Source organism: Marinobacter nauticus, from assembly GCF_003634635.1.
In the GTDB taxonomy this organism is placed as follows: domain Bacteria; phylum Pseudomonadota; class Gammaproteobacteria; order Pseudomonadales; family Oleiphilaceae; genus Marinobacter; species Marinobacter nauticus.
Window position 1 is genome coordinate 685,706 of record NZ_RBJB01000003.1, and the last position, 112,920, is coordinate 798,625.

Annotated in this window: 112 protein-coding genes, 1 tRNA gene and 1 other RNA gene (2 of these 114 only partly in view); 34 read left to right on the forward strand and 80 right to left on the reverse strand. The window is 57.4% G+C overall.

What is annotated here, in order from left to right; all coding sequences use genetic code 11:
• Positions 1–1,219, forward strand: the 3' portion of a protein-coding gene (locus C7436_RS09140; protein WP_011786741.1) for a KamA family radical SAM protein. 146 nt of this gene lie to the left of the window's left edge; 1,219 of the gene's 1,365 nt are visible here — the last part of the coding sequence; its start codon lies off the left edge, out of view; the stop codon is at positions 1,217–1,219.
• Positions 1,220–1,261: 42 nt separating this feature from the next.
• Here the strand turns inward: C7436_RS09140 and C7436_RS09145 are convergent, their stop codons facing one another.
• The gene (locus C7436_RS09145) at positions 1,262–1,582 is read right to left on the reverse strand and encodes a hypothetical protein (RefSeq protein WP_041657046.1); all 321 of its coding nucleotides are present in this window, start codon (positions 1,580–1,582) and stop codon (positions 1,262–1,264) included.
• Between the two features lie 59 nt (positions 1,583–1,641).
• Positions 1,642–2,505: a thioredoxin gene (gene trxA / locus C7436_RS09150; protein ID WP_023009687.1), complete on the reverse strand. Its 864-nt coding sequence runs from the start codon at positions 2,503–2,505 to the stop codon at positions 1,642–1,644.
• A gap of 138 nt (positions 2,506–2,643) precedes the next feature.
• Here trxA and lon point away from each other — a divergent pair, with 138 nt between their 5' ends.
• Positions 2,644–5,094 (forward strand): endopeptidase La, encoded by a 2,451-nt coding sequence (gene lon, locus C7436_RS09155; protein WP_121207592.1) that lies wholly within the window; start codon positions 2,644–2,646, stop codon positions 5,092–5,094.
• Between the two features lie 47 nt (positions 5,095–5,141).
• Here lon and C7436_RS09160 read toward each other — a convergent pair whose 3' ends face one another.
• Positions 5,142–5,666, reverse strand: coding sequence for a MarR family winged helix-turn-helix transcriptional regulator (locus C7436_RS09160; protein ID WP_221277504.1), 525 nt, complete (start codon positions 5,664–5,666; stop codon positions 5,142–5,144).
• A 175-nt stretch (positions 5,667–5,841) separates the two neighbouring features.
• Here C7436_RS09160 and C7436_RS09165 point away from each other — a divergent pair, with 175 nt between their 5' ends.
• The 6 genes from C7436_RS09165 to C7436_RS09190 all read left to right on the forward strand — a co-directional run bounded on the left by C7436_RS09165 (position 5,842) and on the right by C7436_RS09190 (position 11,858).
• Entirely contained in the window at positions 5,842–6,753 is a 912-nt protein-coding gene (locus C7436_RS09165) for a TPR end-of-group domain-containing protein (protein ID WP_014422581.1), read from the forward strand.
• A gap of 163 nt (positions 6,754–6,916) precedes the next feature.
• Positions 6,917–8,029, forward strand: coding sequence for a branched-chain amino acid ABC transporter substrate-binding protein (locus C7436_RS09170; RefSeq protein ID WP_014422582.1), 1,113 nt, complete (start codon positions 6,917–6,919; stop codon positions 8,027–8,029).
• 162 nt (positions 8,030–8,191) lie between these two features.
• The gene (gene livH, locus C7436_RS09175) at positions 8,192–9,115 is read left to right on the forward strand and encodes a high-affinity branched-chain amino acid ABC transporter permease LivH (RefSeq protein ID WP_014422583.1); all 924 of its coding nucleotides are present in this window, start codon (positions 8,192–8,194) and stop codon (positions 9,113–9,115) included.
• On the forward strand, positions 9,115–10,386 hold the full coding sequence (locus C7436_RS09180) for a high-affinity branched-chain amino acid ABC transporter permease LivM (RefSeq protein ID WP_011786749.1): 1,272 nt from the start codon (positions 9,115–9,117) through the stop codon (positions 10,384–10,386). The genes livH and C7436_RS09180 overlap by 1 nt, the downstream gene beginning before the upstream one ends.
• Positions 10,387–10,391: 5 nt before the next feature.
• Positions 10,392–11,147 carry a high-affinity branched-chain amino acid ABC transporter ATP-binding protein LivG gene (livG, locus tag C7436_RS09185; RefSeq protein WP_011786750.1) on the forward strand — a complete coding sequence of 252 codons (756 nt, stop codon included), beginning with the start codon at positions 10,392–10,394 and terminating at the stop codon, positions 11,145–11,147.
• Between the two features lie 9 nt (positions 11,148–11,156).
• Positions 11,157–11,858 (forward strand): ABC transporter ATP-binding protein, encoded by a 702-nt coding sequence (locus C7436_RS09190; protein ID WP_011786751.1) that lies wholly within the window; start codon positions 11,157–11,159, stop codon positions 11,856–11,858.
• Between the two features lie 70 nt (positions 11,859–11,928).
• Here the strand turns inward: C7436_RS09190 and C7436_RS09195 are convergent, their stop codons facing one another.
• Positions 11,929–12,357 (reverse strand): hypothetical protein, encoded by a 429-nt coding sequence (locus tag C7436_RS09195; RefSeq protein WP_041655081.1) that lies wholly within the window; start codon positions 12,355–12,357, stop codon positions 11,929–11,931.
• 308 nt (positions 12,358–12,665) lie between these two features.
• On the opposite strand from C7436_RS09195, the gene C7436_RS09200 reads away from it, so the two are divergent.
• The 3 genes from C7436_RS09200 (at position 12,666) to C7436_RS09210 (ending at position 15,923) form a co-directional block, all read left to right on the forward strand.
• A complete protein-coding gene (locus C7436_RS09200) occupies positions 12,666–13,130 on the forward strand; it encodes a DUF3015 domain-containing protein (RefSeq protein ID WP_011786753.1) in 465 nt (154 codons plus the stop codon).
• 79 nt (positions 13,131–13,209) lie between these two features.
• Positions 13,210–15,078: an Lnb N-terminal periplasmic domain-containing protein gene (locus C7436_RS09205; RefSeq protein WP_121207594.1), complete on the forward strand. Its 1,869-nt coding sequence runs from the start codon at positions 13,210–13,212 to the stop codon at positions 15,076–15,078.
• A complete protein-coding gene (locus tag C7436_RS09210; protein WP_121207596.1) occupies positions 15,048–15,923 on the forward strand; it encodes an alpha/beta hydrolase in 876 nt (291 codons plus the stop codon). Before C7436_RS09205 ends, C7436_RS09210 begins: the two co-directional genes overlap by 31 nt.
• 73 nt (positions 15,924–15,996) lie before the next feature.
• On the opposite strand, the gene pnp is transcribed toward C7436_RS09210, so the two are convergent.
• The 13 genes from pnp to ftsH all read right to left on the reverse strand — a co-directional run bounded on the left by pnp (position 15,997) and on the right by ftsH (position 30,601).
• Positions 15,997–18,111 (reverse strand): polyribonucleotide nucleotidyltransferase, encoded by a 2,115-nt coding sequence (pnp, locus tag C7436_RS09215; protein ID WP_227501251.1) that lies wholly within the window; start codon positions 18,109–18,111, stop codon positions 15,997–15,999.
• Positions 18,112–18,456: 345 nt separating this feature from the next.
• Positions 18,457–18,726: a 30S ribosomal protein S15 gene (rpsO, locus tag C7436_RS09220; protein WP_011786757.1), complete on the reverse strand. Its 270-nt coding sequence runs from the start codon at positions 18,724–18,726 to the stop codon at positions 18,457–18,459.
• An 80-nt stretch (positions 18,727–18,806) separates the two neighbouring features.
• Positions 18,807–19,730, reverse strand: a complete 924-nt coding sequence (truB, locus tag C7436_RS09225; RefSeq protein WP_014422592.1) for a tRNA pseudouridine(55) synthase TruB — start codon at positions 19,728–19,730, stop codon at positions 18,807–18,809.
• Positions 19,727–20,158 carry a 30S ribosome-binding factor RbfA gene (gene rbfA / locus C7436_RS09230; protein ID WP_011786759.1) on the reverse strand — a complete coding sequence of 144 codons (432 nt, stop codon included), beginning with the start codon at positions 20,156–20,158 and terminating at the stop codon, positions 19,727–19,729. Before rbfA ends, truB begins: the two co-directional genes overlap by 4 nt.
• The gene (infB, locus tag C7436_RS09235; RefSeq protein WP_014422593.1) at positions 20,158–22,704 is read right to left on the reverse strand and encodes a translation initiation factor IF-2; all 2,547 of its coding nucleotides are present in this window, start codon (positions 22,702–22,704) and stop codon (positions 20,158–20,160) included. Before infB ends, rbfA begins: the two co-directional genes overlap by 1 nt.
• Positions 22,705–22,724: 20 nt before the next feature.
• Positions 22,725–24,218, reverse strand: coding sequence for a transcription termination factor NusA (nusA, locus tag C7436_RS09240; RefSeq protein ID WP_011786761.1), 1,494 nt, complete (start codon positions 24,216–24,218; stop codon positions 22,725–22,727).
• A gap of 54 nt (positions 24,219–24,272) precedes the next feature.
• Positions 24,273–24,734, reverse strand: coding sequence for a ribosome maturation factor RimP (gene rimP, locus C7436_RS09245; RefSeq protein ID WP_011786762.1), 462 nt, complete (start codon positions 24,732–24,734; stop codon positions 24,273–24,275).
• A 313-nt stretch (positions 24,735–25,047) separates the two neighbouring features.
• Positions 25,048–25,132, reverse strand: a tRNA-Leu gene (locus C7436_RS09250).
• Positions 25,133–25,140: 8 nt separating this feature from the next.
• Positions 25,141–25,524, reverse strand: a complete 384-nt coding sequence (secG, locus tag C7436_RS09255) for a preprotein translocase subunit SecG (protein ID WP_014422594.1) — start codon at positions 25,522–25,524, stop codon at positions 25,141–25,143.
• A gap of 24 nt (positions 25,525–25,548) precedes the next feature.
• A complete protein-coding gene (gene tpiA, locus C7436_RS09260) occupies positions 25,549–26,307 on the reverse strand; it encodes a triose-phosphate isomerase (RefSeq protein ID WP_081496575.1) in 759 nt (252 codons plus the stop codon).
• Between the two features lie 79 nt (positions 26,308–26,386).
• The gene (glmM, locus tag C7436_RS09265; RefSeq protein WP_014422596.1) at positions 26,387–27,730 is read right to left on the reverse strand and encodes a phosphoglucosamine mutase; all 1,344 of its coding nucleotides are present in this window, start codon (positions 27,728–27,730) and stop codon (positions 26,387–26,389) included.
• Positions 27,730–28,560: a dihydropteroate synthase gene (folP, locus tag C7436_RS09270; RefSeq protein ID WP_121207597.1), complete on the reverse strand. Its 831-nt coding sequence runs from the start codon at positions 28,558–28,560 to the stop codon at positions 27,730–27,732. The genes glmM and folP overlap by 1 nt, the downstream gene beginning before the upstream one ends.
• 97 nt (positions 28,561–28,657) lie before the next feature.
• The gene (ftsH, locus tag C7436_RS09275; protein ID WP_022991281.1) at positions 28,658–30,601 is read right to left on the reverse strand and encodes an ATP-dependent zinc metalloprotease FtsH; all 1,944 of its coding nucleotides are present in this window, start codon (positions 30,599–30,601) and stop codon (positions 28,658–28,660) included.
• A gap of 279 nt (positions 30,602–30,880) precedes the next feature.
• Here ftsH and yhbY point away from each other — a divergent pair, with 279 nt between their 5' ends.
• Positions 30,881–31,189 (forward strand): ribosome assembly RNA-binding protein YhbY, encoded by a 309-nt coding sequence (yhbY, locus tag C7436_RS09280; RefSeq protein WP_121207599.1) that lies wholly within the window; start codon positions 30,881–30,883, stop codon positions 31,187–31,189.
• Positions 31,190–31,267: 78 nt separating this feature from the next.
• Here the strand turns inward: yhbY and greA are convergent, their stop codons facing one another.
• The 7 genes from greA to grpE all read right to left on the reverse strand — a co-directional run bounded on the left by greA (position 31,268) and on the right by grpE (position 41,168).
• On the reverse strand, positions 31,268–31,747 hold the full coding sequence (greA, locus tag C7436_RS09285; RefSeq protein WP_022991279.1) for a transcription elongation factor GreA: 480 nt from the start codon (positions 31,745–31,747) through the stop codon (positions 31,268–31,270).
• Positions 31,748–31,751: 4 nt separating this feature from the next.
• Positions 31,752–34,970: a carbamoyl-phosphate synthase large subunit gene (gene carB, locus C7436_RS09290; RefSeq protein ID WP_121207600.1), complete on the reverse strand. Its 3,219-nt coding sequence runs from the start codon at positions 34,968–34,970 to the stop codon at positions 31,752–31,754.
• Between the two features lie 82 nt (positions 34,971–35,052).
• Positions 35,053–36,183, reverse strand: coding sequence for a glutamine-hydrolyzing carbamoyl-phosphate synthase small subunit (carA, locus tag C7436_RS09295; RefSeq protein ID WP_189383384.1), 1,131 nt, complete (start codon positions 36,181–36,183; stop codon positions 35,053–35,055).
• A gap of 339 nt (positions 36,184–36,522) precedes the next feature.
• Complete coding sequence (gene dapB, locus C7436_RS09300) at positions 36,523–37,326, reverse strand: 4-hydroxy-tetrahydrodipicolinate reductase (RefSeq protein ID WP_014422602.1); 804 nt, start codon at positions 37,324–37,326, stop codon at positions 36,523–36,525.
• Positions 37,327–37,337: 11 nt separating this feature from the next.
• Positions 37,338–38,462, reverse strand: coding sequence for a molecular chaperone DnaJ (gene dnaJ, locus C7436_RS09305; RefSeq protein WP_014422603.1), 1,125 nt, complete (start codon positions 38,460–38,462; stop codon positions 37,338–37,340).
• Between the two features lie 78 nt (positions 38,463–38,540).
• Positions 38,541–40,466 carry a molecular chaperone DnaK gene (gene dnaK, locus C7436_RS09310; protein WP_023011656.1) on the reverse strand — a complete coding sequence of 642 codons (1,926 nt, stop codon included), beginning with the start codon at positions 40,464–40,466 and terminating at the stop codon, positions 38,541–38,543.
• A 93-nt stretch (positions 40,467–40,559) separates the two neighbouring features.
• A complete protein-coding gene (grpE, locus tag C7436_RS09315; RefSeq protein WP_121207911.1) occupies positions 40,560–41,168 on the reverse strand; it encodes a nucleotide exchange factor GrpE in 609 nt (202 codons plus the stop codon).
• A gap of 260 nt (positions 41,169–41,428) precedes the next feature.
• Between grpE and recN the strand changes: the two genes are divergently transcribed.
• Complete coding sequence (recN, locus tag C7436_RS09320; protein WP_121207603.1) at positions 41,429–43,108, forward strand: DNA repair protein RecN; 1,680 nt, start codon at positions 41,429–41,431, stop codon at positions 43,106–43,108.
• A 53-nt stretch (positions 43,109–43,161) separates the two neighbouring features.
• Here the strand turns inward: recN and fur are convergent, their stop codons facing one another.
• Positions 43,162–43,581, reverse strand: coding sequence for a ferric iron uptake transcriptional regulator (fur, locus tag C7436_RS09325; protein ID WP_014422607.1), 420 nt, complete (start codon positions 43,579–43,581; stop codon positions 43,162–43,164).
• 122 nt (positions 43,582–43,703) lie between these two features.
• Between fur and C7436_RS09330 the strand changes: the two genes are divergently transcribed.
• Positions 43,704–44,036 carry an outer membrane protein assembly factor BamE gene (locus C7436_RS09330; protein ID WP_022991272.1) on the forward strand — a complete coding sequence of 111 codons (333 nt, stop codon included), beginning with the start codon at positions 43,704–43,706 and terminating at the stop codon, positions 44,034–44,036.
• 3 nt (positions 44,037–44,039) lie between these two features.
• Here C7436_RS09330 and C7436_RS09335 read toward each other — a convergent pair whose 3' ends face one another.
• The 3 genes from C7436_RS09335 to C7436_RS09345 are packed head-to-tail and all read right to left on the reverse strand — an operon-like array spanning position 44,040 to position 46,404.
• On the reverse strand, positions 44,040–44,318 hold the full coding sequence (locus C7436_RS09335; protein ID WP_014422609.1) for an RnfH family protein: 279 nt from the start codon (positions 44,316–44,318) through the stop codon (positions 44,040–44,042).
• Positions 44,318–44,764, reverse strand: coding sequence for a type II toxin-antitoxin system RatA family toxin (locus tag C7436_RS09340; RefSeq protein ID WP_014422610.1), 447 nt, complete (start codon positions 44,762–44,764; stop codon positions 44,318–44,320). The genes C7436_RS09335 and C7436_RS09340 overlap by 1 nt, the downstream gene beginning before the upstream one ends.
• A 53-nt stretch (positions 44,765–44,817) precedes the next feature.
• Positions 44,818–46,404, reverse strand: a complete 1,587-nt coding sequence (locus C7436_RS09345) for a sodium-dependent transporter (RefSeq protein ID WP_121207604.1) — start codon at positions 46,402–46,404, stop codon at positions 44,818–44,820.
• 179 nt (positions 46,405–46,583) lie between these two features.
• On the opposite strand from C7436_RS09345, the gene smpB reads away from it, so the two are divergent.
• The 3 genes from smpB (at position 46,584) to ssrA (ending at position 49,079) form a co-directional block, all read left to right on the forward strand.
• A complete protein-coding gene (smpB, locus tag C7436_RS09350; protein ID WP_011786782.1) occupies positions 46,584–47,066 on the forward strand; it encodes an SsrA-binding protein SmpB in 483 nt (160 codons plus the stop codon).
• Between the two features lie 134 nt (positions 47,067–47,200).
• Positions 47,201–48,619 (forward strand): WS/DGAT/MGAT family O-acyltransferase, encoded by a 1,419-nt coding sequence (locus C7436_RS09355; protein WP_121207606.1) that lies wholly within the window; start codon positions 47,201–47,203, stop codon positions 48,617–48,619.
• 94 nt (positions 48,620–48,713) lie between these two features.
• Positions 48,714–49,079: a transfer-messenger RNA gene (gene ssrA / locus C7436_RS09360) on the forward strand.
• An 88-nt stretch (positions 49,080–49,167) separates the two neighbouring features.
• On the opposite strand, the gene C7436_RS09365 is transcribed toward ssrA, so the two are convergent.
• From C7436_RS09365 to C7436_RS09435, 16 genes are all read right to left on the reverse strand, one after another.
• The gene (locus C7436_RS09365; RefSeq protein WP_121207608.1) at positions 49,168–49,545 is read right to left on the reverse strand and encodes a hypothetical protein; all 378 of its coding nucleotides are present in this window, start codon (positions 49,543–49,545) and stop codon (positions 49,168–49,170) included.
• A gap of 117 nt (positions 49,546–49,662) precedes the next feature.
• Positions 49,663–50,658: a phage integrase gene (locus tag C7436_RS09370; protein ID WP_121207610.1), complete on the reverse strand. Its 996-nt coding sequence runs from the start codon at positions 50,656–50,658 to the stop codon at positions 49,663–49,665.
• Entirely contained in the window at positions 50,655–51,920 is a 1,266-nt protein-coding gene (locus C7436_RS09375; protein ID WP_121207612.1) for a hypothetical protein, read from the reverse strand. The genes C7436_RS09370 and C7436_RS09375 overlap by 4 nt, the downstream gene beginning before the upstream one ends.
• 118 nt (positions 51,921–52,038) lie before the next feature.
• Positions 52,039–53,289 (reverse strand): zonular occludens toxin family protein, encoded by a 1,251-nt coding sequence (locus tag C7436_RS09380; protein ID WP_121207614.1) that lies wholly within the window; start codon positions 53,287–53,289, stop codon positions 52,039–52,041.
• Positions 53,286–53,606, reverse strand: coding sequence for a DUF2523 family protein (locus tag C7436_RS09385; RefSeq protein ID WP_158595263.1), 321 nt, complete (start codon positions 53,604–53,606; stop codon positions 53,286–53,288). Before C7436_RS09385 ends, C7436_RS09380 begins: the two co-directional genes overlap by 4 nt.
• Positions 53,606–55,075, reverse strand: a complete 1,470-nt coding sequence (locus tag C7436_RS09390; protein WP_121207616.1) for a hypothetical protein — start codon at positions 55,073–55,075, stop codon at positions 53,606–53,608. Before C7436_RS09390 ends, C7436_RS09385 begins: the two co-directional genes overlap by 1 nt.
• A 102-nt stretch (positions 55,076–55,177) precedes the next feature.
• Positions 55,178–55,447, reverse strand: a complete 270-nt coding sequence (locus tag C7436_RS09395; protein WP_121207618.1) for a hypothetical protein — start codon at positions 55,445–55,447, stop codon at positions 55,178–55,180.
• A gap of 10 nt (positions 55,448–55,457) precedes the next feature.
• Positions 55,458–55,679, reverse strand: coding sequence for a hypothetical protein (locus tag C7436_RS09400; RefSeq protein WP_121207620.1), 222 nt, complete (start codon positions 55,677–55,679; stop codon positions 55,458–55,460).
• On the reverse strand, positions 55,676–55,822 hold the full coding sequence (locus tag C7436_RS18750) for a hypothetical protein (RefSeq protein WP_158595264.1): 147 nt from the start codon (positions 55,820–55,822) through the stop codon (positions 55,676–55,678). Before C7436_RS18750 ends, C7436_RS09400 begins: the two co-directional genes overlap by 4 nt.
• Before the next feature lie 10 nt (positions 55,823–55,832).
• Entirely contained in the window at positions 55,833–56,132 is a 300-nt protein-coding gene (locus C7436_RS09405; protein WP_014420433.1) for a hypothetical protein, read from the reverse strand.
• 346 nt (positions 56,133–56,478) lie between these two features.
• Complete coding sequence (locus C7436_RS09410) at positions 56,479–56,745, reverse strand: hypothetical protein (RefSeq protein ID WP_121207621.1); 267 nt, start codon at positions 56,743–56,745, stop codon at positions 56,479–56,481.
• Positions 56,742–57,092: a hypothetical protein gene (locus C7436_RS09415; RefSeq protein WP_121207623.1), complete on the reverse strand. Its 351-nt coding sequence runs from the start codon at positions 57,090–57,092 to the stop codon at positions 56,742–56,744. Before C7436_RS09415 ends, C7436_RS09410 begins: the two co-directional genes overlap by 4 nt.
• Positions 57,089–57,352: a hypothetical protein gene (locus C7436_RS09420; RefSeq protein ID WP_014420429.1), complete on the reverse strand. Its 264-nt coding sequence runs from the start codon at positions 57,350–57,352 to the stop codon at positions 57,089–57,091. The genes C7436_RS09415 and C7436_RS09420 overlap by 4 nt, the downstream gene beginning before the upstream one ends.
• A complete protein-coding gene (locus C7436_RS09425) occupies positions 57,349–57,627 on the reverse strand; it encodes a hypothetical protein (protein ID WP_121207624.1) in 279 nt (92 codons plus the stop codon). Before C7436_RS09425 ends, C7436_RS09420 begins: the two co-directional genes overlap by 4 nt.
• Positions 57,624–58,088, reverse strand: coding sequence for a hypothetical protein (locus tag C7436_RS09430; RefSeq protein ID WP_121207626.1), 465 nt, complete (start codon positions 58,086–58,088; stop codon positions 57,624–57,626). The genes C7436_RS09425 and C7436_RS09430 overlap by 4 nt, the downstream gene beginning before the upstream one ends.
• Positions 58,085–58,288, reverse strand: coding sequence for a hypothetical protein (locus tag C7436_RS09435; protein ID WP_014420425.1), 204 nt, complete (start codon positions 58,286–58,288; stop codon positions 58,085–58,087). The genes C7436_RS09430 and C7436_RS09435 overlap by 4 nt, the downstream gene beginning before the upstream one ends.
• Positions 58,289–58,382: 94 nt before the next feature.
• Between C7436_RS09435 and C7436_RS09440 the strand changes: the two genes are divergently transcribed.
• Positions 58,383–58,658, forward strand: a complete 276-nt coding sequence (locus C7436_RS09440; protein WP_141068107.1) for a helix-turn-helix domain-containing protein — start codon at positions 58,383–58,385, stop codon at positions 58,656–58,658.
• A 228-nt stretch (positions 58,659–58,886) separates the two neighbouring features.
• Here the strand turns inward: C7436_RS09440 and C7436_RS09445 are convergent, their stop codons facing one another.
• The 4 genes from C7436_RS09445 to C7436_RS09470 all read right to left on the reverse strand — a co-directional run bounded on the left by C7436_RS09445 (position 58,887) and on the right by C7436_RS09470 (position 62,487).
• A complete protein-coding gene (locus tag C7436_RS09445) occupies positions 58,887–59,072 on the reverse strand; it encodes a retron Se72 family effector protein (protein WP_322934342.1) in 186 nt (61 codons plus the stop codon).
• Positions 59,073–59,098: 26 nt separating this feature from the next.
• The gene (locus C7436_RS09450; RefSeq protein ID WP_121207630.1) at positions 59,099–60,274 is read right to left on the reverse strand and encodes a reverse transcriptase family protein; all 1,176 of its coding nucleotides are present in this window, start codon (positions 60,272–60,274) and stop codon (positions 59,099–59,101) included.
• Positions 60,275–61,395: 1,121 nt separating this feature from the next.
• Positions 61,396–62,070, reverse strand: a complete 675-nt coding sequence (locus tag C7436_RS09465; protein ID WP_121207634.1) for an SOS response-associated peptidase — start codon at positions 62,068–62,070, stop codon at positions 61,396–61,398.
• Positions 62,071–62,085: 15 nt separating this feature from the next.
• Positions 62,086–62,487 carry a hypothetical protein gene (locus C7436_RS09470; protein ID WP_228198087.1) on the reverse strand — a complete coding sequence of 134 codons (402 nt, stop codon included), beginning with the start codon at positions 62,485–62,487 and terminating at the stop codon, positions 62,086–62,088.
• A gap of 164 nt (positions 62,488–62,651) precedes the next feature.
• Between C7436_RS09470 and C7436_RS09475 the strand changes: the two genes are divergently transcribed.
• Positions 62,652–63,026, forward strand: coding sequence for a type II toxin-antitoxin system Phd/YefM family antitoxin (locus C7436_RS09475; protein ID WP_228198088.1), 375 nt, complete (start codon positions 62,652–62,654; stop codon positions 63,024–63,026).
• Complete coding sequence (locus C7436_RS09480) at positions 62,971–63,237, forward strand: type II toxin-antitoxin system RelE family toxin (RefSeq protein WP_121207638.1); 267 nt, start codon at positions 62,971–62,973, stop codon at positions 63,235–63,237. Before C7436_RS09475 ends, C7436_RS09480 begins: the two co-directional genes overlap by 56 nt.
• A 322-nt stretch (positions 63,238–63,559) precedes the next feature.
• Here the strand turns inward: C7436_RS09480 and C7436_RS09485 are convergent, their stop codons facing one another.
• Both C7436_RS09485 and C7436_RS09490 read right to left on the reverse strand, forming a co-directional pair.
• Complete coding sequence (locus C7436_RS09485; RefSeq protein ID WP_121207640.1) at positions 63,560–64,234, reverse strand: SOS response-associated peptidase; 675 nt, start codon at positions 64,232–64,234, stop codon at positions 63,560–63,562.
• Positions 64,235–64,301: 67 nt separating this feature from the next.
• Positions 64,302–64,973 carry a hypothetical protein gene (locus C7436_RS09490; protein ID WP_121207641.1) on the reverse strand — a complete coding sequence of 224 codons (672 nt, stop codon included), beginning with the start codon at positions 64,971–64,973 and terminating at the stop codon, positions 64,302–64,304.
• Positions 64,974–65,217: 244 nt separating this feature from the next.
• On the opposite strand from C7436_RS09490, the gene C7436_RS09495 reads away from it, so the two are divergent.
• The gene (locus tag C7436_RS09495; protein ID WP_121207643.1) at positions 65,218–65,814 is read left to right on the forward strand and encodes an exopolysaccharide biosynthesis protein; all 597 of its coding nucleotides are present in this window, start codon (positions 65,218–65,220) and stop codon (positions 65,812–65,814) included.
• Positions 65,815–65,994: 180 nt separating this feature from the next.
• Complete coding sequence (locus tag C7436_RS09500; protein ID WP_014422626.1) at positions 65,995–66,882, forward strand: chemotaxis protein; 888 nt, start codon at positions 65,995–65,997, stop codon at positions 66,880–66,882.
• On the opposite strand, the gene C7436_RS09505 is transcribed toward C7436_RS09500, so the two are convergent.
• On the reverse strand, positions 66,879–68,549 hold the full coding sequence (locus tag C7436_RS09505; RefSeq protein WP_121207644.1) for an acetolactate synthase large subunit: 1,671 nt from the start codon (positions 68,547–68,549) through the stop codon (positions 66,879–66,881). The two genes, C7436_RS09500 and C7436_RS09505, sit on opposite strands and share 4 nt — an antisense overlap.
• Before the next feature lie 44 nt (positions 68,550–68,593).
• A complete protein-coding gene (gene mqo, locus C7436_RS09510) occupies positions 68,594–70,075 on the reverse strand; it encodes a malate dehydrogenase (quinone) (RefSeq protein ID WP_121207646.1) in 1,482 nt (493 codons plus the stop codon).
• A 463-nt stretch (positions 70,076–70,538) separates the two neighbouring features.
• Between mqo and C7436_RS09515 the strand changes: the two genes are divergently transcribed.
• The gene (locus C7436_RS09515; RefSeq protein ID WP_011786811.1) at positions 70,539–71,516 is read left to right on the forward strand and encodes a calcium/sodium antiporter; all 978 of its coding nucleotides are present in this window, start codon (positions 70,539–70,541) and stop codon (positions 71,514–71,516) included.
• A 19-nt stretch (positions 71,517–71,535) separates the two neighbouring features.
• Here the strand turns inward: C7436_RS09515 and C7436_RS09520 are convergent, their stop codons facing one another.
• Complete coding sequence (locus C7436_RS09520; protein ID WP_014422629.1) at positions 71,536–72,300, reverse strand: lysophospholipid acyltransferase family protein; 765 nt, start codon at positions 72,298–72,300, stop codon at positions 71,536–71,538.
• A 204-nt stretch (positions 72,301–72,504) separates the two neighbouring features.
• Here C7436_RS09520 and sorT point away from each other — a divergent pair, with 204 nt between their 5' ends.
• Positions 72,505–73,731: a SorT family sulfite dehydrogenase catalytic subunit gene (gene sorT / locus C7436_RS09525; RefSeq protein WP_022993058.1), complete on the forward strand. Its 1,227-nt coding sequence runs from the start codon at positions 72,505–72,507 to the stop codon at positions 73,729–73,731.
• Positions 73,732–73,788: 57 nt separating this feature from the next.
• Positions 73,789–74,106, forward strand: coding sequence for a SorU family sulfite dehydrogenase c-type cytochrome subunit (sorU, locus tag C7436_RS09530; RefSeq protein ID WP_022993059.1), 318 nt, complete (start codon positions 73,789–73,791; stop codon positions 74,104–74,106).
• 7 nt (positions 74,107–74,113) lie between these two features.
• Here sorU and msrB read toward each other — a convergent pair whose 3' ends face one another.
• Both msrB and msrA read right to left on the reverse strand, forming a co-directional pair.
• Positions 74,114–74,539: a peptide-methionine (R)-S-oxide reductase MsrB gene (msrB, locus tag C7436_RS09535; RefSeq protein WP_023009665.1), complete on the reverse strand. Its 426-nt coding sequence runs from the start codon at positions 74,537–74,539 to the stop codon at positions 74,114–74,116.
• 10 nt (positions 74,540–74,549) lie between these two features.
• Positions 74,550–75,200 (reverse strand): peptide-methionine (S)-S-oxide reductase MsrA, encoded by a 651-nt coding sequence (gene msrA / locus C7436_RS09540; protein ID WP_121207648.1) that lies wholly within the window; start codon positions 75,198–75,200, stop codon positions 74,550–74,552.
• Between the two features lie 160 nt (positions 75,201–75,360).
• On the opposite strand from msrA, the gene C7436_RS09545 reads away from it, so the two are divergent.
• Positions 75,361–76,332, forward strand: a complete 972-nt coding sequence (locus C7436_RS09545; protein WP_121207650.1) for a metallophosphoesterase — start codon at positions 75,361–75,363, stop codon at positions 76,330–76,332.
• Between the two features lie 2 nt (positions 76,333–76,334).
• On the opposite strand, the gene C7436_RS09550 is transcribed toward C7436_RS09545, so the two are convergent.
• The 3 genes from C7436_RS09550 to C7436_RS09560 are packed head-to-tail and all read right to left on the reverse strand — an operon-like array spanning position 76,335 to position 78,554.
• Complete coding sequence (locus C7436_RS09550) at positions 76,335–76,817, reverse strand: CDP-archaeol synthase (RefSeq protein ID WP_121207652.1); 483 nt, start codon at positions 76,815–76,817, stop codon at positions 76,335–76,337.
• 30 nt (positions 76,818–76,847) lie between these two features.
• Complete coding sequence (locus tag C7436_RS09555) at positions 76,848–78,224, reverse strand: class II fumarate hydratase (RefSeq protein WP_121207654.1); 1,377 nt, start codon at positions 78,222–78,224, stop codon at positions 76,848–76,850.
• 42 nt (positions 78,225–78,266) lie between these two features.
• A complete protein-coding gene (locus C7436_RS09560; protein WP_121207656.1) occupies positions 78,267–78,554 on the reverse strand; it encodes a hypothetical protein in 288 nt (95 codons plus the stop codon).
• A 196-nt stretch (positions 78,555–78,750) separates the two neighbouring features.
• Between C7436_RS09560 and C7436_RS09565 the strand changes: the two genes are divergently transcribed.
• The 3 genes from C7436_RS09565 to C7436_RS09575 are packed head-to-tail and all read left to right on the forward strand — an operon-like array spanning position 78,751 to position 82,285.
• Complete coding sequence (locus C7436_RS09565; protein WP_121207658.1) at positions 78,751–80,250, forward strand: response regulator; 1,500 nt, start codon at positions 78,751–78,753, stop codon at positions 80,248–80,250.
• A gap of 2 nt (positions 80,251–80,252) precedes the next feature.
• On the forward strand, positions 80,253–80,897 hold the full coding sequence (locus C7436_RS09570; RefSeq protein ID WP_022993063.1) for a response regulator transcription factor: 645 nt from the start codon (positions 80,253–80,255) through the stop codon (positions 80,895–80,897).
• Complete coding sequence (locus C7436_RS09575) at positions 80,894–82,285, forward strand: sensor histidine kinase (protein ID WP_121207660.1); 1,392 nt, start codon at positions 80,894–80,896, stop codon at positions 82,283–82,285. The genes C7436_RS09570 and C7436_RS09575 overlap by 4 nt, the downstream gene beginning before the upstream one ends.
• Here the strand turns inward: C7436_RS09575 and C7436_RS09580 are convergent.
• The 12 genes from C7436_RS09580 to pqqA all read right to left on the reverse strand — a co-directional run bounded on the left by C7436_RS09580 (position 82,282) and on the right by pqqA (position 94,609).
• Complete coding sequence (locus tag C7436_RS09580) at positions 82,282–83,406, reverse strand: OprO/OprP family phosphate-selective porin (RefSeq protein ID WP_121207662.1); 1,125 nt, start codon at positions 83,404–83,406, stop codon at positions 82,282–82,284. The genes C7436_RS09575 and C7436_RS09580 overlap by 4 nt on opposite strands.
• A complete protein-coding gene (locus C7436_RS09585) occupies positions 83,399–83,980 on the reverse strand; it encodes a DUF4956 domain-containing protein (RefSeq protein WP_014422641.1) in 582 nt (193 codons plus the stop codon). Before C7436_RS09585 ends, C7436_RS09580 begins: the two co-directional genes overlap by 8 nt.
• Positions 83,964–84,722, reverse strand: a complete 759-nt coding sequence (locus C7436_RS09590; protein WP_121207664.1) for a polyphosphate polymerase domain-containing protein — start codon at positions 84,720–84,722, stop codon at positions 83,964–83,966. The genes C7436_RS09585 and C7436_RS09590 overlap by 17 nt, the downstream gene beginning before the upstream one ends.
• A complete protein-coding gene (locus tag C7436_RS09595; protein ID WP_228198089.1) occupies positions 84,719–86,497 on the reverse strand; it encodes a CotH kinase family protein in 1,779 nt (592 codons plus the stop codon). Before C7436_RS09595 ends, C7436_RS09590 begins: the two co-directional genes overlap by 4 nt.
• Before the next feature lie 101 nt (positions 86,498–86,598).
• Entirely contained in the window at positions 86,599–88,353 is a 1,755-nt protein-coding gene (locus tag C7436_RS09600; RefSeq protein WP_023009653.1) for a hybrid sensor histidine kinase/response regulator, read from the reverse strand.
• Positions 88,337–89,500, reverse strand: a complete 1,164-nt coding sequence (gene ercA, locus C7436_RS09605; RefSeq protein WP_121207667.1) for an alcohol dehydrogenase-like regulatory protein ErcA — start codon at positions 89,498–89,500, stop codon at positions 88,337–88,339. The genes C7436_RS09600 and ercA overlap by 17 nt, the downstream gene beginning before the upstream one ends.
• Positions 89,501–89,592: 92 nt before the next feature.
• A complete protein-coding gene (locus tag C7436_RS09610; RefSeq protein WP_121207669.1) occupies positions 89,593–91,416 on the reverse strand; it encodes a S9 family peptidase in 1,824 nt (607 codons plus the stop codon).
• The gene (gene pqqE, locus C7436_RS09615) at positions 91,397–92,530 is read right to left on the reverse strand and encodes a pyrroloquinoline quinone biosynthesis protein PqqE (RefSeq protein ID WP_023009650.1); all 1,134 of its coding nucleotides are present in this window, start codon (positions 92,528–92,530) and stop codon (positions 91,397–91,399) included. The genes C7436_RS09610 and pqqE overlap by 20 nt, the downstream gene beginning before the upstream one ends.
• On the reverse strand, positions 92,527–92,790 hold the full coding sequence (gene pqqD / locus C7436_RS09620) for a pyrroloquinoline quinone biosynthesis peptide chaperone PqqD (RefSeq protein ID WP_023009649.1): 264 nt from the start codon (positions 92,788–92,790) through the stop codon (positions 92,527–92,529). The genes pqqE and pqqD overlap by 4 nt, the downstream gene beginning before the upstream one ends.
• A gap of 10 nt (positions 92,791–92,800) precedes the next feature.
• Positions 92,801–93,556: a pyrroloquinoline-quinone synthase PqqC gene (gene pqqC, locus C7436_RS09625; RefSeq protein WP_114433881.1), complete on the reverse strand. Its 756-nt coding sequence runs from the start codon at positions 93,554–93,556 to the stop codon at positions 92,801–92,803.
• Positions 93,557–93,564: 8 nt separating this feature from the next.
• On the reverse strand, positions 93,565–94,482 hold the full coding sequence (pqqB, locus tag C7436_RS09630) for a pyrroloquinoline quinone biosynthesis protein PqqB (protein ID WP_121207671.1): 918 nt from the start codon (positions 94,480–94,482) through the stop codon (positions 93,565–93,567).
• A gap of 55 nt (positions 94,483–94,537) precedes the next feature.
• Positions 94,538–94,609 (reverse strand): pyrroloquinoline quinone precursor peptide PqqA, encoded by a 72-nt coding sequence (pqqA, locus tag C7436_RS09635; protein ID WP_007153157.1) that lies wholly within the window; start codon positions 94,607–94,609, stop codon positions 94,538–94,540.
• A gap of 226 nt (positions 94,610–94,835) precedes the next feature.
• On the opposite strand from pqqA, the gene C7436_RS09640 reads away from it, so the two are divergent.
• Complete coding sequence (locus C7436_RS09640; protein ID WP_121207673.1) at positions 94,836–96,944, forward strand: NosR/NirI family protein; 2,109 nt, start codon at positions 94,836–94,838, stop codon at positions 96,942–96,944.
• 12 nt (positions 96,945–96,956) lie between these two features.
• Here the strand turns inward: C7436_RS09640 and C7436_RS09645 are convergent, their stop codons facing one another.
• The 5 genes from C7436_RS09645 to C7436_RS09665 form a co-directional block, all read right to left on the reverse strand.
• On the reverse strand, positions 96,957–97,535 hold the full coding sequence (locus tag C7436_RS09645) for a peroxidase-related enzyme (protein WP_014422652.1): 579 nt from the start codon (positions 97,533–97,535) through the stop codon (positions 96,957–96,959).
• Positions 97,536–97,575: 40 nt separating this feature from the next.
• The gene (gene acuI, locus C7436_RS09650) at positions 97,576–98,559 is read right to left on the reverse strand and encodes an acrylyl-CoA reductase (NADPH) (protein ID WP_121207675.1); all 984 of its coding nucleotides are present in this window, start codon (positions 98,557–98,559) and stop codon (positions 97,576–97,578) included.
• Between the two features lie 47 nt (positions 98,560–98,606).
• Entirely contained in the window at positions 98,607–99,248 is a 642-nt protein-coding gene (gene acuR, locus C7436_RS09655; RefSeq protein ID WP_121207676.1) for an acrylate utilization transcriptional regulator AcuR, read from the reverse strand.
• Positions 99,249–99,477: 229 nt separating this feature from the next.
• Complete coding sequence (exaC, locus tag C7436_RS09660; RefSeq protein ID WP_014422655.1) at positions 99,478–100,998, reverse strand: acetaldehyde dehydrogenase ExaC; 1,521 nt, start codon at positions 100,996–100,998, stop codon at positions 99,478–99,480.
• A 204-nt stretch (positions 100,999–101,202) separates the two neighbouring features.
• Positions 101,203–102,828 (reverse strand): AMP-binding protein, encoded by a 1,626-nt coding sequence (locus C7436_RS09665; protein ID WP_121207678.1) that lies wholly within the window; start codon positions 102,826–102,828, stop codon positions 101,203–101,205.
• Positions 102,829–102,999: 171 nt separating this feature from the next.
• Between C7436_RS09665 and C7436_RS09670 the strand changes: the two genes are divergently transcribed.
• Positions 103,000–104,103: an AraC family transcriptional regulator gene (locus tag C7436_RS09670; RefSeq protein WP_121207679.1), complete on the forward strand. Its 1,104-nt coding sequence runs from the start codon at positions 103,000–103,002 to the stop codon at positions 104,101–104,103.
• 61 nt (positions 104,104–104,164) lie between these two features.
• On the opposite strand, the gene C7436_RS09675 is transcribed toward C7436_RS09670, so the two are convergent.
• The 3 genes from C7436_RS09675 to pedF all read right to left on the reverse strand — a co-directional run bounded on the left by C7436_RS09675 (position 104,165) and on the right by pedF (position 107,590).
• The gene (locus tag C7436_RS09675; RefSeq protein ID WP_121207681.1) at positions 104,165–105,940 is read right to left on the reverse strand and encodes a PQQ-dependent methanol/ethanol family dehydrogenase; all 1,776 of its coding nucleotides are present in this window, start codon (positions 105,938–105,940) and stop codon (positions 104,165–104,167) included.
• Positions 105,941–106,129: 189 nt separating this feature from the next.
• A complete protein-coding gene (locus C7436_RS09680; RefSeq protein ID WP_121207682.1) occupies positions 106,130–107,086 on the reverse strand; it encodes a substrate-binding periplasmic protein in 957 nt (318 codons plus the stop codon).
• A 75-nt stretch (positions 107,087–107,161) separates the two neighbouring features.
• On the reverse strand, positions 107,162–107,590 hold the full coding sequence (gene pedF / locus C7436_RS09685; RefSeq protein WP_014422660.1) for a cytochrome c-550 PedF: 429 nt from the start codon (positions 107,588–107,590) through the stop codon (positions 107,162–107,164).
• 366 nt (positions 107,591–107,956) lie between these two features.
• Here pedF and C7436_RS09690 point away from each other — a divergent pair, with 366 nt between their 5' ends.
• Complete coding sequence (locus C7436_RS09690) at positions 107,957–109,813, forward strand: PQQ-dependent methanol/ethanol family dehydrogenase (protein ID WP_211329865.1); 1,857 nt, start codon at positions 107,957–107,959, stop codon at positions 109,811–109,813.
• Between the two features lie 66 nt (positions 109,814–109,879).
• Entirely contained in the window at positions 109,880–110,533 is a 654-nt protein-coding gene (locus tag C7436_RS09695) for a pentapeptide repeat-containing protein (protein WP_121207684.1), read from the forward strand.
• Between the two features lie 12 nt (positions 110,534–110,545).
• Here the strand turns inward: C7436_RS09695 and C7436_RS09700 are convergent, their stop codons facing one another.
• Positions 110,546–111,202, reverse strand: coding sequence for a response regulator (locus tag C7436_RS09700; protein ID WP_121207685.1), 657 nt, complete (start codon positions 111,200–111,202; stop codon positions 110,546–110,548).
• The gene (locus C7436_RS09705; protein ID WP_121207687.1) at positions 111,199–112,422 is read right to left on the reverse strand and encodes a HAMP domain-containing sensor histidine kinase; all 1,224 of its coding nucleotides are present in this window, start codon (positions 112,420–112,422) and stop codon (positions 111,199–111,201) included. Before C7436_RS09705 ends, C7436_RS09700 begins: the two co-directional genes overlap by 4 nt.
• Before the next feature lie 162 nt (positions 112,423–112,584).
• Here C7436_RS09705 and C7436_RS09710 point away from each other — a divergent pair, with 162 nt between their 5' ends.
• Positions 112,585–112,920: the 5' end (the start) of an ABC transporter substrate-binding protein gene (locus C7436_RS09710; RefSeq protein ID WP_121207689.1), read on the forward strand. It continues 837 nt past the right edge of the window; 336 of the gene's 1,173 nt are visible here — the first part of the coding sequence; it begins with the start codon at positions 112,585–112,587; the stop codon falls past the right edge of the window.

The following is a 112,920-nucleotide window of genomic DNA, read 5'->3' on the forward strand; positions in this document are numbered from 1 at the left end:
GGCCAGCGTGCTGCCCTTCCGGGTTAACGAATATGTGATCAACGAACTGATCAACTGGGACAAGGTGCCCAACGACCCGATCTATCAGCTGGTCTTTCCACAGAAAGGCATGCTCAAGGACGAACACTACGAGCGCATGGCGCAACTGCACCGGGAAGGCGCCGACAAGAAAGACATCCAGGCCGCTGCCAAGGAAATCCGCGACGCACTGAACCCGCACCCGGCCGGGCAGATGGAAATGAACATGCCGGAACTGGACGGAGAGGTGCTGGACGGCGTGCAGCACAAGTACCGCGAAACCGTGCTGTTCTTCCCGTCCCAGGGCCAGACCTGCCACAGCTACTGCACCTTCTGTTTCCGCTGGGCGCAGTTTGTCGGTGACAAGGACCTGAAGATGGCCAGCACCGACGCCGAGAAACTGCACGGCTATCTGCAGGAGCACACCGAAGTGACCGACCTGCTGGTCACCGGCGGCGACCCGATGGTAATGAAGACCAAAAACCTGGTGCAGTACCTGGAACCGCTGCTGCAGCCAGAGTTCGATCATATCCAGACCATCCGCATCGGCACCAAGGCCCTGACTTTCTGGCCCTATCGCTTCGTGACCGACAAGGACGCCGACGAACTGATCGAACTGTTCGCCAGGCTGGTTGATGGCGGCAAACACGTGGCCATCATGGCCCATTACAACCACTGGCAGGAGATCACCACCGACATCGCGGAAGAGGCCATCCGCCGCATTCGCGCCACCGGTGCCGAGATCCGCGCCCAGGGCCCGCTGATCAAGCATGTGAACGACGATGCCGATGCCTGGGCCAAGCTGTGGAAGAAAGAAGTGAAGCTGGGCATCATCCCCTACTACATGTTTGTAGAGCGGGATACCGGTGCCAAGAACTACTTCGAGGTCCCCCTGGCCGAGGCTTATCACATCTATCGTGAGGCCATGAAGCAGGTCAGCGGCCTGGCCCGCACTGCCCGCGGCCCCAGCATGAGCGCCGGTCCCGGCAAGGTGGAGATCCAGGGCATCACCGAAATCAATGGCGAGAAGGTCTTCGTACTGCGCTTCCTGCAAGGCCGCAACCCGGATTGGGTGCAGCGACCGTTCTTCGCCAAATACAGCGAAACGGCCACCTGGCTGCATGAGCTCGAGCCCGCCTTCGGAGAGGAAAAATTCTTCTTTGAAGATGAATTTGAAGCCATGAAGAACGGTAACGCCTGAGGCGTTGACTTAAGATCAGGCCCGTTTCCGTGACGGGCCTGCTTACCGCCCCTTCTTAGGCACAAACCCCGCTGGCTTTTCCCGAATCCATTCAACAAACACCCTCACCTCTTCGAGCTCCAGCAGCTTCTCCCTCGAGTTGTAATTCAGCCCCAGCTCATACTCCGAACACGCCCTGTGAATCGCGTTATGGCACGGACGACAGACCCAAAGCGTACGGGTGATCAACTCTTCCCTGGAAAACAGTTTCTGAAAGCGCTTCTTGCGATGCAGATGCCTGGGTATCAGGTGATGCCTTGTGAGCTTTGCCACCGGGCGTTCGCAAAGCTCACAATGGTCGGGCTGGGGAGGGAGTTTCAGCATCGTGGAGAGATAATTGAGCCAGTCAGCGATGCTACCGACCGGCTCACCGTCTAACCGGTTCAGTGCATCAGGGTATACAGCTTCCTACGATACGTGCGCACATCCGGATTGTTGTTGCCCAGTTTTTCAAACAGCTCCACCAATGTGGTTTTGGCGACGCCGTCCTTGTAGGTGCTATCGGCCTGCATCAGCCGGATCAGCAAATCCATGGCTTCCGCGTTTTTATCCTGCAAAACCATGTGCAGGGACAACTGATGCAGAGCCTCAGGATCTTTCGGATTGACCTCCAGTTTTGCCTCCAACTCCGCCTGCGCGGGCAGTTCACCCGACTGCTTGAGGAACTTCACCCTCGCCGCCAGCTGTTTGGCTTTATGCTGCATTTTTTCTTCCGGCGGCAGGCTGTTGAGCACCTGCTCCGCGGTATCCAGATCGCCCTGCTCGGCCTTCAACTGGGCCAGATCAATCAGCACATCCAGGTTTTCCGGGTCTTTCCGGTTCAGCTCCGTGAGGATGGCCAGAGCTCCGTCCACATCACCGGCTTCCCAAAGAGCATGGGCTTTCTCGTAAGGATCTTCCGCCGGGGCTTCGATGTGCTTTTCCAGAATCTTGCGGATTTCGCTCTCGGGCAAGGCGCCATTAAAACCGTCCACAGCCTGACCATTCTTCACCAGAATGATGGTCGGCAGACTGCGCACTCCCAGGGAGGCCGTCAGTTCCTGCTGTTCGTCGGCATTCACCTTGGCCAGCTGAAAATTACCCTGATATTCCTCCGCCAGCTTTTGCAGAATCGGCATCAGCTGTTTGCAGGGCGCACACCACTCCGCCCATACATCCACCAGAATCGGCGTGGTGGCAGAGGCTTCCATCACTTTCTGCTGAAAGTTGTCGGCGGTGGCATCAAAGATATGCGGCGAATTGCTCATATGTCGGGAACCTGAACCAGAATGAATGAAATTGTCTGAAGATATGGAGCCAGCGGCGGAAAAATCAAGCCAGCTTGAAAACCCGGCTTTTGTCGTTACATAGGTCTTTAACCACTCACGCCTTGAGAGCAATCCGGTATGAATGACGAGAACCGCAAAGACTCCCTGGAAGAATTTGAAGAAGACGTGACCGAATACATCGGCAAAGACGAAAACAGCAAGAGCCTGGCGCTGCCACAACAGGTTATGCCGCAGCGCATGTATATTCTGCCGGTCTCCAACCGGCCGTTCTTTCCTGCTCAGGTACAGCCGGTCATGGTCAACCAGGACCCCTGGCAGGAAACCCTGAAGCGGGTTGGTGAAACCGATCATCGGGTTCTGGGCATCTGCTTTGTCGAGAATCCAGAAGCCGAAAACGGCATTCCGGAGAGTGAAGACCTTGAGACCATGGGCTGCGCCGTGCGCGTGCATCAAGCCCAGAATGAGAGTGGCAAGGTTCAGTTCATTGCCCAGGGTCTGCAACGGTTCAGAATTGTCCAGTGGCTTCGCCGTCGCCCACCTTATCTGGTGGAAGTCGAATACCCACAGGAGCCCGAAGAACCGGCCGACGAACTCAAGGCCTACACCCTGGCCATCATCAGCGCCATCAAGGAACTGCTGCGCACCAACCCGCTTTATGGCGAAGAAGTGAAGCAATATCTGTCCCGCTTCGGGCCCGATGACAGCTCACCCCTTGCGGACTTCGGCGCATCCATGACCAGCGCTCCGGGTCGCGAACTGCAGGATGTTCTTGATACCGTGCCCCTGCTCCGGCGCATGGAAAAAGTACTGTTGCTGATGCGTAAGGAGCAGGAGGTCGCCCGCCTGCAATCCGAGATCAACGAGGAAGTAAACGAGAAGGTGCAGAAGCACCAGCGGGAGTTTTTCCTGCGCGAGCAGTTGAAAGTGATCCAGCGGGAGCTTGGCATTGCCAAGGATGACAAGACGGCGGACGTGGAACGCTTCGAAGAGCGAATGGCGAAACTGAACCCACCGGAGGCCGTGCAGGAGCGATTCAAGGATGAAATCCAGAAACTGCAGGTGCTGGAGCAGGGCTCACCGGAATACGGGGTAACCCGCAACTATCTGGACTGGATAACGCAGGTACCCTGGGGCGTGCATTCACAGGATCATTTTGATCTGGCCGAGGCCCGCAAGATTCTGGACCGGGACCATGACGGCCTGGACGATGTAAAGGACCGGATCATTGAATTTCTGGCTGAAGGCACGTTCAAGGGCGAAGTGAGCGGCTCCATACTGCTGCTGGTCGGCCCGCCCGGGGTCGGTAAAACCTCTATCGGCCATTCGGTGGCGGATGCCTTGGGCCGGGAGTTCTACCGTTTCAGCGTGGGCGGCATGCGGGATGAAGCCGAAATCAAGGGACACCGTCGCACCTACATCGGCGCCATGCCCGGAAAGTTCGTACAGGCCCTGAAAGACAGCAAAGTGGCCAACCCGGTGATCATGCTCGACGAGATCGACAAGATCGGCAGCTCTTACCAGGGCGACCCGGCCTCAGCCTTGCTGGAAACCCTGGACCCGGAACAGAACAGGGAGTTCCTGGATCACTACCTGGATGTGCGCATGGACCTCTCGAAAGTGCTCTTCATCTGTACCGCCAACCAGTTGGACACGATCCCCCGGCCGCTGCTGGACCGGATGGACGTGATCCGCCTGTCCGGCTACATCGGCGAAGAAAAACTGGCCATTGCCAAACATTACCTGGTACCTCGCTTGCTCAAACGGGCGGGCCTGCTGAAGAAGCAGCTGAACATCAGCGACGCTGCCATTCGCCAGGTGATTGAGGGCTACGCCCGGGAAGCCGGCGTGCGGAATCTGGAGAAGCTGCTGCACAAGATTGTCCGCAAGGGCATCGTGCGCCTGCTGGAAAACCCGGATGACCCGGTTCGAGTGGGTGTTGGCGATCTGACCGACTATCTCGGCCAGCCGGCATTCAAGAAGGAGAAGTCCCTGAAAGGCACCGGCGTGGTGACGGGCCTGGCCTGGACCGCCATGGGCGGCGCCACTCTCAGCATTGAGGCCTCACGCATTCACAGCAGCCAGCGGGGCTTCAAGCTCACCGGACAACTGGGAGATGTGATGAAGGAATCGGCCGAAATCGCCTACAGCTTCGTGTCCTCCAACCTCAAGCGGTTCAAGGGTGACCCGACTTTCTTCGACAAATCCTTTGTCCACCTGCACGTGCCCGAGGGTGCAACGCCAAAAGACGGGCCGAGCGCCGGCATCACCATGGCCACCGCCCTGTTGTCCATTGCCCGCAAGGAAGCACCGCAACAGAACCTGGCCATGACCGGGGAACTGACGTTAACCGGGCAGGTCCTGCCCGTGGGTGGCATTCGGGAAAAGGTGATTGCGGCACGCCGACAGAAGATCAATAACCTGATCCTGCCGGAAGCGAATCGCGGGGATTACGAGGAGCTTCCCGATTATCTGAAAGAAGGTATCTCGGTGAACTTTGCCAAACACTACAACGATGTGTTCCAGGTGTGTTTTGGCAACAAGCCGAAGCAGGGATCAAGCGTTCATTAATGAACTGCTGAGGCCGGCCCTTGATCAGGGCCGGCCTCAAAACCAGTTCAGGGCTTTTCTTTCCAGCCGTCGTCTTTCAGAACCGAACCAACGGTCAGCACCGGTGAAGCATCAATATCATCAGCATCCATCATGTTGGCCACGCGCTGCAACGAGGCCAGAATCATGGTCTGCTCCCATTCCGCCAGGCTCTGAAACTTCTGGATGAAGTCCTCCTGCAGAGGGTTGGGCGCACGAGCCAGAATCTCAGCACCTTCCTCCGTGAGATGGGCGTGAACCTTGCGCTTGTCTCTCGTGCTGCGAACCCGGTACACCAGTTTGCGATGCTCCAGTCTGTCGAGAATGGTCGTCACCGTGGCCTGGCTGAGACTCACGTTCTCGGCAATCGTGCCGATCGTAACCTCACCCATATCCCGGATAGTGCGCATGATCAGCAACTGGGGGCCGGTAAGCCCGGCGTGCTTGCTGAGTCGCTTGGAATGAAGATCCGTGGCCCGGATTACCCGGCGCAATGCCACCAAAACCTGCTCATAGCTGTTCACATCCGTCCCCCGGAAGAGATTTCTGACCATTATTTATACCACTAATTATTAGAGGTCTTCGCACCAAGGATTGCAAGTGTGCAGTTTTACTAGCTTGCTTTCTTGTTGGCATTCCCCCTTTCGGTGGGCAATGCAGCATTATTTCTGCCAGCCACTATGCTAAGGTCAGCAATCGCTTCAATTCACTGACTGATGGATCTGGTTAATGATCAGGTATTACCTCATGTTCGCCCTCGTGCTCACTTTTGCCGGCCAGGCGTTTGCCCAGCAACAACAGCTCGGCCCGGAAGAAGAACTGACCGCGGAAGACCTGGAGGAAAGCACACGCACCCTGGAAAAACCCATGTACACGCCGTTTGTGGAACTCTATCTGCTGGAGGAAACCAAGGCGTTGCGCCAGGAGATGCAAAATACCCGGGCCGAACTGATCGAGAAAGTAGTAGACAAGGAACTGTCCGTGGCCGACAAAACCATGTCCTACGCCACCGACACGGTGACTTACTTTTTCTACCTGATCGCCGGCGCCACTTCCATCCTGGTTGTCATTGGCTGGAACTCCATCCGCGACATGCGTAACCAGCTGACCAGCCTGGCCGAGAAACGTGTGAACGAACTGGTGGTGGAATACGAACAACGCCTGAAGGCCATTGAAGAACAACTGCAGCAGAAGTCCGAGATCATCCATCAGAACCAGGCCGAGATTGAGCGCACCAACGAAGTGCACGCGCTCTGGTTGAAGGCAAGCCAGGAAACCTCGCAGCAGAACAAGATCGCCGCCTACGACCAGATTCTGGACCTGCGCCCGGACGATGTTGAGGCATTGAGCTATAAAGCCGACGCCGTACTCGAAATGCAGGAGCCCCTCTGGGCCATCAGCTTGTGCCAGCGCGCACTGAAACTGGCACCAGACAATGGCCACGCACACTACCAGTTGGCGTGCGCCTATGCCGAGATTGGCCGCTGGGAAGATGCCGTCAGCAATCTGGAAAAAGCCATTGAGATCTCGGAAGCCTATCGGGACGACGCATCGGTTGACCCGAGCTTCGAACACCTGCACGATCACGAAAGTTTCAGGAATCTTGTCTTTCAAAATAAGGACGACAGCACGGACGCGTGACACTGCTCAGGACGGCACGGCGCTTGCTAATTCTTTCCCGATAGCTGCGCCGTGTTCCAGAGCAGACACCCTGGCCTGATTTGCTTGACAAGCAACAGACTGTGGTGTTTGTTTAAGTCTCTGAGAACATAAGAATAACCCTGACACAAACAGGAAAAACACGATGAAAACCTCCGTAAAGAAACTCGCTACCGCTGTAGGCGCGTCCGTTGCTCTGATGGCTGCCGGCCAGGCCGCCGCTGAAATCAAAGTTGGTATCGCCGGCCCGATGACCGGCCCCGTTGCCCAGTACGGTGACATGCAGTTCTCTGGTGCCCGCATGGCCATCGAGCAGATTAACGCTGCCGGTGGTGTTATGGGCGAAGACCTGGTGGCCGTTGAAGTGGACGACGTGTGCGACCCGAAGCAGGCCGTTACCGTTGCCAACCGCCTGGTCAATGAAGGTGTTCGCTACGTGGTGGGCCACCTGTGCTCGAGCTCTACCCAGCCGGCGTCTGACATCTATGAAGACGAAGGCATTCTGATGATCACTCCGGCCTCCACCAGCCCGGAAATCACCGAGCGCGGCTACGAACTGGTGTTCCGTACCATCGGCCTGGACAGCATGCAGGGGCCGGTTGCCGGCAACTACATTGCCAGCCAGGGCCCGGAGCGCGTGGCCATCGTTCACGACAAACAGCAGTATGGTGAAGGTATTGCCACGGCGGTACGCGACACCCTGCAGGATGCCGGCATCGAAATTGCCATGTTTGAAGGCATTACCGCCGGTGACAAGGACTTCTCTTCCCTTGTCACCAAAATCAAACAGGCTGACGTCGATTACGTGTACTACGGTGGCTACCACCCTGAGCTGGGCCTGATCCTCCGCCAGGCACGCCAGTCTGACGTAGATGCCAAGTTCATGGGCCCGGAAGGCGTGGGTAACAAAGACATCAACACCATCGCGGGTGAAGCCGCCGAAGGCCTGCTGGTTACCCTGCCCCCCAGCTTCGACCAGAAAGAGGAAAACCAGGAGCTGATCGCGGCCTTTGATGCCAAAGGTGAAGATCCCTCCGGCCCCTTCGTACTCACCTCCTATACCGCCGTACAGCTGATTGCGGAAGGCATTGAAGCGGCCGACTCAAAAGATCCGTTCGATGTGGCCCAGGCCCTTCGTACCGGAAGCTTCGAGACCCCCATCGGCACCGTTCAGTACGACAAAGCCGGCGACATGAAGTCGTTCGAGTTTGTAGTGTACGAATGGCATTCAGATGGCAGTAAAACTCCGGTAAACTGAGCCAAAATCGTTAACTAACGGTAATAATGAGAGCACCTTCCCACCGCGATCCGGGGGAAGGTGTTTTTCTGGGCTCCTGCAGACCCTCACTGCATCCGCACCGGCGACACCGGTGATCGGTCGCAGCCAGGCGAGGGAGCGGGCTTTCGGAGTTCCACAAACATGCAAGACCTCCTGTATTTTTTTCAACAGCTCATTAACGGGCTGACGATCGGGAGCACTTACGCCCTGATCGCCATCGGCTACACGATGGTTTACGGCATCATCGGCATGATCAACTTTGCCCATGGTGAGGTTTACATGATCGGCGCCTACACCGCGCTGATCGCCATAACCGGCCTGGCCACCCTCGGTATCGCCTGGTTACCACTGGTACTGATCGTTGCACTCATATGTGCGGTGATTGTCTCCAGCTCCATGGGATGGGCCGTGGAACGGGTAGCCTATCGGCCGGTACGCGGGCGGCACCGCCTGATTCCGCTGATCTCCGCCATCGGCATGTCCATCTTTCTGCAGAACTATGTCCACCTCGCCCAGGGCTCCCGCAACATCGGCTTCCCGGCATTGATTGAAGGTGGTTTCCAGTTCGGCTCCGAAGATACCTTCCCGATGTCCATCTCCTACATTCAGATCACCATCTTTATCACCACCCTGATCTGTATGACGGCTCTTTCCCTGTTCATCTCCCGCTCCCGTATCGGCAGGGCCTGTCGCGCGGTCTCGCAGGATCTGGGCATGGCGAACCTGCTGGGCATCGACACCAACCGCATCATTTCAGCCACCTTCGTGATTGGTGCCGCGCTCGCTGCCGTCGCCGGTCTGCTGCTGGGTATGTATTACGGTTCAGTAGATCCGCTCTTCGGCTTTATTGCCGGCCTGAAAGCCTTCACCGCAGCTGTTCTTGGCGGTATTGGCAGCATTCCCGGCGCCATGCTGGGCGGCCTCATCCTCGGCGTTGCCGAGAGCATGACCTCGGGCTATCTGAGTGGTGAATACAAAGATGTGGTGTCGTTCAGCCTGCTCATTCTGATTCTGCTGTTCAAACCCACCGGACTGCTGGGCAAACCGGAGGTTGAGAAGATCTGATGGCTGCCAACAATTTTCGACACGCGCTCTTCTGCGCGATCATCACACTGATCATTTCCTACCCGATCATCGGCTTTAACCTGGAAGCCCAGGGCATCAGCGTGACCCTTACCGGCGCCGACACCAGCACAGTCGTCCTCGTGTTGCTGGCCGCGGTGGTCGTGTTCCTGTTCCAGTTGTTCCGGGACCAGATCATGGGCGGGCTCAAGAGCATCCCCAGTCCAATGCCCAAAACCCAGAAGGAGCCGATGGCCGAGAACAAACGGGCGAAAATCGAATCCTGGGTGCTTACCGGCATTGTCGTGCTGGCTCTGTTCTGGCCCTTCTTCGTTTCCCGAGGTGCTGTGGATCTGGCCACTCTGGTTCTGATCTACGTTATGCTGGCACTGGGACTGAACGTCGTGGTCGGTCTTGCGGGACTGCTGGACCTTGGCTACGTGGCGTTCTACGCGGTTGGCGCCTACACCTTTGCCCTGCTGTCCCAGTATGCCGGCATTTCCTTCTGGATGGCGCTGCCTATCGGGGCCTGCCTGGCCGCCTTGTTTGGCCTGGTTCTCGGCTTCCCTGTGCTGCGGTTACGAGGCGACTATCTCGCTATAGTTACGCTCGGCTTTGGTGAAATCATCCGGATTCTGCTCAACAACTGGACGGCCGTCACCGGCGGCCCCAACGGCATTGGGGGCATTCCCGACCCCACCCTGTTCGGCATGGAATTTGGCCGCCGGGTACGCGAGGAAGGCAACACCTCCTTCCATGAGACCTTCGGCATAGCCTACAGCGGTGAGCACAAGGTGATTTTCCTTTACCTGATCGCTCTGGTTCTGGCCGTCATTACAGCCCTGATCATCCGCCGGTTCATGCGCATGCCCGTTGGTCGTGCCTGGGAAGCCCTGCGGGAAGACGAGATTGCAGCCCGCTCCCTGGGCCTGAGCCGCACGGCGGTGAAACTCTCCGCCTTTACCATTGGCGCTTTCTTTGCCGGGTTTGCCGGCACGGTGTTTGCCTCCAAACAGGGCTTCATCAGCCCGGAGTCGTTTGTGTTCCTTGAGTCTGCCATCATCCTGGCGATCGTGGTGCTCGGCGGCATGGGCTCGCAGCTGGGCGTCGTGCTTGCCGCCGTTGCCGTGACCATCCTGCCGGAACTGGCCCGGGAGTTTTCCGACTACCGGATGCTGGTTTTCGGCGCCGCCATGGTACTGATGATGGTCTGGCGGCCACAGGGGCTGATGCCCATGCGCCGCATTCACATTGAACTCAGACGCCAGGAGTGACAGACATGCTAGAAGTACAGAATCTGTCCATGCGCTTCGGCGGCCTGCTGGCAGTCGACCAGGTAAGCCTGGACGTGCAGGAACACGAAATAGTCTCCATCATCGGCCCCAACGGGGCCGGCAAAACCACGGTCTTCAACTGCATCAGTGGTTTTTACAAGCCCACGGGCGGGAAAATCCTGTTTGAGGGAAATGAAGTCCAGGGTAAACCGGACTACAAGATTTCCCGACTGGGCATGGTGCGCACCTTCCAGCACGTGCGCCTGTTCGGCCAGATGACCGTGGTGGAAAACCTGCTGGTGGCCCAGCATCGTCACCTGAACACCAACCTGATATCCGGCCTGATCAAGACACCCGACTACCGGGAGCGGGAACGCAAGTCCCTTGACCGGGCTGCCTACTGGCTGGATCGGGTTGGCCTGCTGGAACTGGCCAACCGGGAGGCCGGCAACCTGGCCTATGGCCAGCAGCGCCGGCTGGAAATTGCACGCTGCATGGTGACCGAACCGAAACTGCTGATGCTGGACGAACCAGCCGCAGGCCTGAACCCGGCGGAAACCAAAGACCTCAACCAGCTGATTGTCAGCCTGAAAGAGGACTACAACGTTTCCGTATTGCTGATTGAGCACGATATGAGCCTGGTTATGGACATCTCAGACCGGATTACTGTCATCAACCAGGGACGCCCCCTGGCTGCCGGCACACCGGACGAAGTTCGTCAGAACGACGATGTGATCAAAGCCTATCTGGGCGAGGCCTGAGGAGACACCATGCTGGTACTGGAAGACGTACATACCCACTATGGCAAAATCGAGGCCCTGCACGGCGTGTCCGTGGAAGTGAAGAAGGGCGAGATTGTGTCACTGATCGGTGCCAACGGCGCCGGCAAAACCACGCTGCTGATGACCGTCTGCGGCAGCCCGCAGGCCAGCTCAGGGCGGGTGATTCTGGAAGGCCGCGACATTACCAATGAAGCCACCTCCAACATCATGCGCTCCGGCATTGCCATTGTGCCCGAAGGCCGCCGGGTGTTTCCCGGGCTGACGGTAGAAGAGAACCTGCACATGGGCGGTTTCTTCAACACCAAATCGGAAATCCGCAAAAGCCAGGATCACGTTTATGAGCTGTTCCCGAGGCTGAAAGAGCGTGAACATCAGCGGGCCGGCACCATGTCCGGCGGTGAACAGCAAATGCTGGCCATCGGCCGGGCGCTGATGAGCAAACCCAGAATGATCATTCTGGACGAACCGTCACTGGGGCTGGCGCCGATCATCATTCAGCAGATCTTCGAGATTATCGGCCAGTTGAGAGAGGAAGGGATTACGGTGTTCCTGGTGGAGCAGAACGCTCACCAGGCCCTGAGCCTGGCAGACCGGGGCTATGTGCTGGAAACCGGTCGTATCCGCCTGCACGACACCGGCAAGAACCTGCTGGCCAACCCGGAAGTGAGGGATGCCTACCTGGGTGGTTAAACCATCCAGAAACCAAAAAAGCCGGAGGCCATCAGCGCTCCGGCTTTTTTTTGGGACTCACAAAAGCAGCTTACTTGATGCTCTTGATGGTGCCCTTGTAGCCTTCAACGGTTACGTTGATGGTACCGAAAACAACGAAGTCTTCAGTTTCAACGGTGTAACGCGGAGCTACGATGATGTCTGCGCCAGAAGACTCAATGGCCTTGTAAGCTGCTGCAGACTTGGCCTTGGCAACCGGATCGCCGAAGGGCAGGCCACCGCCGGTGGATCCACCGTAGGAAACGCCGTCAGAGAACTGCTTGTCGCTACCGATAGTGAAGAACAGAACCTTGGTAACGGAAGCCTTGCCAGAAATCTTCTCGCCTACTTCAACGTCTGCTTTCACGTCTGTCTGCAGAGGAGCAGTAACAGGCATGGAGCTGGAACTTACGTTGAGGGAGGAACAACCGGACATAGCGCCGGCCAGAACGAGTGTTGATGCAATAAGCGCTTTTTTCAAAACAAACTCTCCATAGGTTGTTACGTGGCCTTCATGGCCGCGCGCACTATACTGAAATGCGCCATATATAACAATAGCGGCTAAAAACTGATCTATTGTTCCATTTGGAAATATGAACACGTGTTCGCTTTGATTGGCGTCAACAGGCAACAAACCATAACAATGACGTCACTTGCGCTTTCCTGTTTTGATCTATACTCAGACTGACGGTCTCTAACCCTAACCAGATACTGGCCGTTGTCTTGCAGCCAGGGAATCAGACCGCTGCAGGGTATGCGACAAAGCAAAACCACAGAAAGGAGTGGATAATGAAAAAACTGATCGCAGGTGCAATTCTTCTTGGTGCTTCCTCCATGGCTTTCGCCCAGCCCGGCTGTGGCGTGGGAGCCATGATCTGGAAGGGGCAGTCCGGCATTGCGCCACATGTACTGGCCGCGACCACCAATGGAACCTTCGGTAACCAGACCTTTGGTATGACCACCGGCACTCTGGGCTGTCAGACCAACCAGTCTGTTCAATCCATGGCCATGTACATGGACAGCAACATCGACAAGGTTGCCCGCGACATGTCCCGCGGTTCCGGTGAAAACCTGGACACTCTGGCAGTCCTGCTGGGTGTAGAAGAAACTGACCGTGATACCTTCCGCAAAGTACTGCAAGACAACTTTGCTTCCATTTTCCCCAACGCTGATACCACCTCAGGTGAAGCCGTAGACGCCATCGTGGCCCTGCTGGAGCAGAACGACGCTCTGAGCAAATACGTAGCCGCCTGATTACTGGCGACAATGGAACAGAATGGCGCCATGGACGGCGCACAAACCCCAGAGCCACTAATCCGGAAACACCAACTCCATGGGCTTTACCCTCCGTATCGGGCAGGCCGTTTTATGGCTTGCATGCAGTACTGCCTGGGCGCAGGCAGAATCCGTTAAACTGCCGGACAACCTTCATCACAATCCAACCTGGCTGACCCTCGGCCATTATCATCAGGACAGGTTCGGTTCCGATTACACCAGCCAGGCCGATGACCCGGCGTTCTTTCTGAGTGACAACGGTAAGACATCGCCCAGAGCCGAGCTGGAAGCCACCCTGGAGGCCATACAACAACCCGGAGGTGGTGATAGCCACGCCCGCTGTCGATTCCCGGCCCGGGATGCCTGGCTGAGAGAGCAACTGGATTTGCCGGACACACCAGTAAACTGCCCCGCTTTCGAGGAATGGGCAGGCACACTGAATACCGAGAAAGTCACCCTGGTATTTGCTGCGTCCTATCTGAACAGTCCCTCATCCATGTTCGGACACACCTTCTTGCGGCTCGATCCCCCCCAGGATGACGAAGAAACCGATCTGCTGCTGGCAAATACTGTTTCTTACGCAGCCGATGCCGCTGAACATGACAGCGAGTTGTTGTTTGCCTATCGGGGTATTTTCGGGGGCTATCCAGGCATTACCTCCATCAAGCCCTATTACGAAATGATCCGGCTGTACAACGACATCGAACACCGGGATCTCTGGGAGTACACCCTGAATCTCGACCAACAGGAGGTTGACACCCTGCTGGCCCATACCTGGGAAATTCAGGACAAGAACTTTGATTACTATTTCTTCGATGAGAACTGCGCCTACCGCCTGTTAGCCCTGATCGACGCCGCCCGCCCGGGAACAGACCTGCTCGACGAAGTAAGCACTCACGCTATCCCGTCTGACACCGTGCGCTGGGTGAGAGATGCCGGCCTGCTTGAAAGCATCCATTACCGCCCCTCTGCCGCCACCTCGGTAGCCCATAGCCTGGACAGCCTGCCCACAGACCACCAGACCATCGCCGCAGCCTTGGCCAATGGCTATGTGACAGTGAACGACCCGGAAGTGCGTAAGCTTGGTAAAGACGACCGCGCCCAACTCCTTGATGCCACGTATGATTACGTACGCTACCAGAGCGAAGCCGAAGGCTGGCCCCGGGAACACGCGGCGCCGCTGTCTCATCAACTACTGGTCGCCCGCAGCCAGATTGAGGATGCGGCAGAACTTCCAGACGTGCCCGAACCGGAGATCCGCGACGATCAGGGGCATGACACCTTTCGCCTGAGCCTCGGTTCCGGCCAGCTCGCCCACAGCGAGTTCACCCAGTTGACCATCCGGCCGGCCTACCACGACGTACTGGATCCGCCCGCCGGTTACCGTACCGGTGCACAACTTCAGTTCCTGCGCCTGGACGCCAGGCTCTACCACAAAAACGACGAACTTCAGGTGGAACAGATCACCGGCGTGGAAATACGCTCCCTGAGCCCCCGGAACCAGTTCTTTGCACCGATCTCCTGGCAAGTTGGTTTTGGCGGCCGCCGCACGGACACCGGCGATGACCGCGTTCTGGCGCCCTATCTCGAAGGCGGAGCCGGCGGCAGCTGGAGCCTCGCCCAGAACACACAGGCCTTCGCCATTGCCACGGCCGATGTAGAAATCGACGATGACATCAAACGTGGCTACGACTTCGCCCCGGGAGCAGACCTCGGCCTGCTGCACCAGAACAACCGCTTCAGCCTGCTGACCGGCGTAAAAACCAAAGCCTGGATCGTCAGCAGCCAACACCGGCAAGACCAGTTGTACGCCGAAGCCAACTGGCACATTGGCCGGGAATTCAGCCTATTCGCCAAATTCACCCGGGAAGACCACTACGACAGGTACCAAAGCACATGGCAAGCCGGCCTACACGCCTACTTCTGAGCGCCAGAACAACCCTCGTCACACTGCTGGCCATCGCAGCGTTGCTGCAAACAGGCTGCAGCAGCGTATTCTTCTATCCGGACAACGCCACCTACATTACACCCGACCGGCTTAACCTGGATTTTGAGGACGTCTACCTCGACACCGCCGACGGCGAAAACCTCCACGGCTGGTGGCTCCCTGCCCTCACCGACGAACCAGCCAAGGGCACCATATACTACCTGCACGGCAACGCCCAGAACGTCAGCGCCCACATCCTCAACGTTGCCTGGCTGCCGGAACAGGGCTACAACGTGTTCACCATCGATTATCGGGGTTACGGCCAGTCTACCGGCGCCCCGGACATCGAAGGCGCCCTGCATGACGTAGAAACCGGCCTGCGCTGGCTGACCCATCAGGAACACACCGAAGACCGTCCGCTGTACCTGCTCGGCCAGAGCCTCGGTGGAGCTCTGGGCATCGCGCTCGCCAGCGAATGGACCCAGCGCAACGAACAACCCGCCCTGGACGGCATCATCCTCGACGGCACCTTCTCCGGCTTCCGCTACATCGCCCGGGAGAAACTTGACCAGTTCTGGCTCACCTGGCCATTCCAGTACCCCCTGAGCTGGACCATCCCGGATGACTACGAAGGTACAGACCGCATCGCTGACCTCTCACCGGTGCCGGTGATGGTTATCCACAGCGTTCGGGATGGCATCATTCCGTTTGAACACGGTGTGCGGCTGTATGAAGCGGCGGAGCAGCCCAAGGAGTTCTTGCAGACCGATACGCCCCATGCAGCGACGTTTGTGATTCCCGCATACAGGGAGGCAGTACTGGAATTCATGGAAAAAGGCCTTTAGAGGCCACGAGGTCCATAAACGAAAAAACCCGCCAGGCTTCAGGCCGGGCGGGTTTTTCTAACCAAGAATGATCTTAGTCAGCGAAGTCAGTCGGCTGCTCGCCTTCTTTGACTTCCTTCATGGACAGCTTGACGCGACCACGGTTGTCCACATCCAGTACCTTGACCAGAACTTCCTGACCTTCGCTCAGCTCGTCAGTGACGTTCTCGATACGGCGCTCGGAGATCTGGGAAATGTGCACCAGACCATCCTTGCCGGGCAGGATGTTAACAAAGGCACCGAAGTCCACAATCCGCTCAACGCGGCCCTTGTAGATAGCACCCACTTCGATCTCGGCAGTGATTTCTTTCACGCGATTCACGGCAGCCTGTGCGGCCGCAGCGTTGTCGGCGTAGATCTTCACGTTGCCGTCGTCGTCCAGGTCGATGGAAGCGCCGGTCTCGTCGCAAATACCACGGATGGTTGCGCCACCCTTACCGATTACATCACGGATCTTGTCCGGATGAATCTTGATGGTGGTGATGCTCGGAGCGCGATCAGACAGCTCGGCGCGGGGCTCGGCGATCACTTTGTTCATCTCGTCCAGGATGTGCAGACGCGCAGCGTTGGCCTGCTCCAGGGCGATTTCCATGATTTCGTCGGTAATACCCTGAATTTTGATGTCCATCTGCAGGGCCGTGACGCCCTCTTTGGTACCGGCAACCTTGAAATCCATGTCACCCAGGTGATCTTCGTCACCCAGGATATCAGTCAGGACCGCGAACTTGTCGCCTTCCTTGACCAGACCCATGGCGATACCGGCCACCGGCGCCTTCAGCGGCACACCAGCATCCATCAGCGCCAGGGAAGAGCCACACACGGAAGCCATGGAACTGGAACCGTTGGATTCAGTGATCTCGGAAACCGCACGAATGGCATACGGGAACTCTTCGATGGTCGGCATAACCGCGGCTACACCACGCTTGGCCAGACGACCGTGACCAATTTCACGACGGCCCGGGCTGCCCATGCGGCCAGCTTCACCTACGGAGTACGGAGGGAAGTTGTAGTGGAACAGGAACGGGTCCTTGCGCTCACCTTCCAGGGCATCGATGATCTGCACGTCACGGGTGGTACCCAGCGTAGCGGTAACGATAGCCTGGGTCTCACCACGGGTGAACAGGGCGGAACCGTGAACGGACGGCAGTACGCCAACTTCCACCTTGATCGGGCGAACGGTCTTGTTGTCACGGCCATCGATACGCGGCTTGCCTTCGATAACCTGCAGACGAACGACAGACTTCTCGACCTTACCGAAGTACTTCTTCACTTCCTCTTCGGAAGGCTGGCCTTCTTCTTCACCGGCCAGTTTTTCAACGGCAGCAGATTTGATCTCACCCAGACGCTCGTAACGGGCCATCTTGTCACGGATAGCGTAGGCTTCTTCGATGGCACCACCGAACTCGGCCTTGATGGCGTTCAGCAGCTCCGTGTTTTCCGCCTCGGGCTGCCATTCCCAGCGCGGCTTGCCGTTCTCGGCAGCAAATTCCTTGATGGCAGTGATCGCAGTCTGCATTTCCTGGTGGCCGAACAGTACGGCGCCCAGCATCTGGTCCTCTGTCAGGCCTTTGGCCTCGGACTCAACCATCAGCACCGCTTCGTCGGTACCGGCCACAACCATGTCCAGCAGGGAAGTGCTGAGCTCTTCGAAGGTCGGGTTCAGGAAGTAGCCTTTCTCGTTGGTGTAACCCACACGGGCAGCACCAATCGGGCCGTCGAACGGGATACCGGAGATGGCCAGGGCTGCAGATGCAGCAATCATGGCAGCGATATCCGGATCGTGGTTCTTGCTGGCAGACATAACCGTCAGCACAACCTGAACTTCGTTCATGTAGCCGTTCGGGAACAGCGGGCGAATCGGACGGTCGATCAGGCGGGAGGTCAGGGTCTCTTTCTCGGACGGACGACCTTCACGCTTGAAGAAGCCACCCGGGATTTTACCGGCGGCGTAGGTTTTTTCCTGGTAGTTCACAGTCAGGGGGAAGAAGCCCTGGCCCGGCTTGGGCTCTTTGGCGCCAACAACGGTGCCCAGAACGGCAGTGTCGCCGGTGCTTACCAGTACCGCGCCGGTTGCCTGACGGGCAATACGACCGGTTTCCAGGGTGAAGGTTTCCCCACCCATTTCAAATGTCTTGATACGTGGTTGCAGTTCCACAATAAACTCCTGCATTTTCAGCGGTTTTGATTCTGGCCAATGACCCATTCATTCGCCATTTTCCAACAACTGCAGCAGTCTGATCAGTGAACCGAAAGGCAACCCGTCTGAAAGCTAACAGGCTGTTGCAAAACCCCGGCCAGAGTTCCCGGGCTTTTCAACAACCTGCTATCAATAGCGGCTTTCCATTGTGACAGGGAAAATCCTTCGGTTTCACAGACAAATCAACTGCAGCAAAAAACGCTTCCTGCTTGTTCGGAATGAGCAAGGCAGGGAGCGGGAGAGAAGCACGGCTGAACCCGGGAACCCCCGGGCCAGCCATCAGGTCGCTAAACCGGATTAGCGACGCAGACCCAGACGCTGGATCAGTTCCAGGTAACGGTCAGCGTTCTTGCGCTTGAGGTAGTCCAGCAGCTTACGACGCTGGTTTACCATCCGGATCAGGCCGCGGCGGGAATGGTGATCCTGCTTGTTGGCCTTGAAGTGATCCTGCAGCTTGTTGATGTTGGCGCTCAGCAGAGCTACCTGAACCTCAGGGGAACCGGTATCGCCATCACCTTGCTGAAAATCTTTAACGATCTGAGCTTTCTCACTGGCAGACAGTGCCATATTTCACCTCATTGGTTGCGATGCATAAGTATTCAGCCGAACCGCGCATCTCTACAGCCCGGCTAATCAGCAAAAGGCGTTTACCGTTTGCTGTTCTTGACCAGACGGCGCGGCACCAGTTGAGTGCCATCGCCTTCTGGCAATGCTTCTGCCAGCCCCACGAAAGAATGCTCGCCATACAGGCGGACGAAACCTTCAAAGGGCTGACCCGGTATTCTAACCGGTTGTCCGTTCAAGATCGATACCAGCGGCACGCCGGACAATCGGTACTCGGGAAACATGGTGAGGGCGGTTTCCGGCGGCAACAGCAGGCCATCCAGGCTTTCCCCGCGCTCGCGCATGGCTTCCAGGTCTTTGACATCGTGGGCATTTGCCAGGGTGTAGCCGGAGGCCAGGGTGCGACGCAGAGCACTGACATGAGCTCCACAGCCCAGAACCTCACCAATATCCTCAACCAGTGAGCGGATATACGTACCCTTGGTACAGGTAACCGCAAGATCCAGCTCCTGTTCCCGAACCGCCAACAATTTGAGCTCGTAAATGGTCACCGGCCTGGCCGGGCGCTCAATTTCGATACCCTCGCGGGCGTATTCGTACAGTGGTTTGCCCTGATGCTTCAGAGCCGAGTACATGGAGGGCACTTGCTGAATGTCGCCACGGAACCGGGCCAGTACGGCCTCCACTTCTTCCTCACTGAAGTGGGGAACCGGCTTTTCCTCCACCACAGCCCCTTCGCTGTCTCCGGTTTCTGTCCGGATGCCCAGGCGTGCGGTGGTGATATACGCCTTGTCACTGTCCAGCATGGTCTGGGAGAACTTGGTGGCCTCACCAAAACACAGGGGCAGCACGCCAGTGGCGAGCGGATCAAGCGCACCGGTATGGCCGGCCTTCGCCGCACCATACAGGCGCTTGACCTGCTGCAGAATCCCGTTGGAGGTAACGCCCTGGGGCTTGTCGATTACCAGGATGCCGTTTACGTCACGGCCTTTGCGTCTTCGGCTCAAGCGTCACGCTCCGGGTTATCGGAAACCGGGTCATCATTATCGTCCCGGGGCACGGCAGGCTTGTCGCCAACCGCTTCGCGGATCAGGCGATCCATCTTGCGGCTCTGCCCCAACAGCTTGTCGAAGTGAAACCGCAGATGGGGCACCACACGCAATTTCATGGCGCGACCAACCTGCCCGCGCAGAAACCCGGAGGCCTTGTTCAACACCGTCAGGGAGTCCTGCACTTCGGGTGAATCTTCGGTGAGCTCCTCGGTGGACAGCAACGAAATATAGATATCGGCATAGCCTAGGTCACGGCTGACTTTCACATCATTAACCGTGACCATACCAACGCGAGGATCCTTCACCTCGCGCTGGATCAGCTGCGCCAGCTCTCGCTGCATCTGATCGCCGATGCGATCTACGCGACTGTATTCCCGTGCCATCAGGCCCCCGTGGACTCAAGCTGACGTTCAACACGGACGCGATCGAATACTTCGATCTGGTCGCCCACTTTCACGTCGTAGCCTTTAACACCGATACCACATTCCATACCGTTGCGAACTTCCGCCACATCGTCCTTGAAGCGACGCAGGGATTCCAGCTCGCCTTCAAAGATCACCACGTTGTCACGCAGTACGCGGATCGGCTTATTACGGTATACGGTGCCCTCAGTCACCATACAGCCAGCCACCTGACCGAATTTCGGCGAACGGAATACGTCACGCACATCGGCAATGCCCACGATATCTTCGCGGAATTCCGGCTTGAGCATGCCTGTCAAAGCCGCTTTCACATCATCAATCAGGTTATAGATGATGCTGTAATAGCGCAGATCCAGACCTTCCTGCTCAACCAGACGCTTGGATGCGGTATCCGCACGCACGTTGAAGCCGAAAATAACGGCGTTGGTGGCCATGGCCAGGCTGACGTCGGTCTCGGCGATACCGCCAACACCAGACGAAACAATTTTCACCTGAACCTCGTCGTTGCCCAGGTCCTGCAGAGCCTTGGTAATGGCTTCCAGAGAACCACGCACGTCGGTCTTGAGCACAACGTTGAGGGTCTTGACCTCGTCCTTGCCCATATTCTCGAACATGTTCTCGAGCTTGGCAGCTTGCTGGCGCTGGAGACGTTGCTCACGCTCACGGGTCTGACGGAATTCAGCCAGCTCTTTGGCTTTTTTCTCGTCAGCCACAGCGAAGAATTCGTCACCGGCGTCTGGCGTGCCGTTCAGGCCCAGAATCTCGACCGGAATCGACGGACCAGCTTCTTTCACCTGGCGCCCGGCTTCGTCGGTCATGGCGCGCACCTTACCGAAGAAGGAACCGGCCACCACCATGTCGCCCTGGCGAAGCGTACCGTTCTGAACCAGCACGGTAGCAACAGAACCACGGCCGCGTTCCAGGCTGGATTCAACCACAACACCTTTCGCCGCTGCATCCGGGGACGCTTCCAGCTCAAGGATTTCAGCCTGCAGCAAGACGGCTTCCAAGAGGTCATCGATGCCCATACCGGTGTGTGCAGAAACAGGCACGAACTGAACGTCGCCGCCCCAGTCTTCGGGAATGACTTCCAGAGCTGAAAGCTCGTTCTTGATGCGGTCCGGATCGGCTTCTTCTTTGTCCATTTTGTTGATGGCAACCACGATCGGTACGCCGGCAGAACGGGCGTGCTCAACGGCTTCCTTGGTTTGAGGCATAACACCGTCGTCGGCTGCCACCACCAGGATAACGATGTCGGTACACTGGGCACCACGAGCACGCATGGCGGTAAACGCGGCGTGGCCCGGGGTATCCAGGAAGGACACCATGCCGTGTTCAGTTTCTACATGGTAAGCACCAATGTGCTGGGTAATACCACCGGATTCACCGGCAGCAACCTTGGCGCGGCGGATATGGTCCAGCAGTGAGGTCTTACCATGGTCAACGTGACCCATGACACTGACAACCGGCGCGCGCTTGATCTTCTCTTTGCCTTCGTCCGGGCCGGTGATTTCGCTCAGGACTTCCTCTTCGAAAGCATCCTCGCTCACCGCTTTGGGCTTGTGGCCCAGCTCTTCGGTAACCAGGATCGCCGTTTCCTGATCCAGCGCCTGATTGATGGTTGCCATCACCCCCATACCCATCAGGGTCTTGATAACATCAGCGGACTTGACGGCCATGCGCTGGGCGAGATCACCAACGGTGATGGTTTCCGGAATCTGTACTTCTCTGACCATGGGCTTTGTGGGCCTCTCGAAAGCATGACGCTTTTCTTTCGGTTTCTTTTTGGCCCGCAGCGGCTTGCGAAGAGTGGTTTCCTCTTCGTCTTCGCTCAGTACTACCGGTTCTTCTACCGGACGGCTGCGAGGACCGCGATGGCCAGCCTGCTTCTTCTTCGGCTTGCCTTCTTCAATATCATCGCCGCGCTCACGCACCTTCTCTTTTTTCTTCTTCGGCTTGCGATCCCGACCTTCATCCTCAGGCGGAGGCATGGGAATATCCTCCGGCGCGATGGCAGGCTCTGCGGATTCTGCAGCAGGTTCCGGAGCAGCCTTGGCTTCGGTTTCCGCTGCGGCCGGAGCTTCCGTTTCAGGGGCTTCGGCAGGTGCAGCTTCCGCTGCGACCTTCGGCGTTTCTTCCACCGGTGCCTGCTCTTCGGCCGGTGCCTGTACCGGCTCTTCCGCTACCGGCGCCTCAGCTTCCGGTTCGGGTTGCAGCTCTGCACGCTTGATATAGGTGCGGCGCTTGCGCACTTCTACGTTGACAGTCTTGGCCTTGCCGGCCTTAAGCGTCGTCGTGGTCTTGCGCTTGAGTGTAATCTTCCGCGGTTCAGCTTCCGCCTCGCCATGGTTTTTTCTCAGATAGGCCAGCAACTGCTGCTTCTCATCGCTGGTGACAGCGTCGTTTTCGCTGCGGGCTTTCAGGCCCGCTTCCACGATCTGCTTCAGCAAACGATCCACGGGAGCGCCTACATCTGCGGCCAGTTGTTTTACCGTTACTTCAGCCATACTGGTCCTCCTCTCCCGAATCAGGCCTGGTCTTCAAACCAGGGTGCGCGCGCAGTCATAATCAACTGACCAGCACGCTCTTCATCCATACCTTCAATTTCGAGCAGCTCATCAATCGACTGCTCCGCCAGATCTTCCATTGTGCGCACGCCCATGCCGGCAAGCTTGAATGCCAGCGCCCGGTCCATGCCGTCCATGTTCAGAAGATCGTCTTCGGGCTCAGCGCCCTCCAGGGCTTCTTCACTGGCCAGCGCCTGGTTCAGCAATACGTCTTTGGCACGACGGCGCAATTCAGTGACGGTTTCCTCGTCAAAGCCCTCAATCGCCAGCATTTCTTCCATCGGTACGTAGGCCACCTCTTCAATGGAGGTAAAGCCTTCCTCGATAAGAACACCGGCAAATTCTTCATCAACATCCAGATGAGCGGTAAAGTGTTCAAGCAGGCGGTTGTATTCCTGCTCCTGGCGCTCACCGGCTTCTTCTTCCGTCATCACGTTCAGGGTCCAACCGGTCAGCTCGGTCGCCAGACGAACGTTCTGGCCGTTCCGGCCAATGGCCTGCGCCAGGTTATCTTCGGCAACGGCTACATCCATGGTGTGACGGTCTTCATCCATGACAATGGAGGCGACCTCAGCAGGCGCCATCGCGTTGATGACCAACTGAGCCGGGTTATCGTCGTAAAGCACGATATCCACACGCTCACCGCCCAGCTCATTAGACACTGCCTGTACGCGGGAGCCCCGCATACCAACACAAGCGCCAACCGGATCAATACGGCGGTCGTTGGTCTTCACCGCAATCTTGGCCCGGGAGCCCGGATCGCGAGCGGCACCGCGAATCTCGATCAGTTCCTCGGCAATCTCGGGAACCTCGATGCGGAAAAGCTCGATCAGCATTTGCGAATCGGTACGGCTCAGAATCAGCTGTGGTCCGCGATGATCGGTGCGAATCTCCAGCAGCAGAGCACGAACGCGGTCGCCCATCCGGAAGGTTTCACGGGGAATCAGGTGCTCACGGGGAAGCAGAGCTTCTGCGTTGCCACCCAGATCCACAATCACATTGTCCCGGGTCACCTTCTTGACGGTACCGGACACCAGCTCACCGATACGATCGCGGTAGCTGTCGACAATCTTCATGCGCTCGGCTTCGCGCACTTTCTGGAAGATGATCTGCTTGGCCGCCTGGGCACCAATGCGCCCGAACGCCACAGACTCCACCTTCTCTTCGTACATATCACCCGGCTTCAGATTGGTGTCGATCTCTTCCGCTTCCTGCAGGGTCAGCTCAGTGCCCAACGCAGGAACGGCATCATTATCGACCACCAGCCAGCGGCGGAAGGTTTCGTATTCTCCGGTGCGGCGATCAATGGCAACCCGGATATCCGCCTCTTCGTCTTCATAACGTTTCTTGGCAGCGGTAGCGAGTGCGAGTTCAATCGCCTCGAAAATCACATCCTTCTCGACACCTTTCTCGTTCGAGACGGATTCCACTACCAGCAAGATCTCTTTACTCATGGGATTGCCCTGCCCTCAAAATAAACGATACATCTATAGATTTATTCGAATGTGTCACTCGAAAACCGGCACGATGTTGGCTTTTTCGATACTGTCGAAGGGCAACAGGTATTCGTGGTCATCTACTACAACTACCACGTCGTCGCCCTCCACCCCTTTGATCAGGCCCAGGAATTTGCGCCGGCCCTCAAACGCCATACGCAGCTTGATCTGCACTTTATGACCAATAAATGCCTCGTACTGCTCCAGCCGGAACAGCGGCCGGTCCATACCGGGCGAAGACACTTCCAGCGTATATTCGGTCTGGATGGGGTCTTCCACATCCATCACCCCGCTGACCTGACGACTGACTTTCTCGCAGTCGTCGATCGCGATGCCGTTCTCAGCATCATCAATAAACACCCGAAGTTTGGAATGGTGTCCATGGGAGCGGAATTCAATTCCCCAGAACTCATAACCCAGACCCTCGACCACCGGGCGCAGGATGTCTTCCAGTTGTTTCAGTTTGGCTGACAAGTGTCGCCGCCTCCGTTTCCGAATTTTCAGGGTACAAAAACAAAAAAAGGGCTGTTAATCAGCCCTTTTATGCACCAGGGCCCTTTGCGCCAGGCCCCTTAATCAAAAAGCCCCTGAAACATGGGGCCTTTTGTTGCAAGAATTCGCAAAGCGCCAACCCTTTCAAGCGCTCTGCCGACAGACACCTGGCCTGCCTGGAAGCCTCGATGCTCGCAGGCTCCAATATCCGCGGGAGTATAGTGACGCCACGCGGACTGGTCAAGGACTGACCAAAAAAAACGGCCTGGGTTTGCCAAGCCGTCTTCTTTTAATATGGTGCCCGGGGCCGGACTCGAACCGGCACAGCTTTCGCTACCACCCCCTCAAGATGGCGTGTCTACCAGTTTCACCACCCGGGCATCATTCTTTACTCGAGTTCGGGGAGCGCGTCCCCACCCTCGGATTCGCTGTTGGCTGCAGGCTCATCAGCAGAGGGCGCCTGCTCAGCTTGCGCACCTGCCTGAGACGATTCCTGAACAACCGGAATACCTGCCTCGCCAGCCACTTCGGCGCGCTGCTTGGCAAAAATCGCCAGCGAAAAACTTGTCACAAAAAAGATAACCGCCATAAAAGTGGTCATCCGCGTCAGGAAGCTTCCGCTGCCCTGACTACCAAACACGGTCTGGGACGCACCACCACCGAAAGCCGCTCCGGCGTCTGCACCCTTGCCCTGCTGGATCAGAACCAGGCCCACCAGCGACACGGCGATCACGACGTGAACAACAACTACCAGTGTTTCCAACCAATCCATACAGACTCTCGTAAACGTGTCGGCTTAGACACCTGCCGGGAAAGACCGGCAAATGCTGATAAATTCTTCGGCCTTCAACGATGCACCACCGATGAGACCGCCATCAATATCCGGCTCTGCAAACAAAGCGGCCGCATTATCCGCTTTTACACTGCCGCCGTAAAGTACCGAAATCTCATTAGCCGGTGCATTCATACCATCCAGCACCTTGCGGATTTCCGAATGCATGGCCTGGGCATCGTCTGCCGTCGCGGTTTTTCCGGTTCCGATAGCCCAGACCGGCTCATACGCCACAACAACCCTGGACCACTGATCATCAGCCACAACTGACAACCCACTGCGAACCTGCTCGGCAACCACTGCTTCGGCTTGACCGGCTTCCCGCTCCGCGAGCGTTTCACCTACACACAGCACCGCAACCAAGCCACTCAACAGAACCTGCTCAACCTTGGCGGCTGCCACAGAATCCGTCTCACCAAACAACTGCCGGCGCTCGGAATGGCCCACCAGCACATAGCCACAACCCATATCGCGGGCCATTTCGGCGGAGATTTCTCCGGTATATGCGCCAGATTGCCACTGGGACACGTTCTGCGCACCGGTAGTGATCCGCCCACCTCCCTGCTCGGCAACCTGGCCCAGATAGATCGCAGGAGGGATAATAACCACCTCCACATCTTTGCCAACATTACCGGACTGCTCGCAAACTGCGCCAACCAGCTGTTTCACCAGATCTTTCGACCCGTTCATTTTCCAGTTTCCGGCAACAATTCTGCGACGCATCTCTGTCCTCGACAGTCCCGAGCAAAAGGGAGGCGGAACTATACAGCAGTCACCCGCGGTACACAACCACCCTTCGAAATCAGGGTGTTGAACGCTCCACCACGAGGGCAAGCTCTTCCACCACCCGGGTAATATCGTCTGCGCTCTGACCCTCGGCCATCACTCTGATCAGCGGCTCGGTGCCGGATGCCCGCAGCAGAATGCGCCCGGCATCACCCAACGAAGCCTCTGCCCGCGCCATGGCCTCAACAATATCCGCCCTACCCAACGGATCAAACCGTTCGGCAACGCGTACGTTGATCATTTTCTGCGGCAGCTTGCTCATACCGGCCCGCAGTTCTCCCATAGTCTTGCCGGACTTCCGCACTGCCAGCAGTACCTGCAACGCAGAGACAATACCGTCACCCGTGGTGGTGCAATCCCGGATCACCATATGCCCGGAACCCTCGCCTCCAATCAGCCAGTTATTGGCCAACAGGCGCTCCATCACATAACGATCGCCAACCTTGGCCCGCTCGAACTCGACGCCGATTTCGCGCAGAGCCAACTCAACACCCAGGTTGGTCATTAACGTACCAACCACACCACCGTGCAGCCGTCCTTCTGCCTGGCGCTGGGAAGCCAGGATATACAACAGTTCGTCGCCATCCACTTCGGAACCATCACGATCCACCATCAACACCCGATCGCCGTCACCGTCGAAGGCAATACCAAGATCAGCCTTTTTCTCGGCAACCGCCTGTTTCAGCGCGCCCAGATGGGTAGAGCCAACATTCAGGTTGATGTTCAAGCCATCTGGCTCGGCGCCAATCACCGTCACTTTCGCCCCCAGCTCACGGAACACTTTGGGCGCCACGTGGTAGGTAGCACCGTGAGCACAGTCAAGCACCAGGTGCATGCCGTCGAGAGTAAACTCGTTTGGCACAGTACTTTTGCAGAACTCCACATAGCGACCGGGCGCATCGTCTACCCGGCTCGCCTTGCCCAGCTCTTCCGGCTCACACACTTCGATAGGCTGGTCCAGCCAGCGCTCAATCTCGGCTTCCAGGGCGTCGTCCAGTTTGGTACCGGCAGAAGAAAAGAATTTGATGCCATTATCATGATGAGGGTTGTGGGAGGCACTGATGACAATTCCGGCAGATGCCCGGAAAGTTCGCGTGAGGTAGGCAATCGCCGGTGTCGGCATCGGCCCCAGCAACTTCACATCAACACCCGCCGCGGCCAGGCCAGCCTCCAGCGCCGATTCGAACATATAGCCGGACAACCGGGTATCCTTGCCGATCAGTACGCTGTTGCGCTGGCCCGCACGCTTGAATGCCTGCCCCGCAGCCCACCCCAGATGCAGCATGAACTCCGGCGTAATCGGACTGTCTCCGACCCGGCCACGAATGCCATCGGTACCAAAGTATTTGCGCTGGGTCATCAGATTGCCTCCTTCACTGCCGTTACGATCCTGACGGCGTCCACAGTTTCCCTAACGTCGTGCACCCTGAGGATGCTCGCCCCTTTCATGGCCGATATTGTCGCGGCAGCGAGGCTGGCCGGCAACCTTTCATTCACATCGCGACCCGTGACCGCTCCCAGCATGGACTTTCGCGAGACCCCGACAAGTAACGGGTGTCCGAGAATATGCAACTGCTCAAGGGTAGCGAGCAGCTGATAGTTGTGCTCCACGCTCTTGCCGAAGCCAAAGCCGGGATCAAGAATAATGTTATCGGCACGAACACCGGCCTGCTCCGCCACCCGCATACGCTCCGTCAGAAAAGAGCTGACGTCCCGCCGCACATTCCGGTAGCGGGGATCGTCCTGCATGGTATCCGGCTCACCCTGAATATGCATGATGCACACCGGAATACCTGCTTTTGCAGCCACTTCCGGCGCACCCTCGCGCTGCAGGGCACGAACATCGTTGATCAGTCCCGCACCAAGCCGGGCAGTTTCAGCCATCACCACAGGATTGCTGGTATCCACCGAAATCACGGTATCCAGCTCTTTGGCAATGGCTTCGACCACCGGGCATACGCGGTCAAGCTCTTCCTGGGTCGAGACTTCGCTTGCGCCGGGGCGAGTCGACTCACCTCCAACATCAATAAAAGAAGCGCCGTCACTGACCATCTGCCTGGCCCGCACAAGCGCAGACTCCCTGGAATTAAAGCGTCCGCCATCGGAAAACGAATCGGGGGTGACATTCAGAATACCCATCACGTGGCAACGAGACAGATCCAGTTCGCGACCGGCAAAGTTCATTTTCATAACGCAGCTTCCACAGGCAGAGTTTTCGGAGAGACAAAAACAAACGCCGCCCGGGGGCCCGGGCGGCGCATTCAGTTACTCAGGCTTTGACGGCGAGTCAGTGCTCGCCGGCAGGACGCCCTACGCCGGGCTGCCGGCCATCGTCGGAGCTTCTGGGCTCCGGCGCCTGCTCAGGCTCTTCAGCCTTCACGCCTCCGGCGGGACCACTGTCACCCCAGTTTTTGGGCGGACGAGGCTCCTTGCCAGCCATGATGTCATCAATCTGATAACGATCAATGGTTTCGTACTTCATCAGTGCTTCGGCCATCATGTCCAGCTTGTCCCGGTTATCAATCAGGATCTGCTTGGCCTTCTCGTAGCACTCATCAATGATATTGCGAACTTCCTCATCAATCCGCTGGGCAGTCTCTGGCGAGTACACCGTGTGCGCCTGCCCCGCAGAACGACCAAGGAAGGGTTCCTCACTGTCTGTGTCATACTGGAGAGGACCAAGTTTCTCGGACAGCCCCCAGCGGGTCACCATATTCCGGGCCAGGCTTGTCGCCCGCTCGATGTCGTTGGACGCACCAGTGGTGACACCATCAAAGCCCAGGGTCAGCTCTTCGGCGATACGGCCACCAAACAGACTACAGATCGAGCTGGTCAGATAGCGCTTGGAGTGGCTGTACTTGTCCTCTTCCGGGAGGAACATGGTCACGCCCAGGGCGCGGCCACGAGGAATAATACTCACTTTATAGACCGGGTCATGCTCAGGCATCAGACGGCCCACAATCGCGTGCCCCGACTCGTGGTAAGCCGTATTCCGCTTTTCCTTTTCGCTCATCACCATGGACTTGCGCTCGGCGCCCATCATGATCTTGTCCTTGGCCAGCTCCAACTCTTCCATGGAGACCAATCGCTGATTACGACGGGCCGCAAACAGCGCAGCTTCGTTGACCAGGTTCGCAAGATCGGCACCGGAGAAGCCCGGCGTGCCCCGCGCAATCACCGCAGGATCAATACCGTCGGCCAGCGGCACTTTTTTCATGTGCACTTTCAGAATCTGCTCGCGGCCAATGATGTCTGGCAGGCTCACCACCACCTGGCGATCAAACCGGCCAGGGCGCAACAGCGCCGGATCCAGCACGTCCGGACGGTTGGTGGCGGCAATAACGATAACGCCTTCATTGCCTTCGAAGCCGTCCATTTCCACCAGCAACTGGTTGAGGGTCTGCTCACGTTCGTCGTGACCACCGCCCATGCCAGCACCACGGTGACGGCCAACCGCATCGATCTCATCGATGAAAATAATGCAGGGGCTCTGTTTCTTCGCCTGCTCGAACATGTCGCGAACACGGGAGGCACCCACGCCCACAAACATTTCTACAAAGTCGGAGCCGGAGATAGAGAAGAACGGCACCTTGGCCTCGCCCGCGATGGCCTTGGCAAGCAGGGTTTTACCGGTACCGGGAGGGCCCACCATCAATACGCCCTTCGGGATGCGACCACCAAGACGCTGGAACTTGCTGGGATCCCGGAGGAAATCCACCAGCTCCTTCACGTCTTCCTTGGCTTCGTCGACACCCGCGACATCGGAAAACGTGGTTTTGATCTGGTCTTCACTCATCAGGCGCGCTTTGCTCTTGCCGAACGACATCGGGCCTTTGCCGCCACCGCCGCCCTGCATCTGGCGCATGAAGAACACGAACAATGCGATGATGATCAGAATCGGGAACGCGGCTACGAGCAGCTGCGTCCACAGGCTCTGGCGCTCGGGCTCCTTGCCGATCACTTCGACGTTGTTGGCGAGCAGGTCATCCATCAGCTTGTTGTCAGACACCTGCGGCCGGATGCTCTGGAACTGAGAGCCGTCGTTGCGGACACCCTGCACCTGCAGACCATCAATGGTCACCTGCCGTACCTGGCCCTGCTGGACCATCTCGACAAACTGGGAATAGTTAACTTGTTGGCCAGTGGTGGTGGGAGAGAAATTCTGAAACACCATCAGCAGCACAGCGGCTATGATTAGCCAGAGAACCAGATTTTTTGCCATATCGTTCAAGGATCATCACCTGTGAATTGCAGGATCAGCGCCTGAAGGCCGCCAACCCTTTTCCGACACCTTACACCAATTGTACGCCGGTAAACCAGAAACGGCCCATCCGGAACCGATCGCGATACTACCTATATGGGACGCCATGACCGGAATTACAACACCCTCTGTACGTGAATACGGCCATTTGTCATGAGTCGCTATCTGTTACAATCGCTGAATTATACGTGGTTGCCAGCGGATTCACCGCTGACCTTTTGTTAATTGCACCTATTAAGAGATTACATCATGAGTCTGTCACCGGAACAGCGCCGGGAATACCGGGCTATTGCCCACAACCTGAAGCCCGTCATCATCGTTGGCGACAAAGGCCTGTCGGAAGGGCTGCAGGACGAACTGGACCGCGCCCTGAACGACCATGAGCTGATCAAGATCAAAGTCGCCAGCCAGGATCGCGAAGTCCGCCAGGAAGTCATTCAGGCTCTGTGCGAAAGCTCCGGCGCCGAACTGGTCCAGACGATCGGTAAAATCGCCGTCATTCTGCGTCGGGCGAAGAAACCGAACCCCAAGCTGTCGAACCTGCTGCGCAACAAATAAGCGTAAGCTGAGACGCGAAAAAGCCGGCCTGGTTCCCCAGAGCCGGCTTTTTCTTTACACCCGATCAGCACAACCGAGTCAGATATATTCCACTTCGGAAATCTCGTACTCCACGGTACCGGAGGGGATACGGATAGCCACCACATCCCCTTCGTTCTTGCCAATCAGCGCGCGGGCGATCGGCGAGGACACCGACAGCTTGCCTGCCTTGATGTCGGCCTCATCTTCTCCCACGATCTGATAAGTAACCTCTTCGTCGGTTTCCATGTTGACCAGATGCACAGTGGTGCCGAAGATCACCTTGCCGGTGTTCTCCATGGTGGTCACATCAATCACCTGGGCCACGGACAGCTTGCCTTCGATTTCCTGAATGCGACCTTCGATAAAGCTCTGCTGCTCCCGGGCCGCATGATACTCAGCATTTTCCTTCAGATCGCCGTGCTCACGGGCATCGGCAATGGCCGCGATCACCCGCGGCCGATCTTCGGACTTCAGCTTTTTCAGCTCCTCACGCAGACGGTCTTCGCCCGTCTTGGTCATCGGTACTCTGTCAGCCATAGCCTTACTTTCCTGCGTGTAGTTCCTGGAGGCGACGAACGGTTCGCTCCGGGCCAAACTTGATGGCCCGGCAGAAGGCTTCGCCACCTGCCAGTGTGGTTGTGTAGGTTACTTTGGTCTGCAAGGCAGACTGGCGAATCTGCGCCGAGTCAGAAATAGCCTTGCGACCTTCCGTAGTATTGATAATCAGCTGAACCTGACCATTCTTGATGGCATCCACAATGTGCGGGCGACCCTCGCGAACCTTGTTCACCCGCTCAACGGCGATACCTTCGGCTTCCAGCGCCTTGGCGGTGCCAGTGGTGGCAATAATCCTGAAGCCAGCATCCACCAGGTCGCGGGCAACACTGGCCGCACCCGGCTTGTCCACATCGCGCACCGACATGAAGGCCACGCCCTGGGCCGGCAACCGTTCACCCACGGCCAGAGCGGCCTTGGCAAAGGCTTCATCAAAGCTGTCGCCCAGCCCCATCACCTCACCGGTGGATTTCATTTCCGGCCCGAGGATCGGATCCACGGCCGGGAACTTGTTGAACGGGAACACCGACTCTTTCACCGCGTAGTAGGTCGGCACGATTTCCTGAGTGAAGTTCAGTTCTTTCAGGCTCTTGCCGGACATAACCCGGGCCGCGACCGCGGCCAGAGACACGCCAATGGCCTTGGACACGAACGGTACGGTTCGGGAAGCCCGCGGGTTCACTTCGATCACGTAGATCTCACCATCCTGGTAGGCCAGCTGCACGTTCATCAGGCCGATAACATCCAGCTCGATGGCCATTTTCTTCACGGCCTCGCGCATGTCGTCCTGTACCTGCTTGCTCAGGCTGTACGGCGGCAGGGAGCAGGCGGAATCACCAGAGTGAACACCGGCCTGCTCGATGTGCTGCATGATACCGCCGATCACAACATCAGTGCCGTCACTGATCGCATCAATATCGACCTCGATGGCAGCATTCAGGAAGTGATCAAGCAGAACCGGGCTGTCATTGGAGACCAGCACCGCGTTACGCATGTAGCGCACCAGTTCGGTTTCGTCATAGACGATCTCCATGGCCCGGCCACCCAGCACGTACGACGGGCGCACCACCAGCGGGTAGCCAATCTCGCGGGCCGCCACGATGCCTTCCTCGTGGCTGCGCACAGTGGCGTTTTCCGGCTGCTTCAGACCCAGGCGCTGGATCATCTGCTGGAAGCGCTCGCGGTCTTCGGCGCGGTCAATGGCGTCCGGGCTGGTGCCGATAATGGGCACACCGGCGGCTTCCAGGCCACGCGCCAGCTTCAGCGGAGTCTGACCGCCGTACTGGACGATTACACCCTTGGGCTTCTCGACGTTGATGATTTCCAGCACGTCTTCCAGGGTGATCGGCTCAAAATACAACCGGTCGGAGGTGTCGTAATCGGTCGACACGGTCTCCGGGTTGCAGTTGATCATGATGGTCTCGTAGCCATCCTCACGCATGGCCAGGGCCGCGTGCACACAGCAGTAGTCGAATTCGATGCCCTGACCAATGCGGTTGGGGCCACCACCGATGACCACAATCTTCTCACGATCGCTCGGCTCGGCCTCACACTCTTCCTCATAGGTGGAATACATGTAGGCGGTATCAGAAGCGAATTCCGCCGCACAGGTATCCACGCGCTTGTACACCGGGCGGATGCCCAGGTCGTGGCGCAGCTTGCGCAGGCTGACTTCGGAAATGCCCAGCAGCTTGGCCAGGCGGGCGTCGGAAAAGCCCTTGCGCTTGAGCCGGAACAGGGTAGCCTTGTCGATATCGGCCTTACCGGCCGACTTGAGAGCCAGCTCTTCGCGCACGATGTCCTCGATCTGCACCAGGTACCAGGGGTCTACCTTGGTGTGGCGGAACACTTCGTCCACGGTCATGCCGGCGCGGAAGGCATCGCCGATGTACCAGATTCGCTCGGCACCGGGCACGTTCAGCTCCCGGGTCAGGGTTTCGCGGCTGTTCTCGGAGTCCAACTCTTCCAGCTTTTCGTCAAAACCTTCGGAACCCACTTCCAGGCCACGCAATGCCTTTTGCACCGACTCCTGGAAGGTCCGGCCAATGGCCATAACCTCACCGACAGACTTCATCTGAGTGGTCAGGCGGGCGTCGGCCTGGGGGAATTTCTCGAAGGTAAACCGGGGAATCTTGGTAACCACGTAATCAATGGACGGCTCGAACGAGGCCGGGGTGACGCCGCCGGTGATCTCGTTCTGCAGCTCATCAAGGGTGTACCCCACGGCCAGCTTGGCTGCGACCTTGGCGATCGGGAAACCGGTGGCCTTGGACGCCAGCGCCGAGGAACGCGACACCCGGGGGTTCATTTCGATCACCACCATACGGCCGGTATCCGGATTGATACCGAACTGCACGTTGGAACCGCCGGTTTCCACACCAATCTCACGCAGCACCGCCAGCGAGGCGTTCCGCATGATCTGATATTCCTTGTCGGTGAGGGTCTGGGCGGGGGCCACCGTAATGGAATCACCGGTGTGCACGCCCATGGCGTCGAAGTTCTCGATGGCGCAGACGATGATGCAGTTGTCGTTCTTGTCCCGAACAACCTCCATCTCGTACTCTTTCCAGCCAATCAGGGATTCGTCGATCAGCAGCTCGTTGGTCGGGGACAGATCGAGACCGCGAGTACAGATCTCCTCGAACTCGTCCTTGTTGTAGGCAATACCACCGCCAGAACCACCCATGGTGAACGATGGACGGATAATGCACGGGAAACCGATGTCTTCGGAGATCTTCCAGGCTTCGTCCATGGAATGGGCGATGGCCGCGCGCGGGCACTCCAGACCGATTTTCTTCATGGCCTTGTCGAAGCGGTCGCGGTCTTCGGCCTTGTCGATGGTGTCAGCGTTGGCGCCGATCATTTCAACGCCATGCTTCTCCAACACGCCGTGCTTTTCCAGGTCCAGCGCACAGTTCAGTGCAGTCTGACCACCCATGGTGGGCAGCAGGGCGTCCGGCTGTTCCTTTTCGATGATCTTTTCGACCGTCTTCCAGGTGATCGGCTCGATGTAGGTGGCATCGGCCATGGCCGGGTCGGTCATGATGGTGGCCGGGTTGGAGTTCACCAGGATCACCCGGTAGCCCTCTTCGCGCAGCGCCTTACAGGCCTGGGCTCCGGAGTAGTCGAATTCGCACGCCTGCCCGATCACGATGGGGCCGGCGCCCAGGATCAGGATGCTTTTAATGTCGGTACGTTTTGGCATGTCTTGGTAAACCTGTCAGCAACTTTTGAATTCTTGCAGCGCGGTATTCAGCGCCGGTGAGCTATCGTTGATGGCCTTGCCCTCAGGCAGATCGCGCTTCCATCAGCTGGATAAACTCGTCAAACAGCGGAGCCACATCATGGGGCCCCGGGCTGGCTTCCGGGTGACCCTGGAAGCTGTAGGCCGGCTTATCGGTGCGGCGAATGCCCTGCAGAGTGCCGTCAAACAGCGATTTGTGGGTCGCTTCCACATTGGCGGGCAGGGTTGTTTCATCCACAGCAAAGCCGTGGTTCTGACTGGTAATCATCACAGTACCTTTGGCAATGTCCTGCACCGGATGGTTGGCACCGTGGTGGCCGTGGCCCATTTTCATGGTTTTTGCACCACTGGCCAGGGCCAGCAGCTGGTGGCCCAGGCAGATGCCGAATACCGGAATCTCGGTTTCCAGCACTTCCTGAATGGCCTTGATAGCATAGTCGCAGGGCTCGGGGTCGCCCGGGCCGTTGGACAGGAAGATGCCATCGGGGTTCATCGCCAGTACATCAGAGGCCGGGGTTTGCGCGGGCACGACGGTGATCTCGCAACCGCGGGCCGCGAGCATCCGCAGAATGTTGTATTTTACGCCGTAATCCCAGGCCACCACCTTGAACCTGTCTTCGGAGCGGTCACTGTAGCCGTTTACCAGATCCCACTCGGCCTGGTTCCACTGGTAGGCTTCGCTGCAGGTGACTTCTTTGGCCAGGTCCATGCCCTTGAGGCCGGGAAAGGCGTTAGCCAGTTCCAGTGCGCGTTCGGCAGTGGCGTTTTCACCAGCGACGATGGCGCCATTCTGGGAGCCCTTGTCCCGGAGGATGCGGGTCAGTCGGCGGGTGTCGATGTCCGCAATGCCAACAATGTTGTTGCTTCGCAGGTAGTCATCAAGGCTACCCTTGTTTCGCCAGCTGCTGGCGAGCAGGGGCAGATCCCGGATGATCAGGCCAGCGGCCTGGATGCGGTCGGATTCTACGTCTTCTTCGTTAACACCGGTGTTGCCAATGTGCGGATACGTCAGGGTAACGATCTGGCGGGAGTAGGACGGATCGGTCAGGATTTCCTGGTAGCCGGTCATGGCAGTGTTGAACACTACCTCGCCGCTGGTTTCTCCGTCTGCGCCGATGGCGGTGCCGTAGAAGAGGCTTCCGTCTGCGAGTGCAAGGATTGCTGGTGTGCTCAAGGCTTGTATCCTCATCGAGTGGCGTAAGTTCGTCACGAACAGGAACGCAAGCGCATAATCTCAGGTTGCAAAAAAGCGAGACAAGGTAAAAACCCGGTCCCGCTTTTATAAACTTTTCAAAGGTACGCTTGGTGCAGTCAAATCGCCTTATTGTAAGCGATTTTGGCGTTTTTTGTCCACGCCGAATTGCTCTCGGCCTGACGCAAACTCCGGCCACGGAAGCAGGGCACCTTCCCGAAAACCGCTACAAGCACTTCCATGTGCGCTTCTCTCCGGCCATCCATGGCCTCCGAAATTTTCGAGAAGGTGCCCTGCTCCCGCAGCCTCTGAGTATGCAGCTCAACCTTTCAGGTTCAGAACGTCCTGCATGTCGTAAAGACCAGCCGCCTTACCCTCAAGCCACAACGCGGCCCGCATGGCACCTTTTGCGAAAGTCATCCGACTGCTCGCCTTGTGGGTAATTTCGATGCGCTCACCCTCCGTTGCAAACAGTACCGTGTGATCACCCACCACATCGCCGGCGCGGATGGTCTCGAAGCCGATTTCCTTGCGGGTGCGTTCGCCGGTGAAGCCTTCGCGGCCATAGACCGCACATTCTTTCAGGTCGCGACCGAGAGCATCAGCCACCACTTCACCCATACGCAGGGCTGTGCCCGAGGGGGCGTCTTTTTTGTGGCGGTGGTGTGCTTCGATGATTTCCACGTCGTAGTCATCACCCAAGGTTGCGGCGGCGGTGCGCAGCAGGTTGAGTACGACATTGACGCCCACGCTCATGTTGGGCGCAAAAACGACCGGAGTGTTTTCGGCGGCCAGCGCCAGCTGCTCTTTTTCGGCGTCGGTCATGCCGGTGGTACCGATCACGAGCATTTTGCCGTTAGCGCTGCAAAACTTCGCGTTTTCCAGGGTCAGGTCCGGGAAGGTGAAGTCCACCAGTACGTCGAAGTCGTCTTTGACGTCGTCCAGGCTGGCGGCCATTTTTACGCCGGTTTTGCCGATGCCGGTCATTTCACCGGCGTCGGCGCCAATCAGACTGCTGCCCGGCTCGACGATGGCAGCGCCGAGTTCAAGGCCTTCGGTACCGTCGACCGCTTCGATCAGCACTTTACCCATGCGCCCGGCGGCGCCGATGATCGCTACCCTCATCTGCTCTACCCTCAGAATTTCATTTCGTCGAAGAAGTTTTTCACACCCTCAAACCATGAGGTTTTCTTGGGGGCATGATGAGTTCCGTTGTTACCATCCAGGGTTTGCTGGAATTCTTCCAGCAGCTCCTTCTGGCGTTTGGTGAGGTTCACCGGCGTTTCCACAATCACCCGGCACAACAAATCACCGGCCGGGCCACCGCGGACCGGGCTGACGCCTTTGTTGCGCAGACGGAACAGTTTGCCGGTCTGGGTCTCAGGCGGAATCTTGAGCTTTACGCGGCCATCCAGCGTTGGTACTTCCAGCTCGCCACCGAGGGTGGCGTCGACGATGCTGATGGGCACCTCGCAGTAAAGATTGCGACCGTCACGGGTGAAAATGGAATGCTCACGAACGGCGACCTGTACGTAAAGGTCTCCAGGAGGCCCTCCGTCTACACCCATCTCACCTTCGCCGGACAAGCGAATACGGTCGCCAGTATCAACACCTGGCGGCACCTTGACGGAGAGGGTTTTCTCCTGGCGCACCCGACCCTGGCCATGGCAACTCTTACACGGGTTCTTGATGATCTGACCGGAGCCACGACAGGTAGGACAGGCTTGCTGTACGGTGAAGAAGCCTTGCTGCATCCGGACCTGGCCCATGCCCTGGCAGGTGCCACAGGTTTCCGGGCGAGAGCCTTTTTCAGCGCCACTGCCATCACAGGCTTCACATTCTTTATGGCCAGGGATGTTGATCTTGACGGTTTTGCCTTTAACAGCCTCTTCCAGATCCAGCTCCAGGGTGTAGCGAAGATCTGCACCGCGGGTGGTTCGGCCACGGCCACCACCACCGAAGATATCACCGAACACATCACCAAAGATGTCGGAGAAGCTGGCGCCACCGCCGCCAAAGCCGCCGCCAGCCTGACCGTCTACGCCGGCATGACCAAACTGGTCGTAGGCGGCGCGCTTACTGGAGTCCGCCAGGATTTCGTAGGCTTCGCTGGCCTCTTTGAATTTGTTCTCGGCATCCTTGTCATCCGGGTTACGGTCCGGGTGGTACTTCATCGCGAGCTTTCGATACGCCCGCTTAATTTCCTTTTCGTCCGCATCCCGGGAGATCCCGAGTACTTCGTAATAATCGCGCTTGGCCATGCTTCAAAACCCTGTTTTTATAACGAGGAAAACGCGAGCCCGGCCCGCGTTTCCCCAACTACTTGATGTACCTCGGAATTACTTCTTGTCGTCGTCTTTGACTTCCTCGAACTCGGCATCGACGGCGTCGTCAGCACTCTTGGCCTGACCTTCTTCCTGGCCACCGGCCTGCTGAGCCTGGTCGGCCTGATCCGCGTACATCTTCTGAGCCAGCTCAGAGGACACTTCGGTCAGCTTCTGAGTCTTGGCTTCGATCGCTTCCTTGTCAGAACCCTCGAGGGCCTCTTCCAGATCCTTGATGGCGGCCTCGATGGACTCCTTCTCGCTGTCGGAGACCTTGTCGCCGGCTTCACTCAAGGTCTTGCGCACGGCGTGTACCATGGCATCACCCTGGTTACGGGCCTGGACAAGCTCCTCGAACTTGCGGTCTTCCTCGGCATTGGCCTCGGCATCGCGAACCATCTTCTCGATCTCGTCATCGTTCAGACCAGAAGATGCCTTGATCACGATGGACTGTTCCTTGCCGGTAGCCTTGTCTTTGGCAGACACGTTCAGGATACCGTTGGCATCAATATCGAAGGTGACTTCGATCTGCGGCACACCGCGCGGTGCCGGCGGAATGTCGGCCAGATCGAAACGGCCCAGAGACTTGTTCTGTGCCGCCTGCTTGCGCTCACCCTGAACGACGTGAATGGTCACTGCAGTCTGGTTGTCATCCGCCGTAGAGAAGGTCTGCGATTTCTTGGTCGGAATCGTGGTGTTCTTCTCGATCAGCGGAGTGGCCACGCCACCCATGGTTTCGATTCCCAGGGTCAGCGGGGTTACGTCCAGCAGCAGTACGTCTTTCACGTCGCCAGACAGTACCGCGCCCTGAATCGCCGCACCCATGGCTACGGCCTCGTCCGGGTTTACGTCTTTACGCGGCTCTTTGCCGAAGAACTCTTTTACTTTCTCCTGCACCAGCGGCATACGGGTCTGACCACCGACCAGAATAACCTCGTCGATTTCACCAGCCTTCATGCCCGCATCCTGAAGAGCCACCTTACAGGGCTCCAGACTGCGCTGAACCAGGTCTTCCACCAGCGATTCCAGCTTGGCACGGGTCAGCTTCACGTTCATGTGCTTGGGACCAGACGCATCTGCAGTGATGTACGGCAGGTTTACGTCGGTCTGCTGGCTGCTGGACAGCTCGATCTTGGCCTTCTCGGCCGCTTCTTTCAGACGCTGCATGGCCAGAGAGTCGCCGCGAAGATCGATGCCGCTGTCTTTCTTGAACTGGTCGGCCAGGTATTCAATCACTTTCAGGTCGAAATCTTCACCGCCCAGGAAGGTGTCACCGTTGGTGGCCAGCACTTCGAACTGGTGCTCGCCGTCTACGTCCGCAATTTCGATGATGGACAGATCGAAAGTACCACCACCCAGGTCGTACACAGCAACAGTACGATCACCGCTCTTCTTGTCCAGGCCATAAGCAAGGGCCGCAGCAGTTGGCTCGTTGATGATCCGCTTCACTTCCAGACCAGCAATCTTGCCAGCATCTTTGGTCGCCTGGCGCTGGCTGTCATTGAAGTACGCAGGCACGGTGATAACCGCTTCGGTTACCTTTTCGCCCAGGTAGTCTTCTGCAGTCTTCTTCATTTTCTTCAGAACTTCTGCAGACACCTGCGGCGGCGCCATTTTCTGCCCCTTCACCTCAACCCAGGCGTCACCGTTGTCTGCCTTGGCGATTTTATAGGGCACCATCTTGATGTCTTTCTGAACCACGTCATCTTCAAAACGACGACCAATCAGTCGCTTGATGGCGTACAGAGTGTTGTGCGGGTTGGTCACCGCCTGACGCTTGGCTGACTGGCCAACCAGAGTCTCGTTGTCATCGGTGTAGGCGATGATGGACGGGGTTGTGCGATCACCCTCTGCGTTTTCAATTACCTTTACCTTGTCGCCATCCATGATGGCCACACAGGAGTTTGTGGTTCCCAGGTCGATACCAATAATCTTGCTCATCGAATCACTCCAAATCTTTCTGAATGCTGTTCCGGAGAATGCCTACCCCGGCCTTTGCTGTTTAATCGCTATATTGGCGCTCTGCTCGACTTTTCAAGCCTGCTCGTCGATTTTTGGCGCATCTTCTGCCTTGGCCACTACGACCATCGCCGGACGAACTACCCGGCCATTAAGCAGATAACCTTTCTGCACAACCGCAACCACGCTGTTAGGCTCGGCATCCGGCGCCGGCACCATGGACATGGCTTCGTGCTGCTGCGGATCGAACGGCTCACCCACCGGGTTGAGCTGTTCAACGTTGAATTTCTTCAGGCTGTTCATGAACAGCGTCAGGGTCATGTCCACACCTTCGCGAATGGACGCAACCAGCTCGCCTGCGTTTTCGTGACCCTCGGTGCTTTCGACCGCCTTCTCCAGACTGTCAGCCACCGGCAACAGCTCTTTCACAAACTTCTCGAGCGCAAACTTGTGAGCTTTTTCCACATCAATCTCGGCCCGGCGACGGACATTCTGCATCTCCGCCTGTGCCCGCAAGGCCTGCTCCTGGTACTCCTGCAGTTTCTGCTGCAGCACATCCAGCTCGGAGCCCTGCTCCGGTGACTGCTCGGCATCCTGGTTACCTGCAGCCTGCTCTTCCGCCGCAGCTTCTGCTGCCTCGTTGCGTTCTTCTACCTGTTCGTTGCGCTTTTCGTCAGCACTCATGACAACTCCTGATAACGTTTTCACGGCCACGGAGGCCTGCAGAAATAACCACTCCCGCTTGTGCAGAAAGCAGGAAAGAATCGCTTTGCGAACCGATATGGGGCCCGCTTCCCGGGTTTCAACCGTCACCCACGCAATCTTTGATGTTTTCATCATTTCCTGTTTGCAAACCGGAAAAACCCTGTATATATTCACAGCAACTGTATGAACGAACAGTGGTCAGAGTTATTACTTGCTCAAGAACGAGCGGAGGTTGCGGCATGCTCACACAACTCACGGTATCGAACTACGCCATTGCAGAAAGGGTTGAACTCCAGTTCAACCGCGGTATGACAGCCCTGACTGGGGAAACCGGCGCCGGCAAGTCGATTGTGCTTGATGCCCTTGGCCTGGCCATGGGAGGCCGGGCCGATGCCGGCGCTGTTCGCCATGGCGCCAAGCGTGCCGACATTACCGCCAGCTTCGATATATCCCGCATCCCCGAAGCCCGGTCCTGGCTGGACAGCCATGAGCTGGACGACAAGGACGATTGCATCCTGCGCCGGACCATCAGCAAGGACGGCCGCTCCAAGGCATTCATTAATGGCCAGCCCTGCCCGCTGTCACAATTGAAAGAACTGGGCGGCCTGCTGATGGATATCCACAGTCAGCACCAGCATCAATCCCTGCTGCGTAAGGAAACCCACCGAAAGCTGCTGGACGAGTTCGCCGGCGCGGAAAGCCTGGCCGACGAAACCCGATCTGCATGGAAAGCCTGGCACCAGACGCGTCAGAAACTACAGCAACGCCAGCACAATGCTGATGAGGCCGAGGCCCGTTTACAGCTGCTGCGCTATCAGGTGGAAGAGCTGGACAGGTTGGCGCTGGGCGAGGACGAACAGACAACCCTGGAAACCGAACAGGCACAGCTCAGCCAGGCCGACGCCGTACTTCACAGCAGCCACCAGGCCGCCCTGCTATGCACTGAAGATGAGGTTTCAGCCGCAGACCTGGTGCGCCAGGCACTGCACCAACTGGAGCAACTGCCGGTTGATGTCCCGGCACTGACCGACACCATCCAGATGCTGAACGAAGCACAGATTCAGATTTCAGAAGCCGGCGACAACCTGCGCCGCTTCGTAGACGACTACGAAGCCGACCCGGTCCGACTGAACGAAGTGGAAGAACGGCTCAGCGCCATTTATCAGATGGCGCGCAAACACCGGATCACCCCGGAGGAGTTACCGGAATTGCATCAACGCCTGAGCCAGGAGCTGGCCGAACTGGATGGCGGCGAAGGCAGCCTGGAACAACTTCAGGCCGAGCTGGAAAACTTGCGGGCACGGTTTGACGCCCTGGCCACCAAGCTGACAGAAACACGCCGGAATGCCGCCATCGAGCTCGACCAGCGAATCGCCCGGGAGTTGGCACAATTGAGCATGCCATCGGTGCAGTTTGTCAGCCACCTGAGCCGGAACAGTGATGACGAACCTGCCCCTCACGGCATGGAAGAGGTGGAATTCCTGGTGAGTGCCAACCCGGGCCAACCCGCCCGATCGTTGGCCAAGGTGGCTTCCGGCGGTGAACTTTCCCGCATAAGCCTGGCCATTCAGGTGGTTGTGGCACAAACCTCCACCACACCAACTTTGGTGTTCGATGAGGTGGATGTCGGCATCGGTGGCGGCACCGCGGAGGTCGTAGGCCGCCTGCTGAGAGCACTCGGCGAGAATGGCCAGGTACTGTGCGTCACGCACCTGCCGCAGGTGGCGGCCCAGTGCCATCAGCATTTGTTCGTCAGCAAATTTACCGAGAAAGACGCGACCTATTCACGCATCGAATCCCTGGATGACCAGGGCCGGATCAGCGAAGTCGCAAGGATGCTTGGCGGAGTGGACATGACAGAACAGACCATAGCCCATGCCCGGGAGATGTTTGTAAAGGGCCAGGCAACCCATCACTAATCCCCCTCTCGTTTCGGAGAGCTTCTGGGCCAGCCTTGTCGCTGGCCCTTTTTTTACTTCTTATCGGACTTCAGTGGCTTCACGTAAAGGATCAGGCTGTGATCGACAATCTCATAGCCGTGCTCTGCCGCAATCTTCTGCTGGCGCTCCTCGATGACCTCATCGACGAACTCAACAACTTCGCCAGTCTGAGTGCAAACCATGTGGTCGTGATGATCATCACCGGCCATCTCGAACACCGCGTGACCGCCTTCGAAATTATGACGCAACACGAGGCCTGCAGCTTCGAACTGGGTCAGCACCCTGTAGACTGTCGCCAGGCCCACGTCATCGCCCTGGTCCAGCAGCTTTTTATAAACGTCTTCAGCACTCAGGTGATGTTCTTCAGCATTCTCAAGGATATTGAAGATCTTGACCCTTGGCAGAGTAACCTTCAGACCGACTTTTCGTAATTCGGCGTTTTCAGATGACATGTTACCATTCGCTCTTTGGTGTGCCTCACGGCTTCCGGTATGATGAAGCCGCAGTACGACGGATGACCCGTTTCACACCTGCTCAACGCAGGCGAATTCAAGATAGAGGATTTCCCCCGGCGATGCAAAAGCTCCCCGCTATCGTTCTTATTAGCATTTTATCCTTGTCCGGCTGTGTTTTTCCGGGCGTTTACAAAATCAATGTCCAGCAGGGCAACATTGTCACCGATGAGGAGCTGACGGAACTGTCCGAGGGCATGCCCAGAAGTCAGGTTCACGCGCTGCTGGGAAGCCCGTTGATGCTGAACCCCGTCGACCCGTCCCGGGAATACTATGTTTACACCTTTCAGCGCCGGGGCAACGAGATCGAAGAACAGCGCATCATCGTTTACTACGAGAATGATCAGCTGAGCCACTACGAAGCCCAGCTCCTGGAAGAAACGCCAGCCTACTAGCAATTACGCTTTCTTTTTAGCCCGGTTCAGGCGAGCCTGCTTGGGATCAATCTTGAGTGGGCGGTATAGTTCCACCCGGTCGCCTTCTCTCAGAGCATGCTCGGCCGGGTTCTTCACCACTTTGCCAAACACCCCCATATCGATAGCGTCCGGATCAATCTCCGGAAAGATCTCGGTAATCCTGGAGAGCTTCACGGCTTCAAGGGCTGTAGTGCCCGGAGGCACCACCACGGGCACAATCTGCTGCTTGTCCGGGCGGGCATAGGCCACTTCCACTTCCATCACACGATCCCTCCGCGATAAACCTCGTCTGCGCGACGACAGAAAGCATCCACCATGGTATTGGCCGCCTGATTAAATACCGGGCCGAAAGTCATTCGTGAAAGCGAGCCTGAAAATTCGAACTCCAGGGTGAGGATTACTTTGCAGGCGTTATCGTCCAGAGCCCGAAAGTGCCAGCGCCCCGTAAGATTTCTGAGCGGGCCGTCCACGAGCTTCATTTCAATGGTCTCTGGCATCAGCAACTGGTTTCGTGTGGTCAGCCGGTGGCGAACGCCCCCTTTGGAAATATCCAGTGAAGCCATGATTTCAGCGTCGTTCTGCTCGTGGACCTCTGCCCCGGCACACCAGGGTAAGAACTCAGGGTAACGGGCAACGTCATTGACCAGGTGGAACATACGCTCCGCCGAGTGCATAACCAATGCGGTCTTGTCGATCTGATGTGCCATGTATAAACCGGATTTCCTGCGTTTCAGACTTCGTTCCAGCCCTGCCGGGCCAGTCAGACACTATGATAAAGGATATCGCCCTCTTTGGGGGCATTTTCATCTGGTTCGGGCTGCCCGTTTTCCGCGGGCAGCACGGCCTCTTCGGGTGTCTTCGGAGGTACATCTTCCTCAACCGGACTGTCTTCAGGCGCCCTATTCTGCGCCTCAGCAGACGCTGTAGGTTGCTGGCACCAGATAGCAGCACTGCCGTTGTCACACAGGTTGCCGAGTGAGAAAAGCGTGTACTGTAGCCCGATCCAGGCCGCCACAACAGGAAGCACCAGGCGCATGACCCAGAACCAGATTCTCCGGAACATAACCGGCGCATTGCCCAGAATGGTTGCCGCGAAGCGCCGGGTGATACACCAGCCGGCAAATGTGGCAATGAGAATAGCCACCGCCGGTATCACAATGCCACCGGCGGCCAGTTCCAGCCATCGAAATACAGTGGCACCGCCTATGCGGTAATCGGCCCACAGATTGAAGGAGAACAGGGAAGCCAGCCCGGCGAACCAGACTGCAAGCCCGACAATGACCGCAGACCAGCCCCGAGGCGCCCCGGTCCACTCCCGGAACCATCCCACCACCGGTTCGAGCAGAGACAACCCCGTCGCCCAGACAATCAGCACCACCAGCAGGAAAACCGACGCGATCACCACCTGACTGTAGGGTAAGCCTGATAGCGCGACCGGCAGGGAAACAAAAAGCAGGCTGAAACCCCGTTCACCCTCAAGGCTGCTACCGTCCGCTGCAACTGAAAACATCATCAATCCGGCCATGATGGCGACCAGGGTGTCCATCAACACCACAGCCAGTATTGAGCGTTTCAGGCGGGTATGGCTGGTGGAATAGGCGCCAAATATTGCCCACACCCCCATTCCGAGACCCAAGGTATAAAAAGCATGGAAGAACGCTGCCTTGATACTGGCCGCTGTTACCTGCTCCGGCCGCATCACCAGAACGTGATCTATCCCGGACTGCAAGCTCCCCCGCATTGCTGCCAGCCCGAACAGCACCAACATCAACAGCAGGGTGCAGGGTACGATCATGCGCATCGATCGCTCCAGGCCCTTGACCACCCCGCGGGCCGAAACCGCAACCACAAGAATCACGAAGAAAACATGCCAGGCCATAAACTGCCGATAGTGGCCCGGGTCCGACACCAGCTCCGACAGAATAGCAGTTGCTGAGGCCGCCGAAGCACCCTCGAAACGGTCAGTTGCACCGAAAAAGATGTAAGCCAGAACAATACCGCCAAAAACAGCGGTAAAGGAGAGCACCACGAACGCCGCAAGAATGCTTAGCGGCCCCGCCAGTCGCCAGAACGGTGAGCAGCCAGCGTTTTTCACCATACCGTCCATGGCCAGCACAATCCCATGCCGGGCATGACGGCCAATCACAGCCTCCGTCACCATCAGCGGCAGGGTAACAATCAGCAGACAGGCCAGGTACAGCAAGATAAACAAGCCGCCGCCGTGGATACTGGCCAGATAGGGAAACTGCCACAGATTGGCCAGGCCGACCGTGGCACCCACAGAAGCCCAGAAAAAGGTGGATTTTCGGGTAAACGACCCTATTGACGTCTGGTACTTGCGCAGCATTACTTCCCCAGGCAGTGACGAGCGCATCATTGTAGCCGAAGCAAGCCAGCAGGAACGACACTAAACCCGAGCCAGACGGCGAATCCGTGACCCTTCTTGCACTCCTGCGCTACAATGCGCGCTTTGCTGGCGTACCGACAAGACCAGCATCGTCATTCTTCCGATCCCGGACAGGATTCATGAGCAAGAAGAAAGCAAACGCCCCAACCAGCAACACCATCGCCCTGAACAAGAAGGCGAAGCACGAATACCATATTGAGGAGCGCTTCGAGGCTGGCCTGGCCCTGCTTGGCTGGGAAGTGAAGTCGTTGCGTGCCGGTAAGGCACAACTGGTTGACGCCTATGTACTGCTGAAGGACGGCGAGGCCTGGCTGTTGGGCTCCCACATCACGCCTCTGAACACCGCCTCTACCCATGTGATTGCGGACCCGACCCGCACCCGCAAACTGCTGCTGCACGCCAAGGAAATCGCCAAGATTGTCGGCCAGGTGAATCAGGCGGGTTACACCTGCATTCCCCTCGCCCTGTACTGGAAAAAGAACAAGGTAAAATGCGAGATCGCCCTGGTGAAGGGTAAGAAGCTGTTCGACAAGCGCGCTACAGAGAAAGAACGCGACTGGAACCGCCAGAAACAGCGCATCATGCGCGAGGCCAACACCTGACACCAAAACTGTGTCGCATATGCACCCTCTTTGCTGATCTCAAAAAGCCTCCTATACTTTTAGGCCTTTCGTCAGTTGGCCCCGATGGCAGTACCAGGCGGCCCGGACTCCGGCACAGAGCATAGGGAGGGCTTATGTCAGCAAAACGGACGGCCATGACCTCGGTCGATCGCTCCTGGTTACGCATGGATACCCCGGAAAATCCCATGATGATTTCCGCGGTACTGGCCTTTGAACAACCCATTCCACTCAAGCGACTCAAGCGCACCCTGGAAGAACGTTTCCTGAAATTCCGGCGCTTTCGGCAACGCATCGTTGACAAAGGTGACAAGGTCTACTGGGAAGACGACCCCCTGTTCGATCTGGACAACCACCTGCACACCATCGCTCTGCCGGGAAACGCCGGCAAGCGAGAGCTTCAGGCCCTGGCCAGTGATTTCAACAGCACCGCTCTCGATTTCCGCCGGCCACTCTGGCAAATACACTACATCGACAACTATGAGCACGGCTGCGCCCTGTTAATCAGGATTCACCACTGTATTGCCGATGGCATTTCACTGGTGCGGGTACTGCTTTCCCTGACCGATCGCACTCCTGAACCCAGGCTAGAGCGCGTTGCACACCCAAAGCTAACCGCAAAACCCAACGGCACACCCGCCAGCCGGTTCCTGCACCGGATTGTGGACAACACTCAGGCGGCCTGGGGACAAGCCAACCTGTTCGTTGATTCCATCCGCAAAGAGCCTGACTACCCGCTGAAGCTGGCCACCACTGCCGGCGGTATTGTTATGGACCTGGCCAAGCTGGGGCTCGCCCCCTTCGAGCCGAAAACCAGCCTGAAAAGCCCGCTGCTGGGCCGCAAACAAGTGGCCTGGGCCGAGCCCCTTGAACTGGAAACCGTGAAACAGTGCGCGCGGACACTGGGCGGAACCGTCAACGACGTATTGCTTTGCGCCGCGACCGGTGCGCTGACCCGGCATTTTACGGAGCACGGCCAGAGTATTCCGGACTGCGGCATTCGGGTTGCCGTTCCTTTCAACCTGAGGCCACTGGACCAGCCCATCGAAACCCTCGGCAATCAGTTTGGCCTGGTGCTGGTGTGCCTGCCTGTTGAGGTAACGGATCCGATCATGTGTTTCCGCCAGGTTCAGGAAAACATGAACCGGCTCAAACGGTCATACCAGGCCCAGGTAACCTATAGCCTGCTGGACCTGTTTGGCCGCGGCCCGGACATTCTCGAACGCCGGGCACTGGACCTGCTCAGCAACAAGGCCTCAGCAGTTCTGACCAACGTTCCCGGACCACGCCATGCGGTTTACCTGGCGGGCAGCAAACTGGTTCAACCCATGTTCTGGGTCCCCCAGAGCGGCAACATAGGTATAGGCATGAGCATTTTCAGTTACGCTGGCACGGTACAGTTCGGCATAACCGTCGACAAAGGCATCAAAGCCGACCCGGGCGAGGTGATGGATTATTTCCGTGACAGCTTCGAGAACCTGCATCAGGCTGCACTCGAGAAAGCCGACGCCGGCGGTTTTCGCCAGGCCTCCTAGGCTCACCAAAGCCAGCGGTAGGTACAAATAGTAACGCCGTTACACAAAGAACCCTTGAAGTCTGGCAATCCGGACACATATACTGAACTAACAAGGGGACGACTTGGCTTCGACGCCGGTGACGAACCCTTGGGTGCATGCCGAGATGGCAGCGAATCTCGTAAATCCAAAGCTGCAACGTAATAGTCGCAAACGACGAAAACTACGCACTGGCGGCGTAAGCCGTTCCAGTCGTCCTGGCTGAGGCGCCTATAACTCAGTAGCAACATCCCAGGACGTCATCGCTTATAGGCTGCTCCGTTCACCAGAGCTCACTGGTGTTCGGCTAAGATTAAAGAGCTCGCCTCTTGCACCCTGACCTTCGGGTCGCTTGAGGTTAAATCAATAGAAGGACACTAAGCATGTAGACCTCAAGGCCTAGTGCTGGCGGACGCGGGTTCAATTCCCGCCGTCTCCACCACCTTGCAAGAGAAAAGCCCCTGATTTCAGGGGCTTTTTTCGTTGTAGAGCTGCCAAAACTCTGCGAAGTGTCAACCAAACGTCAACCATTATTTTTGCAGCTCAAACGTCAATAAGCCTGCACGTTTCCCGTTGATCATCACTTTACATTCCGGAGCGGGGATAAATAGCGCTGGCTGGATGCAATCGATCGTTACCGGTTCACCGTGGTAGAGAAAATAATACTCACCAGTGTAATCCGGGCTTACAGGCGCCTTCAGTACCAGCTCATCCCGGATAAAAACCTCCATGTAAGTACTCGTCGAGCTCGCCGAAAACCCACCACCCTGAATCCTAGTCACATTGGCAGAAACATCGCCATATTGCTCAGCATCGTTAACAGTTTGGTATTCAGAGTCGAACTTAAAAGTAGATGCACAACCTGAAACGATCACCGTAGCTAAAAGCGCTAAACTTACCTTAAACATCTCAACTCCATTGATCATTAGCCTAAAAGGGCAATGCTGTCGAAAGCACCACGTGGCAAAGCAACTTTATACATGAACCTAAAGCTCGAATATATTGATCGATAAAGAAACGAACGTCTATGTACCAGTAATCAAAGGCTTAAACCTGACAGCATCTTCCAGATGGTCCGGTGAAAGATGGGCGTACCTCATTGTCATAGCGATGGACGAATGTCCCAGAATCCGCTTCAAGGTCAAAATATCCCCACCGTTCATAATAAAGTGACTGGCAAATGTGTGACGAAGGATGTGCGCGCATTGGCCCTGGGGCAACTTCACCCCTGACCGTTCAACGGCTCGCCTGAATGCAGAAATCGTCGAGGTGCCGAAGCTGCCGTGTTCCTCCAGGTGTGCCTTGAGCGTTTCAAAGAGATCCTTTGAAATTGGAACCGATCGTTTCTTGCCGGATTTCGTTTGATCGTAGGTGACGCGGTATGGCTTGAGTCGATCCAGAGTCAGGCCTTCGGCCTCTGACCACCTAGCGCCGGTTTCCAGGGAAAGACGAGCCACCAGGAAAGCGTGCGGATTGGTGGTTCTCTCCTTCAGCTCGATAAAGATTGCCCGAATTTGATCGTGATCGAGATACCCCATTTCCCGTTCCTGGATCTTAATCGGCCGGATCTTGCTGAACGGATTGGCGTAGCTGATTTCTCCGGTGCGGTGCAGCTCGTTGAATACGGCGTTGAGATAGCCCAGATCGTTGTTGCAGGTTTTGGGCGAGATCCCGTCTTCGATTCGCAAGGCACGGTAAACCAGGTAATCGTTGGCTGTAAGCTTTGAGGCCATTGGATTACCGAACGATTCTGCAATTCGTTTCAGGTGCCGATACCGGCGCTCCCCATCCCGCAGGTATTTGCCGTGTGCCAGGTACCAGGTTTCCAGGACGTCCAGGAGCTTGCGCCGGTCTTTTTTCAGCTGGGGAATTGGTGTTCCAGAATCATGCTGGCTCAATACCCAACGCTCGAAGCGCTGTGCCTCGGTTTTTGAATCAAAGGATTTCCGGACACGCTTCTGCCCTCTTCCACCTGGCTGGATGTCTACCTGCCATCGTCCCGATGGTAGCTTTTTGATCATGCCGCCACCTTGGTTAACAGTCGTCGTTTGGTGAGTCCGTCCTGGACGAGCTGGAAGAGCTCGTTTTCGTAGATCTCCCGCCTTCGGTAGTAGTTACACAAGTCTTCCCAGAGTCCGGATTTCTTGAGGCAATCCCAGGCCTGCCTGGCGTTGAATCGGTTGCGTGCATAGATGCTCAGGAGATTGCCGAAGGCGAGAGATACGTTCTTTTCGTTGCCGCAACCGGGTTCCTTTTTTGCGCGTTTGTAGAGCAGATCGGGGGCGCTGTAGCCGAAGCCAATATCATCGCGGAGCTTGGTCCAGATGGGGTGGCACCACTCCCGTTTGACCTCATAGCGGTTGGATTTGAGAGCGTACTGCCACAGGCCGGTCAGGTGCGGTACCGCGTCCATGAAGGTGTAGATGGGTTTCATGCCGCTGGTGCCCTGGGAGATCTCGTTGACGATGCGGTGATGGAAGCGGATTTCCAGGCGCCAGACCGGAATGGTTGGGTCATAACAGGTGTCCGGGAAGGTGTCTTCGTTGACCGCACATTCCCAGATGGATTCCATGAAGGCGCGTTTGTCGCTGACGTCGATTTCTTTGGATTTGTCGTAGATGCACACCTGCAGGCTGTTGGCTTTGCCGAAGGTGTAGGTTTCGCCTCGTCCGTTGATGGTTGCGCCGTCCAGGCCTTTGAATACCAGGTCACTGAGGCCGTTGTGGACGGTGATGGTTTTGGCCCTTGTCACGAAGTGTTGGGCGAAGTCCTGGGGTGGTTCCCAGCCCTGGAAGTCGACCGCTAAGTGGAGGGCGATACCTACAGGTCTGATGCCTTTCAGGAAGAACATGCCCCACTCGGCGAGTTCGTCGTGGATTTCCTGGCTGGAACGTTCGTACAGCCATCGGGGGGAGGTTTCGATTTTGACGTGTGTGCCCTGGGAGTCGGCTTCGGCGTAGAAGTTCTGTATCAGGATGGTGAGGCCGTATTCCCGATTCTGCAGGATGTACTTGAAGCCACCTCGTCTACCGGACTGGACTTTGAAGTCTACGCCGTTGAATTGGATGGTGGCGTCATAGCTTTCGTTGTAGGCATCCACGATCTGGGCCAGGGGTTCGGGTTTCAGTCGGCCTTCGAACAGTTGGCGGACGGTATCGACACCGGTCCACAGGACGTTGACGTTCTGCAGGTTCACTTGCTGACCTTCCGGGCCGATGAACAGATCCCCTTTTCCGATTTCCCCGGTTCGGATGTCCATGCGTTCAAAGTCTTTGATTTTCATCTGTGGCCTTCTGTGGTTGTCTGTGGTGGAAAATCAACTGGCGTTGTTTTCTATGAGACGTGTTACAGGGACGTCTCTGCCCGGCGCCGGCGGCGCGCTCGCTCCTCGCGCATCGTCGCTAGCGCGCCGCCGGCGCCGGTTCCTGGGCTTGTGTCATTAAGGGCGGGAAGACCGCCGGTTCTATCGTTGGCCTGGGGTCGGGTGGAAGCACTCGCAGGCGTTGGCAATACAAGTCCTGGACGCGCTCCCCTTCCCACCACAGCTGGCCGTGGCAGTTTCGGATGTAGAGGACTTTGTAGCCGTAGCTGGCCAGGTCACGCTGGGTTAGCGCGAATTCGCCTTGTGGGTCTTTGCCCTGGAACAGGTACAGGCGGTTGAAGCTGCCAGCGATGCGCAGTTCCACATCTGCAAAGGGATGCGGGAGGCTTTCCCGGCGGGGTGGGTCTACAGGACGCTGAGGCGTGCCACCAGGCGGATGGCTGCCCCCATCAGTACCATCAGGGTGAACGCCACCATCAGGCGGAACGCTCGTATCAGGCACCACTTCAGCGCCTTTCTGGCGGTTCGTTTCGCGCTCGACAATTTCGAACATCGCGTAGGTGAGATACGAGAAAGAGCAGACGATAATGACAGCGACCATACGGAGCTTTTTATCTTTAAGGATTGAATGGCCCCCAACCACCCCTTTGGCCTTGCCGGTTTTGGTCGACTGGTAGCATTGGAAGACCCGAAGGTCGACCTTGTATTCTTTTGGGACACCGATGCTATGGGAGGCAGCTTTTCCGCTGTTCTCTGGGTCATGTTCTAGTTCCCTCCAGCTGTTCTTTTTCCAGGGCACCAGGTGCCCCATTTGCCAGTGCCGGAACGCTTGCTGGGCACTCTGACGGATTTCTTTGTGGATCTTTCCGATGTTCGGGGTGCAAAGGAACAGATCCCAGTTGTAGTGCCGGTGCATATCGAAGGCTAAGAGGACGTCCGCCGGTCGGTTGTCGCGTTGGGCGGCTTCTTTGCCGCCGGGGTAGTCCAGGTGTTCGATCTTGAAGTCCCGTCGTGCCGCGGGGTACACGGCCTGGGCCTCATCGAGGACGATCAACGCGCCGATCGGGGCCCAGTGGAACCATCGTGCGGCGTATTCGAGGGCGTCCCGGGTTTCGGTTTCGAGGTTGATGATTCTCGATTCCGGGCCGCAGGTGACGCCGAAGGCTTCTTCCACCCGTTCGATGGAGTCCAGGCCCCGGATGTTGGTGACGACGCAGCGGCCATCGGGATAGTCGCTGTCTTCACCGGTCAGAGCAGGAATAACGTAGCGCTGGACGACGCCGGCGGATTTGTAGGAGCCCGGCGGGCCGTGGTGGATGTTGATGGTCATTTCAGCACTCCCATGACGTAGCGGGTCAGGTGGGCGTTGAGGATGATGTTCAGGGCTTCGGGGATGCGGAAAAAGGTCACCGCGCCCATCACTTCGGAGTCGATGGCGCCCCAATACTGGTTGATGGTGCCGGAGATGTTGAGCTGGTTAAGCACTTCCTGGGCGACCTGCCAGGAGAAGCCGACAAAGTAGATTTTGGCTTTGGTTATCCAGATGACGTACCAGGCGGAGAGTTTGACCAGGGCGTCGTCCAGGAAGGCGGGGATGCTTTCGAAGAAGGCCCAGATTGAATCGAAGAAGGTGGCGATGAATTCCATCAGTCTTTGGCTCCCATGATGATGCCCAGGGCAACGAAGGCGGCGGCGAAGACGATGACGGAGCCCACGATGGAGAGGGCGTTGGCCCATTTCGAGAGTCCCGCGTTCACTTCCACGCCCCAGACGGTGAAGGTGTGATCCTGTAAGGTGCCCTGGCCGGTGAATGACCCGAAGGAGGAGGCCATTTCGGCGCGGATGTTGGCGATGAGGTTTTCGTATTCGCCCTGGATGGCGTTGAGTTCTTCCAGGCCGTCGCCGATCTTGAGATCGATGGGGTCACCGCTCCAGTTAATGGGGGTTTCCTGTTCACCATCGCCCCCATCCCCACTGCCATTTCCTCCACCACCACCGCCCCCTCCGGGGATGTTGCCGATGGCGTCGGTGATGGCTTTAGTGCCATCTTTGATCTGTTTGCCGATGCCTTTGAGGGTTTCGTTGATGTTGTCGGTGTTGGTGTTGCCTCGGCCCAGCAGTTTTTTGATGTCCTGGAGCTGGCCGGTGATGCCGGTGATGTCGCCCTGGCCGTCGCCGTCACTGTCGCCGTTGTTGGGGTCGTTGGGACCGCCGGGTTGGTCGTTGTCGCCGGGCTTTCTGAGCGGCAGGCAGGCGAAGCCGCCCCATTGATCTCGTTTGAGAACGTCGGTTCCGGAGCATTGCGGCGGGTTGTAGGCGTTGGGGAAGCAGGATTCGACGGTGGTGCCGTTTTTCTCGACGACGCCCCAGGTGTAGCCATCACCGAGGGCTTTGCAGTTGTTTTGTGGATCACCGCAGATGAGGACGGCTTCACCCCCGTAGCCAGCGACACCTTTAAAGTCGGGATGGTCGGGGCCGCATTCTGGCTGGTCGGGGTCTTCTTCCACCTGGTCGATGCAGTAGCCGTCGGCACCGATGCCCTGGCATTCGGGGACGCAATACGCGCCCTGTTCGGTTTGTACTTCGTACAGGCCTTCCAGCTGGCATTCGCCGGGTTCGCGGTTTCTCATGCATTGGGCCGGGGCGGTGACGGATGAACCGCTTTCGGGATCGTAGGCGCCGGTGGCCGGGATATAGCCTTCGGAACAGACGCCACATTCAGCGCCATCCGGGACGCCGCCTTCGTGGGTTTGATGCGCGCAGGGCTCTAACGGGGTGGCAACAACACGAGCGCCACCACGCCAGACGTAATAGGTGATGCCCTGTTCAACAAAGCGGACTTCTTTTGGGTCGCTGAATTGTTGAATGGTGCAGTTCATTTCTGGATAGCGCATTTCGCACTGAGGAATGTAGGCCTGGGCCTGTTCGGCAATCTGTGAGCCGGGCGAATCACCACAGCCGCCTTGAGAGGTGCAGTTTTTACTGCCTGTCTTTGACCAGTGGACAATCTGGCCTTCCTGGAGCGGCGGAAAGCCGGCGTGGGCTTTGTCGACCAGGCCGATGATCAGCAGGCCGAATAGCAGGAGGCTGAGCCAGGTGTGGATGTTTTGTTTCATGGCGCACCAATGTAAAAGGGCCGGAATCCGGCCCTTACACAGTCCGGTAGCCGGACACGAAACAGCCTGTCCAGAGACAGGCTATTAGGATGCTCGTCAGCATTACCGACGAATCAGGGACACAACGATGCCCAGGCCCATCACCAGGGCTGCGATGCCGATGACGGCAGCCGCGGCGGCGCTGGTGTTGGTGGTGGCATCGCCTTGGGCGGCGGTGATTTCGGAGGTGTAGTCTGCGGCGTGTACCACTGCTGCGGTGCCGAAGGCTGCCACCATGGTGCCCACTTGTGCGGCGCGTTTGCCGAAGCGGGAGCGGGCCATGGCCCAGGTGCTACCGTTGTTTTGCTTTTCCATTTCGATGACTTCGTTCATTTTGTGTACCTCAGGTTTTTCGCATGATTTGAACGGCTCTTCCGATTCCGACTCCGGTCACGAAGAGAGCCAGGGCTACCCCTGACACCAGCCCGATGATGCCGGGATCTGGTGCCAGGTATTCCTGGAACAGGACACCGATGTCCTGATAAGGAATGCTTTGTAAGGTGCCGGTGCATTGGATGCCCTGGGCGCCTTGTATCCATTGGCCATCACAGGTGATGACGTTCATGACCGATTCCCTTGCGGGTCTGCCGCGTCGATGTTGGTGATGGTGTCGGCGAGGTCTTCGGGGGTGTGTTCACCCCCGTGGTTCTCGCTAGCCAGGATCACCAGGGCGGGCAGCAGGAGCAGGAGAATCAGGCCGGGGTTCATGGGTTAGCCTTTACGCCGCCGGTTTCTTCGTCACGTCCTGGGGCTTCAGCTCCAGGGCCTTGAAGGTGACCTTGCCGCCCTGCCCGGCTTTCATCTGGGCTTTGACGGTGAACATCGCCGGCAGGCGGTCAGCGTGGTTTCTGAGTTGGTCGATGTGCTTGTAATCGCAGGCGATTTTCATCACTTCGTTGCCGACTCGGTTTTCATCATTAGCTTCAGCAGGTGCATAAGCCCACAGGGAGCCGCCTTTGTTGCCGTCGATGTCGTAGCGGGTGGCGCCGATGACCATCAGGTTCAGGTGGTTTTCCATGGTGTTTGTCCTCTTGGTTTCGTTTGGGTGTTGCTGTTTCTGGGTTTGCTGTTTGTCTTCCGTTTTCCTTTGAGGAATCAGGAAGGGTGTTGAATCTGGTTTGCGACCCCTTCGGGGCGGGCTCTACTCGCTGCGCTCCTGGACACTAAGGTGTCCACCCTTACGGGTGACGATCCCTGTCGCCTGCCGCACTCCGTTTGCCGCCTTTGCTCATGGCTCGGAATCAAGGGGCGGGCGTCCTCCCCCGGCATCCTCACCACTCCTTCTGCGCACTGTGGGCCACTCACTGACCGCCACAAGGCCAGGGGGCCTTTGGCCCTGGCGCTGCGCGCCAGCCTTGCAGCGCTCACTGAGCACCCCCCTTTTCGTGCGCGAGTGGTGACGATGACGGGGGCGGACTCGATGGCTTTTCAGGGGGTTTGGCCTGTTTGCCAAAGTTCGGGCAGCCGGCCTCTAGCCAGGCGCGCAGGACGGAACCTCCGAGGGTCCAGAGGTCGGTGCCACGCTGGATGGCTTCCTGCTGCAGTTGCAGGTAGATGGAGGACGGGGCACACACGTAGAAACGGCGCTCTTTGTCTTCTACCTGGTCTTTTCTCGGCGGTATGTGGGTCATGGTTGGGTCTCCGTGACGTTGGGTAAGTCCAGTTGGCCGCAGTCCCAGGCGTCCCTCAGTTGGATGAGGCGATCAAACGCCGGGCTGTGGTAGCCGCTGGCTTCCAGTTCCTGGATCAGGGCGTCGGTGAAGCCGGCTTTGCAGCGGGCCATGTAGTCGCACGGGTAGTCGGTGCGCACCTCCTGCAGGTGGCTCAGCCGCTGCAGGAGGTTGGATAAAAGGCCTTCCAGGGTGGCTGGGGTGAGTGCAGAGGACGGGCGCGGGCCCTGGAAGGCAAAACTGGCGGCTTTGATGGCCGGTGACAGGGTCATGCCGTGCCCTGGCTTCTGGTATCGGGTCTTGATCATTGGATGCTGGCCTCCATGCGGACGGTGTGCATGAACGGGCTGATCGACCGGGACTGCGCGTAGGTGATGAAGGCAGATTCGGCCAGCTTGGCGTAGGCACAGAGCACGTTATCCAGCTGTTCGAAGGCGGCCATCATGCCCTGGATCTTGATCAGGCACTCGAAAGAGGTTTCCCGGTCGCCGTTGTCCAGCAGCTGGATGGCGACGTTGAACAGGGTTCGGATCTGGTGCTTTTTGAGTTCGCGGATGGCAGGTGTCATGCGGCGGCCCTCAGTGCGGTGCAGGCCTGCCCCACTGCCCAGGCGTTAAAGTCGCGGGTGTCGTCCTGGAGCATGAATTCGCCCCAGGCGATGCTCAGGCGGATGCCGTACCAGTAGAGGTCGGAGTCGATGCCCATGTAGGAAGCGGCCATGTCGGAGACCTGACTGGCGCGGTAGGTGGCCAGTTCGTAGTCGCCAGTGCTCCAGGCTTCGCAGGCTTGGTGGAAACGCAGGCGCATGTTGGTTTTCTTCTGGTTGCGAACGTCCGGAGTCATACAAAGACCTCCAGGCGCACGCCTTTGTAAACCTGACCAGGAAGAGCACCAACAGTGAAGAGCTGTTCGCGGCGGAGTACCACAGTACGAGGAAGGACACCTTTACATTCCTGGTAGTAGTCCAGGTAGGCGTCCAGCTTGGAACGGATCTTCAGGGACTTGGCGTTGTCATTGAAGCGGACGGCGTCGCCTTTAACCGGTTCGTGCTCAATATAAGGAGAGACAAACGACCAACCGGCAGCACCGTTAACAGGGTCACCACCCACTGCCATCCATTGGCGACCAGAGGCGCTGACCGCAATTGTTCCAGGAGCAACCATACGCGCAGGGCCAAGCCGATCTGCAGAGGCAACTAACTTACCGCCACTGAAGAACCAGACACCTGGAACCGCACAGCCACCTTTCTGACGCAGATCGACAAACGTTCTGACAGCTTCCCCGGCTTTATTCAGACGCTTCATTGCCAGTCCTCCTGATCCAGTGCGCGCTGCGACAGGGCGGCGATGTTCACCATCCTCACGCGGCCAATCTTGAGTGACGGCAGGTGGCCTTTTTCGATCTGGCCCCTTACCTGCCCTTCCGTGAGCCCGGTGAGCTGGGCGTAGCGCTCCTGGCTCATTACCGGCGTGGCTATCAGAATGATCTGTTTTTGCTCGTCCACTGTTTTGCACTCTGCTACACTGATTTACACACTTAATTATGGTGACCTTATTTTTGGGTACACCTTTATTCTGAGTATACTTAGAGCTGAGTACATGTCAAGCCAGCTGGCGAATAAACTAAGAAAAATCCGTGAGGCCGAAACGAGCGGCAGAGCGGAGTTCTGCGACATCATCGGAATAGCGAAGAAGACACTGGAAGGAATTGAGCAGACAGGTCGCGTGCCAAAAGGAGACCTTCTAGAAAAGGTTTGTCAGACTTGGCCGAAATACACGCTTTGGCTTATGACAGGTTCAACCGATCCAGAATGCGGTCAGGTCGATCCAGACACAGAGATTGCTAGAAGAGAGAACTGCCTGAAAACAGGATAGGTTTCTGCCTGGCTGCACGTATCGCCCAGGCTTGGTATGGAAACCGACGAGGGGAACCACAAGAACAAAAGGGCTGGCCGTCGTAGTGTGTGGTGGCGGCTTCAGGCAAATGGATACTTGTTCAATAATCAGTGAAGAACAGTGAAAACTAACATTCCCGAGAATCGGCTCAAACTAGCGCCTAGATCTAGCTACCAGAAAGCCTGATACGAGCCTTCCTTAAAGAGCTTAGCTTATTTTGATAACCTTTCTAGCCCTCGGGCCTTTAGGCATGTTTTCTATTTCAAACTCGACTTTATCCCCTTCGACTAGCACTCTATCTCTTGTTAGAATATCGTCGTAGAAAACAAAAACATCCTTTCCGGACTCTCTACGAATAAAGCCAAATCCCTTAATAGAATCGAAAGTACGCACAACACCAAAAAAACTTTCCTTAAAACTCAAAGCCAATACTCCCTTTTATTAGGCACATTTGGATGGGCACTTTTCAGCATGCTTCTTAAGGCCTTAGACCGCCCCTTGTTCGTCCTAGAAAGCAACCCCAACTTGTAATAAAGCTTATTAATTCTAGAAATATCTCCAGATTTATAGGTGTGGTTCCGCCTCAACTTTGCAATTTTTTGAACGTCAGCTGCAATTTTTTGCTCCTCTAGAGCATCAATTGTCGGGAGAATAAGCCCCAAACGACGCCGAAGTTCTTTAGACTGATGGTGCCCTAACCTCGTCATCTTCGCCACTTGACCAGAAACGTAATTCCAGAATTTATGATAAGAAGGATCACACGAGCTGGCTTGATATTTCTTTTCACATTCAAAGACAAGTTGACGAATATATCTCCGCTCGGACTTCCTCAGTTTTGGCTTTGCATGGCCTACCCATAACCCAGTCACGTCATAGGTATAAGCATGAGACCCTTTAATATAAACCTTTATCTTATCTGAACGAGGCTTAAGATCGTACTTTTTGAAAAGGGCAATAACTCTTTCAATATACTCTTGAGTCGATTCCGCTGACGGCCGATCATTTGTCGATAACGTGACATCATCTAACAACCGACTATAAACAACGCCCCTTTGCCTAAAGTACGAAACGACATGATATTCGGAATTGTGAAAGACTAAATTAGCGACGTATGAAGAAGTACAAGCACCTTGGGGAACTCGCCCCCTCAAACAAACTAGCTTCGTGAGCAGCATCGAAACTTCATCAGGAAATTTAAATAAATACTTAAAAACATCAAAAACATAATCAGATTTTATATTTCCGTAGAAGTTTTTAATATCTAAAACAATCAGACATTGAGAGTTAGCATGGATCTTTGCGTTCTCAACATAATCACGCTTGGACTGATCATCACTTATTCCTCCTTGGAGATAAAGAGGAAATCTAACAGCTTCAAAGATTCGATCATTTATTCTCTTCTGTATCTTCTTTAATTCGTACTTTGGCTCATAGACTGTACGAATCTTCCCAGACTTAGACACAATATTAAAGGATGTATAAGAGGAATTTGCTTTTTCTGCGAAGTCTAATAAAAGCTTGGGGTGGACGCCTAAAGTTTTAGCTAATGCGTCGAGGGAACCAATAGGTTTGTGAGGATAATAGGGTTTGTCCACTACACATCCTTGTTTTCAGATAGAAGCAAAAAGAGGGGAGTCGGCAGTTATCCCATGAACATCCATTTAATAAACGTCACGATCAACAACCACCCAAGCTTAACGGCTGGAAACCCATACCGCTTTCGCTTTGTACCCGAGTCAACTTGCATTTCATCCTTCCCTTTCTTCTCAGTCAGGTCAGGACCGTTCTCGTTACCACTGATTGATACTTGCACTTCTAGCTTTAAATAGACCATAAGGTCCTCCGTATTTTAGTAGGTTTATGCTCACGTAGAGCGCCAGACCAAACTTCAACGGAACAGGAATTAAATGATTGACTTCGGGTAGACTCCACTCTCTTACGCCAGACAACCGTCGACGAGCCGCCCGTGGGTGCCTGAAGCCGCGCGATGGGGCTCAGAACGGGGCGAACAAGTTCCCGGGAGGCCGGTCATGATCCTTTCGGATCGCCTAGAGGCTTCGACTTCCTGCCTAAACAAGTATCATCAACTAATAAAGAACAGCAAACGGGCGAATGACACCCGCACGGCAAATCTATTAAAAAAAAGGCAAGAGTGTCAACCAAAAGATGTAAAACATTTATAAAATCAACGGGCCATCCTGTATAGAGCATGCGGGAAAGAACTAGGCAATAGCCTAAAACAACAAGGTAGGCCTACTGGAAATGCATCACAGTCATTATCCCGCAAAAAACGAACAAACTAACCCTGCTCAATCCGCTGTAAAACTTGAAGGCACTCGTGGGTGACAGGCGATTCTATGAGTTCTAACAGCAGCGGTTGCCGGATTCGGGTTTCGAGTAAGTCCTGGAATGGGTCCGTGTTGGTCAGGCTTGGCTCCAGCCACATGTCGAAATCTTCCCGGTTGAGCATGAGAGGTATGCTTTTCGGGTGGATGCGGCTGAACTTGGGGTGTGGTGGCAGGGTGTCGCAGACCTCTCCCTGCAGTCACACCACTATGCAGGTGTCGCGCTTGCCTGGCATCCCTGCCGGCGATGAGCCCCGGTCTTCCTGACCAATCGGCTCACTGCCAGTGTACCGTTACACGCTGTTACGTTTAGGCGTCTTGTCTTAATCAGGCGTGAGACTTTTCCTACATTGCCCTTTCTGTGAGGCCGGTTAATCCGGTTCGATTCGTTCTGCCTGGCCGGTTTGCTCCAGGGTGGCGGGTGATCTTATGGGTTCTATCAGGAGGGGTTGCCGGATTCGGGTTTTGAGTAAGTCCTGGAATGGGTCTGTGTTGGTCAGGCTTGGGTCCAGCCACATGTCGAAGTCTTCCCGGTTGAGCATGAGCGGGATGCTTTTCGGGTGGATGTGGCTGAACCTGGGGTGTGGTGGCAGGGTGATGATGGTGAACGACGGTACCACTTCTTCCTGGAAGTCCCACAGCTCATACAGGCCGGCAAAGGCAATGGCGCTGTCGGCCGGATGGATGTTGTAGCACTGTTTGTGGCCTTTCTCGCCTGTCCATTCATGGAAGCCGCTGGCCGGTATGATGGCGCGCTGACTGTGAAACCGTTTCTTCCAGAGTGGGCTGGTGCCCAGGCTGCCCGATCGGGCGTTGAAGGTGCTGTACTTTGACGATGGGCGGTAGCCGGTGCCGTCTGGTTTGCGTTCTATGAGCAGTGACCAGATGGCGTCCTGTAGGGTGCGGCTCTGGTGGGTTTCGTAGACGATCTGGGCTTTGGCTCCGGGGGCGATGTTAACGCGGGGCTCTATCCGGAGCGGGATGCCGAGTTCGTCCAGGAGGCCCTGGACTAAGGGGTCATCGGATACGTTGAATCGGCCGCACATGGTTTGCCTCCTTCATTATTGACTCAAATAGCTCTGCAACCTTGTACAAGCCATATCCCGATAGGCTCGGCTTTTGGGGTCGTTGTCTTTTTGATACTGCGTTCTCCAAAAATTGCAGTTTTCACGGGCCCCGGCAATAGCTGCCTGTTTTTGCTGTGCCTGCCGCTCTTTCCACTTCCGGTCTGCAGCTAGTTGACGCTCCCTTTCTTTACGCGCCTGGATCTCCTGGGGCGTAGGTGGCGGTGGCGTTGTTATCTGAGGAAACTCGATTTTGGGGCCACTGGACATCCTGCGCTCAAACTCATCACCAAGGGCGTCCATAAAGACGAAGAAGACGAGCCACCCGATGATGGTCACGATGACCCAGGAGACAATATTGGCAACCAGAACCGCAGAGAACATTTTGAACCAGGACATTTTTCACTCCTTTGAATCGGTACTGGAAAGACTACCCAAAGCTATCGTTAGCTAGCAACTGAGGCTCGAATTTCGTTCGCCCAAAACCATGGATCTTTTTTTAGCTCTTTTTTTAGGTCTATTTTTTGGTATAATTTTTTTGTGCCGCCGAAATTAAGGGCAACATGATGAAGAAGCCGCTGAAACGATACGAAACACAAAGCGGCAATAAAACCAGCACGAAGGATCACGGCACAGGAGAACCTTTAATGAGAAGCCTATTTGCGAGGCTTGCGGCCACCATTTCGGAGCTTAAGGCTAATCCGAATGAGGTGCTCAACCAGGCTAATGGCGAACCGATTGTGATCCTGAGTCACAACAAGCCGAGAGCCTATATGGTGCCTGTCGAGACATTCGAACAGATGCAAGAGCAGCTTGAGGATTACCGGTTACTCCAGGAGGCTCGCAAGCGTATGGATGATGAATCAATACCGGTGAGCATCAATGAGCTACGAGCTGGAATTCAAGAAAAAAGCGCTCAAGGAGTGGAACAAACTTAACCCTACTGTTCAGGCAGAATTTCTGAACATTCTGGAACGCCGCCTGGTGAATCCGAGGGTCCCAAAGCATCAACTGAAGGGATCTTCGGATTTCTACAAAATCAAACTGAGATCCCAGGGCTTTCGCCTGGTCTACCATGTAGACGATGGCAAAGTGGTTGTCACTGTGATCACAGTTGGCCGTAGAGATACCGTTTACAAGTCCTTCTAGGTGTCCACGAAGTGTCAACGCAACTGCGGTTTTGAGTGGTTCTGTGTGGAATGCCGTTTTTGTAAGTGGCTGTTTTATGGGCTATTGTGGTTTTCTGTGGGCTAATAAACAGGCGCGGCATCGGGTTCAATTCCCGCCGTCTCCACCACCTTGCAAGAGAAAAGCCCCTGATTTCAGGGGCTTTTTTCGTTTATCCCCCACTAAAAAGCAAAGGAATGTCCACAAAAAGAAAAAATGTGCTTCGAAAGCTGTGGGATTCAAACTGCTAGCCAGAGTCTATCTCAGCAATAACTATCCCGGTCGGCCCTTTATATGCGGGTGATTAATCCGTTTCAATTCGTTCTGCCTGACCGGTTTGCTCCAGGGCCGCAGGTGATCTTATGGGTTCTACCAGAAGTGGTTGCCGGATTCGGGTTTTGAGCAAGTCCTGGAATGGATCTGTGTTGGTCAGGTTTGGGTCCAGCCACATGTCGAAGTCTTCCCGATTGAGCATGAGCGGTATGCTTTTCGAGTGGATATGACTGAACCTGGGGTGTGGTGGCAGGGTGATGATAGTGAACGACGGTACCACTTCTTCCTGGAAGTCCCACAGTTCATACAGGCCGGCAAAGGCTATGGCGCTGTCGGCCGGGTGGATGTTGTAGCCCTGTTTGTGGCCTTTCTCGCCTGTCCATTCATGGAAGCCGCTGGCCGGTATGATGGCGCGCTGACTGTGAAACCGCTTCTTCCAGAGTGGGCTGGTGCCCAGGCTGCCCGATCGGGCGTTGAAGGTGCTGTACTTTGACGATGGGCGGTAGCCGGTGCCGTCTGGTTTCCGTTCTATGAGCAATGACCAGATGGCGTCCTGCAGGATGCGGCCCTGGTGGGTTTCATAGACGATCTGGGCTTTGACTCCGGGGGCGATGTTAACGCGGGGTTCTATCCGGAGCGGGATGCCGAGTTCGTCCAGGAGGCCCTGGACTAAGGGGTCGTCGGATACGTTGAATCGGCCGCACATGGTGTTTGCGCCTCCTCAATGAATGTACCTACAGGTTTATAGTGAAGGCTACCCCACTACTGCAAGGTTATTTCCGCAGGCATTCCCAGGAGTATTTGTTGCTGACCTTTCGGCGCTCACCTCGCCAGTAGGTCATGTAGCTACCATCACCGCCAGACCTGAGTTTGGCATCATAGTAGTCGATCTTTTCCTGAAGCCTTTTGCAGTAGGCTTCGTGTTGACGATTGTCATTGTTTGCCTGTTGCGATTGCCTGGTGTTGCTCTGCTGGCTTGTGGTCTGACGCTGGGGAGCGGTAGCAAGGCTTATAACTCGGTTTACATCGCTTCCACTGAGCCTTTCGTACCTGTTGCAGGCCGCATCCCGGAAGCCTTTACTGCGGTCTGTACCGTCTTTCCGGTATTCGTTGTTCCAAAACCTGCAGGTGTTCAGTGTCGTCTGGATAGCATGGCGATCCGGTTTGTTATCTGTTGTTTTTGACGCTGGCTTTGGCTGCACGGGTGCGGGTTCTTGCGGTGACGGCGTGATGTCTATGGACGTCATACGTCTTACCCTGGGATCGTTCCATTCTTTGATCTGGGTTTGATGGTAGGCAGATACCAACGGCGATATGTCATAGCCCAGGTGGCGCATGAAGGCCTGGCCCTGGTCTGAGATCAGCATTGCAAATGCTATGGCAATGAAAGCGAGCGTTATCAGGTTGGCAACGAATACGGCGACGACTATTCCCAGGAACCTCAAAACCAACTCCTTTGATTAGGACAGCAGGGACAATTCAGAAAGGTAGCTTACTTAACGCTCATTGGCCATAGGTGTCCACAGAGTGTCGACGCAACTGCGGTTTCGAGTGGTTCTATGTGGAATGCCATTTTTGTAAGTAGCTGTTTTATCGGCTATTGTGGTTCACTGTGGGCCAATAAACAGGTGCGGCATCGGGTTCAATTCCAGTAGCACCTTCGCAGCACTCTGGAAAAGGAAGCCAACCATGAACCAGCCAAACGACCCGGAAAGCCTGACAGAGCTGGTCGCCAGAATACGGGACCATACCCGGAATCAGGATCGGGTATCAGTCGGGGATCTGATGACCGCAGTGGGTGAGCGCTCTTTTGGCCCGCTGGTCCTGCTGGCCGGCTTGGTAACGGTGGCGCCGCTTATTGGCGACATTCCCGGCGTACCCACCTTACTGGGCTTGCTGGTTCTGCTCACCTTGGGGCAGTTGCTGTTCCAGCGCCGCTCAGTCTGGATTCCCTCCCGTTTATCGAACCGCCATATTTCAAAACAGACACTGTTTAAGGGCCTGCAATGGGCAGACAAACCTGCGGCATTTGTCGATCACTGGACCCGGCGGCGCTTGCCCTGCTTGGTTTCCGGGGCTGGCCAGTATCTGATGGCACTGATTTGCATGGCGGTGGCCGCTGCCATGCCGATGATGGAACTTATCCCCTTCAGTGCCAATGGCGGTGGCCTGGCGCTGATGGCGTTCGGGCTGTCCATTGTCGCCCGGGACGGGCTGCTGGCTCTGGTTGCCATCGCCACTAGCGTTGGCACCGGCTGGTTGGTGATTACAAACCTGCCCTGGTAGGCGAACTGTCAAAAGACCTGTCACCATTTGATACAAAGCTGATGACGAATCGCTGAGCATAAAGCTGCTATTATTGCTACATAACCTTTTGATCGCTGGCGCCTTGTTTCATTTCTCAGAGCACCAATCGTGACAGCAAGCTCAGCAAGGAGCTTTCATCTTTTTTGCAAGGATCGGTTTATGTCCAGCAAAGCGAAGCAGTCCCAGAAACTCCTTCTGTTCCGCCTGTTCGGATCGCGGCTGTTTGGCATTGGCACCCTGAAAATCCGGGAAATTCTCCCGTTTCAGCGGCTAACCAAGCTACCCCATAGCCATCACGCCGTGATCGGAACCGCAACCTTCCGAGGCTCGGCCGTGCCGGTCATCGATATGTCCGCAGCCGTGGGCTACCCGGCCCTCACCCGCGAAGAGCAGGCGAAAGCGTCCATCATTGTTACTGACATTCAGCGCCAGGAAATCGGCTTTCTGGTGCGCAGTGTTCAGCAGATCATCGAGACAGACTGGAAGAGCGTGATGCCGCCGCCCAAGGCCCTGGGCGCCAACGCCTTTATTACCGGCCTGCTGGATGTGGATGGCGACATTATCCAGTTGCTGGATGTCGAGCTACTCCTCGCCAAGGTCTACCCGGAATCGCTCGACGCCCAGACCGTGGCTCTTACGGATGTACAGAGCGAGACACTCAAATCCCTGAACATCCTCTTGGTGGATGACTCTCAGGTGGCCCGAAAGCAGCTGTCTGACGTCCTCGACAGCAAAGACATCAGCTATCACGTGACCGCCAATGGCGACGAAGCTCTGCAGGTTCTTCTCCGGGAGCATGAGTTAGGGCACCCGATCGACATCCTGGTGAGTGACATTGAGATGCCGGGCCTGGATGGCTACGAGCTTACTTTCGATATCCGGGATAATGCCAGCCTCCAGCAACCCTACATCATCCTGCATACTTCACTGAACAGTGAGATGAGCCTGAGCTACGCCAATCAGGTCGGGGCCAACGAGGCCCTGACCAAGTTTGACGCAGAGGAACTGTTACAGGCCATGCTGCGCGGAGCTGCCCAGGCCGGCTAGAGCCGGCAGGTGAGCTCCGCCAGCTCTTCATCAAAAACTCGCCGGTTCTCGCTGTAGTCCACCGGCACATCCACCAGGTGAACCCCCCCGGCCTCCAGTGCACGCTCGAGGGTCGGGCGCAATTCTTCGGTACGGGTAACCCTGTGGCCAACGGCACCGTAGGAGTCCGCGTATTTCACGAAATCCGGGTTGCGGTAATCCAACCCGAAATCTTCATAGCCATCCTGCCCCTGCTTCCATTTGATCATGCCGTACGCGCTGTCGTTGATGATCAGCACGACCAGGTTCAGCCCAAGGCGAACAGCCGTCTCCAGCTCCTGGCTGTTCATCATGAAGCCGCCATCACCGCAGATCGACATAACCTTCAGCTCCGGATAAAGCATAGCCGCCATCATGCCGCTGGGCAGGCCCGCACCCATGGAGGCCAGAGAATTGTCCAGTAGCACGGTGTTGTTGTCGTAAGCCGGGTAGTTGCGGGCAAACCAGAGTTTGTACATGCCGTTATCCAGCGCGATGATGCCGTCATCCGGCATCACCGATCGGACATCGTGGACAATGCGCTGGGGAATCACCGGGAAGCGGTCATCAGTGGCCCGCTCCTGAAGATGTTTGTCGACCGCCTGCTTCACTTCCATCAGGCCGGTGAAATCGTGGTTGGCACATTGTCCGCAGTGCTCGGCCATGTACTCCACACTGTTCGCAATGTCACCCACCACCTCATGCTGCGGAAAATACACCGGGTCGACATCGGCCCCGCTGAAATTCACATGGATGACTTTTTTACCGCCCGGAGTCATAAAGAACGGCGGCTTCTCCACTACATCGTGGCCGACGTTGATCACCAGATCCGCCCGGTCGATTGCGCAGTGAACGAAATCGCCGGCGGACAGGGCTGCATTGCCCATGTAACGGGGATGACGCTCATCAATCACACCCTTACCCATCTGAGTGGTGAAAAACGGAATGCCCGTCACATCCACCAGGTGCAGCAAGGCTTTGGACACCCGTTTACGGTTGGCGCCGGCGCCAATCATGATCAGTGGATGATGGGCCCTGCGCAGCATGTCGCAGGCCATGTCCAGGCTCTTCTCACTGGCCGTTGGCCGACGGGCATCACTGGGATTAAAGATATGAATGCCCGCTTCGGCGGACTCCTCGGCAATGTCCTCGGGCAACTCCAGGTGCACAGCTCCGGGGCGCTCTTCCGAGGCAAGGCGAACCGCTTCACGAACCTTGGCGGGAATGGTGTTGGCGTTGCTGATCTGGCGAGTGTATTTGGTAAGCGGCCGCATCAGATCTACCACATCCAGAATCTGGAACAGCCCCTGCTTGGAGGACTTGATGGGCTTCTGGCCGGAAATCATCATCATGGGCATGCCGCCCAGCTGGGCGTAGGCGGCAGCCGTCACCAGGTTGGTGGCGCCCGGCCCAAGCGTGGACAGGCAAACTCCCACCTGGCCAGTCAGTCGCCCATAGGTCGCCGCCATAAAGCCGGCAGCCTGTTCATGCCGGTTCAGCACCAGGCGGATACTGGAATTGCGTAACGCTTCCAGGAAGGCGAGATTCTCTTCGCCGGGCACGGCGAAAATGTATTTTACGCCTTCATTCTCAAGTGCCCGGATAAACACTTCGGCGCCGTTAAGCGCCTGACGATGATCATTGGCCATAACTGTCCTCTTGATCTGAGAATTCTCAAATCAAGAGGATAGCATTACCTGAGCTTGAGCGTTGACAGGGTCCGTTCACGAACGCTGTTGAGCAGCTCCTCATTATCCACCAGAGACTGGCCATAGGATGGCACCAGCTCCTTCATGCGGGACTGCCACTGCTCGCTCTTGATCTTCTCCGGGAAGCAGCGCTCAAGCACATTGATCATGGCATTAGCCGCAGTAGAAGCCCCGGGAGAGGCACCCAGCAAGGCGGCGAGGGTGCCGTCTTTGGCTGCGACAATCTCGGTGCCGAACTCAAGCTTGCCACCACCCTCTTCGGTCTGCTTGATAATCTGCACCCGCTGGCCAGCCATCTGCAACTTCCAGTCATCTTCACGGGCATCCGGGAAGAAGTTGCGCAGGGAATTCACACGGTCGGCATGGGATTGGAACACTTCGCCGATCAGATAACGGGTGAGGTCCATGTTGCTCTTGCTGACTGACAGCATCGGGCGCAGGTTGGTAGCGCGCACCGAACCAATCAGATCGAAGATGGAGCCCTGCTTCAGGAAGCGGGTGGTGAAGCCAGCAAACGGTCCGAACAGCAGGGCAGGTTCGCCATTGATGATGCGGGTATCCAGGTGAGGGACAGACATCGGCGGCGCGCCAATCGGTGCCTTACCGTACACTTTGGAATGGTGCTCCTTGACGATGTCCGGCTTCTGGCACACCAGCCACTGACCACTGACCGGGAAGCCACCGTAACCGCGGGCCTCATCAATGCCAGACTTCTGCAGCAACGGCAGCGCGCCACCACCAGCACCGAGGAACACGAAACCGGCTTCCAGCTTGGTCAGTTCGCCGGTTTTCTGGTTTTTCACCCGCAGTTTCCAGCGGCCATTGTCGCGCTGATCAATGTAGTGCACCGGGCTGCTGAGCATCAGTTCAAAGTTGGGCTGGGTTTCCAGCCATTTCACCATGCTTCGGGTCAATGAACCGAAATCCACGTCGGAACCATGTTTGATCCGGGTCGCGGCCACACGCTGCATAGGATCACGGTGGCGAACTACCAGCGGCATCCACTCTTCGAGATCGTCCGGGCTTTCCGTGTATTCCATTTCCTGGAACAGGTGGTGCCCGCTCAGACGCTCGTAACGGCGCTTTAGAAACGCCACGTCTTTCTCGCCCCAGACGAAACTCTGGTGTGGCGTACGATTAATGAAAGAAGTCGGCTCCGGCAGGATGCCCTGCTCCACCAGGTAAGACCAGAACTGCAACGACACCTCGAACTGGGCATTGATTTTCAACGCCCGCTCAATCTCGACATCGCCATCATCGGTTTCGGGGGTGTAGTTCAGCTCGCAGTAACCGGCATGCCCGGTACCTGCATTGTTCCATCCGTCGGTGCTCTCATGGGCAACGTGGTCAAGACGTTCCACCATGACGATGTCCAGGGACGGATCCAGCTGCCTGAGCATCATGCCGAGGGTCGCGCTCATGACGCCCCCACCGACCAGCACTACATCTGCCTGTCTAACGGCCATTGGTTTTCACCCTAGCTTAGTGTTGAAGCCTGCTGCCACTCCACGATCAGCAAAGTGGCCTGTCGGAAGCCGGCCTGGCGCGAGGTAGACGGCGCTGCCGTGAGCTTCCGGTCTGAAATTGCGCGCAATTATCCCGATTTTCGCCGAAAGAATAAATTGCGATTATCAATTGATGCGTGTCGGTTGCGGGCACGGCTGGCACCAGTGGTGCAATTACCGGTGTGTTGGCACATTGCCCGTCATCTTATCGTTTTGCCGGGATTGTCTCGTGTTTTGTTAACAATATCAGCGCCACTTTAGTCTGATACCCCGGCACCCAACCATTGGATCATCCGTAGTTACCTGCAACGGCGCGCATCTCAGTGCTGACCAATCGCCCCCTAATACGGTATCTTGTGCGCCAAACACTTTCCTCCGGGCCATGGGCCGGAGTTTCCGACGTTAATCTTTTTGAGGTTTCTCTATGTTGATGGCCATCGGTGCCGTTATTGCCGGCCTGATCCTGCTGGTCTGGAGCGCGGACAAATTTGTGGAAGGAGCCGCCGCCACCGCGAAACACCTGGGCATGCCTACGCTACTGATCGGCATGGTCATTATCGGCTTCGGCACCTCTGCTCCGGAACTTGCGGTCTCTGCCATGGCTGCGTCTGACGGCAACCCCGGCCTGGCTCTCGGAAACGGGTACGGCTCCAATATCACCAACATCGCCCTGATTGTTGGCCTGACCGCCATCATCGCGCCGATCGCTGTGCACTCACAGGTGATCCGCAAAGAACTGCCACTACTGGTCGTACTCACTCTGATTGCCGGTGCGCAACTGATCGACGGAGAGCTGAGCCGACTGGATGGCTGGGTGCTTCTGGGCGTCTTTGCCGCGGTCATGGGTTGGTCCATCTATCAGGGGATACGTGGCAAAGCTGACCCGCTTGGAGGGGATGCTGAGTCCGAAATCGTTGCCCACCCCATGCCCCTGAAAACCGCAATTATCTGGCTGGTAATCGGGCTGATTCTGCTGATTGTCAGTTCAAGGCTTCTGGTGTGGGGTGCGGTCGCTATTGCCCAGAGCCTGGGTGTGAGTGATCTGATCATAGGCCTGACCATTGTCGCTATCGGCACATCACTGCCGGAGCTGGCCTCAGCTATTGCCGCCGTGAAGAAGAACGAGCACGACCTGATTCTGGGCAACATCCTGGGCTCAGGCATCTTCAACACCCTGGCCGTGGTGGGGCTCGCCGCGGCGATTCAACCGTTGTCGGTAGACCCTGAGGTGCTGTACCGGGACTGGACGTTAATGCTGGGCCTGACTCTGGCGCTTCTGGTCATGGGCTTCGGCCTGACCGGTTGGCGCAAACTCGTATCGAGGGTTGACGGTGCCCTGCTGCTGGCCGTTTACATCGGTTACACCGGCTATCTGTTCTCTACCGTGGTCTCCGCCGCCTGAGCATCGCCGGCGGGGCAGCTTATTCTGCCTCGCCGTTGCCCAGTAATTCCTCCAGATTCTCCCGCACGCCCGCCATAATCTCCGCAATGTCGTCCTTGCTTTTTCCTGCCGTGTCGATGGGGGTGCCCACGCGCACATCCACCGGCTGCCCAAGGTTAATCTGCCAGGTGCGCGCGGGCAGCACCCGATGAATCCCCCGAATAGCCACCGGTACAATCACAGCCTGAGTATCCAGGGCCAGGTGAAAGCAGCCTTTCTTGAAGGGTAACAGCTGACCGTCCGGAGAGCGGGTGCCTTCCGGGGCTGCCCACAACACAATGCCACTTTCCATCATCTGACGGGCTTTCTCCAGATCCTTCACCGCCCGGTTTCGACGGGAACGGTCAATAGATGGAAACTCGGCCGCCCTCATGGCCTGCCCCAGCAGAGGAATGCTGAACAGCTCTTTTTTGGCGAGCATGCGGATTGAACCTGGCAGCGACACGAAACTGACCGGTATGTCGTAGTGGCTGGCATGGGTGCTCATGATGATGTAGCGCCGGCCATCGTTGAAGTCCGGCACTTCTCCGCGAACAACCAGGCTCGCCCGAACCAGCCGCAACAACGCCGCCGACCATTCCCGGCAATATTTGTCGACAATCGGCCGGTTCAGGCGTCCGAACAGGGCCCGCAACAGGATCAAGAGCGAGTACAGCGCTGTCAGCCCCACGGAGCCAATCACGACGCCGGCACGTCGGAGCAGGGTGGCCGACTCGGTAAGCGGGCTCAGATTCAGTCGCTTCATTTTGAATACCTCAGGAACATTCCGGCCGGCGCCTGCAGGGGCCGGACAATAGCGGCGGATTATACCGGCTCCCGGACCCACTGAATAACACCTGAATATTTGATCAATTATTAACCAGGATCTATACGTAATAAGGTTATACATACGCAAACCGAACCGCGTATTCGCCCGTCCGCAAACAAGACCAAAGACTGGAGACGGAACATGAAAACCGAAACAACCCTGGAGCGGGGCCCTAACGACCCGGGCCTTGCCAACCCTTCCCGGCGCAGCATTCTGATCGGCAGCGCCGGCGCCATGGCGGCAGTCAGCTTGCTGGGATTCAGCCGGCTCAGCGCCGCGGAAGAACCAAAATCGCTACCGGATTATGCCGCCTGGAAAGAACGCAGCGCGCTGATTATCCACAGCACCAACACCATGGAAACCCAGCGCGGCGCCATCGGCAACGGCGTCATCACCGCCAGCGACCGACTGTTTGTGCGCAACAACCTGCCGGCTCCGCCCGCAAGCGTTACCGACAACCCGGATGCCTGGGAAGTCCGTGTCGAAGGCGTGAAGAATCCGAGAACCCTGACCGTGGGTGAGCTGAAATCCATGGGCGTGACCACCGTTGCCTCGGTACTTCAGTGCTCCGGCAACGGTCGGGCGTTCTTCCCTCACGGAGCCAGCGGTACCCAGTGGTCCGTAGGCGCTGCCGGATGCGTCATGTGGACGGGAGTACCCCTGCGTGATGTGGTCGACGCGCTCGGCGGAGCTGTGGACGGTGTACGTTACATCACCGGAACCGGCGGTGAGAGTCTGCCCGATGGAGTCGACCCAAAATCCATCATGGTTGAGCGCTCAATTCCCACCCGCGCCCTGGACAGCGCCCTGCTCGCCTGGGCGATGAACGACGAGCCTCTGCCACACACCCACGGGGGACCACTGCGGCTGGTGGTGCCCGGTTACTACGGTGTGAATAACGTTAAATACGTGAAACAGATTGCCCTTACCGAAAATCAGACTGACGCCAAGATCCAGGCCTCGGGTTATCGGGTGCGGGATGTGGGCATGAAGGGCTCACCAGACCAGCCCTCCATGTGGGAGATGAACGTTAAATCCTGGGTCACTTCACCACTGGAGTCCGGCCGGAAGGGACGCAACATGATCTACGGTGTGGCCTTCGGCGGTACGGTCGCGCTGGATAAGGTGGAAGTATCGACCGACGGCGGCAAAAACTGGAAACCGGCGCGGTTCCTGGGGCCGGATCTGGGGCCTTTTGCCTGGCGTCCTTTTGTGATGGCTGTCGATTTCGGCCCTGGCGAGCACCGAATTGTCAGCAAGGCCACCGATGTGGAGGGTAACAGCCAGCCCGAAGGGCGGATAGATAACGAGCGTGGCTACGGCCACAACGGATGGAGTGACCATGGCGTAACGGTCACCGTGGGTTGATCCTCAGTGGGCGGAGCCGGAGACAGCGCTGCCCGCTGATTCCAGATGTAGAAGACCATGAAGAGACAGCCTCAGACACTGATGGCCGCCAGCCTGACCCTGGCCTTACAAACCGCCCATGCCGACAACGAATCGGGAAGGGCGATTTTCACGGAAGTGGCGCAACCGTCCTGCACCATTTGCCACACGCTGGCCGATGCCGGCGCCTCCGGGTCTATCGGCCCCAACCTGGATGAGCTGCGCCCGAACCGGGATCAGGTAATCCGGGCCGTGACCAGTGGCGTTGGCGTTATGCCCGCCTTTGAGGAATCCCTCACCGAAAGCCAGATTCAGGCGGTAGCAGACTATGTGGTGTCCGTCACCAGCGCCAAGTAGCAGGACCCTATTCCGTTTCGCGGAAGTCCATGGCAATGGAGTTCAGACAATAACGCTGCCCGGTAGGTGGCGGCCCATCAGGGAACACGTGGCCCAGGTGACTGTCGCAACGGGGGCAACGAATTTCGATACGGGTCATTCCAAGACTGGAGTCCTCCAGGTATCGGATATGCTCCGGGTCGAAGGGCTGGAAAAAACTTGGCCAACCAGTGCCGGAATCAAACTTGGAATCGGAGCTGAACAGCGGCAGATCACACAACCGGCAATGATAGGTGCCGGACTTTTTGTTATCCAGCAACGTGCCACAGAAGGGACGCTCGGTGCCGTGATCGAGCAGCACCCGGCGTTCTTCCTCAGAAAGATGCTCAGCCCGGGCTTCCACTTCGGCCCGGGTTAACGGTGTCAGGTCATAGCCTGCTGCAGATACAGACATGGGTGCCTCCTCAAGCCTGGTCCGGGTCGTCTTTGCTGAATTCGGGCTTCAGCTGTTCGGGCCAGGTGTTGGCCAGTTTTTCCATCTTCGGTGCCGCTACCGCCATGATGTATGGTTGCCAGGGATTACGGGCGGCAAAGTTCTGGTGGTGCTCCTCGGCCGGATAAAAGGCTTCCAGGGGCTCCAGGGTGGTCACGATGCGATCCTGATACACGCCGGCGGCATCCAGCTGGCGGATATACGCCTCGGCTACATCGTGCTGCTCTGGGGTCTCATAGAATATCGCGGAGCGATACTGGCTGCCGACATCGTTACCCTGTCGGTTGAGCTGGGTGGGATCATGGGCCACCGAGAAGAACAGCTTCAGCAGTTGGCCGAAGCTGACTCGTGCCGGATCATAATGCACCTCGATGACTTCGGCGTGCCCGGTTTTCCCGGTACAGACCGCCTCGTAATTCGCGGTACTGGCTTCACCGCCGGCATAACCAGAGGTCACACTTTGAACACCGTCAACCGCCAGAAAGACCGCTTCCACACACCAGAAACAGCCCCCCGCCAACACCAGCCGGGACTCACCGGCCGCTTCAGGCAGATCCTGTTCAGGGTCCGGGAAACGACTCCTGGGAACACTCAGGCCGGGCAGATTACATGCATCGGTCATGGGCCACTCCGTACACTATACATCGTCGAATGATCACTGATTGTGGCGTCTCAATACTGAAAAGCCAAATCAGCACCTGTAATTTGCACTACCCAGGGCAACAACCATAATTAAGACAGGAACCACTGATAAGGTTCCGCTCGGCATCAGGGATAACAGCATGACCGCAAGGGTTCGCGTATCGGAAGATCAGGACGAGCTGCTCCACTACCGCCTGAGCCTGAGGCTCGGGCCCGTCCATGCCCGTCAACGCCTCGGCATTGAGCGGGAAACCGAAGCCCGGGTGTTCGGGCGGGACAAGCGCTCGTTCCATCTGGAAAACCTGACCAACGCTCCGAAACTGATTCGTTTCTGCCTGAAGGCCGTGGGCCTGCTACGCCGGGCTCAGGCCAACAGTTTGAAACTCACCACCGAGCACAACACCTTCGTGTTGCCCGATCTCCCTTCGGCCTTCGAGGGCTTCCGCATCCTTCACCTGACCGACCTGCATGTCGATATGGACGAAGCCAACCTGCAGGCAGTTATACGGCAAATCGCCCCGCTGGATTACGATCTGTGCGTTCTGACCGGCGATTACCGCCAACGCACCTGGGGCCCTGTAGACGATGCTCTGGACGGTATGGCCAGACTGCGCCAGGCCATTCACGGCGACGCCTATGCCGTGCTGGGCAACCACGACAGTGTACGAATGGTGCCGGCTCTTGAAGACATGGGCTATCGGCTACTGATGAATGAAATGGTACCGCTGGAGCGCGGCGACAGCCGCCTGTACCTGGCCGGTGTGGACGATGCCCACTACTACAAGGTTCACAACCTGCACCGGGCCGGCGACGATATACCCGCAGGGGGAATCAGCCTGTTACTCAGTCATACACCGGAAATCTGGCGGGAAGCCACCCATGCCGGTTACGACCTGTTCCTCTGCGGCCACACCCACGGTGGGCAACTCTGTTTGCCTGGCGGCATCCCGCTGACGCTCGACTCCGATTGCCCGAGGCGCCTTGGCCGCGGGCTCTGGCAGGTAAACGGCATGCAAGGCTACACCTCACCGGGAGCCGGCACTTCGGTTCTGAATGTGCGTCTGAACTGCCCCCCGGAAGTGACCATTCACACCCTCACTCGCGGGCCCTGAGTTCAGTGTGGCTGTTTACGTATACCGAGGCGGTAAAACAGCGGAGAGAACAACATATTGGACAATGCGAACAGAAGGGCAACGGCGACCGCCTCCCACAGTGGCAGCGGCAGCCAGTACCAGGCCATCACCATAGGTAACAGCGCCTCGGGCAGCTGATCCAACCAGACCGCCCGGGCGCTGGAAGCCAATCCCATACGGCGCTTGGTGAAACTGCTGAGCATATCGCCCCACAGCGACAGGAAAGCAAACAGCGCTCCGAACAACCAGCCCAGGCCCACCCACAGGGCGAACAGCGCGCAGGTCAGAACGCCGGATACCAGCCCACGCCAGGTTTTGCTGGGCCCCAGCAGCGGTCGGCCATCGCGCCACAGCCGGCCACGATCGAGGGGCCAACTGCCATGCTGGTGAAACAACCGCGCCACAACCACTGGAGACCCGTTGGCCAGCACCAGCATGACAAACAACTCAAGCGACAACAGCACTCTGCTTTCCCCTGTTAACAGCCGGCCAGATCAGGTCAGTCCGCCTCGGGTCAGCTTGAGCGGGTCCATCAGTTCCTCAAGCCGTTTGCGGCTCAATCCGCTCCGCTCCTCGGCAACGTCGATAACCGGGCGCCCGCTACGGTATGCCTCTTTGGCAATATCCGCGGCCAGGGCGTAGCCGATTTCAGGGTTCAATGCCGTCACCAGAACCGGGTTTCGACCCACCCCCGCATTCAGGTTTTCGGTATTAACGGTGAACCCTTGCAGGGCCTTGTCTGCCAGCAGGTTCGAGGCATTGGTCAGCAATCCGCACATATCCAGCAGATTTGCGCCCACCAGTGGCAGCATCACATTCAACTGGAAGTTGCCGGACTGGCCCGCCATGGCGACAGCCGCATCCAGCCCGGTCACCTGGGCACTCACCATCGCCACCGATTCCGGTATCACCGGGTTCACCTTGCCAGGCATGATGCTGCTGCCCGGCTGCAAGGCCGGCAGGCTGATTTCAGCCAGACCATGGATCGGACCACTGTTCATCCAGCGCAGGTCATTGGCGATCTTGGTGAAGACCACGGCCACACCGCGGAACTGGGCAGACAGTGCCACAGGCGCATCAACCGCACTCTGCCCCAGAAACTTGTGCTCCAGCGACCGGAACGGATAGCCCGTATTCTGCTTCAGAAACTTCACAAACTGGCCAGCAAACTCCGACGCAGCATTCACCCCGGTACCTACCGCGGTACCGCCCTGGGGTAGTGCCGCCAGGTCCTCCATGGCCCGCTCAAGGCGAAGCTCGGTCGCCGCGACCTGCTCCCGCCAGGTTCTGAGCTCCTGGCCAAGTGTCACCGGCATGGCATCCATCAGATGAGTGCGCCCGGTCTTCACCTGCCCGGACAGTTCAGCCTCCCGGCCGTAGATCACTCCCCGGAGATGCGACAGCGCCGGCAGCAGCCGGCTTTTCACTGCCAGCACAGCGCTGACATGGATCGCAGTCGGGATCACGTCGTTGGAACTCTGGCTCATGTTGACGTGATCATTGGGATTAACCTCCACGCCCTTCTCTCGCGCCAGAGCCGCGATCACCTCGTTCACGTTCATGTTGGTGCTGGTACCGGAGCCGGTCTGGTAACGGTCCACCGGAAACTGATCTGCATGTTCCCCTTTCAGCAACCGGTCGCAGGCGTCACAAATGGCATCACGCAGTTCCGGCTCCAGCAAGCCCAGTGACGCGTTGGCCTGGGCCGCCGCACGTTTGACCTGAACCACAGAGGCAATGAATTCGGGCGGCATCGGCTGCCCACTGACCGGAAAATTGTCCACCGCACGCTGGGTCTGCGCGCCCCAGAGCGCACTGTCCGGTACCCGGACCTCACCCAGGCTGTCTTTTTCAGTTCTGAACTCGGTCATCACATCCTCCTTGTCACGCTCGATAGCTTCCCACAGCGGCCCTCAGGTGCCGTTACCATGGGATTTCAGGCGGACATGGTCGCAGATGCCGGTCACCTGCTCAAAATTCAGAATCAGTGTGTGCACGGTATTGGTGTAGGTGTCGTGCAGGTGAAACTTGAAGCGGCTCTGCTTCTCGCCCCGCAGAAAGGCATCGTACTCGCGCACCAGCTCTCGTACATCACCGCCGGAGTCCTGGCTCCAGGTAGCATTGAACGGACCCAGCACGGCGCCACCGGCAAGGCAGATGGTGACTTCGTGGTTAGTGAGATGGCCGTCTTGAGTGGTCATGACATTTCCCTCCTGAAAGCACTCAGCGATAAGTGTAGTCGCTCTCAGGCACCGGGCTCTGGCAATTGCCAAAGTCATCACAGAAACAAACATTTCCGGCAACCCATCCTGCATTTGTAGGATTTTCCTACAAAACGACGAATGCCACCCTGATAACCTGTCCAGCCGATTCGATATCAAGGAACGACCGGTAAACATGGGGCACTTCCACTCACCTGCGGTTTTACTGCGCTACCATAGCGAAGAGGCAAAGCAGACGTTCGAGGCCTTGTTCGCGCAGGACTTCTCGATACACGCCTTTAGCTCGGATGAGGCAGTGCTTGAGCACATAGCGGCCGCTGAAGCACCGCCCGCAGCGCTGGTGATAGCCGGATGCGAAACCTCAACCGCCATTAACTCCACTCTGCTGGTCCAGGCCAGAACACAATATCCCACCGTGCTCCGGGTGTTGATAACCGAGCGCGTTATCCTGAGCGAACTGGTGGCGCTGCTGGACACCCAGGTAATCGATCGTTGCTTCGAGCAGCCCCTGGACCCAGACCTCATACGCTCACACCTTTTGACAGCGGCCCTGACAAGCCCAGAGCTGTCCGGCCAGACCGAGCACCAGCCATCGCTGCCGAACACCGAGGGGCAGCGCCCCGTTGTGCTCATTGTCGATGACGAACCTGCCGCCACGAAATATCTGATCCGTCAACTCGAACACCTGCAGGATGAGTTCTCCCTGCTTTCCGCAGACACTGCGGAAGCGGCACTGGAACATCTGCGAACGCCAGGCGCGCCCATTGCAGTGGTGATGACGGACCAACGGATGCCGGGCATGCAGGGCAAAGAGCTGCTGGATGAGTTGCGTCAGTCTCATCCGGCCGTTGTCCGGATTCTGACTTCCGCCTGGGGCGAGGTGGACGTTGCCCTCAATGCCGTGAATGAAGGCCGGATCTTTCGCTACCAGAAAAAACCCTGGCAAGCACAAACCTTGCTGCCACTGTTCCGGGAAGCCATCGCTCGCCACCGTGAGCTGGCGTCGGCCCTGGACAACACCCGCTGCGAAACCCGGAAACGCTTTGCCGAGCTTCGCCTGCAACGCCACGGCAGGCTCGTCGATCATCTGAGGCCGATCCTGAGCGCCCAGGTTCCCGATACCACACTGAACGCTTTTCTGGATACCGTGGCCAGCATTGACCACCTGCCTGCGGCGAAAGCACACCTCAGGGCCAGCCAGGACATGCATCTGGAACAGGAGCTTGTCCGGCGGTTCTGCGACCATGTGCGGCAGGAACTCAGTCGGCTGGAAAACATCGTCCCGGCAGGCCCCGGGCAGAGCCGGATGACGTCACTATTCAGCGGGACCACGCCCCAGGAACGGGCCACATCGTCTCCACCCTGCTCGCCGGCAGAATTACTGGGGCAAGCCCTCAACACCCTGCTTGTCAGCTCCGGTCTTGACTGGAGCCACCTGGTGCTAACCGAGAGTCGCGATCAGCTTCACGTAGCCCCGGAACAACCGCTACGCATCTATAGCCATCTACTGGCTCCGCTCACGCGGCTCTCCGATCCGCTTCTTGAACAACAGGCAGCACTTCTGATGCTGTTCGTCACCACCAGCCTGCTGGGCGGGGACGTCAGTGCTGAGGCAGATGGCCAGTGCCTGCATCTGGCCATTACCCTGCCGGTACTCCCGGGATCGGGTAACTGACCGTGAACCCTCAGCGCAGACTCCGGCTGTTCGCGACCGTCAGCCACCGTCTTTTCCGCGACGGTTTGCTATTCCAGATTCTTCATAACGAAGACATTGAGTTAGTAGGCGAATCCGAGACCGGCGTTGAGACGCTGCAACGCCTGGCTGCTGTCAGACCCGGCGTGCTATTGATTGAAGAGAATCTGAAAGACAATGATGGACTCACCATTGCTGAAAATGCCCTCAGCCTGCACCCGGCGCTCTCGGTGCTGCTGATCTCCGACACTCCGGTCAACAGCTCGCGCATGGCGATTTACCTGGAATCAGGAATCAAGGCGGTGGTCTCGAAACAGCAGTCGATCCAGGAACTGATCAAGACCCTGTTCTACATTCGCAGCGGCCAGGTATACCTTGGCAACTGGCAATCAACACGCGACCGGGCTGATGACGCTCTTACCGCTTACCAGGCATTGTCCGGTCGCGAACGGGAGGTGGCGAGACTGATGTCACAGCGGGTCGCGGTTCGAGATATCGCTGAGGAGCTGGGGGTGTCCTGTAAAACGGTGCATTCCTACAAGGACCGGATCTTCGTCAAGCTGGGCTTCGAACGCTTGCCGGAGCTGATTCTGTTTATGCAAAGACATCACCAAAGGGCGTTACCATGAACCTGCTCTCCGGTATTGAGCAGATCAAACAGCTGCCTGTTGATCGGCAACGGCGGTTCGAACGTTTTTCGCGCACCCAGTACCGGTACCGCGTGCTGCCGCTGTTCGCCGATGTCTACCTGATCATCGCGTTTATCGGCACCCTGCTATTCCTGGCCGGGCAGCTCACGCACTCAGTGGAGCCCCCGGTGTTTGCCGGTTACCTGCTCTACACCGGGGTGCTGACAGCGCTTATTCTGGCTCATCGCTTCACCCGGTTGCGGCGAGCGGCACCGCTGGTTGTCTATCTCGTATTCATCAACATGGCGACATTCAGCTACCTCGGCTATATCGGTGCCGGCGCCGCCATCGCGCCTGTGGTGGGGCTGTTCTTTTTTATCAGCTCGGTCGGCATCATCACCCTGTCGCTGAAGCACACCAGCATCATTTTGGCGGCCAACCTGATCCTTCTGGTGCTGGCCACCGCCGTCACGGTCCCGACCGATAAGGTTGTCACCGTGCTTATCGGCGTAATCACCAACTGGCTGATTCTGATGTGCCTGGTGGTTTCGCCGTTATCGGCGTGGTTTTTCTCCCAGTTCCTGCGCAACCTGCTGGCCCTGCAGTTTCTGCTCAGAGATCGAAACCGGCAACTTTCCCGCGCCTTGCAGACACTGGAGGCCACCGAGGACAAACTGGCCCAGGAGCAGAAACACCAGGCCCTGAGCCACATGGCCAAGGGTCTGCTGCACGAGATTACCAATCCGCTCAATTGCGCCATACAGGCGGTAGACTTTTCCGCGGCGATCAACCGGAATCCGGATGTGGCCGAGGCGCTGGACGATGCGGCAAGCCATCAACACCGGATTGCAGAAATCGTCTCGGATCTGATCGAATTCTCCCGCCCGGCGCCGGATCATGGCCCGGAGGCTGTAAATCTCGACAAGCTGGTGCAAACCGCGCTGCGATTTTGCCGGCACCAGCTTCAGGGCACCGCAGTCACCACCCAGATCCCCGCTGGCCTCTCGGTCGCCTGTTTTCCGTCACCGCTGATTCAGGTGTTCGTCAACCTCCTGATGAATGCATCGTCAGCCATCCGTGCTGCTAGCCCTGCACGACCGCAAATCCGGATTACCGCTGCCGCCACCGAAGCCGTGACCAGCATTACCGTCCGGGATAATGGCAAAGGCATCGACTCCAGTGACCTGCAGCGACTGACTGACCCGTTTTTCTCCACCAGCGAGACGCCGGATAACCTGGGGCTGGGATTGAGTATCTGCCACACCATCATGCGGCATCATCGTGGCGCCATGAAAATTGCCAGCGAACCCGGGCAATGGACCGAGGTGATACTGGAACTACCCCGGCATATCGATGGGCCCGACAAAAGCACTCGCCCTCCCAACTAAAACCGGTAAACCAGCCGCAGGGTCGCAGCATTGCCCCCGGGATCCGGCGACAGACGATTACCGCTGATCTCCGGCATCAGGTAATTCAAGCGAAGCTGAATGTCTTTACCCAGATAGTAATTCAGGCCCACGGTGGTGACGCTGGCTTCCGCCCCGATGCTTCGATCCCTCAGATCAACGGCACTGTAACGCGCCACCAGTTCCAAGGCGCCGCCGTTACTCTTTGGTTTGATGCGTTTGAACTCGCCCCGCTCGTAGGGGCGCTGGTCGTCGGTCAACAGCAGGCCGGCCTGGACATAGCCCCCGGTAAACCGCCACCATTCTCCGCCTTTACGACGCACCTCCTGAGCCATGACTTCTGCTGTCACGGTCAACCGATGAAACTGCCAACCGGCCTCCACGCCCGCAAGCCTGCTTTCACGGGCCTCAAAGCGGGGACTGCGAACCACGTTGTCAGCGCTGAACACCTCGGCCTCATCCTTGATCTGGAATTCCTCCTCACGATGCTGGCGCCAGGATGCTGCTGCACCGAGATGGAGTACCTGATCCTCCGAGCGGACGGGAGCACGGGAGACTCTGGCAGTTACAGCGCTGCCGTCTTCCGGTTTACGCTCATCGCTGAATATACCCAGCGCCCAGGTTGAGGATTTCCGGTACTGCCCCACCATAACCCCCAGTGAACGGCCCGGCGCAAAAGCTGAGGTAGCCATTGAGCGCTCACCCGCACTGAGACTTGAGTAGCTGGTCAGCCGTTCCATACCGAACGGCTCCTTGAACTGGCCCAGCCGGACGGCAAGGCGATCAGGGCCGTTGTACTGAACATAGGCATCGCCCAACTCTGCGTCTTTGTTGTCGCCTTCAATCTCGTAGCTGCCGTCAATCTCGGCCTCCCAGGCGTCGCCCCACGCCAGTTCAACCTGGAGCTTGGCGTTGCGCAACACGCCACGCGTCGTGGATTCTTCTCCGTCCTCATCATGGAACGCTCCGTAGTGGTCGACACCGGCCGCGATGTAACCACTCACCTCCGCCCGAGCCCCCCCGTCGCCATCACTCGCCAAGGCGCCTGAACCAATCATCGGCAGCAGCGCAAAGGCCAGCAGTTTGCCCACTTGCTCATTCATGCCCCGCCTCCAGGTGATAGTGCATTCGAAGCATCGCGGTGTCTCTCAGGTAGCTGACAGACACCACATCAACCCGGAACACATCCAGTCCGGTGCGTTCCCTGAGATCGGCAATCAAGGCTGCCTGTTGTTGCCGGTGGACGTTCTCGATCTTTTCGTATTCCACCTCCTTCTCACCGTGTCGCGGTAACAGGATGCGGGTCTCGAGCACAACCGCCAGGGCGATGACCAGGCCATTCAGCATGATCAACTCCAGGTGGTGCATGGTCCCGACTGCCGCCAGCAAGGCCATGGCGATCACCAGGAACAGGTAGGTCATCTCCTTGATACCCAGGGCTTCGGTGCGATAACGCAGCATCGAGAACACGGCAAACAGGCCAAAGGCAAAGCCCATCGTGACCGTGACCGAATGCAGCAGCGCCGTCACCAGAAACACGCCAACGCCGAAGAGAATGAAAGAGGCGGCATTCTCCCGGTGACGGGAATAGCGGTAATAACAGCGAATCAATACCAATACCGAGGCCGCATTAATCAACAGCCGGATAACAAAATGGAGGTCAACTGCAGATTCCATGAACGCTCCTTAACAACGGTTTGAATCGATTGGTTTTCAGGTTGTCTCCGTCCAGAAAAACCCGACCAACGCAGTACTTGCTGAAAGTCACCGGCCTGTATCCGAGCGCGGCCAGACGCGCCATCAAAGGCGAGCCAGAGGCTTTCCGGTCATATTTGATTTCGAAAATGGCAAGACACGGGAGCGCAACGGAATGCTTTCGATCAGGCGTCTGGAAGGAGAGCCCGGTATCCACCGTCACCCGCTCATGGCCGTCCCGCCGGAGCAAAGTCATCCGTTCATACTGGACAAAAAGTGCCGGCCGCATCCCTGCAGCCGGAAGGCCGAATTGCCCGGAAAGGAAATCATTGATGACGTGCGGGTCCCGACCGTCTCCGGTTAACGACAAGCGGGTTTTGATGGTGCGTTGCCGGTTGCTCTTCTTCTTGACTTCAAGAAAGCTCTCTCCGCTTTGCCGGTAGTGACGAATCCGCAGCTTGAAACGATTGAGCTTGCCGTTGTGATGATCCAGATACAGCTGGCTGTCCGGCGTATCCAGATACAGGGTGTCGTAGGTAAAACGCCGAGCCGTCCCAATCTCAAGCATCGAATACTCGCGCTCCAGGCCCTGAAGACACTGGTCTAGCTCATGAGCCGGAATCATGAATTTGGTGTCCACACGGTTCATCAGGAGCGCTCTTGCCTGCGCCTCAAGGGAATGCCCGGCAAATCTGGCCTCCGGGCTACCAACGGCCATGTTCATGGCACGTCGGCCACGTACTCCAAGGTGGCATCCAGGGTGATTGCCACGTCCCCGGCCTGCTCCCCGGTGCCAACACTGGTCAGGGTAATCTGCCCTTGAGCTCCCAGAGCAATCGTCCGGACATCTCCGGGCAGGCTCTCATCCACCTCAAACAGCAGCGCATTGGTGGCAAAGCCATGGAAGCGATGGCTACCCGGTACGTAGTCCGACGATTCAATAAACAGCTGAAGCACATAGGGTTTGAAGCTGTCACCGGCATCCACGCCGATCATCAGGAGGCTAACGACCGCCGGTTTGGTTTCCCGGTCCACGGAATACACCAGGCTGTCCACTTCAAAGGCGGCGTAGGTCAGGCTGGCACTGACGTTGCGCCCGTCCGGCAAGGTGAAATTGAATGCACCTCGGTCATTTCCGCTCTGGGATGTGATGTTGCCCGTCAAAGCCGTCGTGGCGGGCGCGCTGCAATCCGGCTCCTTATCCGCCAGTAGCGAGACTTCGCCATTCGGCGTCTCCGCCGCCATCGCCTGCTCCAGAACAACCCTGCGGGCGGGCTGGTAATCATCGTCGCCCGGCTCACCGTTGCCGATGATAAAGCGTTCCAGGCTGGCCGCCGCTTCCTCGGTGGTTCCGGTCAATTGCCGGATGCGCGCCAGGCGGTCGATCAAGGCATTCTCATCCCACTGGGTTTCCAACAGGTTCTCCAACTCCGCATAATAGGCTGCCCGGTATTCGGGTATCTGGAACAGACGATCTGCGAGCCGGAAGTTGCGATAGAAAACACCGGTTAGCGGCTTGAGCGGATGGTCCCCGCGAAAAGCCGTGTCCGCCCCCCAGGGAATGAAATGGAACAGTCCGTCCTCCGGATTACGGTAAATGTGGAAGTTGTTGGCATTGCCGGTGGCGGAATCCCAGGCGCCGAGCAAGGTCTCCACCGCCCAGAACCGGATGAACCGGTCCACATCGACCAACTGCGGCAACACGTTCAGCATCTGCTCATCTGGCAACGCCAGAGCTTCTGCAACGGCTTGCAGATCGCTGCGGTCGTTTTCCTTTTCGTTGGTCTTCTTCTCGAATCGCTGGCTCAGCCAGGTACCAAAATCGGCAGTCTGCGCCTCATACTGATTGCCCTCATCGTTGCCGAACGCACGGGTCAGGAAAGGCTTTTTAAGAGGCTCTACATTGGTAAACACGCCGAGTGTTTCGCCGTTCACGGTTACCCTGGCGTAGTTGCATCTTGGCGCCGCAATGCCGGCTTCACGGAACTGGTCATACGCCATGCATTGCCTGGCATTGGAAGGATCCTGGCGATTGTTGTTCAGGGTCATCCGCGAGGAATTCTGGTAGGTCCGGCCTTTCTGCAGGTCGTTGAAATCCAGCTTGAGAGAGGGAATGCTTGGGCTGAGAGAACCCATATAACCCTTTTTGCGAACAATGACGTTGTCCATCCGATCGCCATCAATCGACACACGCGCGGTAAATTCCGTGTATTCAAACGGCGGTATACACTCGCGATCCGTGCTCGCCAGGGTACGCCCCTCGGCACGCAGCTTTTCGAAATCATCAGCGGACATACGAATGTCCACGGCCATTATCCGATCCGGGGCGTAAAGGTCGCCATCGCCACCAATGTTGACCGGCTCAACCGGAGCATCGAAGTCTGAGGGATCAGAAGAATCCGAGCCTCCGCCCCCGCAGCCCTGCAGCACCACCAACGCCATGCCTGCCATTAGCCAGCGGCAGCGCCCCCACGATGTTCTGAATCCTGTTGTTGTCATGAAGCACTCCCTGAAGATTGTCTATCGTGGCCGGGGGAAAACCGGCTTCAGGAAGTATTGCGGCTGGAATGCACGGGAGTCTGTAAGACGGTCTTACAGCGTCAGAACGACGACGAGGCAATCAGGCTGGTCAGCAATGCCCGCAGTCGGTTGGGCTTGACCGGTTTATTCAATACAGGAAGATACTGGGCTCGTAACAAGGCCCGCGTCTCGTCACTGCGATCAGCCGTAATGATGGCCCCGGGCAGGTCCATCGCCAGATGTCGCCGCACCGAGTGAATGGCATCAAAACCGGTCTGGCCATCATCGAGATGGTAATCCGCAAGCACGGCTCTCGGAGTCAAGCCGGATTCATCCAGTCGGGCCAGGGCATGGTCCCGGCCACCGGCCGTAATCACGACACACCCCCATCGACTGAGAAGCATCGCCATGCTCTCAAGAACGGCTGGCTCGTTATCAATGACCAGAACCGGAGCTCCCTCAAAACCGCGGTCTGTCGACACGGCCGGGGCAGGCTTCGCAAAGGCCTGCAACGTTGGCACGGGAACGCGTGGCAGCGTTACGGTGAAGCGAGAGCCAAGCCCGGGTCTTGACGCCACGTCAATCCGATAGCCCAGAACCCGAACCATTCGCTCGACAATGGCCAGCCCAAGGCCAACCCCTTGCCTGCCACCGCTCCCCTGCGGCAGGATCTGATGAAACTCGGTAAAGATTTCATCGAGCTTGGCGGCATCAATTCCGACGCCGGTATCCCAGACTTCGAGCCGAACGTCATCATCGCGCACACGCACCGCCAGCATCACACCACCGGACCGCGTGTAACGGAAGGCATTGCTGAGCAGGTTTCGAAGAATACGGGTGAGCATACGTTGATCCGTGCGCACCATGGCCGGTGAAGAGCGGACCCGAAAACCAAGCCCTGCGTTGGCCGCCACGGCCTCAAACTCGCTGCCGAGACTGCGCGCCAGCTCATCGACGTCGGTATACACCAGATCGGGCTTCATCGCCTGCTGGTCCAGTTTGGAGATGTCCAGCAAATCGGCCAGAAGATCCTCTGCGCCTTCCAGAGCACGGTGGGCCTGGTGCACCATCCGGCGTTCGGCATCGGGCAGGGTGCTGTCCTGCAACGCCGAGATCATGAGCCGGGCGGCATTCAATGGCTGAAGTAAATCGTGACTCGCGGCGGCCAGATACTTGTCTTTGCTCCGGTTTGCATCTTTGGCGGCATCGACAGCGATCACCAACTCCTGCTCAACTTTCTCGCGCTCTTCAATCTGATAGCGGAGGTCCACGTTGGCGTTCTGCAACGCTTCAGTGCGTTCCTCCACCCGGCGTTCCAGTTCTGCGTTGAGCTGTTCGAGCTTTTCCCGGGCCTGAACGCGGTCAGTGATATCAGCAACAAAGGCTTCCACCACTTCAGGCCCGAGGTCTGGCCGCCGCAGCATGGTCACGGCGACATGGACGGCCGACTGATCGGCCCGACGAAAACGGGCCTCCCGCGCGCTAAGGCTGCCGTAATCCAGCAATTCCTGGCGAATGACATCAAACTCTGCGGCGCTGAAAAAAAGCTGTTCGCGAAGCCGGATCATCCGGTGCTGAAGCTGTTCAGGGCTGTCGTATCCGCAAATCCGCGCCATCGCCGGGTTGCAGGCCAGAAAACCACCCCGCAGATTGGCCTGGAAAATGCCATGCAGCGCGTTTTCGAACAGCCATTTGTAACGGTTGCGTTCCCGCTCCAGCTCCTCAATACGTTCCTGCAAGGCCGGATAATAATTCTTACGCACCGACTGACTGCCAAGTCCCAGCAGATCGCCAACGCCAAAACCACTGTCAGGCGATTCAGAGGGCTTCTTCATAAACCACCTGAACATCCCGAAGCGACGACTTCCTTGGGTTGGTCAGTATGCAGGGGTCCTTTAATGCATAGCCTGAAAGATAGGGGATATCCGATGTCGTCACACCCAGCTCTTTCAACCGGGCTTCGAGGCCGACGGTTTTCTTGAGCGCAACAATACGGGCCATCAGGTGTTTTTTGACCTGGGCATTACTCATTCCCCGGGTATCAATATCCATGGCCTCCGCCACACGCCGGAAGCGGTCTTCGGCAAACGGGAAGTTGTAGGCCACCACGTGCTCCAGCAATAGCGCGTTGCACAATCCGTGGGGCAGGTCCAGGAAGCCCCCGAGGCTATGCGACATGGCGTGTACTGCCCCAAGAATGGCATTTGAAAAGGCCAGGCCCGCCAGCATGGAGGCCAGCATGATCTGCTCGCGCAATACCGGATCCGCCGGGTTGGCAACCAATGGCTCCAGATTCCGGTTGATCAGTCGGATGGCTTCGAGAGCGTGCGTGTCGGTGAGCGGTCCGCTGCCGGTAGACACAAATGCTTCAATGGCGTGAACCAGCGCATCCACCCCGGTGCAGGCGGTCAGATAAGCACCCATGGTTTCCGTGACTTCCGGATCAATCAGAGAGACATCCGGCACGACCGCCTTGCTGATAATGGAAAACTTGAAGCGCCGATTGGGGTCCGAAATGATCGCAAACTGGGATACGTCGGCAGAGGTTCCCGCCGTCGTCGGAATCAGTATCAAGGGCGGAGGGGGATTGGTGATGGTATCCACCCCTTCGAACTCCAGAATGCTCCGACCGTGCGTGGCGACAATACCGATGCCCTTGGCACAGTCCATCGGGCTGCCACCACCAATGGCGACGATAACGTCACAGTCATTCGACCGGTACTGCTCGGCGCCCGCCATCACCTCATCCACCTTGGGATTGGGGGAAACTGCGGTGTAAGTGGTACAGGCCAGGCCGGCTTCTTTCAGGAGCGTTTCAATCTCACCAACCCACCCGGCAGCCTGGACACCGGGATCCGAGACAAGAAACACGTGGCGCGCCCCGAAATTACTGGCAAAATTGGCCACCGATCGGCGTGAACCCGCGCCGAACACAATCTCCGGAGAGACAAACTTTCGCAAAGCAGAAATGTCGTAACTCATGGGGCCTGACGCGTACGGTTGTTGTTATAGGAGTAACTGACATATTAACGCAACTTGGCGAGCGCTTCATCGACCTTTTGGCTAAGGCCGGCTCACTCTGCCAGTCTGCGATAGAAGCGCCATAGTGTGTCCAGCATCGTGACCTGATTCTCCGGGGACCGGAAACCGTGCCCCTCCTCATCAAACCAGACCATTTCGGCGCACTGGCCTGCAGCTCTGAGAGCCGCCACCATTTCCCGGGTTTGCTCCGGCACCACCACCCGGTCCTTTCCGCCCTGAAAAAACAGCGCCGGACACGCAATCCGGCCTGCCTGGAAGGCCGGTGTCCGGGAACGCCAGTTAACACCTCGAGAACCCGGTGGGCCCAACAACCAGTCAAGATAGCCCGACTCAAACCGATGGGTGGCTGCCTTCAGCTTCAACGGTTCGGTCACGCCAAACAGACTGCCGAGACCACGAAATGACTGTCCCGGCTGCATGGCTGCCATCAGTGCGGTATAGCCACCGGAACTGCGCCCCTGGATAAACACCCGCTCAGGGTCTATCCCGCGGCTGGCGCCAAGCGAATGCCTCACCCTTACAACATCGGCAACATCGGCTCGTCCCCAGTTGCCAGCCAGCGCCTGACGATATGCCCGACCAAAACCGGTGCTGCCGGTGTAATTCACGTCCGCTACCGCAAACCCGTGCTGACACCAGAACTGTATCTGGGCATTGAAGGTAGCGTAGGCAGCCGAGGTCGGTCCGCCATGGGCCAGGATGATGAGCGGTGAGGCCTTGGCTGGCTTTGCCGGTTGGTACAGAAAGCTTTGCAGCTCGAACGAAAACAGGTCATCTGGAGGCAGGCACACCGTCTCCGGCCAGACCCAGTCGCGTTCTGCGATCGGTGAAGTGGCCGCACTCAATACCTCCTCCCTTCCGGTGTCCGGATCAATCCTGAGAATGTGATCCGCGCTATCCGGTCGTCGGGCCAGACAAACGAGGCTATTACTCCACGCAGAGAGCCACCGGAAATCCGAGTAAGACGATGCCACCCGGCGACGCCGGCCGTCTCGATCAATCCAGAGTTCGGCCCACCCCCTGACATAACGGACCTGTCCCCACCCCCCGCCAGACAGGGGGCAACTATGCCGCTCCCCGAGCTGCCAGGGCGCGTTGGCGTGATCGGCCATGACCTCAGTTCCTGCGGTCCAACGCAGCGAGTGGTGATTTCGATCCACCCGAAACGGCTGCCACCAGCCAAGGTGATCCGACTGAACCCAGAGCTGGCTATCATCGAACTGGGGCTGCTGGACCGACCCGCCTCCCGGCGGTTCCGCAACCAGCGCATCCCGCACATCGCCGTTGGCACCAAGCCGCACCAGACACAACATGGACCTATCCCAAGGCATGTCCGGGAGCTGCCAACTGACCCAGGCCAAGGCCTTGCCGTCCGGACTGAGCGCCGCCGCGCTGTAGAAGTCAAAACGGTCGTCGAGCACCGTAATCTGTCCAGACGAGTCAATCGCCACCAGGGCCTGTTGATCGCCGCATTCTCGTACGGCCAACCAGCGCTGCCGGTGGGGGTCTGCCACCAGCCCTCCCCACCGTGCCCCTGAGGGAGCGGCCAGGCTGAGCCGAACGCCCGTTCCAAGATCCAGCTGCCAGAGACTCTGATCCTCTGCCACCCAGCATATGAATCGCCCCATCACCGCAAAGGCACCGCCACCGTATCCGTTCAGGCGACTGCCGACACCGTTACCGGTCTCGATTCTTCGTGTTCGCTCGCCGTCAAAGCGCCACAGGTTTACACGCCCGGAGCCGGGTTCAGAAGCCAGCCAGAACAGTAGCCCGCCGTCGGCTTTCAGTTCCGAAAACTGCTGAGTTTCAAGACACGCCGTGCGGGCCGACAGGATTTCATCCCCGGCAAATGACACGGGAATTCCGGGCGTTTCGGTAGATCAGATCCTCCAGACCAGCCGTCGCGTGATCGGCCGCCGTTCGGGCGGCCAGGATCCGGTCGTGATGTGGTGACTTTCCGCAAACCGGATCGGCATTGTCGGCGTTCCCGGTCAACAGGTAAGCCTGACAGCGGCACCCCCCGAAATCCTTGCCTTTTTCGTCACAGGAACGGCAGGGTTCCGGCATCCAGAGGTCACCACGGTAATGATTGAACCCGGGACTGCGATACCAGATATCCTCCAGCGACTGCTCAGTCACATTGGGAAACTCGATCGGCAGAAGCCGGGCGCTGTGACAAGGCAGCGCCGTTCCGTCAGGGGCAACGGTCAGGAACAGGCTGCCCCAGCCATTCATACAGGCTTTTGGACGTTCTTCGTAGTAATCTGGGGTTACGAAGATCACCTTCATCGGATGATCCCGCCCAAGCAGATCAGTGCGGTAGCGATTCACGGTGGCCTCAGCCGTTACCAATTGATCTCTCGAGGGCATCAGCCCTTCCCGGTTGGCAAACGCCCACCCGTAGTATTGGCAAGTGGCCAGCTCAACATAATCGGCTCCCAGCTTCTCACACAACGCAAGAATGTCAGGCATCTGATGAATGTTGTGACGATGGATCACAAAGTTGAGCACCATCGGATAGCCCGCCGCCTTGACCGCCCTCGCCATGGCCAGCTTCTGATCAAAGGCCTTTCTGGAGCCAGCCAGCGCATTGTTGAGCTCAGGATCCGATGCCTGAAAGCTGACCTGAATATGATCCAGCCCTGCCTCGGCAAAATCCTGAACCTTCGCCTCCGTCAGTCCCAGGCCCGATGTGATCAGGTTGGTGTAGTAACCCATGCCCCGGGCGCCGGCGATCAACTCCGGCAGGTCTTGCCGCACCAGGGGCTCGCCACCGGAAAAGCCCAGCTGGGCAGCTCCCATTGCCCGGCCTTGCTTCAGCACTTCCAGCCACTGGCGCGTCGAAAGCTCATGCGCCTGATCGGCATAATCCAGCGGATTGGAACAATAGGGACATTGGAGCGGGCAGCGGTAGGTCAACTCAGCAAGCAGCCAGAGCGGGTGACCAACCGTTTCGTGTTCACCACTCATAGCCATTCAATCCAGTGTTGGCGGGTTGCCTCGGCGAGAAAGTCCTCGACGTCGGCTGACAGGGGACCAGCCTCCGGAAACGCCCGCTCCAGAAGTTCGACAATCTCGGTACTGGTGCGAGAACCGTTCACTTCCGCCAGTATGGCACCGGCGCTGCCATTAAGCTTGACCATGCCCTCCGGATACAACAGAACGTGACTTTGCTGTGCCGGCTCCCACTGAAACCGGAAACCTCGACGCAAGCGGGGAACCTGAGCCATGGCTACCTCCTTACAGACCACGATGCCACACCGGCTGATCTGTCACTGTATGATAGGGCGGTGTCTCGTGAACATACGCCATGGTCATGGCATCCAGCATGGTCCAGAGAATATCGAGTTTGAATTGCAGGATCTCGAACGCTCGCTGCTGATCCGCGGCCGAGACAAAATGATCCAGCGTAATACTCAGACCATGCTCCACATCCCGGCGCGCTTCAGAGAGGCGTTTGCGGAAATACCGGTAACCCTCCGCCTCAATCCAGGGATAATGATCTGGCCAGCTGTCCAGGCGAGACTGATGAATCTCCGGCGCGAACAGCTCGGTCAGCGAGGAACAGGCAGCCTCCTGCCATGTGGCCCGACGGGCAAAGTTGAGGTAGGCATCGACCGCAAAACGGACACCCGGTAACACGTGCCGCTGATCAATCACCTCCTCTCGCGTCAGGCCCACAGCTTCGGCCAGAAGCAACCAGGCTTCAATGCCTCCGGCATCGTCATCATGACCGTCGTGATCCAGAATACGCTGCAACCACAGACGACGGACGCTGGCATCCGGGCAATTCGCCATGATTGCCGCATCCTTCTGGGGGATGTTGATCTGATAGTAATAACGATTTGCCACCCACCCCCGGATCTGGGCAGGCGTGCACCCACCGCTGTACATGGCCCGGTGGAATGGATGATGGATGTGGTAGTAGCCGCCCTTGGCACGCAGCGCGGCCTCGAAATCGTCCCGATGCAGGGCAGGCGTAACTTGTGCGTTCATGGCGGACCTCACAGGTGTATGTGCATGCCATCCCACGCCACCTCGATACCATGCGCCGCAAGCTCAGCGCGCTCTGGCGAGGCCTCATCAAGGATGGGATTGGTATTGTTGATGTGAATGAGGATCTTGCGCGCGCCCGGCAATGTGTCCAGCAGCTCAATCATGCCACCCGGCCCGGCCTGCGCGAGATGCCCCATCTGTTGACCAGTTTTGGTGCCGACTTCCTGGCGGATCATTTCATCATCATGCCAAACGGTACCATCCACCAACAGCACGTCAGCTCGGGCCATCCAGGCTTTGATCCGGTCATCCGGCTGCCCCAGGCCGGGCGCGTATAGAACGCTCTGACCACTGACGGAGTCTTCAATGAATAGGCCAATATTGTCGCCAGGGTGCGGCTGGTCTCGCCTTGGAGAATACGGCGGAGCGTTACTCAGGAGCGGAATAGCCGTTAGCGCCAGAGTTGGCGCGCACGGTATCGTGAACGCCGTATCTTCGTTCGGCTCAATGGCTTGCCAATTGAGGCCGCCATTCCAGTGCAGGAGCATCTCGAACAGCGGGAAGCCGGTGGACAGATCACTGTGCACCTGCGATGTACACCAAACGTCCAGCGGCAGCCCTTCCCGCAGTGACAGCAATCCGGTGGTGTGATCAACCTGACTGTCCATCAGGACGATGGCAGAGATTCCGGTGTCGCGTAGCGAACGCCCCGGCTGCATGGCTGGAAAGTCAGCAAGCTGGGCCCGGATATCCGGTGAGGCATTGAAAAGAATCCAACGCTCTCCATCGTCGCTGATGGCAATGGATGACTGGGTCCGGGCACGGGCATTCAGGGTACCGGCCCGAAAACCGGCACAGTTCCGGCAGTTACAGTTCCACTGGGGAAAACCACCCCCGGCCCCTGAACCCAGAATTCGAATCTGCATGGCAACCTCCCGAGCAGAACGCAAATAGCCAGCCCGGGGGCTGGCTATTCGTGGCTCAGCGGTTAGCGAAGTACATAGTCACTTCAAAACCGATGCGAAGGTCTTCATAAGCTGGCTTGGTCCACATGATGCTCACCTCTTGTCATGATTGTTAGTGCTTGGCATTTATGGGCACCGCAGGCAAGCGCCCACGATCACTTTCATGCTAATCACAGTGCCTGCCACGCCATATGGTACTTTGGGACCGTTTTTGCCCGCCTGAAAGTAGCAGACCTTTGGCCCGGAGGTTGAATTGAGCCCCACCAGCCGTGCCCTACCATGAGAGAAACAATAACAATCACAGGAGACTTCTCATGGTAGGGCGCCTGATGCTCTTGCTCTCACTGGTGTTCACAGCCTCTGCCTACGCGGCTGAGCCGCCACCGGAGCCCAGGGCCGTCATTCAGTCTCTGTTTCCATCAGCAACCGTCATTGAGGGCAAGTTGCCGGACTTTCCCGTCTACCCCGTGTACCAGCTCCAGGAACTGCTGGGGTACGCCTATGTCTCAACCGATTTTGTTACCTTGCAGGGATTCGCGGGCAAGCCGATCAACATGATGATCGGCCTGGACACCAAAGGCCGATTCACGGGCGTCGAGGTGCTTCACCATCACGAGCCTGTCTTTCTGCATGGCCTGGGCGAAGCACCTCTGAACGAATTTGTGGCGCAGTATGAAGGGCGGTCCCTGAAAGACCAGATCATCGTTCAGGCATCCAGTCGTTCCAGTCGCGACACAGGTGGCCAACAGGTCTACTTTGATGGTGTGAGCAAGGCCACGGTTTCTGTGCTGATCATCAATGACACGATACTCTCCTCCGCCTTACAAGTTGCCAGAAGCAAGCTGGAAGGGTTCGCCCAGGCGGCCCCCACAAGGGCCCGACAAGATTATTATGAGCCTCTGACCTGGCAACAACTGCTGGACCGCGGCTACGTCCAGAAGCGGACACTCTCAGCGCAGGAGGTGGAGGCGAAGCTGGGCCGCCCGCTGACGGACTACCCAACCGACCTGTCGCCTCCATCCGGCGAGGCATTTACAGAGATCTATTTTGCCTATGTGAATTCACCCATGGTGGGGCGAAACCTGCTTGGCGACGAAGGCTACAAAGCGTTTCAGGAACGCCTGAATGATCGAGGCAAAGTCATTATGGTGATGTCACAAGGCGTATATCCTCATGTCAGCGAAGCCTTTGTGCCCGGCAGTACGCCCAGCCGAATCGGTCTCAATCAGAATGAGCTGGCCATCGAGATGAGGGATCTGAACTGGCTCGAACCGAATCAACAGATCATGGCTCCGGGCGCACCCGATATGGCCTCCATGAACCTGTTCCGGGTCGGCGGCAATGCGGGCTTCAACCCGGGTTCCGAGGCATCGTTCCATCTGGACATCACTGCGCCACGAAATCACCTGATCACCGACCACGCACGCTTCACGCTGCCCGTGACTTTTTCCCCGGACCTGTTTGAACCGGTCGAGGTGGCACCAGACTTTAATGAAGGCCAGCAACCGGTTTGGATTGGGCTCTGGAAAGAACGATGGTGGCAGATCAGCCTGCTGGTTGCTGGCCTGACCATACTGACGGTGTTCTTTGCGCGCCAGAAAACCCTGACACGGTATCCCCGGCTGGTGCACGGCTTCCGCTGGGGCTTTCTGCTCTTCACGCTCTTCTTTATTGGCTTTTTTGCCCAGGGGCAGCTATCGGTCGTAAACATCTATACCTTGTTGCTGGCTCTCTGGGATGGCTTCTCCCTGAACGTATTTCTGCTGGACCCGGTGATATTCATTCTATGGACCTACACCTTTGTCACCCTGTTTATCTGGGGGCGCGGGCTTTTTTGCGGCTGGCTCTGCCCGTTTGGCGCACTTCAGGAACTGGTCGCGTGGATAGGTCAGCGGCTCGGATTGCGGCAGATAAAAATACCTGAGAGATGGCACCGCCGGCTCATCCTGTTGAAATACCCGATACTGGCCGGGCTTGTGACCACCGCGTTCTTTTCACTGACCCTGGCCGAGCAACTGGCTGAAGTGGAGCCGTTCAAAACCAGCATTACTCTGTATTTCGTCAGGCACTGGCCATTTGTAATGTACGCCCTCGCCTTACTGGCGATCGGCCTGTTCGTTCACAAGTTCTACTGCCGTTATCTGTGCCCGCTGGGAGCAGGACTGGCGGTGCTGGGGCGACTGCGAGTGTTCAGTTGGCTGGAGAGGGTCAAACGCTGTGGCCAGCCTTGCCAGCATTGCAAAAACGAATGCGGTATCAACGCAATCCGCAAGGATGGCCGGGTGGACTATGACGAGTGCATCCAGTGCCTGGAGTGCGTTGTGATTCTGCGGGACCAGAATCAGTGCGTAGACGCCATTGTTCAGGCCAAACAGCGGCAGAAACAGGCTCGGATTCTGGCCACAGATGCAGCAGGGGCGTAAACGCCCCTGCACTCAGCGCCCCAGCGAATAGAATTCCGGGTTGGCCCGCATGCTGGTGACATTGGCCATGCGGTTGGACAGACCGAAGAAGGCCGTGATGCCTGTAATATCCCAGGCGTCCTCATCGGTAAACCCGTGCGCGCGCAATGTGGCAAAGTCGTCCTCATTCACGGCATAGGCCGACTGCGACACTTTCACGGCAAAATCCAGCATCGCCTTTTGGCGCTCGGAAATATCCGCTTTGCGATAATTCACCGCCACCTGATCGGCAATCAGTGGGTTTTTCTCCCGGATCCGCAAGATTGCGCCATGAGCTACCACGCAGTACTGGCACTGATTCAGGTTGCTGGTCGCCACTACAATCATCTCGCGTTCAGCCTTGGTCAGGTTGCTCTCCTTCTCCATCAGAGCATCGTGGTAATCGAAGAACGCTCTGAACTCGTCGGGGCGATGTGCCAGCGCCAAGAAGACGTTAGGAATGAACCCCGACTTCTCTTGTACTTTCAGAATCCGGTCGCGGATGTCGCTGGGCAACGAGCCCAGCTCTGGCACCGGAAACCGGCTGATCGGTTGTTCTTTTGGGTCCGACATTCTGCATCCTCTGTTGTTTTCAGTCTGTTCAAAACGCCGGTTAACCGGCGACCGGAATCACCACGCGACCCCGCAACTTGCCTTCGAGCAACTGCCCGGCGGCACCGATAGCGTCGTCAAAGGACACCTCGGTAATCATGCTGTCCAGAAGCTCCGGGGACAGGTCCTCGGCCAGACGCTTCCAGGCGTACAGACGATCAGCTTTCGGAGCCATAACACTATCAACACCGCAAAGGGTCACGCCTCGAAGAATGAACGGAGCGACTGTAGCCGGGAAGTCCATCCCTGCCGCCAGACCGCAGGCAGCAACAACACCTCGATACTTCATGGCCGCACAGACATTCGCCAACACTTGTCCGCCGGCCACATCAATAGCCCCCGCCCAGGTTTCACGGGCCAACGGCTTGCCGGGCGCCGTCAATTCAGCCCGATCCAGAATCTGCTTCGCCCCCAGGGACTTAAGATACCCTTCCTCTTCGGGCCGGCCGGTTACCGCAGTCACCGAGTATCCGAGTTTAGCCAGGATCGCTACCGCCACACTCCCAACACCTCCGGTTGCTCCGGTTACCAGGATGTCACCTGAATCCGGCTTGACGCCCTGCTTCTCCAGGGCGATCACGCATAACATGGCGGTGTAGCCCGCGGTGCCAATGGCCATGGCCTGGCGCGGAGTAAACGGGGCTTGCAGCGGAATCAACCAGTCTCCAGAGAGGCGTGCCTTCTCAGCCAGCCCGCCCCAGTGTTTTTCCCCCACACCCCAACCGTTCAGCACGACCTGGTCGCCGGGCTTGAAATCCGGATTGTCGGATTCCGTCACAACCCCGGCGAGGTCAATGCCAGGCACCATGGGATAGGTTTTGGCAATCGGCGCCTTGCCGGTAATCGCCAGCGCATCCTTATAGTTCAGGGTGCTGTAAGCCACTTCAACCGTGACGTCGCCTTCCGGCAACTGGGTCTCGTCAACAGACTTCAGGGCCACCTGCTGATCACCCCGACTGCCTTCAATCACAATTGCTTTGAACATGTTGCCTCCCGTTCTCCGTTTAATCAGTGAACTTGCGTATCGAGCTCTCAGGCTCTTTGTACAAGCGCCATGAACCCTTGGGCAAACCGGTCCAGCGGCTGAGCTGACTGCTCCAGTTTAGCCCTGAGCACAGCGCCCTCCCAGCCAATCCAGAAAAACTGCGCTAACGACTCGCAGCACGCGCTTTGCGGGATATCACCCGCTTGTCGGGCCTGCTGAAGAACTCGGGCAACCCGGGCTTCCCAATCCCGAAAAGTATCGCTCAAAAGCTCGCGGAAACTTTCCGGGAGGGCCGCCATTTCCTGCCCCAGATTGCCGATCAGGCACCCTCGCCGGTAGTCGTATTTCTTCATGCCCGCTTTGGCGTCCTGAACAAATGCCTCCAGCCTCGACAGCGGTGGCCGGGAATCGTCAGCGAAGGATCGCTCCAGTTTACGGGCAAAGAAGTCACCGTAGGCTTCGATCAGCGCCCGGCCGAACGCTTCTTTGTTGTCGAAGTAGTGATAAAACGACCCCTTGGGTACGCCGGCCAGCCTCAAGATTTCGTCGATACCGGTATAGGAATAGCCCTTCTCGGTCAGCACTGCCAGCCCGAATTCAATCAACGCCTGCCGGGTATCCTGATAGCTGACGTTCTGGCTCTTGGGTGGCCTGCCGCGCCTGCGTTGGGGTGTCTTGGATTCTGCCATTACGCTTACTTTAGACCGCTCGTCTACAAAAACCTGAGATCACTTTAGACCAGTCGTCTACAAAAAACAAATGTCATAAAAAAAGGCCCTGGGAAGGGCCTAAGGAGAGTGGTAAAACATCCCGGGCTCCAGCAGGAGCCACCCGGCAGACGCCGGGCTCAACAAAAGCACCGTCCTTGTGCGGTCACACGAAAAAGGGGCCGATGCAGACAGCCCCGACGCATCCGGATCAGAAGAATCCCAGCGGGTTGGTGTCGTAGCTCACCAGCAGGTTTTTGGTTTGCTGGTAATGATCAAGCGCCATCTTGTGGGTCTCACGACCAACACCCGAGCGCTTGTAACCGCCAAATGCCGCGTGGGCGGGGTAGGCGTGGTAGCAGTTCATCCACACCCGGCCAGCCTGAATGGCACGCCCCATGCGGTAAGCCCGATTGGTGTCACGGGTCCAGACGCCCGCTCCCAGACCAAATTCGGTGTCATTTGCGATAGCCAGTGCTTCTTCTTCGGTCTTGAAGGTGGTCACCCCAACAACCGGTCCAAAGATCTCCTCCTGGAACACTCGCATCTTGTTGTCACCCTTGAACAGGGTCGGCTGGATGTAAAAACCGTTGTTGAATTCATCGTCGAGATGTTCACGGTCACCGCCGGTCAGGACAACCGCCCCTTCCTGCTTGCCGATTTCCATATACGACATAATCTTGTCGAACTGTTCTTTCGAGGCCTGGGCACCTACCTGCACTTCGGTGTCCAACGGATTACCGCGCTTGATCGCCTTGGTGCGCTCGACGACCTTTTGCATGAATTCCTCAAACATGTCTTCCTGAACCAGAGCCCGGGAGGGGCAGGTGCACACTTCGCCCTGGTTGAAGAACGCCAACACCAGACCTTCAACACACTTGTCGATGAACTCAGGCTCAGCCTTCATGACATCGGAGAAGTAGATGTTCGGCGATTTTCCACCCAACTCGACGGTGGAAGGAATGATGTTTTCAGCCGCACACTTCAGAATGTGGGAGCCAACCGGGGTAGAGCCGGTAAACGCGATCTTGGCGATACGTTTGCTGGTGGCGAGCGCCTGACCGGCCTCAATACCGTAACCGTTAACGATGTTGAGTACACCCGGCGGCAACAGGTCGCCGATGATTTCCATCAGAACCAGAATACTGGCAGGAGTCTGCTCGGCAGGTTTGAGCACCGTGCAGTTACCCGCTGCCAGACAGGGGCCCAGCTTCCAGGCCGCCATCAGAAGCGGGAAGTTCCAGGGAATGATCTGACCAACCACACCGAGGGGCTCATGGAAATGGTACGCCACAGTGTTGTGGTCAATTTCGCCCATATGGCCTTCCTGAGCACGAATACAGCCCGCGAAGTAGCGGAAATGATCAGCCGCCAACGGAATGTCTGCGTTCAGGGTCTCGCGCACCGCTTTACCGTTATCCCAGGTTTCAGCAACGGCCAGCTTTTCGAGGTTGGCTTCAATTCGGTCCGCGATTTTGAGCAGAATATTGGAACGTTCGGTTGGGGAGGTTTTGCCCCAGGCTGGAGCTGCTTTATGGGCGGCATCCAGGGCAAGCTCAATGTCCTCTGCCGTCGAGCGCGGGATCTCACAGAACGCCTCGCCGGTAACGGGAGTGATGTTCTCGAAATACTGGCCTTTAACCGGTGCTACCCATTCACCGCCAATGTAGTTCTCGTAGCGGGATTTGAAAGAAACAACGGAACCGTCCTTTCCTGGTTGTGCGTAGATCATGACATTGACCTCATTGTTGTGTTTGTCGCTTGCCAACGCGGCCTTCGCGTTTACCTATTCAATGTAGTCGTGAAACCAGGATTGGTGAATGATCCCAAGGGGGCGAAAAACTCATCCCTTGGTAGTAGATTGCAGGACGTGCACGCAGGCGCTCAGACGCGGCCCTTCGGCAGGGCCCGCGTCTACGTCAATCAGCGATGAGGGTTAGAGATCCCGGAGATCTTTACGCAGGATTTTTCCCACATTGGATTTGGGCAATTCCTCCAGAACTGTCACTTCCTTTGGAACTTTGTAACTGGCAAGGCTTTGGCGGCAATGACTGATCAGCGCCTCCTCATCAACATCGGCACCGGCAACGGGCGCCACAAACAGCCGGATCCGCTCCCCGGTTTTCTCGTCCGGTATACCGATACAGGCCGCTTCCGCGACTTCGGGCAACTCTGCTGCCACCGCTTCAATTTCGTTCGGGTACACATTGAATCCGGAAACCAGAATCATGTCTTTCTTGCGGTCAACAATCTCGAACTGGCCGTCCGGATGCATCACTGCCACATCACCGGTCTTGAAGTAGCCATCTCGGGTGAAGGCGGCTTCAGTCTCCTGGGTCCGGTTCCAATACCCTCTCATCACCTGGGGACCGCTGGCACACAATTCGCCCGGGGTCCCTATCGGCACCTCCTGTTCATTGTCATCAACGACTTTGACATCGGTCGAAGGTACCGGATATCCCACAGTCCCACTGAAACGGTCCTGCCCCATCAGGTTCAACGTCAGAATGGGAGCCGTCTCAGACAAACCAAAACCTTCAACGATGTGAGCGCCGGTATGAGCTTTCCATGCTTCAGAGGTACTCGGGAAGATCTTCGAGCCGCCCCCAAACGCCACCTTGTAGCGAGACAGGTCCACCTGTTTGAACAAAGGATGCTTGGTCATGCCGGCATACAGGGTGTTGACACCACCAATAACACTGAATCCGGCGTCCTTGATCGCGGCCAGGTAGGCGTCCATGTCCCGGGGATTAGGTATCAGTATCGCCTTTGAACCGATGGCCGCGTAGGCAACAAAGATCATCAGACCGAAAATGTGGTACATGGGCAGCGCCAGCACCACCACTTCCGCTCCCGGTTCATTGGCCGCGGGTATAAAGCTGCGGAACTGCAGGGTATTGGCAATCAGATTACGGTGACTGAGCGTCGCACCCTTGGAGGGGCCGGTGGTGCCCCCGGTATACTGAAGAAACAGCACATCGTCACCCGCCAGGGGTACGGCTTGCGGTCGCTTGCCAGCGTGTTCCGCCAGCAGATTCGCCAATGGGGTGTAATCCCCAAGATCTTCGGGAATGTCCGAGCCCGGGATCGAGAGAGCGGTGCCGTCCCCGGGATTAACGGTGATGACCCGCGTGATCGACGTCTGGTGTCGGATGGCAGCCAGTGACGGTGCCGACCCGGAATAGACAAGAATGGTCTCAGCGCCCGAATCGTTAAGCTGGTGCTCAAGTTCCCTCGGAGTATAGAGCGGATTGACGTTTACCTGCACGGCACCGGTTTTCAGTACTGCCAGCAGGGCAATCGGATAGGCAAAGATGTTTGGCAGCATTACAGCAATCCGATCCCCCTTCGCCACGCCATACCGGCTTTGCAGCGCGTGGGCCAAGGCATCAGACTCATCGTCCAGCTCCCGAAAGGTCAGGGATGCGCCAAAACACTCAATGGCTACGTGATCGGGGAACTTGGCTATCGCATCCCTGAACAGGCCGAGAACCGAATCATAGGCATCCACGTCAACGGTATGGGGAACATCGCTGGGGTAAGAATCAAGCCAGGGTTTCATGTTTATTCCTGTTGGGTTTTATAAGTTGTTATGCCATGGGTCCGGGAAGACCCTTCCAAATCCTCGCGCACCGACTTGATACAAACCTGATAATACGCGCCAAAAATTTGATAATTTGCGCCATATCAGGAAGACTCCCTCTCACCGCCCACGGAACAACAAGATGCCGCCATGCCCCTGACTGACCTTTCCCGCGCCTCGTCATTGGCCCGGCTCGACGAGTTCTGTCGTAAACATACCCTCGACTACCGGGACATGCTCGCCAGCGCCGGTCTGACCGAGGACACTGTGCAGCAACCAGACAGCCTCATCGCCTACACGCGCTTTACACAGCTCCTTGAAAACTGCGCCAGGGCCTCCGGACATCCCCTGTTTGGTCTTGAATACGGCATTTTTCAGGGCACCGCAGTCTTTGGCAGGCTTCTATACCTGTTCAAGAACGCCAATACCGTAGGGGACTCGCTCAGCGAGCTCACCCGGTACTACCACTTGCATTCCAGTGCTGCCGAGGTGACCACTTCGGTTCAGGAAGGAATGGCCTTCCTCTGTTACGAACCGGCGCTACAGGAGAGCACACCGAGCCGACAGATCGTGGAATTGGCCATCGGCGTCGGGTTATCACTGATGAGGATGCTCATGGGGCCTGCCTGGAAGCCGGCCGGAGTGCATTTCAGACACGGAGCAGGAAGCTCCACCAAAACCTATGCCCGCCTGCTCGGCGTGACACCGCAATTTAACAGTATCAGCAACGGCTGGGTGTTCGATGCGTCTTTGCTCAGCCTGCCCCTGAGTGACTCTGACCCGGGGTTGCATGCGCTTATGCGGGAACATCTGGAGAAAATGGACGCGCTCTCGGTGCGGGAACTGCCAGACTATGTCCAGCGCCTGATTCGAACCTGCCTGCCCGCCGGCAACGCAAGCATCGAGCTTGTCGCAGACTACCTGATGCTAAGCCCCCGGTCCCTGCAACGGTACCTGGCCCAGGAAAAGACCTCGTTCCAGACATTGCTTAACGCCACACGCAAGAACCTGGCAGAACGATATCTGCAGGAATCGACCGTGAGTCTGACCCAACTGGCAGGCATTCTCGGTTACTCAGACCTGGCCTCATTCTCCCGGGCATTTCAACGCTGGTATGGAACCAGCCCACGCCAGTGGCGCAAAGAGCACGGCTTGGGATTACACCCCAGGCGCCTTGCGCCGCACAGAAAAGCGCCGGTCTGGTTAAGCCCTTCAGGCCTCCCGGCAAAGAGTGGCGAATCGGCCATAGAATAGGCCTGTCTCCGGCAGGGGAATAAAAAAGGTCGCCCGGGGGCGACCTTTTTTATCGTTCAGATCACTTACTGGCGATCCGGTCTTTGGGTAACTTGAACGTCCACACCATGCCCCCCTGGTTGAAGTTTTTCACCACCTTGGCAACTTCTCCTCCCCAGAGCGGAACCGCACCACCCCAGCCAGAGGCCACGGACACATACTGCTCACCGTCCATGGTCCAGGTGATCGGAGTGCCAACCACACCAGAGCCTGTGTTGAAGCGGTAGAGCTCTTCGCCAGTCTTGGCATCAAACGCCTTCAGATGCCCTTCCGGCGTGCCGGTGAAGACCAGACCGCCCGCCGTCGTCATCACACCACCCCACAGGGGTGCCGTATTCTCGTAGCGCCAAACCTCTTCACCGGTCTTTGGATCCATAGCCCGCAGAACGCCGATGTAGTCATCGTTGACCGGCTTGATAGTGAATCCAGCGCCCAGGAACGCCGCACCCTTTTTATAGGAAACCGGCTCGTTCCAGATATCCATGGCCCATTCATTAGACGGTACATAAAACAGTTCCGTCTGTTGGCTGTAGGCCATCGGCATCCAGTTCTTGCCACCAAGGAACGCGGGCTGGGCCAGCACCGTCTCCCCTTTGCTACCGTCCATATCGGCAGGATTACCCGGGCGACCACCCTCGGTGTAGATCGGACGACCGGTGTCGGGGTCCAGCCCCTCGGCCCAGGTAATCTTGTCTACAAAGGGAAAGCCACGGATGAAATCGCCGTTCTCACGGTTCAGAACATAGAAGAAACCGTTTCGGTCTGCCGTTGCGGCGGCCTTGACGATTTTGCCGTTTTCCTCGTAGTCAAAGGAGATCAGCTCGTTCACCCCGTCGTAATCCCAACCATCGTTCGGCGTGGTCTGGAAATGCCATTTGATGCTGCCATCATCCGGATCGATCGCCAGACGGGAAGACGAGAACAGGTTGTCACCCGGGCGCAGGTGAGAGTTCCACGGGGCGGGGTTACCTGTGCCGAAAAAGAGGGAATCGGTATCGGGGTCATAGGTCCCGCCCAGCCAGGTGGCGGCACCACCGTTCTTCCACATTTCACCGGGCCAGGTCACTCCGGCCTTGCCGCCAGAAATACCATTCTCAATTTTTTTGCCATCCTTGTAGACATAGCCCATGTGGCCTTCTACGGTCGGGCGGGTCCATACCAGATCACCCGTGTTGGCGTCGTAGGCTTCAACCTTGCCGACAATACCGAACTCACCGCCGGATACCCCGGTAATGACCTTTCCTTTGACGATCATCGGAGCTGCCGTGATGGCATAACCAGCCTGATAGTCCGCCACTTTCTTGATCCAGACGGGCTTGCCGGTCTCTTTATTGAGCGCCACCAGTTTGGCGTCCAGAGTTCCAAAGATCACTTTGTCACCATAGATAGCAGCGCCGCGGTTTACCACGTCACAACAGGGCATGATGCCATCCGGCAGGCGCGCATCGTACTGCCACAGTTCCTCGCCGGTCCGGGCATCAATGGCGTACATTCTTGAATAGGAGGCGGTAACGTACATCACCCCATCTTTTACCAGCGGCTGGGATTCCTGCCCCCGCATTTTTTCACTGCCAAACGAAAAAGCCCACGCCGGCTGCAGGTATTGAACGTTGCTGGTGTTCAGGTCCGCCACCGGGCTGTAGCGCTGGCCCTGCGTACCCATGCCATAGCTCACTACATCCTCGGGGCTCTTGTGATCGTTGATAATCTCGTCGTCGGTTACCGCATGGGCGCCATACGAAACTGCCATCGCCAGGGCGCTGGCCGCAATGCGAATCCCGAACTTGTTGGTTCTCATGGTTGCGCTCTCCAAGTCTCTTGTTTTCGGTTCTCTTGTCGTCGTTTCAGCGAACCGGGAACTTTTCCCGCCTCTGGTACGATTCTTCGCGCTGACACCAAAACCAACAATTGCCCCGGGGAACAGGTTTTCTCATCACTTGGTAGTAATACCCCAAAAAGAAAGCTCGCCGATGGCGAGCCTTTCTCACTAATGACGGCCCTCGGCGCGGGCCAAAGATGCCTCATCGAGAAAATCCCGATAGTATCCGGGCACACTGTATCGGAGCTGCTGGCCGGACATCAGCTCGTTCATCTCACCGGATCGCACTAACCTGTCTACAATGGCTTCGAGCGCATAGCCAAGCTGCCGATGGGTGTGTTTGATCGCCATACCAACATCCCAGACCTGCTTGCCAATACCGGGAAAACCGTTACTCGCAGCTTTGAATTGCGCGTTTTCGGGCTTGGAAAGCTCATGGTCGATTTCCGCTCGCATCCCCATCACCGCACTCACCTCGCCAGAGCGCATCGCACCGAAAGCCTCCGCGACGTTTCCGTAATAGCGAACCTTCTCTCGCATACGGCCAGCAAACGCCGAGGTCAGGTAAAAATCAGGAAGGGTATCGATCTCCACGCCGATAGGGTGATACTGAAACACAGCGACCGTCTCAACGCTGTCGAGCCTCGCCGGATCAAAGGCGATCTGCCAGGTTTCCTGCTGGTAAGGACCAAACAGTACAACCTGTTCGTTGATGTACTCGCCGGTGGAATCCTGCATGTACGCGTAGGTCTTGTCATAAGGCACCCGAAGCATCACGTCGGCGAGCCGGCGCTTTGCCAGGTAATGGCCCTTCCACACATTGTTGCGCAGATCGTCACCCAGATTCTCATCCGGCACAATCCAGTGCACTTTGAACTCCACGCCCATTTCACGGGCGATCCGACGCCCGAGTTCAACATCGATCCCTTTCGGTTCGCCATCCACCTGATAGGAATACGGCGGGAAATTCTGATACACCCCAACCTTCAGGTAGCCGGATTCAAGGATGACGTCGTAGTTGCGCTCCGCGGGACGGTTGAGCAGCTTGTCACCATCATCGATTTCCTGAGCCAGGATGGCCTGGGTGAAGAGCAGTAAAGCAAGAATGGGCGCCAGTATTTTCATTGTATTCTCCCAACGACGACGGGCCGGCACTGGGCCGACCCGGTTTTAACCTTGAGCGAATCGAAGCAACTTCCGTTACTCCGGCTTGGGCAGAGACTCCACATAACTCCGAATGGCCCACATTGCGTTCTGGTCCAGGGTTTTCTTCCATGACGGCATGCCCCGGTCGGTGCCATTGCGCACGCGGTTGATAAAATACTCGTCATCCCATTCCGTCAGTTCCCGCAGATCAGGCGTAAGGCCTCCGGACATCGCTCGAATTCCATGGCAGCCCGCGCAATTGCCGGCGTAAGCGCTCTCGCCAATCTTGACCGCCTGGGCGTTCATATCGCCGTACTCGTTACCTTCCCGGAACGGGTTTTCCATCCGGATTTCATCGCCGAGTGTCGGCAGGTTGCCCGTATCCACTTCCTGTGGTGTGACGTTGCCGTGCGCAAAGACCAGGCCCGCCAGGCCAAGCAGGGACGCAGTCACCAGTGCTTTGAGTGAAAAGGACATTGCCATTGTTGCTACCTCTGTTATTGGATTCCCAGTGGTTGGCTATTGGATTTATCAGTCGCCAACGTGCTGACTTCCAGTCTAGGAATCCACCGGGGCATTCCGAATGCCACTTTGGGGGTTTTGGCGTAGTTCCTTGGTAGTAGACGCAGAGAGCGAAGGCCAAAGCATGAGGGCCCGAATTCCTCCGGTGAAACTCGATGTATTTCAGATAAAAAGCGCCCGTTCGGGAACATTTCCCGGTTTTCCCTGACATTTTCCCGGCAATGAGAGGCGGTTTTCCGTCGCCAGATTCCCCGGTCACTGCCAATACTCGAGACGTCGATGCCATGGGCAAGACGATGGCGACAACAAAAACCAAGGGGAAAGAATATGAGCATCAGAACACGCAAGCACCCGCTGTTGCGGGGTATCAGTCTGGCACTGGCGCTGGGGACCACGGCCGGTCTGGCCGGCCAACTCCAGGCCAAAGAGGTTACCTGGGATGACATTGCCAATGACGCCCGCAGCCCCGAAAACGTGCTGGGATACGGCATCGGCCCCAAAGCCCAGCGTTACAGCCCGATGACAACCATCAACCGCGATAACGTGGAGCGCCTGGTTCCCGCCTGGTCCTTCTCCTTCGGTGATGAAAAGCAGCGCGGTCAGGAATCCCAGGCCTTGGTCCATGACGGCGTGATCTACGTCACCGGCTCATACTCCCGTTTGTTCGCGCTGGATGCCAGGACCGGGGAGCGGTTGTGGGAATACAGTCACCGCCTGCCCGAGGGTATTCGTCCCTGTTGCGACGTGGTCAACCGGGGCGCCGCGATCTTTGGTGACAAGGTGTTCTTCGGTACCCTCGATGCCGGCATCGTCGCGTTGAATAAAGACACCGGAAAAGTGGTCTGGCGCGAGAAGTTCGCCGATCACGAGGCGGGCTACACCATGACCGGAGCCCCGGTGCTGGTGAAAGACCAGAAAACCGGAAAAGTCCTGCTGATTCATGGTTCCTCCGGTGACGAATTCGGCGTCGTCGGCAAACTGTTTGCCCGCGACCCGGATACCGGCGAAGAAATCTGGATGCGCCCGTTCGTTGAGGGCCACTTCGGTCGGCTCAACGGCGAAAAAAGTACGCCAACGGGAGACCCTCGGGCACCCAGCTGGCCTGATGATCCGAATACTGAAACCGGAAAAGTTGAGGCCTGGAGCCATGGCGGCGGCGCACCCTGGCAAAGCGCCAGCTTCGATTCAGAAACCAACACCATTATCATCGGCGCCGGCAACCCGGCCCCCTGGAATACCTGGAAACGTACTTCGCCCGGAGGTGACCCCGCTGACTACGACAACCTCTACACCTCCGGCCAGGTTGGCGTCGATCCAACCACCGGAGAGGTCAAATGGTTCTATCAGCACACGCCAAACGACGCCTGGGATTTCTCCGGCAACAACGAACTCGTGCTGTTCGAATATGACGAAGACGGAGACACGGTAAAAGCTACGGCCCACGCCGACCGCAATGGATTTTTCTACGTGGTCAACCGTGAAAACGGTAAATTGAAGAATGCGTTTCCTTTTGTCGACAATATCACCTGGGCCACGCACATCGACCTGAAATCCGGCCGCCCGGTCGAGGTAGAAGGCCAGCGCCCGCCGGCGGTTGCTGAAGGAGAAACCCGAGGCAAGTCTATTGAAGTCTCGCCCCCTTTCCTGGGCGGTAAAAACTGGAACCCGATGGCCTACAGCCAGGACACCGGCCTGTTCTATGTTCCAGCCAACCATTGGAAAGAGGATTACTGGACAGAGGAAGTTACCTACAAAAAAGGTGCGGCTTACCTGGGGCAGGGCTTCCGGATCAAGCGGATGTACGACGACCACGTAGGCGTACTTCGAGCCATGAATCCGATCACCGGTGATATTGAGTGGGAGCACAAGGAAAGAATGCCATTGTGGGCGGGCGTTCTGACCACCAAGGGAGGCCTCGTCTTTACCGGAACCGGTGACGGATATCTCAAGGCCTTCGATGCCGAGACCGGCGAAGAACTCTGGAAGTTCCAGACCGGCTCGGGAATCATCTCGTCGCCGATCACCTGGGAAATGGACGGAGAGCAGTACATCGGTGTGGCCTCTGGCTATGGCGGGGCCGTTCCATTGTGGGGTGGCGACATGGCGGAGCTGACCAAGCCCATTTCCCAGGGCGGGTCCTTCTGGGTCTTCAAGATGCCCTCCTGGGCACAGGCCTCCCGCTAATTTTCCTCCGGTTCGGGCCTGGCACCTTGCCAGGCCCCTTTTTACGATTGATTCAGGAGTGAATCCATGAGAGCCACCGCAACAGCCGCTCTTCTTTTCGCGTTCACCCCCGTTTTCGGCGGTGACTATATGGCCGATATTGAGCCGGTTCCGGTCATCAACGGCTGCAAACTTGAACGTGAAACCAGTTGCCCCGGAGCGGACCTTCAGGGCGCGGATCTGTCCAATATGGATCTACGCTCTGCCAACTTTCGTGGTGCCAACCTGTCGGGCGCCAACCTGAGCCACACCAGTCTGCGAGGCGCCAACCTCGACGGGGCGAACCTCGACAACGTCACCGGATATCGTCTTCAGGTCTACCGGGCCAGCATGAGGGGGGCATCGCTAAAGGATGCCGAATTGCAGGGAATACAAGGCGAATACCTGTTCGCCCAGGGTGCAGACTTCAGCGGCGCCAATCTGACCGGCGCCAACTTCGACTTCTCCCGTTTTTCCGGGGCTACCCTGGTAAACGCCACCATGCCATTCAGCAGTTTCGAGATTTCCTGGATGCCCAAGGCGAATCTGGAGGGGGCCAACCTCAGGGGGGCAAACCTTCAGGAAGCCAAGTTGGGGCTGGCTAACCTGGCGGACGCGGACCTGACCGGAAGCCGGATCCACTACGCCACCTTCGAGGGCACCCACATGGAGGGCTGTACCGCCTGCCCGTTTGATTGGTGATCCGGGGCGGGCTCAGACCCGCCTCCCTTCCTCCAACTGGCCATAGCGAATCAGACCGGCATCCACCGCCAGGTGAATCAGCTCTACGGAGGAAGAAACCTGCAGCTTGTTTTTCAGTCCGGCCAGGTGGTTGGACACGGTCTTGCTGCTGACACACAAGCGTTCGGCGATTCCGCCCAGACTCTCTCCTCTGGCGTACATCAGCAACACTTCCATCTCCCGCTGGGTCATATCCCGCAGGCGGTGATCGACCGGCCGCTCCTGATTCATGGCCAGACGTGTGGCAATCGGGTGCTCAATATAGGGCTGGCCTGACGCTACCCGCTTTACGGCCTCCGCAAGCTCCTCGGGTGCGCAGCTCTTGGAGACAAAACCGAGTCCTCCCACATCCAGAGCCTGACGCACCATGGGCAGCTCATCGTGCATGGTGAAGAACAGAATCGCCGCTCCCCGCCAGCGCTGACGCAGTCGTCGCCCAACCTCCAGCCCGGAGATATCGGGCAACCCCATATCCAGCAGCACCACATCGGGCCGCAGCTCGCCATAGCGGGCCACCGCATCCTGACCGTTATCGACCTCGGTGATGGCTACCGCCGGCAACATGGATCGCAGCAGGTTGGCGATGCCCTGTCGGACTACCTGGTGGTCATCCACAATCATCAGTTTCATGCAACACCTCCAGTACCCGGAGTCAGTGGCACGGCCAGCCGGATTCGCGTTCCCTCGCCCAACCGGCTCAGAAACCTTACCTCGCCACCCAGGCAGCGGGCTCGCTCACACATCGAACGCACGCCCAGGCCGGCATTGCCTGGCAATTGATCATTGCCCACACCATCATCACGCACCTCTACGCTCAACTCGTTATCGTTGCGGGCAACCGCCAGCGTGGCGCAGGAAGCGTTGGCATGACGGGAAACATTGTTCAGGGCTTCCTGAAGGAACCGATACAGATGGGTTTGCTGCTCCCCGGTAAAATCGGGCAGGCGCTCGTCCATCGCCAGGCGGCATTCGAGGCCGCTGAGCTGTTGCCATTGCTCGGTCAGATGGCGAATGGCACTGCCCAGCCCCAGTTGCTCCATCACCAGCGGATGCAGCTCCTGCAACAAATGCCGAAAGTGCTTCTGGATGGTCTCGCAGTGTTCCGCCAGATCTCTGGCCTGCTGCTTCTGGCGATCGCTGAGATCCGGGTCGTAGACCAGGCTGCGTGCCTGGGCCCGAATGCCCGTCAGGTATTGGCCAAGATCGTCGTGCAACACCCGGGCGATGTGCTCGCGTTCCCGATCCTGCAACTGCAGGAGTTCGTTAAGCAGGCGGCTCACCGTTTGCTGTTCTGACTCGAGCGCCACGGCCATGGAATTGAACCGGCAAACCAGCGCATCCAGTTCCTGTTCACCCTGACGCGGTAGGCGGGATGTCATTTGACCTGCCGAAACTGCACCCATGGCCTCAGACAGACTGGTCAGTGTGCGCATGCCGCGCCGAACAATGAAGAACAAGGCAAGAAAACACAGGCCCATACCAATGGCATAGGCGCCCGAAATCAGCAGGAAGCCTTCCCAGATCTCCTCAACTTCGTCTTTGGGATTCACCTGCCAGCCGTTAACCACAGGCGGAGACGATTCCCCGGCGATCAGTGCAGAGAACCATGCTGGCACCTCTCCACCCCTGCTTCCGCCTGTGTCATCTACAGGCGTCAGGTGACGAAGAGTGCCGACAACGGATTCTGGAAGAGTAGTGGGACTCACAAGACTCCCGGCGAGCCCGGCAGCGCCTTCGAGCTCCCGCTGAACGTCATGGCGGGCTTGCTGGGTGTAGAACAGCGCTCCAAGTAAATAAACAAGAAGGAAAACCGCCAGCATCAACAGGGAAATCTTCCGATATACGGTCATTGTTTTTATCCGTTGCGAGAAAACACCTTCTCTACCCCATGCTAAAGCCAACAGTTTCCACCGGAATAGTTCTTTAGTACCGCCACTTTCCTACTTTCTGAATATTTCCGGGCTTCTCCCCCTTTCATAAGCTGGAAGTACAACAACAAACCGGAGAATCCCATGTCTTTTCTCGCCCGGACCGTGACTCCATTACTGATCGCCCTGGCAGCAGCAACCCCGCTGAAAGCGGAATCGTTGGACGTGCGGATTGGCTATCTGCAGTGGCTGCCAGACCAGGGGCCCGTGCTTTCCAATGTAATCCCGGAACCCGAGGACGCCGGCCTGCGGGGCGCCGAGCTAGCCATCAACGACAACAGCACTACAGGCAAATTCCTGGGCCAGACCTACTCCTTGCAGAGTGATGTGGCGGATTCGGAAGAGGCGGCCATTGCGGCCTTTGATGCCATGCGCGAGAACGGGCTGGATCTGTTTGTCGTAAACGCGCCTGCCTCGACC

What these genes read in the sequence shown, in the direction of transcription:
- rbfA (WP_011786759.1), bottom strand. Translation starts at nt 20,158, where the DNA reads ATGGCACGGGAATACAGTCGCGTAGATCGCATCGGCGATCAGATGCAG.
- nusA (WP_011786761.1), bottom strand. Translation starts at nt 24,218, where the DNA reads ATGAGTAAAGAGATCTTGCTGGTAGTGGAATCCGTCTCGAACGAGAAA.
- rpsO (WP_011786757.1), bottom strand. Translation starts at nt 18,726, where the DNA reads ATGGCACTGTCTGCCAGTGAGAAAGCTCAGATCGTTAAAGATTTTCAG.
- msrB (WP_023009665.1), bottom strand. Translation starts at nt 74,539, where the DNA reads ATGTCTGTATCTGCAGCAGGCTATGACCTGACACCGTTAACCCGGGCC.
- C7436_RS09545 (WP_121207650.1), top strand. Translation starts at nt 75,361, where the DNA reads ATGACCGCAAGGGTTCGCGTATCGGAAGATCAGGACGAGCTGCTCCAC.
- dnaJ (WP_014422603.1), bottom strand. Translation starts at nt 38,462, where the DNA reads ATGGCCAAGCGCGATTATTACGAAGTACTCGGGATCTCCCGGGATGCG.
- C7436_RS09340 (WP_014422610.1), bottom strand. Translation starts at nt 44,764, where the DNA reads ATGGCACATCAGATCGACAAGACCGCATTGGTTATGCACTCGGCGGAG.
- acuI (WP_121207675.1), bottom strand. Translation starts at nt 98,559, where the DNA reads ATGTTCAAAGCAATTGTGATTGAAGGCAGTCGGGGTGATCAGCAGGTG.
- C7436_RS09410 (WP_121207621.1), bottom strand. Translation starts at nt 56,745, where the DNA reads ATGACCCACATACCGCCGAGAAAAGACCAGGTAGAAGACAAAGAGCGC.
- C7436_RS09415 (WP_121207623.1), bottom strand. Translation starts at nt 57,092, where the DNA reads ATGATCAAGACCCGATACCAGAAGCCAGGGCACGGCATGACCCTGTCA.
- pqqB (WP_121207671.1), bottom strand. Translation starts at nt 94,482, where the DNA reads ATGCAGATTCGAATTCTGGGTTCAGGGGCCGGGGGTGGTTTTCCCCAG.
- pqqD (WP_023009649.1), bottom strand. Translation starts at nt 92,790, where the DNA reads ATGGCTCAGGTTCCCCGCTTGCGTCGAGGTTTCCGGTTTCAGTGGGAG.
- C7436_RS09505 (WP_121207644.1), bottom strand. Translation starts at nt 68,549, where the DNA reads ATGGCCAATGATCATCGTCAGGCGCTTAACGGCGCCGAAGTGTTTATC.
- C7436_RS09205 (WP_121207594.1), top strand. Translation starts at nt 13,210, where the DNA reads ATGGGCTTTACCCTCCGTATCGGGCAGGCCGTTTTATGGCTTGCATGC.
- C7436_RS09365 (WP_121207608.1), bottom strand. Translation starts at nt 49,545, where the DNA reads ATGTTTAAGGTAAGTTTAGCGCTTTTAGCTACGGTGATCGTTTCAGGT.
- C7436_RS09585 (WP_014422641.1), bottom strand. Translation starts at nt 83,980, where the DNA reads ATGGAATCTGCAGTTGACCTCCATTTTGTTATCCGGCTGTTGATTAAT.
- smpB (WP_011786782.1), top strand. Translation starts at nt 46,584, where the DNA reads ATGAGCAAGAAGAAAGCAAACGCCCCAACCAGCAACACCATCGCCCTG.
- C7436_RS09640 (WP_121207673.1), top strand. Translation starts at nt 94,836, where the DNA reads ATGGTAGGGCGCCTGATGCTCTTGCTCTCACTGGTGTTCACAGCCTCT.
- C7436_RS09345 (WP_121207604.1), bottom strand. Translation starts at nt 46,404, where the DNA reads ATGCTGCGCAAGTACCAGACGTCAATAGGGTCGTTTACCCGAAAATCC.
- C7436_RS09400 (WP_121207620.1), bottom strand. Translation starts at nt 55,679, where the DNA reads ATGAACGTCATCACCTGTGATGGCCAATGGATACAAGGCGCCCAGGGC.
- C7436_RS09565 (WP_121207658.1), top strand. Translation starts at nt 78,751, where the DNA reads ATGGGGCACTTCCACTCACCTGCGGTTTTACTGCGCTACCATAGCGAA.
- C7436_RS09600 (WP_023009653.1), bottom strand. Translation starts at nt 88,353, where the DNA reads ATGAAGAAGCCCTCTGAATCGCCTGACAGTGGTTTTGGCGTTGGCGAT.
- grpE (WP_121207911.1), bottom strand. Translation starts at nt 41,168, where the DNA reads ATGAGTGCTGACGAAAAGCGCAACGAACAGGTAGAAGAACGCAACGAG.
- C7436_RS09380 (WP_121207614.1), bottom strand. Translation starts at nt 53,289, where the DNA reads ATGACCATCAACATCCACCACGGCCCGCCGGGCTCCTACAAATCCGCC.
- C7436_RS09555 (WP_121207654.1), bottom strand. Translation starts at nt 78,224, where the DNA reads ATGACCGAGTTCAGAACTGAAAAAGACAGCCTGGGTGAGGTCCGGGTA.
- pqqC (WP_114433881.1), bottom strand. Translation starts at nt 93,556, where the DNA reads ATGAACGCACAAGTTACGCCTGCCCTGCATCGGGACGATTTCGAGGCC.
- livH (WP_014422583.1), top strand. Translation starts at nt 8,192, where the DNA reads ATGCAAGACCTCCTGTATTTTTTTCAACAGCTCATTAACGGGCTGACG.
- greA (WP_022991279.1), bottom strand. Translation starts at nt 31,747, where the DNA reads ATGGCTGACAGAGTACCGATGACCAAGACGGGCGAAGACCGTCTGCGT.
- C7436_RS09665 (WP_121207678.1), bottom strand. Translation starts at nt 102,828, where the DNA reads ATGAAACCCTGGCTTGATTCTTACCCCAGCGATGTTCCCCATACCGTT.
- C7436_RS09590 (WP_121207664.1), bottom strand. Translation starts at nt 84,722, where the DNA reads ATGAACATGGCCGTTGGTAGCCCGGAGGCCAGATTTGCCGGGCATTCC.
- sorU (WP_022993059.1), top strand. Translation starts at nt 73,789, where the DNA reads ATGAAGAGACAGCCTCAGACACTGATGGCCGCCAGCCTGACCCTGGCC.
- folP (WP_121207597.1), bottom strand. Translation starts at nt 28,560, where the DNA reads ATGAAAATGAACTTTGCCGGTCGCGAACTGGATCTGTCTCGTTGCCAC.
- C7436_RS09465 (WP_121207634.1), bottom strand. Translation starts at nt 62,070, where the DNA reads ATGTGCGGCCGATTCAACGTATCCGATGACCCCTTAGTCCAGGGCCTC.
- C7436_RS09675 (WP_121207681.1), bottom strand. Translation starts at nt 105,940, where the DNA reads ATGAGAACCAACAAGTTCGGGATTCGCATTGCGGCCAGCGCCCTGGCG.
- C7436_RS09145 (WP_041657046.1), bottom strand. Translation starts at nt 1,582, where the DNA reads ATGCTGAAACTCCCTCCCCAGCCCGACCATTGTGAGCTTTGCGAACGC.
- pqqE (WP_023009650.1), bottom strand. Translation starts at nt 92,530, where the DNA reads ATGAGTGGTGAACACGAAACGGTTGGTCACCCGCTCTGGCTGCTTGCT.
- C7436_RS09645 (WP_014422652.1), bottom strand. Translation starts at nt 97,535, where the DNA reads ATGTCGGACCCAAAAGAACAACCGATCAGCCGGTTTCCGGTGCCAGAG.
- C7436_RS09575 (WP_121207660.1), top strand. Translation starts at nt 80,894, where the DNA reads ATGAACCTGCTCTCCGGTATTGAGCAGATCAAACAGCTGCCTGTTGAT.
- C7436_RS09190 (WP_011786751.1), top strand. Translation starts at nt 11,157, where the DNA reads ATGCTGGTACTGGAAGACGTACATACCCACTATGGCAAAATCGAGGCC.
- yhbY (WP_121207599.1), top strand. Translation starts at nt 30,881, where the DNA reads ATGAGTCTGTCACCGGAACAGCGCCGGGAATACCGGGCTATTGCCCAC.
- ercA (WP_121207667.1), bottom strand. Translation starts at nt 89,500, where the DNA reads ATGAGTTACGACATTTCTGCTTTGCGAAAGTTTGTCTCTCCGGAGATT.
- C7436_RS09495 (WP_121207643.1), top strand. Translation starts at nt 65,218, where the DNA reads ATGAACCAGCCAAACGACCCGGAAAGCCTGACAGAGCTGGTCGCCAGA.
- mqo (WP_121207646.1), bottom strand. Translation starts at nt 70,075, where the DNA reads ATGGCCGTTAGACAGGCAGATGTAGTGCTGGTCGGTGGGGGCGTCATG.
- dapB (WP_014422602.1), bottom strand. Translation starts at nt 37,326, where the DNA reads ATGAGGGTAGCGATCATCGGCGCCGCCGGGCGCATGGGTAAAGTGCTG.
- C7436_RS09395 (WP_121207618.1), bottom strand. Translation starts at nt 55,447, where the DNA reads ATGAACGAAGTCATCGAAATGGAAAAGCAAAACAACGGTAGCACCTGG.
- carB (WP_121207600.1), bottom strand. Translation starts at nt 34,970, where the DNA reads ATGCCAAAACGTACCGACATTAAAAGCATCCTGATCCTGGGCGCCGGC.
- msrA (WP_121207648.1), bottom strand. Translation starts at nt 75,200, where the DNA reads ATGACCGATGCATGTAATCTGCCCGGCCTGAGTGTTCCCAGGAGTCGT.
- C7436_RS09695 (WP_121207684.1), top strand. Translation starts at nt 109,880, where the DNA reads ATGAGAGCCACCGCAACAGCCGCTCTTCTTTTCGCGTTCACCCCCGTT.
- glmM (WP_014422596.1), bottom strand. Translation starts at nt 27,730, where the DNA reads ATGACCCAGCGCAAATACTTTGGTACCGATGGCATTCGTGGCCGGGTC.
- dnaK (WP_023011656.1), bottom strand. Translation starts at nt 40,466, where the DNA reads ATGAGCAAGATTATTGGTATCGACCTGGGAACCACAAACTCCTGTGTG.
- C7436_RS09405 (WP_014420433.1), bottom strand. Translation starts at nt 56,132, where the DNA reads ATGGAAAACCACCTGAACCTGATGGTCATCGGCGCCACCCGCTACGAC.
- C7436_RS09515 (WP_011786811.1), top strand. Translation starts at nt 70,539, where the DNA reads ATGTTGATGGCCATCGGTGCCGTTATTGCCGGCCTGATCCTGCTGGTC.
- C7436_RS09200 (WP_011786753.1), top strand. Translation starts at nt 12,666, where the DNA reads ATGAAAAAACTGATCGCAGGTGCAATTCTTCTTGGTGCTTCCTCCATG.
- C7436_RS09670 (WP_121207679.1), top strand. Translation starts at nt 103,000, where the DNA reads ATGCCCCTGACTGACCTTTCCCGCGCCTCGTCATTGGCCCGGCTCGAC.
- C7436_RS09355 (WP_121207606.1), top strand. Translation starts at nt 47,201, where the DNA reads ATGTCAGCAAAACGGACGGCCATGACCTCGGTCGATCGCTCCTGGTTA.
- recN (WP_121207603.1), top strand. Translation starts at nt 41,429, where the DNA reads ATGCTCACACAACTCACGGTATCGAACTACGCCATTGCAGAAAGGGTT.
- C7436_RS09480 (WP_121207638.1), top strand. Translation starts at nt 62,971, where the DNA reads ATGAGCTACGAGCTGGAATTCAAGAAAAAAGCGCTCAAGGAGTGGAAC.
- C7436_RS09705 (WP_121207687.1), bottom strand. Translation starts at nt 112,422, where the DNA reads ATGACCGTATATCGGAAGATTTCCCTGTTGATGCTGGCGGTTTTCCTT.
- secG (WP_014422594.1), bottom strand. Translation starts at nt 25,524, where the DNA reads ATGGATTGGTTGGAAACACTGGTAGTTGTTGTTCACGTCGTGATCGCC.
- C7436_RS09180 (WP_011786749.1), top strand. Translation starts at nt 9,115, where the DNA reads ATGGCTGCCAACAATTTTCGACACGCGCTCTTCTGCGCGATCATCACA.
- C7436_RS09170 (WP_014422582.1), top strand. Translation starts at nt 6,917, where the DNA reads ATGAAAACCTCCGTAAAGAAACTCGCTACCGCTGTAGGCGCGTCCGTT.
- C7436_RS09485 (WP_121207640.1), bottom strand. Translation starts at nt 64,234, where the DNA reads ATGTGCGGCCGATTCAACGTATCCGACGACCCCTTAGTCCAGGGCCTC.
- fur (WP_014422607.1), bottom strand. Translation starts at nt 43,581, where the DNA reads ATGTCATCTGAAAACGCCGAATTACGAAAAGTCGGTCTGAAGGTTACT.
- C7436_RS09470 (WP_228198087.1), bottom strand. Translation starts at nt 62,487, where the DNA reads ATGTCCTGGTTCAAAATGTTCTCTGCGGTTCTGGTTGCCAATATTGTC.
- C7436_RS09370 (WP_121207610.1), bottom strand. Translation starts at nt 50,658, where the DNA reads ATGATCAAAAAGCTACCATCGGGACGATGGCAGGTAGACATCCAGCCA.
- exaC (WP_014422655.1), bottom strand. Translation starts at nt 100,998, where the DNA reads ATGATCTACGCACAACCAGGAAAGGACGGTTCCGTTGTTTCTTTCAAA.
- C7436_RS09560 (WP_121207656.1), bottom strand. Translation starts at nt 78,554, where the DNA reads ATGACCACTCAAGACGGCCATCTCACTAACCACGAAGTCACCATCTGC.
- C7436_RS09420 (WP_014420429.1), bottom strand. Translation starts at nt 57,352, where the DNA reads ATGACACCTGCCATCCGCGAACTCAAAAAGCACCAGATCCGAACCCTG.
- tpiA (WP_081496575.1), bottom strand. Translation starts at nt 26,307, where the DNA reads ATGCGTCGCAGAATTGTTGCCGGAAACTGGAAAATGAACGGGTCGAAA.
- C7436_RS09165 (WP_014422581.1), top strand. Translation starts at nt 5,842, where the DNA reads ATGATCAGGTATTACCTCATGTTCGCCCTCGTGCTCACTTTTGCCGGC.
- trxA (WP_023009687.1), bottom strand. Translation starts at nt 2,505, where the DNA reads ATGAGCAATTCGCCGCATATCTTTGATGCCACCGCCGACAACTTTCAG.
- lon (WP_121207592.1), top strand. Translation starts at nt 2,644, where the DNA reads ATGAATGACGAGAACCGCAAAGACTCCCTGGAAGAATTTGAAGAAGAC.
- C7436_RS09210 (WP_121207596.1), top strand. Translation starts at nt 15,048, where the DNA reads ATGGCAAGCCGGCCTACACGCCTACTTCTGAGCGCCAGAACAACCCTC.
- C7436_RS09425 (WP_121207624.1), bottom strand. Translation starts at nt 57,627, where the DNA reads ATGACTCCGGACGTTCGCAACCAGAAGAAAACCAACATGCGCCTGCGT.
- pedF (WP_014422660.1), bottom strand. Translation starts at nt 107,590, where the DNA reads ATGGCAATGTCCTTTTCACTCAAAGCACTGGTGACTGCGTCCCTGCTT.
- C7436_RS18750 (WP_158595264.1), bottom strand. Translation starts at nt 55,822, where the DNA reads ATGAACCCCGGCCTGATTCTCCTGCTCCTGCTGCCCGCCCTGGTGATC.
- C7436_RS09580 (WP_121207662.1), bottom strand. Translation starts at nt 83,406, where the DNA reads ATGAATGAGCAAGTGGGCAAACTGCTGGCCTTTGCGCTGCTGCCGATG.
- C7436_RS09330 (WP_022991272.1), top strand. Translation starts at nt 43,704, where the DNA reads ATGCAAAAGCTCCCCGCTATCGTTCTTATTAGCATTTTATCCTTGTCC.
- C7436_RS09385 (WP_158595263.1), bottom strand. Translation starts at nt 53,606, where the DNA reads ATGGAATTCATCGCCACCTTCTTCGATTCAATCTGGGCCTTCTTCGAA.
- C7436_RS09500 (WP_014422626.1), top strand. Translation starts at nt 65,995, where the DNA reads ATGTCCAGCAAAGCGAAGCAGTCCCAGAAACTCCTTCTGTTCCGCCTG.
- infB (WP_014422593.1), bottom strand. Translation starts at nt 22,704, where the DNA reads ATGGCTGAAGTAACGGTAAAACAACTGGCCGCAGATGTAGGCGCTCCC.
- C7436_RS09680 (WP_121207682.1), bottom strand. Translation starts at nt 107,086, where the DNA reads ATGAAAATACTGGCGCCCATTCTTGCTTTACTGCTCTTCACCCAGGCC.
- C7436_RS09160 (WP_221277504.1), bottom strand. Translation starts at nt 5,666, where the DNA reads ATGGTCAGAAATCTCTTCCGGGGGACGGATGTGAACAGCTATGAGCAG.
- C7436_RS09440 (WP_141068107.1), top strand. Translation starts at nt 58,383, where the DNA reads ATGTCAAGCCAGCTGGCGAATAAACTAAGAAAAATCCGTGAGGCCGAA.
- C7436_RS09335 (WP_014422609.1), bottom strand. Translation starts at nt 44,318, where the DNA reads ATGGAAGTGGAAGTGGCCTATGCCCGCCCGGACAAGCAGCAGATTGTG.
- C7436_RS09595 (WP_228198089.1), bottom strand. Translation starts at nt 86,497, where the DNA reads ATGACAACAACAGGATTCAGAACATCGTGGGGGCGCTGCCGCTGGCTA.
- C7436_RS09700 (WP_121207685.1), bottom strand. Translation starts at nt 111,202, where the DNA reads ATGAAACTGATGATTGTGGATGACCACCAGGTAGTCCGACAGGGCATC.
- C7436_RS09690 (WP_211329865.1), top strand. Translation starts at nt 107,957, where the DNA reads ATGAGCATCAGAACACGCAAGCACCCGCTGTTGCGGGGTATCAGTCTG.
- sorT (WP_022993058.1), top strand. Translation starts at nt 72,505, where the DNA reads ATGAAAACCGAAACAACCCTGGAGCGGGGCCCTAACGACCCGGGCCTT.
- C7436_RS09375 (WP_121207612.1), bottom strand. Translation starts at nt 51,920, where the DNA reads ATGAAAATCAAAGACTTTGAACGCATGGACATCCGAACCGGGGAAATC.
- acuR (WP_121207676.1), bottom strand. Translation starts at nt 99,248, where the DNA reads ATGGCAGAATCCAAGACACCCCAACGCAGGCGCGGCAGGCCACCCAAG.
- C7436_RS09430 (WP_121207626.1), bottom strand. Translation starts at nt 58,088, where the DNA reads ATGAAGCGTCTGAATAAAGCCGGGGAAGCTGTCAGAACGTTTGTCGAT.
- C7436_RS09475 (WP_228198088.1), top strand. Translation starts at nt 62,652, where the DNA reads ATGATGAAGAAGCCGCTGAAACGATACGAAACACAAAGCGGCAATAAA.
- livG (WP_011786750.1), top strand. Translation starts at nt 10,392, where the DNA reads ATGCTAGAAGTACAGAATCTGTCCATGCGCTTCGGCGGCCTGCTGGCA.
- C7436_RS09520 (WP_014422629.1), bottom strand. Translation starts at nt 72,300, where the DNA reads ATGAAGCGACTGAATCTGAGCCCGCTTACCGAGTCGGCCACCCTGCTC.
- C7436_RS09390 (WP_121207616.1), bottom strand. Translation starts at nt 55,075, where the DNA reads ATGAAACAAAACATCCACACCTGGCTCAGCCTCCTGCTATTCGGCCTG.